110 protein-coding genes, 1 pseudogene and 1 riboswitch (1 of these 112 running past the window's edge) are annotated in these 113327 nt (G+C 58.6%); of the genes and pseudogenes, 53 read left to right on the top strand and 58 right to left on the bottom strand.

The window, feature by feature from the left end:
- Positions 1–914: the 3' portion of a Gfo/Idh/MocA family protein gene (locus tag FUU19_RS12380; RefSeq protein ID WP_230489813.1), read on the top strand. It extends 262 nt beyond the left edge of the window; 914 of the gene's 1176 nt are visible here — the last part of the coding sequence; its start codon lies beyond the left edge, outside the window; the stop codon is at positions 912–914.
- A gap of 10 nt (positions 915–924) precedes the next feature.
- The gene (locus tag FUU19_RS12375; RefSeq protein ID WP_230489811.1) at positions 925–1866 is read left to right on the top strand and encodes a sugar phosphate isomerase/epimerase family protein; all 942 of its coding nucleotides are present in this window, start codon (positions 925–927) and stop codon (positions 1864–1866) included.
- A gap of 52 nt (positions 1867–1918) precedes the next feature.
- Here FUU19_RS12375 and FUU19_RS12370 read toward each other — a convergent pair whose 3' ends face one another.
- The 9 genes from FUU19_RS12370 to FUU19_RS12330 all read right to left on the bottom strand — a co-directional run bounded on the left by FUU19_RS12370 (position 1919) and on the right by FUU19_RS12330 (position 12742).
- Positions 1919–3016, bottom strand: coding sequence for a hypothetical protein (locus FUU19_RS12370; RefSeq protein ID WP_230489809.1), 1098 nt, complete (start codon positions 3014–3016; stop codon positions 1919–1921).
- Between the two features lie 57 nt (positions 3017–3073).
- Positions 3074–4111 (bottom strand): Glu/Leu/Phe/Val dehydrogenase dimerization domain-containing protein, encoded by a 1038-nt coding sequence (locus tag FUU19_RS12365; RefSeq protein ID WP_060433075.1) that lies wholly within the window; start codon positions 4109–4111, stop codon positions 3074–3076.
- Positions 4112–4127: 16 nt separating this feature from the next.
- Positions 4128–7007, bottom strand: a complete 2880-nt coding sequence (locus tag FUU19_RS12360) for a type I polyketide synthase (protein WP_230489808.1) — start codon at positions 7005–7007, stop codon at positions 4128–4130.
- Between the two features lie 13 nt (positions 7008–7020).
- Positions 7021–8196 carry an NAD(P)/FAD-dependent oxidoreductase gene (locus tag FUU19_RS12355; protein WP_063989881.1) on the bottom strand — a complete coding sequence of 392 codons (1176 nt, stop codon included), beginning with the start codon at positions 8194–8196 and terminating at the stop codon, positions 7021–7023.
- A gap of 40 nt (positions 8197–8236) precedes the next feature.
- Entirely contained in the window at positions 8237–8794 is a 558-nt protein-coding gene (locus tag FUU19_RS12350; protein ID WP_141968838.1) for an allene oxide cyclase barrel-like domain-containing protein, read from the bottom strand.
- 22 nt (positions 8795–8816) lie between these two features.
- Entirely contained in the window at positions 8817–9845 is a 1029-nt protein-coding gene (locus tag FUU19_RS12345) for a pyridoxal-phosphate dependent enzyme (RefSeq protein ID WP_230507137.1), read from the bottom strand.
- A gap of 42 nt (positions 9846–9887) precedes the next feature.
- Entirely contained in the window at positions 9888–10616 is a 729-nt protein-coding gene (locus FUU19_RS12340; RefSeq protein ID WP_230507136.1) for a thioesterase II family protein, read from the bottom strand.
- Entirely contained in the window at positions 10613–12217 is a 1605-nt protein-coding gene (locus tag FUU19_RS12335) for an AMP-binding protein (RefSeq protein WP_141968844.1), read from the bottom strand. The genes FUU19_RS12340 and FUU19_RS12335 overlap by 4 nt, the downstream gene beginning before the upstream one ends.
- Positions 12218–12517: 300 nt before the next feature.
- A complete protein-coding gene (locus FUU19_RS12330) occupies positions 12518–12742 on the bottom strand; it encodes a hypothetical protein (RefSeq protein WP_060433068.1) in 225 nt (74 codons plus the stop codon).
- Between the two features lie 160 nt (positions 12743–12902).
- On the opposite strand from FUU19_RS12330, the gene FUU19_RS12325 reads away from it, so the two are divergent.
- Complete coding sequence (locus FUU19_RS12325; RefSeq protein WP_230489805.1) at positions 12903–15020, top strand: TonB-dependent siderophore receptor; 2118 nt, start codon at positions 12903–12905, stop codon at positions 15018–15020.
- A complete protein-coding gene (locus FUU19_RS12320) occupies positions 15020–16159 on the top strand; it encodes an ABC transporter substrate-binding protein (RefSeq protein WP_141968849.1) in 1140 nt (379 codons plus the stop codon). Before FUU19_RS12325 ends, FUU19_RS12320 begins: the two co-directional genes overlap by 1 nt.
- A 4-nt stretch (positions 16160–16163) precedes the next feature.
- Here FUU19_RS12320 and FUU19_RS12315 read toward each other — a convergent pair whose 3' ends face one another.
- On the bottom strand, positions 16164–16823 hold the full coding sequence (locus FUU19_RS12315; protein ID WP_230201386.1) for a TetR/AcrR family transcriptional regulator: 660 nt from the start codon (positions 16821–16823) through the stop codon (positions 16164–16166).
- A gap of 117 nt (positions 16824–16940) precedes the next feature.
- Between FUU19_RS12315 and FUU19_RS12310 the strand changes: the two genes are divergently transcribed.
- Together FUU19_RS12310 and FUU19_RS12305 are read left to right on the top strand one after the other, a co-directional pair.
- Positions 16941–18491 (top strand): MFS transporter, encoded by a 1551-nt coding sequence (locus FUU19_RS12310; RefSeq protein ID WP_141968851.1) that lies wholly within the window; start codon positions 16941–16943, stop codon positions 18489–18491.
- Positions 18492–18493: 2 nt separating this feature from the next.
- On the top strand, positions 18494–19879 hold the full coding sequence (locus FUU19_RS12305; RefSeq protein ID WP_060433064.1) for an MmgE/PrpD family protein: 1386 nt from the start codon (positions 18494–18496) through the stop codon (positions 19877–19879).
- Positions 19880–20015: 136 nt separating this feature from the next.
- On the opposite strand, the gene FUU19_RS12300 is transcribed toward FUU19_RS12305, so the two are convergent.
- The 5 genes from FUU19_RS12300 to FUU19_RS12280 form a co-directional block, all read right to left on the bottom strand.
- The gene (locus FUU19_RS12300; RefSeq protein WP_230489804.1) at positions 20016–21551 is read right to left on the bottom strand and encodes a phospholipase D family protein; all 1536 of its coding nucleotides are present in this window, start codon (positions 21549–21551) and stop codon (positions 20016–20018) included.
- 86 nt (positions 21552–21637) lie between these two features.
- Positions 21638–22429, bottom strand: a complete 792-nt coding sequence (locus tag FUU19_RS12295) for an AraC family transcriptional regulator (protein ID WP_141968855.1) — start codon at positions 22427–22429, stop codon at positions 21638–21640.
- Between the two features lie 359 nt (positions 22430–22788).
- A complete protein-coding gene (locus tag FUU19_RS12290; protein WP_038871643.1) occupies positions 22789–23106 on the bottom strand; it encodes a cupin domain-containing protein in 318 nt (105 codons plus the stop codon).
- Positions 23107–23340: 234 nt separating this feature from the next.
- Positions 23341–24375 carry an NAD(P)/FAD-dependent oxidoreductase gene (locus FUU19_RS12285; RefSeq protein ID WP_230489802.1) on the bottom strand — a complete coding sequence of 345 codons (1035 nt, stop codon included), beginning with the start codon at positions 24373–24375 and terminating at the stop codon, positions 23341–23343.
- A gap of 17 nt (positions 24376–24392) precedes the next feature.
- Positions 24393–25565 carry an MFS transporter gene (locus FUU19_RS12280; RefSeq protein ID WP_230489801.1) on the bottom strand — a complete coding sequence of 391 codons (1173 nt, stop codon included), beginning with the start codon at positions 25563–25565 and terminating at the stop codon, positions 24393–24395.
- 181 nt (positions 25566–25746) lie between these two features.
- Between FUU19_RS12280 and FUU19_RS12275 the strand changes: the two genes are divergently transcribed.
- Positions 25747–26616, top strand: coding sequence for a LysR substrate-binding domain-containing protein (locus FUU19_RS12275; protein ID WP_230489800.1), 870 nt, complete (start codon positions 25747–25749; stop codon positions 26614–26616).
- Between the two features lie 82 nt (positions 26617–26698).
- Here the strand turns inward: FUU19_RS12275 and FUU19_RS12270 are convergent, their stop codons facing one another.
- From FUU19_RS12270 to FUU19_RS12260, 3 genes are all read right to left on the bottom strand, one after another.
- Complete coding sequence (locus tag FUU19_RS12270; protein WP_230489798.1) at positions 26699–27106, bottom strand: DUF2000 domain-containing protein; 408 nt, start codon at positions 27104–27106, stop codon at positions 26699–26701.
- 53 nt (positions 27107–27159) lie between these two features.
- Complete coding sequence (locus FUU19_RS12265) at positions 27160–28008, bottom strand: AraC family transcriptional regulator (RefSeq protein WP_060660719.1); 849 nt, start codon at positions 28006–28008, stop codon at positions 27160–27162.
- Between the two features lie 71 nt (positions 28009–28079).
- Positions 28080–29960 (bottom strand): diguanylate cyclase domain-containing protein, encoded by a 1881-nt coding sequence (locus tag FUU19_RS12260; protein WP_197834213.1) that lies wholly within the window; start codon positions 29958–29960, stop codon positions 28080–28082.
- A gap of 177 nt (positions 29961–30137) precedes the next feature.
- Positions 30138–30213: riboswitch (Fluoride riboswitch) on the top strand.
- Positions 30214–30253: 40 nt separating this feature from the next.
- On the opposite strand from FUU19_RS12260, the gene FUU19_RS12255 reads away from it, so the two are divergent.
- Genes FUU19_RS12255 through eno form a run of 3 tightly spaced genes read left to right on the top strand, consistent with a single transcriptional unit; the run spans position 30254 to position 32951 of the window.
- Positions 30254–31219, top strand: coding sequence for a DHHA2 domain-containing protein (locus FUU19_RS12255; protein ID WP_230489797.1), 966 nt, complete (start codon positions 30254–30256; stop codon positions 31217–31219).
- 3 nt (positions 31220–31222) lie between these two features.
- Entirely contained in the window at positions 31223–31651 is a 429-nt protein-coding gene (locus FUU19_RS12250) for an adenine nucleotide alpha hydrolase family protein (protein WP_141968868.1), read from the top strand.
- A 16-nt stretch (positions 31652–31667) separates the two neighbouring features.
- On the top strand, positions 31668–32951 hold the full coding sequence (gene eno, locus FUU19_RS12245) for a phosphopyruvate hydratase (RefSeq protein ID WP_230489795.1): 1284 nt from the start codon (positions 31668–31670) through the stop codon (positions 32949–32951).
- On the opposite strand, the gene FUU19_RS12240 is transcribed toward eno, so the two are convergent.
- On the bottom strand, positions 32938–33360 hold the full coding sequence (locus tag FUU19_RS12240; protein WP_230489793.1) for a MerR family transcriptional regulator: 423 nt from the start codon (positions 33358–33360) through the stop codon (positions 32938–32940). The genes eno and FUU19_RS12240 overlap by 14 nt on opposite strands.
- A 72-nt stretch (positions 33361–33432) precedes the next feature.
- On the opposite strand from FUU19_RS12240, the gene FUU19_RS12235 reads away from it, so the two are divergent.
- The 3 genes from FUU19_RS12235 to FUU19_RS12225 all read left to right on the top strand — a co-directional run bounded on the left by FUU19_RS12235 (position 33433) and on the right by FUU19_RS12225 (position 38017).
- The gene (locus tag FUU19_RS12235; protein WP_230507135.1) at positions 33433–34653 is read left to right on the top strand and encodes an NADH:flavin oxidoreductase/NADH oxidase family protein; all 1221 of its coding nucleotides are present in this window, start codon (positions 33433–33435) and stop codon (positions 34651–34653) included.
- Between the two features lie 493 nt (positions 34654–35146).
- A complete protein-coding gene (locus FUU19_RS12230; protein WP_141968876.1) occupies positions 35147–36529 on the top strand; it encodes a diaminobutyrate--2-oxoglutarate transaminase in 1383 nt (460 codons plus the stop codon).
- 18 nt (positions 36530–36547) lie between these two features.
- On the top strand, positions 36548–38017 hold the full coding sequence (locus FUU19_RS12225; RefSeq protein ID WP_141968878.1) for a pyridoxal phosphate-dependent decarboxylase family protein: 1470 nt from the start codon (positions 36548–36550) through the stop codon (positions 38015–38017).
- Between the two features lie 76 nt (positions 38018–38093).
- Here the strand turns inward: FUU19_RS12225 and FUU19_RS12220 are convergent, their stop codons facing one another.
- Together FUU19_RS12220 and FUU19_RS12215 are read right to left on the bottom strand one after the other, a co-directional pair.
- On the bottom strand, positions 38094–38621 hold the full coding sequence (locus tag FUU19_RS12220; RefSeq protein WP_230489790.1) for a carboxymuconolactone decarboxylase family protein: 528 nt from the start codon (positions 38619–38621) through the stop codon (positions 38094–38096).
- A 3-nt stretch (positions 38622–38624) separates the two neighbouring features.
- A complete protein-coding gene (locus FUU19_RS12215) occupies positions 38625–39413 on the bottom strand; it encodes a cyclase family protein (protein ID WP_230489788.1) in 789 nt (262 codons plus the stop codon).
- Between the two features lie 127 nt (positions 39414–39540).
- Between FUU19_RS12215 and FUU19_RS12210 the strand changes: the two genes are divergently transcribed.
- A complete protein-coding gene (locus tag FUU19_RS12210) occupies positions 39541–40347 on the top strand; it encodes a helix-turn-helix domain-containing protein (RefSeq protein ID WP_230489786.1) in 807 nt (268 codons plus the stop codon).
- Between the two features lie 69 nt (positions 40348–40416).
- Positions 40417–41322, top strand: coding sequence for a LysR family transcriptional regulator (locus FUU19_RS12205; protein ID WP_230489785.1), 906 nt, complete (start codon positions 40417–40419; stop codon positions 41320–41322).
- Positions 41323–41359: 37 nt separating this feature from the next.
- On the opposite strand, the gene FUU19_RS12200 is transcribed toward FUU19_RS12205, so the two are convergent.
- Positions 41360–42001 carry a TetR/AcrR family transcriptional regulator gene (locus FUU19_RS12200; protein WP_230489783.1) on the bottom strand — a complete coding sequence of 214 codons (642 nt, stop codon included), beginning with the start codon at positions 41999–42001 and terminating at the stop codon, positions 41360–41362.
- A gap of 93 nt (positions 42002–42094) precedes the next feature.
- Here FUU19_RS12200 and FUU19_RS12195 point away from each other — a divergent pair, with 93 nt between their 5' ends.
- The 8 genes from FUU19_RS12195 (at position 42095) to pqqF (ending at position 49543) form a co-directional block, all read left to right on the top strand.
- Positions 42095–42757, top strand: coding sequence for an O-methyltransferase (locus tag FUU19_RS12195; RefSeq protein WP_141968891.1), 663 nt, complete (start codon positions 42095–42097; stop codon positions 42755–42757).
- Between the two features lie 81 nt (positions 42758–42838).
- Complete coding sequence (locus FUU19_RS12190) at positions 42839–43888, top strand: dipeptidase (protein ID WP_230489782.1); 1050 nt, start codon at positions 42839–42841, stop codon at positions 43886–43888.
- A 117-nt stretch (positions 43889–44005) separates the two neighbouring features.
- Positions 44006–44083, top strand: a complete 78-nt coding sequence (pqqA, locus tag FUU19_RS12185) for a pyrroloquinoline quinone precursor peptide PqqA (protein ID WP_004937827.1) — start codon at positions 44006–44008, stop codon at positions 44081–44083.
- Positions 44084–44141: 58 nt separating this feature from the next.
- Positions 44142–45056: a pyrroloquinoline quinone biosynthesis protein PqqB gene (pqqB, locus tag FUU19_RS12180; RefSeq protein WP_230489781.1), complete on the top strand. Its 915-nt coding sequence runs from the start codon at positions 44142–44144 to the stop codon at positions 45054–45056.
- Positions 45057–45065: 9 nt separating this feature from the next.
- Positions 45066–45821: a pyrroloquinoline-quinone synthase PqqC gene (gene pqqC / locus FUU19_RS12175; RefSeq protein WP_230507134.1), complete on the top strand. Its 756-nt coding sequence runs from the start codon at positions 45066–45068 to the stop codon at positions 45819–45821.
- On the top strand, positions 45821–46099 hold the full coding sequence (gene pqqD / locus FUU19_RS12170) for a pyrroloquinoline quinone biosynthesis peptide chaperone PqqD (RefSeq protein ID WP_016927749.1): 279 nt from the start codon (positions 45821–45823) through the stop codon (positions 46097–46099). The genes pqqC and pqqD overlap by 1 nt, the downstream gene beginning before the upstream one ends.
- Complete coding sequence (gene pqqE, locus FUU19_RS12165) at positions 46092–47228, top strand: pyrroloquinoline quinone biosynthesis protein PqqE (protein ID WP_141968899.1); 1137 nt, start codon at positions 46092–46094, stop codon at positions 47226–47228. The genes pqqD and pqqE overlap by 8 nt, the downstream gene beginning before the upstream one ends.
- Positions 47229–47230: 2 nt before the next feature.
- Positions 47231–49543: a pyrroloquinoline quinone biosynthesis protein PqqF gene (gene pqqF, locus FUU19_RS12160; RefSeq protein ID WP_230489779.1), complete on the top strand. Its 2313-nt coding sequence runs from the start codon at positions 47231–47233 to the stop codon at positions 49541–49543.
- 405 nt (positions 49544–49948) lie between these two features.
- Here the strand turns inward: pqqF and FUU19_RS12155 are convergent, their stop codons facing one another.
- The 6 genes from FUU19_RS12155 to FUU19_RS12130 all read right to left on the bottom strand — a co-directional run bounded on the left by FUU19_RS12155 (position 49949) and on the right by FUU19_RS12130 (position 56349).
- The gene (locus FUU19_RS12155; RefSeq protein WP_141968903.1) at positions 49949–51334 is read right to left on the bottom strand and encodes a purine-cytosine permease family protein; all 1386 of its coding nucleotides are present in this window, start codon (positions 51332–51334) and stop codon (positions 49949–49951) included.
- A gap of 162 nt (positions 51335–51496) precedes the next feature.
- Positions 51497–52963, bottom strand: a complete 1467-nt coding sequence (locus FUU19_RS12150; RefSeq protein WP_141968905.1) for an aldehyde dehydrogenase — start codon at positions 52961–52963, stop codon at positions 51497–51499.
- Positions 52964–52974: 11 nt separating this feature from the next.
- Positions 52975–54012 carry an LLM class flavin-dependent oxidoreductase gene (locus tag FUU19_RS12145; protein ID WP_141968907.1) on the bottom strand — a complete coding sequence of 346 codons (1038 nt, stop codon included), beginning with the start codon at positions 54010–54012 and terminating at the stop codon, positions 52975–52977.
- 19 nt (positions 54013–54031) lie between these two features.
- Entirely contained in the window at positions 54032–54961 is a 930-nt protein-coding gene (locus tag FUU19_RS12140; RefSeq protein ID WP_202669485.1) for a flavin reductase family protein, read from the bottom strand.
- Positions 54948–55775: an alpha/beta fold hydrolase gene (locus FUU19_RS12135; protein ID WP_202669484.1), complete on the bottom strand. Its 828-nt coding sequence runs from the start codon at positions 55773–55775 to the stop codon at positions 54948–54950. Before FUU19_RS12135 ends, FUU19_RS12140 begins: the two co-directional genes overlap by 14 nt.
- Entirely contained in the window at positions 55747–56349 is a 603-nt protein-coding gene (locus FUU19_RS12130; protein WP_043137410.1) for an amino acid synthesis family protein, read from the bottom strand. Before FUU19_RS12130 ends, FUU19_RS12135 begins: the two co-directional genes overlap by 29 nt.
- 338 nt (positions 56350–56687) lie before the next feature.
- On the opposite strand from FUU19_RS12130, the gene FUU19_RS12125 reads away from it, so the two are divergent.
- Both FUU19_RS12125 and FUU19_RS12120 read left to right on the top strand, forming a co-directional pair.
- On the top strand, positions 56688–57482 hold the full coding sequence (locus tag FUU19_RS12125; protein WP_230489775.1) for a GntR family transcriptional regulator: 795 nt from the start codon (positions 56688–56690) through the stop codon (positions 57480–57482).
- 1 nt (position 57483) lies between these two features.
- Positions 57484–57780: a DUF1330 domain-containing protein gene (locus FUU19_RS12120; RefSeq protein ID WP_141968913.1), complete on the top strand. Its 297-nt coding sequence runs from the start codon at positions 57484–57486 to the stop codon at positions 57778–57780.
- 54 nt (positions 57781–57834) lie between these two features.
- Here the strand turns inward: FUU19_RS12120 and FUU19_RS12115 are convergent, their stop codons facing one another.
- Positions 57835–60870, bottom strand: a complete 3036-nt coding sequence (locus tag FUU19_RS12115; RefSeq protein ID WP_141968915.1) for an autotransporter domain-containing protein — start codon at positions 60868–60870, stop codon at positions 57835–57837.
- A gap of 230 nt (positions 60871–61100) precedes the next feature.
- Between FUU19_RS12115 and FUU19_RS12110 the strand changes: the two genes are divergently transcribed.
- From FUU19_RS12110 to FUU19_RS12070, 9 genes are all read left to right on the top strand, one after another.
- A complete protein-coding gene (locus FUU19_RS12110; RefSeq protein WP_197781509.1) occupies positions 61101–61472 on the top strand; it encodes a hypothetical protein in 372 nt (123 codons plus the stop codon).
- Positions 61473–61779: 307 nt separating this feature from the next.
- A complete protein-coding gene (locus FUU19_RS12105; RefSeq protein ID WP_230489773.1) occupies positions 61780–63885 on the top strand; it encodes a putative bifunctional diguanylate cyclase/phosphodiesterase in 2106 nt (701 codons plus the stop codon).
- 300 nt (positions 63886–64185) lie between these two features.
- Positions 64186–65535 carry a glycosyltransferase family protein gene (locus tag FUU19_RS12100; protein WP_230489772.1) on the top strand — a complete coding sequence of 450 codons (1350 nt, stop codon included), beginning with the start codon at positions 64186–64188 and terminating at the stop codon, positions 65533–65535.
- 81 nt (positions 65536–65616) lie between these two features.
- Positions 65617–66894 carry a glycosyltransferase family 2 protein gene (locus FUU19_RS12095; RefSeq protein ID WP_202669480.1) on the top strand — a complete coding sequence of 426 codons (1278 nt, stop codon included), beginning with the start codon at positions 65617–65619 and terminating at the stop codon, positions 66892–66894.
- Positions 66894–68342, top strand: coding sequence for a radical SAM protein (locus FUU19_RS12090; RefSeq protein ID WP_230489771.1), 1449 nt, complete (start codon positions 66894–66896; stop codon positions 68340–68342). The genes FUU19_RS12095 and FUU19_RS12090 overlap by 1 nt, the downstream gene beginning before the upstream one ends.
- A 3-nt stretch (positions 68343–68345) precedes the next feature.
- Positions 68346–69155, top strand: a complete 810-nt coding sequence (locus FUU19_RS12085) for a hypothetical protein (RefSeq protein WP_141972943.1) — start codon at positions 68346–68348, stop codon at positions 69153–69155.
- Entirely contained in the window at positions 69152–70324 is a 1173-nt protein-coding gene (locus FUU19_RS12080; protein ID WP_141968923.1) for an MFS transporter, read from the top strand. The genes FUU19_RS12085 and FUU19_RS12080 overlap by 4 nt, the downstream gene beginning before the upstream one ends.
- Before the next feature lie 22 nt (positions 70325–70346).
- The gene (locus FUU19_RS12075; RefSeq protein ID WP_202669479.1) at positions 70347–71159 is read left to right on the top strand and encodes a hypothetical protein; all 813 of its coding nucleotides are present in this window, start codon (positions 70347–70349) and stop codon (positions 71157–71159) included.
- A 211-nt stretch (positions 71160–71370) separates the two neighbouring features.
- On the top strand, positions 71371–72288 hold the full coding sequence (locus FUU19_RS12070) for an ABC transporter substrate-binding protein (RefSeq protein ID WP_230489767.1): 918 nt from the start codon (positions 71371–71373) through the stop codon (positions 72286–72288).
- A 55-nt stretch (positions 72289–72343) separates the two neighbouring features.
- On the opposite strand, the gene FUU19_RS12065 is transcribed toward FUU19_RS12070, so the two are convergent.
- Positions 72344–74119 carry a sigma-54-dependent Fis family transcriptional regulator gene (locus tag FUU19_RS12065; protein WP_230489765.1) on the bottom strand — a complete coding sequence of 592 codons (1776 nt, stop codon included), beginning with the start codon at positions 74117–74119 and terminating at the stop codon, positions 72344–72346.
- 275 nt (positions 74120–74394) lie between these two features.
- On the opposite strand from FUU19_RS12065, the gene exaC reads away from it, so the two are divergent.
- Complete coding sequence (gene exaC, locus FUU19_RS12060) at positions 74395–75915, top strand: acetaldehyde dehydrogenase ExaC (protein WP_110157812.1); 1521 nt, start codon at positions 74395–74397, stop codon at positions 75913–75915.
- Positions 75916–75967: 52 nt separating this feature from the next.
- On the opposite strand, the gene adhP is transcribed toward exaC, so the two are convergent.
- Positions 75968–76984, bottom strand: coding sequence for an alcohol dehydrogenase AdhP (adhP, locus tag FUU19_RS12055; RefSeq protein ID WP_004928541.1), 1017 nt, complete (start codon positions 76982–76984; stop codon positions 75968–75970).
- Positions 76985–77254: 270 nt separating this feature from the next.
- Between adhP and FUU19_RS12050 the strand changes: the two genes are divergently transcribed.
- A complete protein-coding gene (locus FUU19_RS12050; RefSeq protein ID WP_141968931.1) occupies positions 77255–77455 on the top strand; it encodes a hypothetical protein in 201 nt (66 codons plus the stop codon).
- A gap of 65 nt (positions 77456–77520) precedes the next feature.
- Here the strand turns inward: FUU19_RS12050 and blh are convergent, their stop codons facing one another.
- On the bottom strand, positions 77521–78810 hold the full coding sequence (gene blh / locus FUU19_RS12045; protein ID WP_230489764.1) for a bifunctional sulfur transferase/dioxygenase Blh: 1290 nt from the start codon (positions 78808–78810) through the stop codon (positions 77521–77523).
- 17 nt (positions 78811–78827) lie between these two features.
- The gene (locus tag FUU19_RS12040; protein WP_230489762.1) at positions 78828–79613 is read right to left on the bottom strand and encodes a sulfite exporter TauE/SafE family protein; all 786 of its coding nucleotides are present in this window, start codon (positions 79611–79613) and stop codon (positions 78828–78830) included.
- 191 nt (positions 79614–79804) lie between these two features.
- Here FUU19_RS12040 and FUU19_RS12035 point away from each other — a divergent pair, with 191 nt between their 5' ends.
- Positions 79805–81043 (top strand): NAD(P)/FAD-dependent oxidoreductase, encoded by a 1239-nt coding sequence (locus FUU19_RS12035; RefSeq protein ID WP_197834236.1) that lies wholly within the window; start codon positions 79805–79807, stop codon positions 81041–81043.
- 126 nt (positions 81044–81169) lie between these two features.
- On the top strand, positions 81170–81463 hold the full coding sequence (locus FUU19_RS12030) for an Rdx family protein (protein ID WP_004928553.1): 294 nt from the start codon (positions 81170–81172) through the stop codon (positions 81461–81463).
- A 22-nt stretch (positions 81464–81485) separates the two neighbouring features.
- Here the strand turns inward: FUU19_RS12030 and FUU19_RS12025 are convergent, their stop codons facing one another.
- Positions 81486–82148 (bottom strand): CPBP family intramembrane glutamic endopeptidase, encoded by a 663-nt coding sequence (locus FUU19_RS12025; protein ID WP_141968940.1) that lies wholly within the window; start codon positions 82146–82148, stop codon positions 81486–81488.
- 215 nt (positions 82149–82363) lie between these two features.
- On the opposite strand from FUU19_RS12025, the gene FUU19_RS12020 reads away from it, so the two are divergent.
- From FUU19_RS12020 to FUU19_RS11995, 6 genes are all read left to right on the top strand, one after another.
- Complete coding sequence (locus tag FUU19_RS12020; RefSeq protein ID WP_025302805.1) at positions 82364–82858, top strand: TIGR00645 family protein; 495 nt, start codon at positions 82364–82366, stop codon at positions 82856–82858.
- A 189-nt stretch (positions 82859–83047) separates the two neighbouring features.
- Positions 83048–83503 (top strand): 3-hydroxyacyl-ACP dehydratase FabZ, encoded by a 456-nt coding sequence (gene fabZ / locus FUU19_RS12015; RefSeq protein ID WP_038873003.1) that lies wholly within the window; start codon positions 83048–83050, stop codon positions 83501–83503.
- A gap of 30 nt (positions 83504–83533) precedes the next feature.
- Entirely contained in the window at positions 83534–84322 is a 789-nt protein-coding gene (locus tag FUU19_RS12010; RefSeq protein WP_197834238.1) for a spermidine synthase, read from the top strand.
- A gap of 80 nt (positions 84323–84402) precedes the next feature.
- Positions 84403–84597, top strand: coding sequence for a ribbon-helix-helix domain-containing protein (locus FUU19_RS12005; RefSeq protein WP_038872997.1), 195 nt, complete (start codon positions 84403–84405; stop codon positions 84595–84597).
- Positions 84598–84738: 141 nt separating this feature from the next.
- Positions 84739–85140, top strand: a complete 402-nt coding sequence (locus FUU19_RS12000; RefSeq protein ID WP_063989835.1) for a VOC family protein — start codon at positions 84739–84741, stop codon at positions 85138–85140.
- On the top strand, positions 85140–85679 hold the full coding sequence (locus FUU19_RS11995; RefSeq protein ID WP_230489760.1) for a dihydrofolate reductase family protein: 540 nt from the start codon (positions 85140–85142) through the stop codon (positions 85677–85679). Before FUU19_RS12000 ends, FUU19_RS11995 begins: the two co-directional genes overlap by 1 nt.
- Here the strand turns inward: FUU19_RS11995 and FUU19_RS11990 are convergent.
- The 3 genes from FUU19_RS11990 to FUU19_RS11980 form a co-directional block, all read right to left on the bottom strand.
- Entirely contained in the window at positions 85664–87058 is a 1395-nt protein-coding gene (locus FUU19_RS11990) for an MFS transporter (RefSeq protein ID WP_230489758.1), read from the bottom strand. The genes FUU19_RS11995 and FUU19_RS11990 overlap by 16 nt on opposite strands.
- 113 nt (positions 87059–87171) lie before the next feature.
- Positions 87172–88239 (bottom strand): oxidoreductase, encoded by a 1068-nt coding sequence (locus tag FUU19_RS11985; protein ID WP_141968948.1) that lies wholly within the window; start codon positions 88237–88239, stop codon positions 87172–87174.
- A gap of 12 nt (positions 88240–88251) precedes the next feature.
- Complete coding sequence (locus FUU19_RS11980) at positions 88252–89001, bottom strand: DeoR/GlpR family DNA-binding transcription regulator (RefSeq protein WP_230489757.1); 750 nt, start codon at positions 88999–89001, stop codon at positions 88252–88254.
- 149 nt (positions 89002–89150) lie between these two features.
- Between FUU19_RS11980 and FUU19_RS11975 the strand changes: the two genes are divergently transcribed.
- On the top strand, positions 89151–90026 hold the full coding sequence (locus tag FUU19_RS11975) for an alpha/beta hydrolase (RefSeq protein WP_230489755.1): 876 nt from the start codon (positions 89151–89153) through the stop codon (positions 90024–90026).
- On the opposite strand, the gene FUU19_RS11970 is transcribed toward FUU19_RS11975, so the two are convergent.
- Complete coding sequence (locus FUU19_RS11970) at positions 89953–91170, bottom strand: MFS transporter (RefSeq protein ID WP_230489753.1); 1218 nt, start codon at positions 91168–91170, stop codon at positions 89953–89955. The two genes, FUU19_RS11975 and FUU19_RS11970, sit on opposite strands and share 74 nt — an antisense overlap.
- Positions 91161–92327 (bottom strand): serine hydrolase domain-containing protein, encoded by a 1167-nt coding sequence (locus tag FUU19_RS11965; RefSeq protein ID WP_230489752.1) that lies wholly within the window; start codon positions 92325–92327, stop codon positions 91161–91163. Before FUU19_RS11965 ends, FUU19_RS11970 begins: the two co-directional genes overlap by 10 nt.
- Before the next feature lie 121 nt (positions 92328–92448).
- Here FUU19_RS11965 and FUU19_RS11960 point away from each other — a divergent pair, with 121 nt between their 5' ends.
- Positions 92449–93336: a LysR family transcriptional regulator gene (locus tag FUU19_RS11960; RefSeq protein WP_230489750.1), complete on the top strand. Its 888-nt coding sequence runs from the start codon at positions 92449–92451 to the stop codon at positions 93334–93336.
- Between the two features lie 82 nt (positions 93337–93418).
- Here FUU19_RS11960 and FUU19_RS11955 read toward each other — a convergent pair whose 3' ends face one another.
- The 3 genes from FUU19_RS11955 to FUU19_RS11945 form a co-directional block, all read right to left on the bottom strand.
- Entirely contained in the window at positions 93419–93553 is a 135-nt protein-coding gene (locus FUU19_RS11955) for an AcrZ family multidrug efflux pump-associated protein (RefSeq protein WP_033643027.1), read from the bottom strand.
- Between the two features lie 193 nt (positions 93554–93746).
- Positions 93747–94217 (bottom strand): Rrf2 family transcriptional regulator, encoded by a 471-nt coding sequence (locus FUU19_RS11950; protein ID WP_048321542.1) that lies wholly within the window; start codon positions 94215–94217, stop codon positions 93747–93749.
- Positions 94218–94347: 130 nt separating this feature from the next.
- Positions 94348–94743, bottom strand: coding sequence for a DUF427 domain-containing protein (locus FUU19_RS11945; protein WP_141968961.1), 396 nt, complete (start codon positions 94741–94743; stop codon positions 94348–94350).
- A gap of 231 nt (positions 94744–94974) precedes the next feature.
- Between FUU19_RS11945 and osmB the strand changes: the two genes are divergently transcribed.
- Positions 94975–95187 carry an osmotically-inducible lipoprotein OsmB gene (gene osmB, locus FUU19_RS11940; protein ID WP_004940700.1) on the top strand — a complete coding sequence of 71 codons (213 nt, stop codon included), beginning with the start codon at positions 94975–94977 and terminating at the stop codon, positions 95185–95187.
- A gap of 155 nt (positions 95188–95342) precedes the next feature.
- On the opposite strand, the gene FUU19_RS11935 is transcribed toward osmB, so the two are convergent.
- A complete protein-coding gene (locus FUU19_RS11935) occupies positions 95343–96965 on the bottom strand; it encodes a methyl-accepting chemotaxis protein (protein ID WP_197834243.1) in 1623 nt (540 codons plus the stop codon).
- Positions 96966–97299: 334 nt separating this feature from the next.
- On the opposite strand from FUU19_RS11935, the gene FUU19_RS11930 reads away from it, so the two are divergent.
- Entirely contained in the window at positions 97300–98538 is a 1239-nt protein-coding gene (locus tag FUU19_RS11930; RefSeq protein WP_230489748.1) for a hypothetical protein, read from the top strand.
- A 49-nt stretch (positions 98539–98587) separates the two neighbouring features.
- Positions 98588–98983: an SRPBCC family protein gene (locus FUU19_RS11925; protein WP_230489746.1), complete on the top strand. Its 396-nt coding sequence runs from the start codon at positions 98588–98590 to the stop codon at positions 98981–98983.
- A gap of 6 nt (positions 98984–98989) precedes the next feature.
- Here the strand turns inward: FUU19_RS11925 and FUU19_RS11920 are convergent, their stop codons facing one another.
- Both FUU19_RS11920 and mrdA read right to left on the bottom strand, forming a co-directional pair.
- Positions 98990–100708, bottom strand: a complete 1719-nt coding sequence (locus FUU19_RS11920) for a penicillin-binding transpeptidase domain-containing protein (protein ID WP_141968969.1) — start codon at positions 100706–100708, stop codon at positions 98990–98992.
- Between the two features lie 107 nt (positions 100709–100815).
- Positions 100816–102741: a penicillin-binding protein 2 gene (mrdA, locus tag FUU19_RS11915; protein ID WP_197834245.1), complete on the bottom strand. Its 1926-nt coding sequence runs from the start codon at positions 102739–102741 to the stop codon at positions 100816–100818.
- Positions 102742–103035: 294 nt separating this feature from the next.
- On the opposite strand from mrdA, the gene FUU19_RS11910 reads away from it, so the two are divergent.
- A complete protein-coding gene (locus tag FUU19_RS11910) occupies positions 103036–103317 on the top strand; it encodes a YjcB family protein (RefSeq protein WP_230489744.1) in 282 nt (93 codons plus the stop codon).
- 36 nt (positions 103318–103353) lie between these two features.
- Here FUU19_RS11910 and FUU19_RS24715 read toward each other — a convergent pair whose 3' ends face one another.
- Entirely contained in the window at positions 103354–103803 is a 450-nt protein-coding gene (locus tag FUU19_RS24715) for a MarR family winged helix-turn-helix transcriptional regulator (protein WP_141968974.1), read from the bottom strand.
- 250 nt (positions 103804–104053) lie between these two features.
- On the opposite strand from FUU19_RS24715, the gene FUU19_RS11900 reads away from it, so the two are divergent.
- On the top strand, positions 104054–105253 hold the full coding sequence (locus FUU19_RS11900; RefSeq protein WP_141968976.1) for a multidrug efflux MFS transporter: 1200 nt from the start codon (positions 104054–104056) through the stop codon (positions 105251–105253).
- A gap of 171 nt (positions 105254–105424) precedes the next feature.
- On the opposite strand, the gene FUU19_RS11895 is transcribed toward FUU19_RS11900, so the two are convergent.
- From FUU19_RS11895 to FUU19_RS11880, 5 genes are all read right to left on the bottom strand, one after another.
- Positions 105425–105916: a nuclear transport factor 2 family protein gene (locus FUU19_RS11895; RefSeq protein WP_047727596.1), complete on the bottom strand. Its 492-nt coding sequence runs from the start codon at positions 105914–105916 to the stop codon at positions 105425–105427.
- 9 nt (positions 105917–105925) lie between these two features.
- Positions 105926–106078, bottom strand: coding sequence for a MoaF-related domain-containing protein (locus FUU19_RS24755; RefSeq protein WP_430726436.1), 153 nt, complete (start codon positions 106076–106078; stop codon positions 105926–105928).
- Positions 106039–106377: a hypothetical protein gene (locus tag FUU19_RS11890; protein ID WP_230507133.1), complete on the bottom strand. Its 339-nt coding sequence runs from the start codon at positions 106375–106377 to the stop codon at positions 106039–106041. Before FUU19_RS11890 ends, FUU19_RS24755 begins: the two co-directional genes overlap by 40 nt.
- A 307-nt stretch (positions 106378–106684) precedes the next feature.
- Positions 106685–107119: a VOC family protein gene (locus FUU19_RS11885; protein ID WP_230489741.1), complete on the bottom strand. Its 435-nt coding sequence runs from the start codon at positions 107117–107119 to the stop codon at positions 106685–106687.
- A 17-nt stretch (positions 107120–107136) separates the two neighbouring features.
- Positions 107137–108006, bottom strand: coding sequence for a helix-turn-helix domain-containing protein (locus FUU19_RS11880; protein WP_096242226.1), 870 nt, complete (start codon positions 108004–108006; stop codon positions 107137–107139).
- Between the two features lie 181 nt (positions 108007–108187).
- Between FUU19_RS11880 and FUU19_RS11875 the strand changes: the two genes are divergently transcribed.
- On the top strand, positions 108188–109105 hold the full coding sequence (locus FUU19_RS11875; RefSeq protein ID WP_197781498.1) for a DMT family transporter: 918 nt from the start codon (positions 108188–108190) through the stop codon (positions 109103–109105).
- Positions 109106–109159: 54 nt separating this feature from the next.
- Positions 109160–110056 (top strand): PhzF family phenazine biosynthesis protein, encoded by an 897-nt coding sequence (locus FUU19_RS11870; RefSeq protein WP_230489739.1) that lies wholly within the window; start codon positions 109160–109162, stop codon positions 110054–110056.
- 79 nt (positions 110057–110135) lie between these two features.
- On the opposite strand, the gene FUU19_RS11865 is transcribed toward FUU19_RS11870, so the two are convergent.
- The 7 genes and pseudogenes from FUU19_RS11865 to FUU19_RS11835 form a co-directional block, all read right to left on the bottom strand.
- The gene (locus FUU19_RS11865; protein ID WP_230489738.1) at positions 110136–110504 is read right to left on the bottom strand and encodes a hypothetical protein; all 369 of its coding nucleotides are present in this window, start codon (positions 110502–110504) and stop codon (positions 110136–110138) included.
- A 75-nt stretch (positions 110505–110579) separates the two neighbouring features.
- Positions 110580–111047 carry a hypothetical protein gene (locus FUU19_RS11860; protein WP_197834249.1) on the bottom strand — a complete coding sequence of 156 codons (468 nt, stop codon included), beginning with the start codon at positions 111045–111047 and terminating at the stop codon, positions 110580–110582.
- A gap of 1 nt (position 111048) precedes the next feature.
- On the bottom strand, positions 111049–111378 hold the full coding sequence (locus tag FUU19_RS11855; protein WP_197834250.1) for a hypothetical protein: 330 nt from the start codon (positions 111376–111378) through the stop codon (positions 111049–111051).
- A gap of 30 nt (positions 111379–111408) precedes the next feature.
- Complete coding sequence (locus tag FUU19_RS11850; RefSeq protein ID WP_197834251.1) at positions 111409–111819, bottom strand: hypothetical protein; 411 nt, start codon at positions 111817–111819, stop codon at positions 111409–111411.
- A gap of 3 nt (positions 111820–111822) precedes the next feature.
- Positions 111823–112335: a hypothetical protein gene (locus FUU19_RS11845; RefSeq protein ID WP_230507132.1), complete on the bottom strand. Its 513-nt coding sequence runs from the start codon at positions 112333–112335 to the stop codon at positions 111823–111825.
- 110 nt (positions 112336–112445) lie between these two features.
- A complete protein-coding gene (locus tag FUU19_RS11840; protein ID WP_230489737.1) occupies positions 112446–112814 on the bottom strand; it encodes a hypothetical protein in 369 nt (122 codons plus the stop codon).
- A gap of 14 nt (positions 112815–112828) precedes the next feature.
- Positions 112829–113327, bottom strand: a pseudogene (locus tag FUU19_RS11835) (type IV secretion protein Rhs); the annotation flags it as partial.

The following is a 113327-nucleotide window of genomic DNA, read 5'->3' as shown; positions in this document are numbered from 1 at the left end:
TGGTGACCATCGCCACCCCCAACGGCACCCACTATGAAATCACGCGCGCCGCGCTGAATGCCGGCCTGCATGTCATCTGCGAAAAGCCGCTGTTCTTCACCACGGCGGAGGCGAGAGAAATCAAGGCGCTGGCGGCGGAGAAAGGGCTGATCGTCGGCGTAACCTACGGCTTCTCCGGCCATCCGCTGCTAATGCAGATGCGCGCCATGATCGCGAACGGCGACATCGGCGAAATACGCATGGTCGAATTGCAGTACACCCACGGCTTCAATGCCAACGAAAGCGCGGACACGTTCGAAGCGCAAAAGTGGCGTGTCGATCCGAAAATCGCCGGCCCCTCTTTTGTGCTGGGCGACATCTCCACCCACACCTTCTACATCTCGCAGCTGGTGATGCCCGACATGAAGATTGCTTCCCTGCTGTGCGATCGCCAGAGCTTTATTCCTTCCCGCGCCCCGCTGGAAGACAACGCCATGGTGCTCATGCACTACGAAAACGGCGCCGTCGGCCGCATGTGGGCCTCCGCCGTCAATGCGGGCGCAATGGACAGCCAAAGCATCCGCGTGGTGGGTTCGCTCGCCAGCTTGCAGTGGAGCGATTCCACGCCCGGCGAATTGCGCTATGAGATCCAGGGGCGGCCCAACCAAACGCTGCACCACGGTATGCCCTATCTGTACGACAGCGCGCTGGCCGAAGAGCGGCTCGGCGCGCTGCATACCGAAGGCCTGGCCGAATCCTGGGCCAATATCTACCTCAAGTTCGCCATCGCCATCAGCGCCAGCCAGCGCGGCGATCGGCAAGCGCTGGCCACGCTGATCTACCCGGATATCGACGCCGGATTGGAAGGCGTACGCTGGATTGAAAACTGCGTTCGCTCCGCCGACAACGGCGCCACCTGGGTCAATTACCTATAAGGAAAACACCATGAAACTTTCATTCTGTACCGACAGCCTGGGCCATTTGTCCTTCGAGCCGATGCTGGATCGGTTGCTGGAGCTGGGGGTGCGCGGCGTGGAAATGACCACCGGCGGCTGGTCTCCGGCGCCCCATCTGGATACCGACGATCTGCTGGCCAACCCGGCCAAACGCCGGCAGCTGCAGCAGGCCCTGGCCAGCCGCGGCATGGAGATCGCCGCGCTCAATGTCTCCGGCAATCCGCTCGATCCGGGCGAGCTGGGGCAGCGTCATCTGCGGCAAACCGACAATACGCTGGAGCTGGCCGGCCTGTTGGGGGTGAAAAAGATCGTCATGATGAGCGGCCTGCCCCCGGCCAGCCCGCATGACACCATCCCCAACTGGATCACCTATACCGTCAGCTGGCCGCCGACGGTGAAAAACTGTTTGGACTATCAATGGAATGAAGTGGCGATCCCCTATTGGCAGGCGCTGGTCACCCGGGCCAAAGCGTGCGGCGTCGAGCGCTTTGCGCTGGAAAACTTCAGCGCCATGCTGGTGTGGAACCCGGAAACGCTGTTCCGGCTGCGCGCGGCCGTTGGCCCGATGGTGGGCCTGAACCTCGATCCCAGCCACCTGATCTGGATGGGCGCAGATCCCATCGCGGTGGCCCGCGCCCTTGGGCCCGCCATTCACCATGTGCACGGCAAAGACGTGCGCCTTGAGCGCGGCGTCGTCGAGGTTAACGGGCTGCTGGAGACCAAACCGATCGACGACGTGGCCGGCCGCGCCTGGAACTATGTCGCCGTCGGCTGCGGCCGGGATCTGCAGTGGTGGAAGGAGTTCTTCTCGGTGGTGCGCATGATGGGCTACAACGACTGGGTGTCGCTGGAAATGGAAGACCTGACCATGTCGGTCGATGCCGGCATCGCCTCTTCCGTTCAGGCGCTGCAGCAGACGATCAGCCAATAACCCCCTGCGCGGCGGCTACGGCCGCTGCGCAGGCCAGTGCATCGCCAACAGCTTACAAACACCATACCGGCCGGGCGCCGACCGTAGCACTAGCGTGCCCCGCACCATGGCTCAGGCACAGCGTCCTCAGTCCGGCGGCGGCGCCGGAATACCAGGCACCGCCGCGCATCAGAATGCGTTCACCGTAATTACGCAGATAAACCTGATCGCCGTCCGCACACCGGTGATGAGGGACAATGCCAAGAATTTTCAACACATCCGGTAACGGTGCCCCGCTTGCCATGCGAATACGATCGAACGCATCGTCCATCAATCCAGGCGGATATCCGTTATCCTGCGGATCGCCGTTAAAATGCTGAATAGAGTCGGTAATAAGCGGCGCGCCGGCATTGCCTGTACGAATGGGTGCGACTGCATCGAATTTAGCCGTCCCTCCACTGCCGGGCAGCACCCATGCCCCTGTCGCCAGGTCGACCGCGCGCCAGCGTTCGTCTTCATCGTCGGTCATTGGCATCGCGGCGTCATTATCCGGCAAGAGCAGAATTTCCCCCGCGACCAATTTCAGCCCGTGCTGCCATTCCCACAAATTACCGCACAGATCGCCGATGCCGTACGGCGTACCGTCGTGATACCAGGCTCCCGGGCCGGATGCGGTAAAGGTTGTCGGATCGCCCTGTCCATCGCCCACGGCACCGCCGTCGCATCGTTTACCATACTGACGGCGATCGTGATGCGACCGGCCACTCTCGGTATTGCCCAACTCCGGCCATCCTTGATGGCGGCACCAGAACATCAGCGCGGCCCATTCCGCATTGGTGCCAATATGCCATCCGGCGCCGTTGCGCGCCACCGCCCGACGAAATGTGGCCAGATCGTGCCAGCTCGCCGGAGCCGTATCGGGTTGGCTGACCAGTTCTCCATCGACCAGAGTTCCCGGATAACAGCCATAAAAAAAGGCGTCTTTAAGTTGGCCGTTGACGATAAAGGCAGGATGAACCGCCTCTCCTAACCCTGATGTGACCTCTTGCAGCGTAAAGCGAGAGATCACATGCATATAACTGGGTTGACCACTTGCTGTATACAGCACGGTGCGGTGCCCCTGTGACTCGGTTTCCACTTTGCTCCGCAAAGCGTCTTTTACGATGATCATGAATTTATGCCCGTTAAACAGCTAAGGCCGGGAAAGCGCAGGCTTCCCGGCCCATTGTTACGCCACCATGGCGGCGGATTTGATCGGTTGCAACAATTGCCCGACATCGCAATTGAGCAGTTGAGCACGCTGCAGCAACTCCTCGGTCTTGGCGCCAATCACGGAATGCACATAGGCATTGACCTGTTCCTGATTCATTTGGTTATACCGGTCGGTGAACGCCATTTCGATGCTGTCGCAGATCACCGCGCCGGCATTACTGACATAGTCCGGCAGATAGTGGATGCCGCGCGCCAGCAGCCGCTGTTCTGCCTGCGGCGTACTGAACGGCGAATTGGCGCTGCTAATCACCCAACGCGTATTCAGTTGTTCAACGTTCTGCGCATTTAATATGTTGGACAAGGACGCGATGCAAAGCACCTCGCTGGATTGCGCCCAGAGTTCGTCTTCACTGACGCGGCGGACCCCAGGCGGGAACTGCGCCGCAGGATTGATGTCATACGCCGTCACTTCGCAACCGAACAGCAGGCTTTGTTTCGCCACTTCCGCCCCGACTTTACCCATGCCGTGAATAGCAATGCGGGCCCGCGGCAAATGATTGAGCCGCAGCGTCAACACCTTTTTCATCGAGCTCCAGACGCCGTAGCCCGTCGCCACCGACGTGTCGACTTGCGGGCTGTCCATGGCATTCAGGATCCATGGCGTAAACTGCCGCAAATAGTCCATCTCTCGATTGCCAGTATTGATATCGCATCCCGTAAACATGGTGCCGCCATAGCGATTGAGCAGGTCGCCGATCGCTTCAAGCACCGCCGGTTGTTCTTGGGGAGAACGCTTGCTGTTCACCACGATTTTGCCACCGCTGAAACCGGTATTGTACAATCCATGCTTCAGCGACATGCGCTGCGCCAGCATGATCGCCTCTTCTTCCTGCTGCTGGCGGGACGCATAGTTGCGCCAGCGGATCCCGCCATTGGCCGGCAGCAGCTTGATCTGCGACGAGTAAGCCAGAGTGAATGACGTGTCGTCATCGATTACGATCGTTTCTACCTGATATTGGTTGTGCGTATTCAGCAATTCATTGTTAACTGACATAATTTGCCATCCTGTTTTAATGGGATTCTTGCTCGAATGCTCCAGCCTGGTCTAACTGTTGTTTTATGCCCCACGGCGTTGGCCGCTTAAGGAAATCGGCCATGCCTACCGACCGGCCAAACTCTTGTTCCAACAAGGCCATCAGCCGCAATGCCATCAGCGATTGCCCGCCGGCGTCAAAAAAGTCGCAGTGGTTGGAGTCAGGGTTCACGCCGGTCACGTCGCCCCAAATGCGCCAGATGCGCGCCATCTGCGGATCGGGTTTATCCGCCGTCGTCGATGTTCGCCCTGCTTCCGGCCCCTGCATATCTCGCTCGCCCAACCACCATTGCGCCGGATCGAAGGGATACATTGGCAATGCAATGCGGGAAGGAGGCTGTTGCCACAGGCGGCGCCAGTTAACGTTGACGCTGGCACGCCAGATTTTTTGCAGCGCCTGGATCCACACGGCGGTTTCGCTCTGGGCTTCGTCGCGGCGCGGCAAGGTGCGCACCGCCGTTACGGTGCCGGCGGATTTTAGCTGCGCGACCAGCGCCGTGAGTGTCGATCCCGGCCCTACTTCGATGAAAAGCGTTTTTCCGCGCCGCGGTAGGTGTTGCAAGGCGCGGTGATAATCCACCGGTTCACGGGCATGGCGTGACCAATAGCGGGCATCGAGCGCCGCGGGAGCGACTTCGGTCGCCAGCAATGCGGAGACGTAGCGGACCTTTGACGTCGACTCACGCGGCGGCGGCGCAATGCTGGCCAGTTCATCAAGAATGGGATCCATCAACGCCGAGTGGAACGCGTGCGAAACGCTCAGCACCTTGCAACGTACTCCTCTGTCCCGCATCTGTCCTTCGCAGGCGCGAATCGCCGCCACCGGGCCAGAAAGCACGCAGCCGTTCTCACTGTTTTCCGCCGCCAGAGACAGCCGATCGCCAAGCCAGGGTTGGGCTTGCTGAGCGCTCAGTTCTACCGCCAGCATCGCACCAGGCTGCAGCCCGGCCATCAGATGCCCGCGCCGGGCGGCGAACACCAACGCGTCTTGCGCCGAGAACACACCGGCGGCCCAGGCGGCGGCAATCTCACCCAAACTGTGCCCCACGACCCAATCCGGCTCGACGCCGTAATGTTTCAACAGTTCGGCCACGGCGATCTCGACGGCGATCAGGGCCGGCTGCGTCAAGGCCGTGTTGTTAATTGTTTCGGGGGCCGCCTGGCCGGTAAACAACGGGGAGAGATCCAGTGCAGCCTGCGTTTGCAATATCTGCAGCTTGTCATTCATCAGCGTTTTGAATGTCGCATCCTGCGCCATCAGTTCGCTGGCCATACCGATAAACTGGCTTCCCTGCCCGGGAAATTGGAAAACCACCGACAAACGCCCTTTTCCCGTATCCACCATGCTTTCTTTCATGCTCAACACGCCCTGCTCGCCGATATGCAGAGTGCCGCGATAACGCAGCGACTTTCTTCCACTTTGTGCGCTCCAGGCCAGGCGTTCGTCGTTCTCGCCGCATGGCCGCTGTTGATAACGTTTGACCAAGCGATGCCAGGCCTGCTCCGATTGCGCACTGATCGGCACGACAGTCGCCAACGGCGCTATCGCCGCCCGCATTTGAGGCGTTTTCGGCGGCCTTGCCAGCACGACATGCGCATTGGTACCGCCGATGCCGAAGGCGCTAACGCCGATGGCGTTGCGTGGATCGTCGCGATCCCAACGTTGAGCGGAACAGAGAAACTCAAACGGGCTATCCGCCAACGCCATTTCCGGGTTCGGCGAGTCAAAGTTGATCTGCGGCGTGAGCCAACCGTGTTTGATTTGCAGCGCGGCCTTGATCAGTCCCGCTATGCCGGCGCAGGTTTCCAGGTGCCCGACGTTAGCCTTGACTGCACCGATGGCGCAGAAAGCCCGGTGCGTCGTCCGCTCGCGGAAAACGCCGTTTAGCGCCTCAAATTCGATGGGATCCCCGGCCAACGTTCCCGTGCCGTGCGCTTCGACGGCGCGAAAATCTTCCGGTGCCAGGCGGGCATCGTCCATAGCTTGGCGCAGCAGGCGTTGCTGGCCGTGCAAACTGGTGGTGGTAAAACTGACTTTGCGCGCGCCGTCATTGTTCATCGCTACGCCTTTGATCACCGCAATGATGTCGTCACCGGCCGCCTGTGCGTCAGACAGCCGTTTCAGCACGACAATGCCGACGCCGCTGCCGAACACCGTGCCGCTGGCATCTGCAGAAAACGGCCGACAGTGCCCATCGGTGGAAAACACCATGCCTTGCTGCGCGAAATATCCTTCATGTTGCGGGAGCCTGAGGGTACAAGCGCCGGCCATAGCCATATTGCAACGGCCACTGCGCAACGCGTGAACCGCTTCGTAAACCGCCACCAGCGAAGTGGCACAAGCAGCCTGTACATTACACACCGGCCCCCCGATGCCTAGGTGCCAGGCCACTCGGCTGGTGAGGTAATCTTTATCGCTCGCGATTTGCCGCTCGAACGGCGAAGGGTTGAGTTTGTCGAGCAACGCAGAGCCCTGTGCCTGACGTAAATAATCGGAACTGCTACAGCCGGCAAACAAGCCCGTATCGTCAAGCTCACCCGGCGTTACCCCGGCGTTTTCCAGAGCGTGCCAGGCGCACTCTAAAAAGAGCCGATGCTGGGGATCCATCAGCAGCGCTTCGCGCGCACTCAGGCCGAAGAATCCCGCGTCGAAGCGGGATATGTCGCCGGCTACCGGTGCGGCGACGGGAATATAGCCCGCGTCGGCCGAGTCAAGTTGCTCGTTGTCGACGCGAACCAGCGATTCGACGCCGTTGATCAAGTTATGCCACCAGCTTTCCACGTCCTCGGCGCCCGGGAAGCGGCAGGCCATGCCCACCAAGGCGATATCCCGGTCATTGCTGTTCACCTGCTGCATAGAGGTTCTCCGATTAGAAGCGCAATGCGCTGATGTCCCACCGAGGTTCTCGTTCCGCCAGCAGATCGGCGCAAATTTGCCCCATCAGAGGGGTAAACTTGAATGCCCATCCGCCTGCCGACACCACCAGATGCTCGCCGCCGTGGCAGCGGCCCTTGGCGCTGTCGAGATAGAATTGACGCGCCGGATCGGTAGGCAACACCGCCAGGCAGCTCGCGGCGGAATGTTGTTTGTCCGGCTCGAGGAACGGCATATGCCGCCGGGCAAACTCCAGCGCTCGCTCAACGTGTTGCGGGTTGGCCCGATAGCTCGGCGCATTGGCCTCGGTGATCGGATCCACTTCAAAATCGGTCCCCAGTCGGTCAAATCCATTGACTGACCACGGATTGGGCGGGAAACCGTAAAACAGGTTACTGTCGCTCTCCACCGGCGGTTGGAAAGCAAACCAGAAGGGATCGTTGGCCCCCAGACGCTGACTGCGCAGCATGCTGATGCAAGCCATCTCATAGGTGGAAAGCGCAAGATCGATATCCAGCTGGCGCAGCAGCTTCTTGCTGCCCGGCCCGCCAGCGACCAGCACCTTACGGGCGCGATAGCGATGCTGCGCCGTCAGCACCGTTGCCCCCCGCGCATCCGGCTCCACGGCCTTCACGCATTGTTGGAACTGGAATTCCACGCCGGCCTCGCTAGCCAGAGAATAAAGCGACGTCAGGGTACCTTTAACATCGATTACCCCGCCGTCTTGCTGCAAGAACCCTTCATAGTTGCTGTCCAGCCCGGTAAAACCGTAGCGCCGTTCGATTTCGCGCATCGTCAGACGTTCATAGGGCAATCTCATCTCATCCATCGACAGCATGGTTTGACGGATCTGCCCCTCATTGGTCCAGACATCTGCATCGCCGAACCACAGGCTGCCAATACGGTGGATCAGTTTTCTGTCCGCCTGTTGTTCCAACTGCCGCCATAATTTGTCGGCTTCCAGGGTAAGGCGGAATATTTCCAATTCCGAGTATTGCAAACGCCAATGGCGTTCCTCCCCGCTGGTACCCGCTAATTGCGTAAATAGCGCATATTGCTCCAGCACCAAAATTTTATGATCCTGATGTTCACGCGCATAATTCCACGCGGCGGCCAGCCCTATGGGGCCGGCACCGATAATAATGACATCCCAGTGTACTGACGTGTGCATACCTATCCCTCGCAATGGATATTGTGTGTGTTTGGTAGAATTATTTTTTAATTAAACTTTTAATCTGATCCAACGGCAACAGAACGATCAGCGTCAGATATTTTTCTCTCGGAATATCCTGATAAAGCTGACGAACGCCGATTTTCCCCATGACATCCCCGCTAACGCCGGCAGCGAACAGCGATTGCCATTGTCCTGCCCAAATGGCGCTGGAGTTCCAAATGCCGGCGGTTTCGATCCGTCCCAGCGGCGTTTCAGCGGTTTCGTGATACCAGGAAATCACGCTGTCGTCAGACAGTGACGCGATTTTCCACCCCTGGCCCTTCATCGTGCCGATATCACGCCCTTGCTGATCCACCAGCAGGTCAGTGTGTGAATTGGCATCACCCACGTTAGGCGCATTGTTCGTTTTCGCTTTGAAGGTAATATTGGCCATTTCTATAACGGAAAGGATCGTGACATTTTTATAGCCGTCTTTCGATGCCAGAACACGTTCAATTTCCGCAGTGCTTTTGCCGGAACCGATTAATTCCCGAACATAATCGCCAAGCGTAATTAACTCAGACAATACATTATTATTGCCCTGTATAATTTCCATAAAATATTCCTTTGAGGTGTTGTTAAACCGATAAGGCTTCAGATTGTTTGAACCACTCACGCCCTTTTTCTCGGTCGATATCGGAACCCGCGTCGGCAAAAAGCGTGACAATGCGTTGAGCTGCACTCAACGTTTCAGCCAGCTTACAGGCCGTTTTCCAGTTGGCGGCGGAGGAGGAACCGATTTTGACGCCGGTCAGTTGATGGAACTCATGCATCGCACTGAGTGCTTCCCGATAAGAAACCGGATTGAAAGGCGGTTCTTGTTGCATCAGCTTACTGATGAAAGGCTGGCGAAAACCAAATCCCAACCCGCCGGCACCGGCGAACTTCGGTTCTCCGTTCGGGGCGGACAACGTACCGTAAGGCAGTTCGCGCGGCGTGCTGCCCCACACGATCAGCTGTGGGTTATCCTGACGTAGCGCCGCCGCAACGCCAGACAGTGTGCCTCCAGTCCCTACCGCGGACACCCAACCATCGACACGCTCGCCGTTCAACTGCCGACGGATCTCCGCGCCTGTCGCATGCTGATGTACGGCGGTATTAACCAGGTTGAGATGCTGGGATAACAGCGTCCAACTCCCATCTTCATGCGCAATCTGCTGGCTGCGTGCAATGACGCCGAGCAGGAACTGATTGCGATCGACCAGGGTAACGACGGCGTTGTCCCCCTTCAGCGTGTCGATCAACGGTTGCGGGGATGAATCCGGGATCACCACCTGCACCGCTATCCCGCACATGTTGCCGAGCTTAGCCAGCGCTTTCGCCATATTGCCCCCCGAGGAATCGAGCAATTTCAATTCGCCGGCGGCGAAATCGTGTTGATTGATGGCATCGCAAAACAGGCCGAATGCGGTGCGATCCTTCACCGAGCCAAACGGATTTTCAAACTCGAACTTGGCGTAAATCGACGCCTTCCCCTTTGGCGAGGGCACTTCAACCAGCGGGGTGTTACCTAACGCCGCATAGAATTTTTTCAACTGGGGGAACAGAGTAAAGGCTTTCTCCGTATCCGGTGCGCAATCCTGTGGGTTAAACAGCTCAAAATTCATCAGAGGTTCCTTTAAAGCCATAGGTTGACAAATAAGCCAGCTTTACTGAAGCAGCCGGCGGAGAAATGCAGCGGTATCCTGCATGAAATAAAAGTGATCGCCCGTAAGGAGTTGAACCTGGCTGCCAGGGAGTTCTTTTTTCCACTGCGACAGCGCGGAGCGGCTAACCAACGGGTCGTCGTCGCCGCCCCAAATGCGCGGCTGCAGGCCGGGCAACGGTTCTGCGCTGAGTTCGCCCAGCAGCCGTAGGTCTTGCTGTATCAATCGGGTGACAAGCGGGCGAGTGAGCGCATCCAGCGTCAACGCGCCGCTGCTTTCACTGAATGCCAGGATGTGGTCCAACACTTCTTGTCGCTGGCTTTCCTGCTGGAGTAATTTCAGTTCTGACGGCGCGCGCTGGGCCGACAAAACGGTGTCGATGCGAAACCGCGACGTTTGCAGCGCCGCGGCAACCTGCAGGGCACGCTGCTTGCCCATGCTGTGACCGAAAATCACCGCCGGCGCGATGCCCAGCGAGGCATGCAGCGCATCGACGCAGCGCGCAATGGCGTACTGGGCCGTTTCCCAGGCCGGCGCGTCTTGCGCTTCTTCCCGGCCGGGATATTGCATGATGAACAGATCCACCTCGTCCGGCAGCAGCTCTCGCCAGTGCTGGTAGAACGCAACGCCGCCGCCGGCATGCGGAAAGACCACCAATTGTTTGGTGACCGGCGAACTGCGCGGGCGGCTGAGTCTCACCGCGCAGCCGAGAGAAGTGCGCAATTGCGTCATGAGTTCAACCCCGCCGTGTTTCTGACGGACTGCTCCTGGCGCAGCATATCGCGCAGCGACAGGCGATCTATCTTGCCGATGCCTTTCATGGGGATGGCGTCGATGACGATCAATTTTTCCGGTGCCTTGAACGCCGCCAGCCCTTCTTTCTCAAAGAAACGGCGCAATGCGCTGAGGGTCAGCGTGTCATCCGTACTGGTGACAAACAGACACGGCACCTCACCGTACAGATCGTCCGCCATGCCCACGCAAGCGGCTCGCACCACGGCAGGATGTTGTTCTGCCAGTTCTTCTATCTCGTTCGGACTGAATTTTTCTCCCCCGCGGTTAATCGAATCGTTGACGCGCCCATCGATGAAAATATTGCCTGCGGCATCGACATGCGCCAGATCGCCGGTGCGGTAAAAACCGTCAGCGGTAAATGCGGCAAGATTCGCCTGGGGATTTTGGTAGTATTCGGTGAGCGTATAAGGGCCGCGGGTGATCAGTTCACCTGATTTACCCACGGGCAAAGAACAGCCATTTTCATCGACGATCAGCACTTCATCATAGGGACTCAAAGGCCGACCCTGAGAGCTGAACCGCACCGCATCGTCATCGTCAACCGCGTTAAAACACAGTAGCCCTTCGCTCATGCCATAACATTGCTGCAGGGTAATGCCGAGACTGCGGGACGAGGAGGCCGCCAGCTCTGGCGTCACTCTGGCCCCTCCCACCTGGACATGCCACAACGTTGCCAGGTTGCGCGGCGTTTTTTGCTGCAGTTCGCTCCATTGCGACAGCAGCGCAGGCACCAGCGTGGTATGCGTCACGCCGCATCGCTCGATCGCGTCCAACGCCGTTTCCGCCGAGGGCGCATCGGCGAGCGCCACAGCGCCGCCGCGAGAAAGCGTACCCAGTATGCCGGGGCAATTGATGACGAATCCATGTGAAACCGGCATCGCAGCGAAATAGACCGACTGGCTGTCCAGAGCAAACACGTCACAGCCGCATTCGATCATATAACTGTAACCGCCATTCTTGCGGGCGATCGCCTTGGGCAAACCGGTGGTGCCGCTCGAAAGCAACATGACGGCGGTATCCGACGGCGTCATGGTGACGGCGTGAAGTGGCGGCGAAGGCACCAGGGGTGAACAGAACTGTTGTAAGTTCAGGTAGCGAGTATCGTGCCCGGCGTCGTCGTAATCTTCGACCAGTATCACATCGATATTGAGACCTTCCGTCAACAGCGTCTGCAGAGCGGCAAGTGGGTTATAGCGACGAGAACCGCGCTGCAAGGCAAATACTTTCGGCGCGGTCAGATGCAGAATGTGCCTTAGCTCTTTTTCACGATAAGAAGGTAATATCGGCACCGGGATCGCACCGAGCATCAACGAAGAGAGCATGACGACAACCGCTTCACGGGTATTGCGCAATTGATACGCGATCCGATCGCCTTTTTGCACGCCTAATTGGCGCAACTTCAAGGCGGCTGAAGCGACCGCACCGTTCAGCCAGTCGTAACTGTAAATCTCCCCGCGTTCAAAAAGCGCCGGGCGCTGTCCATGTTGTTGAAGGGCCTTTAATAAACGTTGATTGATTGAATCCCCAACACTAACCATAGCGACTCCATAATGAGTTAACTCACTGTTTGACTGTTATCTTTCTCAATCACAATTCGTTAAACAAACAGCTTTCGGCACCTCGGTCAGGCGGCGCCGTTACTTCTGTATTGGCTCACAATGAAAAGCAAAATGGACTCAAAAACACTTCATTTTCTGGTCGCCATCAAACACTACGACCGACCGTCAGTCAATTACTTTGGGGTTAATTATTTGTATATCTTATGTTTCATGCGGGCCATTTTGTCGTAAATTTGTTTTTAAACATAAGGTTATAAACAATGTTTTTTTCATAGTTGCTTATAACATTTCAGAAATAAGCTGATCTAATGAATAGTCTTGTCCTCCCCACAGCGAGGGCGCATCGACGCGGCGGGCCTTCAACAGAGCCTGCAACGCCACGGTTTCCGCCGAACTGAGCGCTAAATCCTGGCGCAGTTGCCAGCTGCCATCCGCCGCTTGCAGTACGTCTTCAGGTACGCCCACCTCCGCTAACAGCGCCAATAAATCATCCAGAGTCTTCATAATGTTATCCAATCGTTAAATGGTATTGATAATTATTCATATTGACCGTCAGTCGGTCAATGGGTATTTTAACGCTTGCCTGAGATGGCCAGGCTCCCGCCCCACAGCGAGACTCTTACTTGAAGAGGGATTATTTTTGAATAAATTCAACGAATTAAACTTGCGGCACGCTTATCTATGCCCGTTTTTTTTGGGCATGGTGCCTTGCCTGACTCTGGCGGCAGGCGAAGAGTCGATATGGGTGGTAGCTGACGGTTCGTCCTCGGGCAACGTTCCACAGGGCTACGCGGCCCAACAAGCGGAGGTGGCAACCAAAACCCGTTCGGCGCTGGTCGACGTGCCGCAATTCGTCTCGGTGGTCAATCGACAGCAAATGGACGTGCAATCAGCCGATACGGTCAGTCAGGCGCTGCGCTACAGCGCCGGCGTTGCCGTAGAACGCTTCGGTGCATTTTCCAGCGGCGTGGACTTCGCCAGAATGCGCGGCTTTGAGGCGGACTACTATCTGGATGGTTTACGCGTCATCGGCAATACCGGCATTTGGGGGCCACAGATTGAAACCTGGGGGTTGCAAAGCGTCGAAGTCTTGCATGGCCCCTCCTCCTCGTTATACGGCCAGGGCGGTGCCGGAGGCGTAATCAATATGATTTCCCGGCGGCCTTCCGCTACCGAGTCGAATCAGCTTAAATTGGATGTCGGCAACGACCGTACGCGTTCCCTCAGTCTCGATGCCACCGGCGCACTGACCGATGACGAACAGTGGTTGTATCGTTTCGATGGCCTGGCAGCCACGCGCGGCTCGCAGATAGAAGATACCCGGCAGAAGCGTCTCTATCTGGCGCCCGCCATCACCTGGCAGCCCAACGAACGCACGCGCTGGACCGTGCTGACTCACTATTTGCGTGAACCCGAGTCGGGCTATTACAACACCTTGCCCGCCCAGGTTCTGGGGCTGTTGCCCAACGCGCGCGGCAAGATAGATACCGATAAAAATTACAGCGATCCGGCGCACGAGAACTCAAGCCGCACGCAATATGATGTGACCTCACTGTTTGAAGTGCAGTTGAACGATCGCTGGCGATTAAAGCAAAACCTGCGCTATTCCCATGTAGACTCTGCGGTGCGACGCGATTTTACCCGCGCCATCACGCCGGACAACCGCCTTTTGACGGCGGTCTACCAAGATTCCCCGAGTCAGGCGGACAGCATCGTGATGGATAACCAGGCCGAGGTGAAATTCGCTACCGGCGCCATCGCCCACCAAGGGTTGGTCGGCATCGACTACCAGACCGGTAAACTGGATAAAGACTGGTGGGGATCGCAAACCGTGACGTTCGATCCTTGGTCCGGTCAATACCGCCCTTCATTCGATCCTGTTCCGGTTTCACGCACGTCGACAACGCAACGTTTTCACCGCACCGGTTTATACGGGCAGGACGAAGCCAGCTGGCGCGGATGGCATTTGCTGTTGGGCGGCCGTCATGACTGGTCGCGTATGCGTACCAGTGACAATCTGGTCCATACCCAAACGCAAACCAATGACGCCGCCTGGAGCTATCGTGCCGGATTGAGCCACCCGTTCGACAGCGGCCTGGCGCCGTGGGCCAGCGTCTCTACCGCCTTCGATCCGCTGACCGGCACCGACGCTCAGGGCTCACCGTTCAAACCCACCCATTCCACTCAGTATGAGATGGGATTGAAACTGCAGCCGCCCGGCAGCGCAATGATGACCAGCCTGGCGGTCTACCAACTAACGCAGCGCGATGTGAACACCATCGATCCCCTCAATCCCAGCTATTACACCCAGACTGGTGAAGTACGTTCTCGCGGCGTGGAGCTGGAATCGCGTGCGGCGCTGACCGATAGCCTTAACCTGATGCTGTCCTATGCCTGGGTCAACAACGTCGTGACTCAAGCCAACGATAACACCCTGGGGCGACATCCGGTCGGTGTTCCGGCGCAAACCGGCTCAATGTGGCTGGACTATCGCTTTACTAAAGGGCCGCTGCAGGGGCTGCTGATCGGCGGCGGCGCTCGCTACCTGGGGGCCAGCTGGGGAGATGGCGCCAACACCTTTAAAGTGCCTGCCGTTTGGCTCGGCGATATGACCGTTCGCTATACGCCGGGTGCCTGGGACCCGCGCCTGTATAACCTCGAATTGGGGTTGACCATCAACAACCTGACCAACAAATCTTATGTCGCCAGTTGCACCAGTGCGCCTTACTGCAGCATCGGCATCGAACGCAGCGTCACCGGTTCGATAAGTTGGTATTTCTGATGCGCAGACGGCGTTTTCTGCAGGTCGCCACTTTGCTGACGCTTTCCTCGCCGTTGCGATCTCTGCGCGCGCAGGCCGATACGCAGACCGTGACCGATATCGTCGGGCGAACGGTGACCTTACGTTATCCCCTGCGGCGTATTTTCCTGGCGGAAGGCAATCTGTTTTATACCGTTGCGGCGCTTAATCCCCGCGCGCCGATGGAAAGACTGGTGGGCTGGCGAGACAATTTTCGCACCGCCGACCTGGATAGCTATCGGCTGTATCTGCGTCATTTTCCAGAGTTGGCGCAGTTGCCGACCTTCGCCGGGGTGCAGCAGATGCAATTCGATCTGGAAAGGTTGATCGCCTTGCGGCCCGAAGTCATGTTGCTCAATGCGAATACTCGCTCGGCGCTGGAAGCGAGCGGTTTGATGGCTAAGCTCACGGCGGCCAATATCCCCGTGGTATTTGTCGATATGAGTATCGGCCTGATGAACAACAGCGCCAGAAGCATCGCCATCATGGGACAGCTGTTTGATAATCCGCAAAGCGCAGACAGCTTGATTCGCTTCCGTCAGCGACATCTCGATACGATCCTCGATACGCTGGCAAAACGGTCTCCGCCGCGCCCACGCGTAATGATGGAGCGCGCCGCCGGGTTGTACGACGATTGTTGTCTGTCTTGGGGAAATGGCAACTACGGTGAAATGGTGAATATCGCAGGCGGATTCAACTTGGCCCAGAGGCATATCCACGGCGTTTACGGTTCACTGAGCCAGGAAACGGTGATCGCTTCCCGGCCCGATAAAATCGTTGTGACCGGCAGCAACTGGAGTCATTATTCACCTAGCGGTGACTGGGTCAACCTTGGCCCCGGCGCAGATTTGGCGCTGGCAAAAACGCGCCTGGAAAAATTGATGCGACGCCCGGCTTATCGCACCCTGGCCGCGGCAAAGAGCGGAAAAGCGTATGCCATCTGGCACCCGTTTTACGATCATCCCTTTAATTTCGTCGCTATCGAGCGGCTGGCCACCTGGTTTCATCCGTCGCTGTTCGCCGGCGTCGATCCCGAAGCGACATTTGCGGAGCTTTTCGCGCGTTTTCTTCCCATTCCGTATCAGCCCGGTTACTGGGTATCGCTCGATGCGGAGCCGTGAACGATCAGCGACACCCCAGCAAACGCATGAACTCCTGCGCCAGCGCCGCCCCCAGTCCTTGACGATCGGCGTTGGGATTGACCATGACGTCATCCACGGCGCCGTGCATGCCGTGATACATCAGGATGGCGGTCAAGTGCGGATTATCCAGACTCCAGGCGCCCGCCGCGGCGCCATCGTTTAAAATCGTCAGGATCTGTTCCAGCACGGCATCACGATCCTGATTGCCCCGGGTATGATAATGATGATCGTGATACAGCGCATCGTGCAATTCCATCCCTTCAAAATAGGTCGCCACGCCGGCATCACACCAGGCTCTTAGGCGCGCCAACCAGTCATCTTGTGCACATTCATCGATAGCCAGCTGAATTTTCTCGATAAAGTGATTAGTGAACCGTATACGTAAAGCGGACAACATTTCGTTTTTGGACGGAAAATAGTGGTAGAACGTCCCTTTGGCGACGTTGGCGTCACGGACAATATCGCTGATGGTGGTCGCTTCAAATCCTTTTTCGATAAACAGCTTCTGTGCCGCATCCATCAATTCATCCAGGCGCACTTCTGCCGGTTTGGTTCGAGGCTGTGTTTCTTTCATCTTTTCTTTTGTCTTCATATCAACGTCCAGTGTGGATCCAGCGGCCATCGTAACCAATGTTGTTGCCATTGACCAGCCGACCTAGCGCAGTGAAATCAATATTCACACTCCATTGACCGACGGTCAGTCATAATATAATGTGAGAATAGTTTTCACTATCACCCTCTCTCAATAAGGAGCCCCTCTATGTCCGGTATGCGCAGGATTTCGCTCGTTGCCGCCATCTGTCTGGGTACATTTATGGCGTCGCTCGATATCAGCATCGTCAATGTGGCACTGCCCACGATGCTGGAATCACTGCAAACCGACATGTCGGGCTTGCAGTGGGTCGTTGACGCTTATGCCCTATGTCTCTCCGCGTTAATCCTTTCGTCCGGCCCGCTGGGCGACAGGTTTGGCCGTAAACGCATTTGGCTCTTCGGCGTCGCCCTGTTTACCGTTGGTTCGATCGTTTGCGCATTCGCGACCAGCCTCGGCATGCTGCTGACCGGTCGAGTGATCCAGGGTATCGCCGGTGCAGCCGTCATCCCGGGTGCGCTGTCCCTGCTGACCCACGCGTTTCCGGAAGAACAGCTGCGGACCCGCGCGATCGGCATTTGGTCCTCGGTTAATGCGCTTTCGTTGGTGATCGGCCCGGTTTTGGGCGGCCTGCTGGTACACACCACTGGTTGGCCGGGCATTTTCTGGATCAACATTCCGGTCGGGATCGTCGCGCTGGTATTGGGCGGTTGGGGATTGAGAGAGAGCTCGCATCCGGAACACGCTGCGCTCGATCCGCTAGGGCAAGGGCTGAGCATCTTGTGGCTCGGCGCGCTGACCTATGGGCTGATTGCCGCCGGTGAGTTCGGCTGGCACAGCGTGCAGTCGCGCCTTCCGCTGTACGCCGCCCTGGTGCTGTTTGCGCTGTTTCTCTGGGTGGAAACCCGGGTCAAACGCCCCTTGCTGCAACTGAGTCTATTTCGTCACGCCGACTTTACCGGCTACAACTTCGCCTCTTTCGTGCTTGGATTCTCCGCTTACAGCAGCGTCTTCTTCGTCTCGTTATTTCTGCAACAGGCTCAGGGTTGGAGCCCCGCGGACACCGGTTGGCGCATGGCACCGGAGTTTCTCGCCATGGCGCTGGCCGCTTCGGGTTTTGGCCGCCTGTCCGCCAAACTGAGTGTGAACTCGCTGATGATCGCCGGCTATGGTCTGATGGGCATTGCCCTGCTGTTGCTGACGCAGCTGCACGCCGACTCGTCTTACCCCCTGGTGGCGCTGTATTTGGCGCTACTCGGCTTCGGCATGGGGTTGTCGATGCCGGCGACCAGCGCGCTGGTGATGCGCACCGTCGCGCCGCAACGATCTGGGATGGCATCGGCAACGATGAACGCGCTGCGACAAACCGGCATGACGCTGGGCATCGCGCTGCTGGGCACATTGATGAGCATGCAAGCGGTCACGACTTTAACAGCGGCATTGCACACTCAGGGGGTGGAACAGGCTGCCGAAATCGCCCGGGTAGCGGTGATAGAGCAACAGCAGACGGCCGTGGACGCGGTGGGCGCTAATCGCCTGCAAGATCTGACGCACAGCGCCTTCGCCGACGGTTTCGGGATCGCTATGTTTTGGGCCGGATTGCTCAGCATCGCGATGACCGTATGGCTGCTGATCATGCTGCATCCGCGTTTCCGTCTGCATTCACAGGCTGAAAACGCCCTGCTGAGCAAGTCCGCTGAACGACTGAACGAGGAATAAACATGACAAAATTATCGGTCGACCCGATCGAGGAATTGATCGCTTTCGCCTCACAGATAGATGCGTGCATGGTTCCCCCCGCTGTCCTGGCATTCCAATGCAAACGACTGATGGATAATCTTGGCTGTCTCGCCGCAGGTTATGACCAAAGCGGCGTCGACGCGGCGCTCTCGCTGGCCAGACGCTGGAGCGGCAACGCCGAGGCCAGCATTATCGGCAGTGAAGAACGCCTCGCCGCGCCGCAGGCGGCGTTCGTCAACGCCGTGCGAGCCCGCGCGCTCGACTATTGCGACGTTCTCTCCCCCGGCTGGCATCCCAGCTCTTCGGATATTCCAGTCGCGCTGGCTGCGGCGGAACTGTCGGGCGCTTCCGGATTGGATATGTTGGCGGCATTGGCCGTCGGCCAGGACTTCGCACAACGCATCAACCTTGCTGCGCAGGCGAACGGCTTTTTCTACCGCGGATTCGACTCAAATATCCTTGGCCTGTTTTCAGGCGCAGCGATCGCCGCCCGCTTGCTGCGCCTGGATCAACAAGCTTTCGCCGACGCCATAGGTCTGGCGTTCGATTTCGGCATCGGCACCTTCCAACACTATCAGGACAAGACGCTGGCGGTGCGCATCAGCCAGGGATTGGTGGCGCGCCATGCGCTGGAAGCCGTTTTGATGGCTCAGGCGGGGATAAGCGGCCCCAAACGCGTCCTGAGCGGCGAGAACGGTTTTTTCAATCTCTATGCGCCGGGCGAACCCGATCTGGGGATGCTGACCCACCAATTGGGCATTGCCTTTCTGGGGGAAGAAGCGACCTGCTTCAAGCTATACCCACATTGCAGCATTCTGCTGGCGTTGACAGAAACGCTCTTGAACGACGGGCCACACCGGCAATTGCCCGATCCCGAACGAGCGAAGATCACGCTGCATGCATCACCGACCATGCGCATGGTGTGCGGTGCGCCATACGAGCCGCAGAAAACGGCCGAAATCGATGCGCAATTCAGCGCGCGTTACATCATCGCTAACGCGCTGCTGCGCGGCCAAGCCAGCGCTCTCGAATTCAGTGCGGCCTTCGCGACAGAACCTACGGTCGTTGCGCTAGCGCAGCGTATCGAGGTTCATGAACAACACGCCTTTGAACGGTTTGACCGCTTCGAACTTCATATCACGCCGGAACAAGGTGATACGCTGCGGCTCGAAGCCGAATTCGGCCGCGGCTGGCCGGAGAACCCGGCGGATATGCAGGATATTCGGGATAAATTTCTTCGCTGTTGTGAGCAGTCGCCGAATCATGGATTGAGGAATAACGCGCGACGGCTGATGGCCTGTATCGAGAATCTGATCGAAGCGCCCTCGTTACAAGCCTTGTTAGCCGCAACTCGGGAGGGGCGCTAGTCAGGCTTAGCCACCGCATATCGCCGGAGTTAACGTGGCGGGGTCCGTCCTGTCACTTCGGCGTGTAAATCTCTCCGAGCGTGGCGATCACTTTCGCCACGTTTGGGTTATCGAGTGGCGGCGGCATTCGCCGGCGTTACAGCATCCACTCGATAGGCAGCCAGCCGGCCACGGTGAGAACGATGCGTTTTACCCAGCCGGCGCCGGGTTCCTGCTGGTGCACCTCGGTGTGACCGTCTTCGAAGGCTTCGTTCCATACCATGTTGCCTTCGGGCGTCAATACCGGCCGATAGGCGGCGTATTCGAGCGGGCCATCAAACAGTTGGCGGGTGTCGGCCGCCAGCGTCGGGCTGTCGATCAAGAAGCCCATTTCGCAGTTCAGGTGCGCCGAGCGCGGATCGAAATTGAACGACCCGATAAATACCCGTTTATCGTCAATGGCGAAGGTTTTCGCGTGCAGCGCCGCGCCGGACAGTCCCAGCGGCTTGAGTTCCTTGCGCCCGGTCGGTTGACCGGCGCGCAGCTTCAGCTCGAACAGCTCGACGCCCGCCTGCAGCAGCTCACGCCGGTATTTGGCGTAGCCCGCATGCACCACCAGCACGTCGGTGGTGTTCATCGCATTGGTCAGCACGCGAATGGACTTCCCCTGTTTGGCAAGCGATTCAAAGAAAGTCGCCCCTTCTCGCCCCGGCACGAAATAAGCGGAGACCAGATCCAATTGCCGGCTAACGCCGCCGATGATCTTGCCCAGCTGCGTCACCATCAAACGATCGCGCGAAGCCTTGCCCAGTCCTTTCGCCGGATCGTCGGCCACCAGCTCTACCTGGGTGAATTCCGGTTGCACGGCGCCATCGCGAAAGCGCACCGCGCTGGTTTCCAGCTGTACCGCCAGTTTGCGAGCCCGATCGCTGCTTTCGGTGGCGGTGGCCTGCGTCAGGAAGGCGGAAAGATGGCCTTTGCCCCGGATAATCTGCTCAACGCCGAACACCGAGGCGCTGTTCCAGTAGCGATCGAAGACCTCGGCGGTCTCCTCCACCACGTTGCCGACGCTCAGCACGTCGAGATCGAGGAAATAGTTTTCATCGCCGACCTGGAAATATTCGTCGCCAATGTTGCGGCCGCCGATGATCGCCACGGCGCCGTCGACGATGTAAGACTTGTTATGCATGCGCCGGTTCATGCGCATAAAGTCAAAGGCGTAGCCGGCCAGCTTCGGCGTACGCACGGTTGACGGGTTGAACAGACGGATCTCGACGTTTTCCTGGGCGTTCAGCGCCGCCAGCGTCTCATCCATGGCGACGCCGTTATCGTCCAGCAACAGCCGCACGCGCACCCCACGTTGCGCCGCATCATACAGGGTTTTCAGCAGGATCTGCCCGGAGGTGTCGTTATGCCAGATATAGTACTGGGCATCGATCGACCTTTCCGCCATCCGCGCCAGCGCCAGACGGCTGGCGAACGCATCGTGGCCGCTGACCAGCGGTACCACGCCGCTCAGGCCGGGATGTGCCGCCATCTGTTCGGCGGCCCGCGCCGGCAATAGCGCGGTAGGATCCGCCGGCAATGCCGCCTGCGGCAGACGCTGCGAAATATCCGGCAAACGAAAGATGACTCTTGCCGCAATAATGGCGATCGTCACGGCGATAATCAGATACACGACAATTTTTATCACGGGAAGCGGCCTCGGAGGTTGACTGCTTTGCTTTATACGTCATTAGGTTGCTTCAATCTATAGGAGAAGCGCGCTATGCAATAAGGCTATAGCGTAAAGCGCGAAGGCGAAACGCCAAACAGTTTTTTGAACGCCACCGAATAGGCGCTGTGGCTCTCATACCCGCTTTCGAAGGCGGCGTGAATGATCGAGTTGCCCGCCAGCAGCAGCGGGATGGACGACAACAGCCGTAGACGCTGTTTCCACTGACCAAAGGTGATGCCGGTTTGTTGAGTGAAGTGACGCTGGAAGGTTTTCGCGCTGATCGACAATGAATCCGCCCAGACCTCAATGCCGCGATCGTCGGCCGGCGTGATGACCAACTGCCGGCAAATGTCAGCCATTCTCGCTTCCATCGGCCAAGGGAGATGCAGCGCCAGCTGCGGCTGCAGGCTCAGCTCCTCGAGGAACAACGCCCTGAGCAGCGCGTGGCGTGTGGACTCCTCTCCCTCGGGCGCCAGCGTCGCCAACTGGGCGATCAGCTCGCGCAGCAGCGGTGATACCTGCAAGACGCCGTCGCGCAACGGCAACCGCGCGGCGGTGAATTCATCGACAAAAATCCCGTAAACGCAAATGTTGCTCTGCATGACCAACTGATGTTCGACCCCCGGCCGCAGCCAGACTGCGGTGGTAGGCGGCACGATCCAGCGCCCGCAGCTCGCCTCGACCGCCATAACGCCCTGTTGCGAATAGAGCAAATGGCAGCGTTTATGCGAGTGATAAGGAATGACAAAGCCCGCCGGATAGTGTTTCACCAGCCCCGTCACCTCGAAGGCGGAGTTTTCGTGGCTGCTGAGGTCGATGCGTTTCGTTTCGGCGTTGTCGACGTCGAATCCCATGATCGTTTGTCCCTTTTGATAACGCGAATGTCTTTTATTTGATAGAGGGACCGCATGATCCTCCATATAGTGACGTTCTCGCAAGCCACACCAGGGGCCTTATGCGAAGAAACTCACTATTACACCCAAATTTCATCGTTCTGCGTGGTAACGGGGCGATGACGTTGTGCATGCGCTACACAATGGCGGCAACGTTGCGGGGGCGACGATGCCGAAAGTGATGGAAAGGGAAAGCGCGGTGGAATGAATCAGGAGGTGTACGCATAACCAGCATCCAGCTCAGCCTGGGGGGCGGCTCAATGCTGAAGGGAGGATAGGGAGAGCGCCTAGGCTCTCCGCTATCCATTCTTGTTATCACCTCAACGGGCCAGTTCGGCGCCGTCCAGCTCGGAAATCGCCAGGCAAATCACTTCCGTTATGGCCTGTACCGTATAGGCGGTATTGGCAGGAATGATCAACATCTCATGAGGTTGCAGCGTCTGATCGTCAACCTTCAGTTCACCGCTCAGCACCATCAGTTTTACCCATCCCGGATGAAAACGCGCCGGTTGTCGGCTGCCCGCATCCAGCTTCAACAACGCCGTATGGCCAGGCGTCTCCCGTTTCAAAATATGAAAGCGCACCCCATCGTAAGGCATGTTTTCGTAATGCAGTGACGCCAGTGTTCTCTTATGCATGGTAAGTGTCCTCGTGACCTGTGAGTAGCTGCACTGCCCTCGGTCGCCGTAAACGATTGGCGGCTGTCCCTACCGAAAGCACAGGCTCGCAGCCTCTTGGCGAACGGATTAACTGTCGTACTTGCAGCGGCCCGACCGACCGCCGTTTCATGCCTAACCTGCCTCAGGCATGCTACTAAATATATAAGAGCCTCGCCGACGGCGCAAAAAACCGCTGCAAGGTTGAGCGTATATTCACTTCTCGTCGTCTATAAATCGCGCCGGGCGATAAGCGTGCGGAATGGCGGGATTGACGCCATGCAGCAGCTCGTCGCCGACCAACCGGCCAAGCGTCGGCGCGCACATCACGGCCGGATGCATCACCGCCACATAGAGGCAGGTGGCGCCCAGCGGCCCGATGATGGGATAACCGTCGCGCGGCCGGGGGCGCATCCCCACCGAACACGCCTGCAGTTGCAAGGGCGCCGTATCCGGCAGGCGGTTTTTAATCGCCGATTGCGCGTCGTTTTCCACCCGTTTAACGTCCCCCTCCGGCGGGAAATCCTCCGCCGCCAGCAGATCGCCATTTCGCGCATGGCGCACTTCGATGTCGTCGCCCGCAATCAGCGTGTTCACCACCTGAGCCGCCGCGTGATAGCGTAACAAAATGGCCGGCGACGCCTCGATCGGCAGCGAGAATCCGCTGCCGTCCAGCAGCACAGAGATCCCCGTGCCGCAGGCGAGCACCACCCGATCGGCGGCAATCGCGCCTTCCTCGGTAACGATGCCGATTATCTGCCCCTCTTCACGCAAAAAACCGGTGACGGTTCGCCCCAGGAGCAACTCCCCACCCCACGCGCTAACGCATTCGAGCAACCGCTGTGTCACGTCTTGCGGATCGACGGCGCCGTCGCGCGCCGCAAAATAGGCTTGGCTATCGGGCTGCCTGAGCCCCGGTTCCAGCGCGGCCATCTCGGCGGAGGGCAAAAGCCGATTGTCGGGGTTTTGCGTCGCCGGCGCCTGGCCATAGCTGAGCGCGCCGGACCAATTCACCCAGAGATCCGGGATCTCCTGCGCCAGGCGCATCCAGTCAGCGACGATCTCGCGCCGCAGAAACGCATCGGGAGCGCCTTCGCTGATCCAGCCAAACGAGCTGCCTGTGGCCCCCGCCGCGGGATGCGCCTGCTCAACCACGATAACGTGCTGCCCCTGGCGCGCGAGATGATAGGCGACCGATGCCCCAACAATCCCGGCGCCCACGATAACCATGCATGATGATGTTCCATTCATTTAATGATGTCCGTACCTCATTTAACGTGTTGTCGCCAAAGCAACCCTGCCGCCAGACAGGCTACCCCGCCGCCGCAGGCCAATACGGCATAAGACGCGCCCCAGCTCTGGGTGGTATCCATCACGACGCCAAAGGATAAAGGGGCGAACGAACCGATGCCGAATCCCAGCAGCGATCGCCAGCCCATCACGCTGCCGAGCTGTTGCGGCGGCACGTTGTCCGCCATCGCGGCCGACAGCACGCCGGAGTCGCCGAGAATAAAGAAACTGCCGATGCTGACGGCCAGCAGCGTCCAGCCCGGCCCCCAGTTCGCCGACCACCCCATCAGCAGCGATCCCAACGCGCCGGCGGCGCCCATAAACGTCAGCACCGAGGCGCGATTGAAATAGTCGGAAACGGTGCCGACAATCAGCGTGGCGATCATGCCGGCCAGGTGGATCGCCGCCGCGACGATCAATCCGGCGCTGAGCGGACCCAGAGCGAAACCGCTCAATGCCTCGCTGACCAGGCTGGGCGCCCAGGCCCAGTTACCGAGCAGTTCCCAGCTGTGGGCAATATACCCGATCAGTAACAGCAGGGTCGCATAGGTGATAACATAGCTTTCACGTTTCGTCTTCCTCCCCAGCGTGCGCGTTTGCGGTTCCCGATAACCGACCAGGGCCAACGACCCCGCCAGCGCCCCCAGTAGCGCACCGGCGGCGCACAGGGAAAACGCCACGCTGGCGCCCCAGCGCATAGCGCTCCAACCGGCGATAAAAACCGACAGGAAATACCCTAACGAACTGGCCGCCAGCATCATGCCAATGGCATAACCGCGTCGGGACGGGCCGTTCATCCCCATCGCTAACAGCAGCGCCGGCGTATAGGCGCCGCCCTGCGTCAGGCCGACGAAGGCCATCAACATCAACGCGCCGATATACGAATGGGCAAACACGGCGAACAGCATCAGCGCACCGGCGCCCAGCCAGGAAAACAGCAGATAAACCCGGCGCGCGCCCAGTGAATCACACCACCAGGAAGCCACCAGCAACGCCAGGGCGTTGGTCAGGCTGAACACCGTCTGCACCGTACCGGCGGAGGCGGCGTCGAGCTGCCACTCGCTTCTGATGGTCGGCAGTGCACCGGCGAACATCATGGTGCCCAGGCAGAGGCCGGCTCGGCTCACGCAAAGCAGAAAGAAAGCTCGCATCTCAGGGCCGTCTCCCTGCCCATCGATGGATGAGGATGACTCGACTAACACGGGCGCTAGAAGGGGGAAATGGCTGCATGGCACACTCGGCAAACCGGGAAAGATGCGTGATAATAGTGAGAAAAATCAACGACTGACAAACGATCTTTTCGCGCTCATTTGGTTGAGCTAGACTCAACCTATGAAAAAAATTCACTCCCTGCCGCACCTGTCCGCTTTTGAAGCCGCCGCCCGTCTTGGCAGCTTCAGCGCCGCTGCGGATGAGCTGTTTCTCACCACCGGCGCGGTCAGCCGCCACATCCGCAGCCTGGAAGAACAGCTGGGGCTCAAACTGTTTTATCGCGGACACAAGTCCGTGCGGCTGACGCTGGCCGGCGAGAATTTTTCCCGCACCGCGTCCCGAGTGATAAGCGAATTGTTTTCGGCGGAAAGCGCACTGAAAGCAAGCGCCGGCCGGCAGCGGCTGGTGGTACACAGCCTGCCGACGTTCACCATGCACTGGCTGATGCCGAAGCTGGCGGCGTTCAATGAGATTCATCCGGAGGTCGCGATTGATATCACCACCAGCACAGGGGCCGTCGATCGCAATACGCCGTTTGATCTGGCGATCCGGCGCGATCCCGCGCACTTCTCCGGGCTGAAAGCGATCCCTTTTCTGCAGGAGGAAAACCTGCTGGTCTGCAACCAGAGCTATTTGCACGCCATGCCGGTCAGTGCGCCCGGCAAGCTGGCCGGGCATACCGCCATCCGCATCCGCGCCCGTGAGGATTTATGGCACAGCTGGCTGAATGCCTACCCGACGGCGCTGGACGCCTCGCCGCCGCCGCTGACGCTCGACCATACCTTCGCCGCCATTCAGGCGGCCGAGGACGGCCTGGGGCTGGCCGTCGTGCCTTACCTGTTCTGCGCCAAACATCTGTCGTCCGGCCGGCTGGTGTCGCCTTTCCCGGCGTTGACTATCCGAACCGGCGTTTATTCCCTGCTGCTGCGCGATCGGGACGATGAGGTCGTGAGAAAGTTCGTCGCCTGGCTGCAGACGTTCCAGGCGTAAGCACCGTATCGGAAACGCGTCACCCTCCGGGACATGCTCGAGCGTTTCGTGCGTTCACTCGGTAAACCAGGCAAAGACATTCTCAGGCATGGAGCGCCAGGCCTTTTATCGCCTTATCCACCGCTTTCTTCGGTCCGCGCAGCGCCAGACCGACCAAATCCAGATTGTCCGCGTCTTCTGCGAGAAAAACCTGCCGGTTGGCTTCATCGTGCCCGGTCGCGAACATGGCGTGCACATAGGGGATCAACGTCAATTCCCGCTCCAGCCCTTTGCGATGCACATGTTGCAGGCCCGGCAGGTCCGAGGCAAAAATCAGCATCGGTTGCCCTGAAATGCCGCCGTAGCGTCTGCCTTGCGCATCCACGTAACGCTCGCCGATGATTTCCGGGGCAGCGGCGGCGATGCCCGTCGCCAGAAAGGCCACCACATTCAGCCGCTGCCAGGTTTGCAGATCGTCGCGTACGATAAACGCTATCTTGGTATCAAACATGTTCCGCTCTACTCCGTTGTGCTGTTAAAAGCGCATCATCGGCGATGAGTGAATCAGCGGTATAGAACGTTTGTGCACTGACGTTGATAGGCCGCCGGCGATAAACGGTAGGCGCGCTGGAACCAGCGGCCCAAGTGGCTCTGATCGGCAAAGCCCACCTGCATCGCGACCTGCGCCGGCTCGTCCCCCTGCGCCAACAACAAGCGTGCGGCCCGCAGCCTCAGCCGGACCAGATAAGCATGCGGCGACTGGCCGAAAGCCCGGGTGAACTGGCGAGTCAGGCGGAAGCGGTCCAGACCGCACTGAAGCGCAAGTTCATCCAGGCTGGGATTACCCGCCATGTGCTCGTGCAAGTAGTCCCGTAAGCGATTCATCACAATCAAAGCATCATCGCTTTGGGAAGCCGGCCTGACGCGAATATGCCGCGCCAAAAGCGTCAGCAGTTGGTCCAGGCTTTGATCGCGCGCCAGCCGGCCTTCCCCCTGATGCAACGCAAAAAAGGCCTGTTGTATCGCGGTGGCCAGCATCGGATCGTCGGTCAACGTGCTGTGGAAAGCGCCTTCCAGCACTGAAGCGTCCCCTAATCCGCGGCGGTTCATCGCGTCGGAAACCCAATGCTGCGGCAGATAAAGCATGGCATAGGTAAACCCTTCGGCCTGCGGCGCATGGCCATCGTGCACCGCGCCCGGCTCGATCAGCATGGCGCGTCCCGGCCGGCTGGTATGCAATGAACGATGGCAGTTGAAACGCTGTAAACCCTGCTGCGTCACGCCCACCAGCATTTCGTCATGATCGTGGGGATCGTAGGCATGCCCCTGAAAGTGGGCATTGACGCTCTCGATGCCGGTTTCGTCATCGCGCCGCAATTCCAGCCAGTCTTTGTGTTGATGATTAGACGCCATGCAATAAGTCCGGAGTTCTGCCCATAGGAAAGAAGAAAACAGCTTACCCTGAGACGGTCACCGTTTCACACTCATAACTCGCAGATGGCATAAGTGCCCTTTCCGGCCGATTTCGCCTGATACATCGCGCCGTCGGCGCGGGTCAACAGCATCTCCTCCGTCACGTCAGTGTGTGAGGAAATCGCCGCTCCCAGGCTGGCGGATAGGCTCACCGTCTGCTGCCCGATCTGCGAAATATCGGCCAGCCGCGCCAAGACGTTTTCGCAAAATTCGCTGACCTCGCGCTGCGGATCCGCCAACGGCCACAGGATCACCGTGAATTCGTCACCGGCCAGACGCGAGACGCTATGGCGCTCGCCGGCGCAGGCGCTGAGCAACCTGGCGAACGTCTTGAGGATCAGATCGCCGAAGTCATGACCATAGCTGTCATTGAGAGCTTTGAAACCATCGAGATCGATGAACACCAGCGCCATTTGCCGCTGTTCGCAACAGGCCTGCAGCGTGCCGGACAACCGACGCAGGAAGGCGCGGCGGTTGGTCAATCCGGTCAGCATGTCGTGCGTGGCATCGTACTCCAGCCGTTGCTGCAGGCGCTTCAACTCGGTAATGTCCATGGACAGAATATAAAACCCCTGAGCTTCGCACGGTACCAGCGTGGTGTGGATCATCAGCAGCCCCTTCTGGGTCTGGAGCTCATTTTCGAAGCTCACCATTTCCCCCGCCAGCGCCCTGTCTATCATCGGTTTCGCTATCTGATAAACGTTCTCCCCCATAAAGTCGCGCACCGTCATTCCTCTGAGGCGGCTTTCTTCCAGGCCAAACCAGGTTTTATAGGCGCTGTTAGCGAACAGGTAGCGTTCATTACCGTCGATTTGGCTGATCAACGCCGGCATGTTGTCAGTAATGGCCCGCAGGCGTTCCTTCTCCGTGCTGAGCTGATATTCGGCGAGTACCCGGGTTTCAATCTCTTCGTTGAGTTTCTTGACGACCACGTTCAGCTCCCGCGTGCGGATTTCGACGCGTTGTTCCAGCTCGTGTTGCAGAGCGAACAGATCGGCCTCCGCCGCCTTGCGCTCGCTGATATCGACGATAACCGAGATGAAATGATCCGGTTTGCCGTTAGGCAGCCGGTTTAACGCCACCGTCAGCTGCACCCAGACGATCGAACCATCGGCGCGGAAATAGCGTTTCTCCAGCGAGTAAGTGCTGATCTCGTTTCTCAGCAGTTGCTGCAGCTTTTCCAGATCGGTGTTGAGATCGAGCGGATAAGTAATGTCCTGAAAGGTGCGATCCATCAGCTCGTGCTCAGAATAGTGCAGCATTTCGCAGATGCGCGGATTGACCCGCAGCCAATACCCCTGCAGCGACACCAACGCCATCCCTACCGCCGCCTGGGCGAAGGTCTGTTCGAACAAGGCTTCCGAGCGTTGCAGGTTGGACTTCAGGTTTTCGGTATAGACGTGGCGTTCAATGCTCTGGAGGTACTCTTCCACCACGGCGGCGAAGTCGTGCAGATCGGCCACCTGCTCCGGGGAAAACGGCTGCGGCTGGCTGTCGATAATGCACAGGGTGCCGAGCGGCAAGCCGTCGAGCGACAGCAGCGGTTGCCCGACGTAAAAACCGATCCTCGGCCCGCCGATCACCAGCGGATTATCGAAAAAGCGCGGGTCTTTGGCGGTATCGGGCACCACCAGCGCTTCGCGTTGCAAGATGGCATGGCCGCAAAACGAGATATTGCGCGGCGTTTCTCGGGCATCCAGACCGTAGCGCGATAAGAACCACTGGCGATCCCGGTCGATCAGCGACACCAGCGCAATGGTCACGCCGAAGTATTTCGCCGCCAACCGCGTGATGCGATCCAGTTTTTCCACCGAGTTCGAATCCAGCACGTTCAGGGAATTCAATACCGACAGGCGTTCGGCTTCGTTTTCGGGGAAGCAGGGTTCGAGCATGTTGTCTCCCATTGTGTCACCCACGGCCCCCGGCAAAGCCGGCGTGAGTCCGTTCAGCGTTTCCGTCGGTTAGCGGCAAATATCCTTGTCCATCATAGACTCACTCAGTATCAATCCGATTGCGTATTCTCGCCAGCTTTGCCGGGCGTTGCGTTTACCCCCGCGCTGCGCTACAGTCGTTCACAAGGTGATGGTGTTCCACCTTTCCCAACCGCCGCGTTCACTCGAACCGGATGATGACGCCTGATATACAACTTCGCTTTATTTTTTAGGCAGGTATGTCAGGAGTCGCTATGAATGAAATCTCACGTCTTACCCCTTTTCCGCCTCAGCCCGACGCCGTCGAGCAGGAAATGCCCCTGTCCGTTTTCGGCCATAAAAATCCCGACAGCGACAGCATCTGCAGCGCGCTGGTGGTCGCGGACTGGCTCAATCACCTCGGCAAGCCGGCCGTGGCTTTTCGCCTTGGCGAACTGACGCCGGAAACCCGTTACATACTGGCTGCCGCCGGCGTGCAAGCGCCTGCACTGCTGACAGACGAGCTCCGTGATCGCAAAGTCTGGCTGGTCGACTTTACCGATATCGAACAAGGCCCGGCCTCATTGCCCGACAGCGACGTGGTCGGCGTTATCGATCATCACCGGCTGGGCACCTTGATCACCCGCAACCCTCCCGATGTCTGGATCCGCGCCGTTGGCTGTTGCGCCACCGTGATCCTGTCCATACTGACGTCAGATACGCCGATGCCGCTTTCTTCCGCCCAGGCCACGCTGCTGCTGGGCGCGATTTTGAGCGATACCGTTGCGCTGAGCGCACCGACCACCACCGAACAGGATCGGTTGGCGGTCGCGCGGTTATGCGCAATCTCTCACGTTGACTATGACGCCTTCACCGCCGGGCTGCTGGCTGCCAAAACCGATCTTTCGGGGCAATCCGCCCCGCAGTTGCTGCAGCGCGACGCCAAGAATTACCGCATCCATAGCGTCTCGCTACTGCTGTCGCAGATAGAAGTGCGGGCCATGAGCGATATCGATCCGCTGTTGCCCGCGCTGCAACAGGCGCTCGAGCAGGCTAAGCAGGAGGCCGGTCTGGAGATGGCCGCGCTGCTGGTGACCGATATCACCCGCCGCCGCTCCACCCTGTATTTCTCGTCGAACCAGGTGCTCGCCATTCGGCAGGTGTCGTTGCCCGGTATGACGAGCCGGAAAAAAGAGGTTTTACCGTGGTTAACCCTACAGATTGCTAACGCAGGGAGATAAGTCATGCCGCTCTATCAACATGCTTTACTGCTGGTGCAGGATGAACGCGACGGCCGGCTGCTGTTGCGCCATGCCGAACGCCTCAATCAGCAGATGAATACGCGCATTACCGTGGCGCACATCAGCGCCGACTATGCCGAGCTGGACTACCTCAGCGATGCACAAACCAAAGATCGCCAGTCCAGCGAGGTGATCGCTGCCAAAGCCATGCTCAGCCGCCTGGTGGAAGACTGCTCAATCCCCCTGGAGGTGCGCGCAATCGTCAGCATCCATCGCTTCAAAGACGTTGAAGCCCTGATTGCCCGTGAAGGCGTCGATCTGTTGCTGCTCGGCCATCATAACCGCCCGTTTGGCGTCTTTGCCTCCTTCGGCTTCGAATTCATCAACCATTTGTCCATCGACGTGCTGATAAAACACGTCCCCACTCCCTAGAACGAGGTGACTCCCCATGAACTATGAAATTGAAAGCGTAACCGCCAGAGAGATCCTGGATTCGCGCGGCAACCCCACCGTCGAAGTCGAAATGAGCGCGGCGGGCGTCGTGGCCCGGGCGTCGGTGCCTTCGGGCGCCAGCACCGGTTCACGCGAGGCAGTAGAACACCGCGACGGCGATCCGCACCGTTTCGGCGGCAAAGGCGTATTGGAGGCGGTGCACAGCGTCAAAACGGCGATCAACGAGGCGCTGCGCGGGGTGGATGTGCGCCAACAAGAGGAGATAGACCGCCGGCTGATCGCGCTGGACGGCAGCGAGAACAAGAGCCGATTGGGGGCCAACGCCCTGCTTGGCGTTTCGCTGGCGGCCGCCCGCCTCGCGGCGCAATTGTCGCAGCTGCCGCTGTATCGTTATCTGGGCGGTATCGGCGCCAACCTGCTGCCGGTGCCCTGCATGAATATCATCAACGGCGGCGTGCACGCCCGCTGGCAAGGGGCGGACTTTCAGGAGTTTATGATAGCTCCCCTGGGCGCGCCGTCGCTGCGCGAGGCCGTGCGCTGGGGCAGTGAAGTTTATCAGGCGCTGCGCCAAATCCTGTTGGAAAAAGGCCTGTCGGTCGGCGTCGGCGACGAAGGCGGTTTTGCGCCGGCGGTCGCCTCAAACCGCCAGCCGCTCGAGCTGATCGTGCAGGCGATAGAGAAAGCCGGCTACCGGCCGGGAGAAGATATCGCGATCTGCATGGATCCGGCCTCGAGCGAATTCTATGCCGACGGCAAGTATCGCCTGCGCAGCGAGAACCTCGAGTTGGACGCAGCCCAGATGACGGCCTATTACCAACGGCTGGTGCAGGATTTCCCCATCGTGCTGATTGAGGACGGCTTGGCCGAGGACGATTGGGCCGGCTGGCGTATTCTGAGCGACGCCCTGGGCGACCAGGTGGAGCTGGTCGGCGACGATCTGTTCGTCACCAACGTGAAATACATCCAGCGCGGGATTGATGAACGGTTGGCCAATGCGGCGCTGATCAAACTGAACCAGATCGGTACCCTGAGCGAAACCTTCGCCGCCGTGCAGCTTTGCCAGGCAAACGGCTGGGGCACCTTTATCTCACACCGCAGCGGCGAAACCGTCGACAGCTTTATCGCCGATATGACGGTCGCGATGCGAGCCGGCCATCTGAAAACCGGCGCACCGAGCCGCGGCGAACGGATCGAAAAATACAATCAGCTGATGCGCATCGAAGACCAATTGGGCGCCGCGGCGGTGTATGCCGGGCGTTCCGCCTTTAAACACCGCTAAGCTTTGCCGGTCGGGCCGACGATGCGTCGGCCTGTTTTTCGCCCTTGGCTTGGCACAGCCCGGCGACACCGGACTCCAATAAGGTCAGCCGGGTCGTCAGCAAGGTTTCTCGTTGTTCATTCAGCGTGGCCATCATCAGCTCGATCTCCGCCAGCCGTTCATCGACGCCACGTATCAACCCATCCTGATAAGCGCTGCCCTGCAGCGCCAGCACGCGTTGGATCGCCTGCAGCGAAAAACCCAGATTTTGACCGATTTGGATCAGGTGCAATCGCTCCAGCGCGCTATCGCTGTATACCCGATAGCCGTTGACACCGCGCACCGGTTTCGGCAGCAACCCCAGCTGCTCGTAATAACGTATCGCCGAGGCGGCCACGCCGGCCCGCTGTGCCAATTCTCCGATCTTCATGCCCTATTGACCTTAAAGTTAACTTTAAACCTATTATAGCGCCATTCCCCTTATGACAGGAGCGCAAAACCGATGTTTACCCCACTGACGTTGCCCAACGGCAGCCGCCTGACCAACCGTCTGGCCAAGGCGGCGATGGAAGAAAATCTGGCCGCCCCGGGCCAACTGCCCGGCCCGGCGCTGTGGCGCTTATACCGCTATTGGGCCGAAGGCGGCGCCGGCTTGATCATCACCGGCAACGTGATGATTGACGGCCGCGCCATGACCGGCCCCGGCGGCGTGGTGCTGGAACAAGACACGCCGCTCGCCCCGTTCGAAACCTGGGCCAAGGCCGCGCGCCAGGGCGGCGCGCAGGTGTGGATGCAGCTTAACCACCCGGGCCGGCAGGTGATGGCGAACATGGGCGGCAACGCGTGGGCGCCCTCCGCCATCCCGCTGGCCATGGGCAAGCACAGCAAACTGTTCGCCCAGCCGCAGGCGATGGATGAAGCGCAGATCGCCGAGGTGATCGCCCGCTTCGCCACCAGCGCGCACGCTGCTGAACAGGCCGGTTTTACCGGCGTGGAGATCCACGCGGCGCACGGCTACCTGATTTCCCAGTTTCTCTCGCCGCTGACCAACCAGCGCAGCGATCGTTGGGGTGGCGAGTTGGCGAACCGCGCCCGCCTGCTGCTGGAGGTGGTGCGTGCGGTGCGCGAGCGCGTCTCGCCGGGCTTTTGCGTGGCGGTCAAACTGAACTCTGCCGACTTTCAGCGCGGCGGTTTTTCATCAGACGATGCCCACCAGGTAGTGCTGATGCTGAACGATCTGCCGGTCGACCTGATTGAACTGTCCGGCGGCAGTTACGAAAGCCCGGCGATGCAAGGCGAAACGGCGGACGGCCGCACCCTGGCGCGCGAAGCGTATTTTTTGACCTTTGCCCGCGATCTTGCCGCGGTGGCTCGCATGCCGGTGATGACCACCGGCGGCATCGCCCGCCCGTCGGTGGCGCAGCGAGTGCTGGACAGCGGCGTCGCGGTGGCGATGCCGGCCACCGCCATGGCGGAGGTGCCCGATCTGCCGCACCGCTGGCAAACCGGCGAAGCCCCTCATGCGCTGCCCGTGCCGGTCACCTGGCGCAGCAAAGCGATGGCATCGCTCGCCCGCATGGCGTTGGTCAAGCGCCGAATGCGCGCGCTGAGCGACAGTCGAACGCGCAGCGTGCGCTACTCCCCCTTGTTCACGCTGATCGTCGATCGGTGGCGCACCCGCCGCATCCTGCAGCGCTACCACGCCTGGCTACGGCAACGTTAACGGCAACAGCGCCGGCGCTGCGTAAAAATCGCGCTTTTTTGATCGCGCTACGTGAAATCTGAGAGAAATCACCGATCTGGATGCTGCGCTTTTAACGGTTGGCCATTTATATTCATCACAAATTTTGTGTATATAAACGCTATAGGACTTAAGGTGGTGAATAGATAAAAATAAGCCGTTAATTCCTATTTATGTTATTAAACGGAAATTCACCTTATTAATAAGCGTATTAAAGCCGCCTGCAGGTTGGCGACGGAAAGGATTTTTGTGCCATGTTAACGATATGTTGTTTTTTACCGGCAAAACCAACGGTCAATAAATCAACAACATATTGATGAGCCTAAGAAAAAACTAAACAATTCAAAACAAAATCGGCTATTGAGTCCCAGGCGAAAAAGCCATATATTGGTCGCGCTTTTCACAAGGCAGTTACTTTTCTAATTCATTAATTCAATCGGAGCGTGTTGAGACCTTCGGTTGTAGGAGAGATATGATGACGGATAAAGTCCGTATTGATACTTTAGTTGCAAACTCATTAAACGGAAACAATGAAACCTATTTGGCGCGCCAAGCCGAATTTGAGTCGAATGTTAGGAGTTATCCGCGCAAATTGCCGTTGGCAATTGCGAAAGCCCAGGGCGTTTGGATCACTGATGTTGAGAATAATCAATATCTTGATTGCCTGGCCGGGGCAGGAACGTTGGCTCTTGGACATAATCACCCCGACGTCCTGCAAAGCATCCAAAATGTCATTACCAGCGGCTTGCCGTTACATACTCTCGATCTCACAACCCCGTTAAAAGATCGTTTCTCCGATTACCTGCTCTCTCTGTTGCCGGGCGAAGGCAAAGCGTATTGCCTGCAGTTCTGCGGCCCATCCGGTGCCGATGCGGTGGAAGCCGCGCTGAAGCTGGCGAAAAAACACACCGGCCGTTCCGGCGTGATCAGCTTCTCCGGCGGTTATCACGGCATGACCCACGGCGCGCTGTCGGTCACCGGCAACCTGTCGCCGAAGGCAGCGATCAACGGCATGATGCCGGAAGTGCAGTTCATGCCTTATCCGCATGAATACCGCTGCCCGCTGGGCATCGGCGGCGAAGCCGGCGTCAAGGCGCTGACCTACTACTTCGACAACCTGATCAACGACGTGGAAAGCGGCGTGCGCAAACCGGCGGCGGTGATCCTGGAAGCCGTTCAGGGCGAAGGTGGCGTTAACCCGGCACCGGCCGAGTGGCTGCAGCGCATCCGCAAAGTGACGCAGGAGCATGGCATTCTGCTGATCATCGACGAAGTTCAGGCCGGTTTCGCCCGTACGGGCAAGCTGTTCGCCTTCGAACACGCGGGCATCGAGCCGGACATCATCGTGATGTCGAAAGCGGTCGGCGGCGGCTTGCCGCTCGCGGTACTGGGCATCAAGAAAGAGTTTGACGCCTGGGAGCCGGGTCATCACACCGGCACCTTCCGCGGCAACCAGCTGGCGATGGCCACCGGCCTGACCACCCTGCAATACCTGAAAGAGCATAAGGTCGCCGACAAAGTGGCCGCTCAGGGCGAATGGCTGAAAGGCAAACTGGCCGAGCTGCAGAAACGTTATCCGGTGATCGGTCACGTCCGCGGTCTGGGCCTGATGATCGGCATCGAGATCGTCAAGCCGAACGAAGCGCAGGATCACATGGGCTGTTACCCGGCCGATGGCGAGCTGTCCGCACTGCTGCAGAAAAAATGCTTCGAATCCGGTTTGATTCTGGAGCGTGGCGGGCGCAACGGCTGCGTGCTGCGTCTGCTGCCTTCCCTGCTGATCACCAACGATGAGCTGGGTATTTTCCTGGATAAATTTGAGCAGGCGCTATTGGCCGCCGGCATCAAGCCAGTCTGATTGGAGCGAATGACCGCGATGTCCAAGTTAAACCCGATTCTGGCTTCCTCGGCGCACAGCGCCGAGGCTTATCGCCAGGCGATCGCGCAAAGCAGTGAAGCCGTTGTGCAGTGGCTGCAACAGCCCGAGATGTATCAGGGCAAAAGCGTTGCCGAACTGCGCGAGCGCATCAAGCTCGACTTCACTCCGCAAGGCCTGGGCAACCAGGCGGCGATCGAGCGCGCTATCGAGTACTTTTTGAAAGACAGCCTGTCGGTACACCACCCGCAGTGCGTGGCGCACCTGCACTGCCCGAGCCTGGTGATTAGCCAGGCCGCCGAAGTACTGATCAACGCCACCAACCAGAGCATGGATTCCTGGGACCAAAGCCCGTCGGCCACGCTGATCGAAATGAAACTGATCGAGTGGCTGCGTGCCCAGGTCGGTTACCAGCCCGGCGACGCCGGGGTGTTCACCAGCGGCGGCACCCAGAGCAACCTGATGGGGCTGATGCTGGCGCGCGATGCGTTCTTCGCGCGTCAGGGCCACTCCGTGCAGCAGAACGGCCTGGTGGGCGATCTGCGCAAGCTGAAGGTGTTCTGTTCTGAAAACGCCCACTTCTCGGTGCAGAAGAACATGGCGCTGATGGGCCTCGGCTATCAGTCCGTCACCCTGGTGAAAACCGATCGCTTCGCCCGTATGGACGTGAACGATTTGGCGGAAAAACTGGCGCAGGCCAAGGCCAACGGCGAGCAGGTGATGGCGATTGTCGCCACCGCCGGCACCACCGACGCCGGTGCCATTGACCCGCTGCGCGACATCGCGCGGCTGGCGGCGGAGCAGCAGATTTGGGTGCACGTGGATGCGGCCTGGGGCGGCGCGCTGCTGCTTTCCGAGCAGTACCGCGACTACCTGGACGGCCTGGAACTGGTGGACTCCATTACCCTGGACTTCCACAAGCAGTTCTTCCAGACCATCAGCTGCGGCGCCTTCTTGCTGAAAGACGAGCGCCACTATGAGCTGATGCGCTATCAGGCGGCCTACCTGAACTCCGAGTTCGACGAAGCGCAAGGCGTGCCGAACCTGGTGTCCAAGTCGCTGCAGACCACCCGCCGCTTCGATGCGTTGAAGCTGTGGATGGGGCTGGAAGCGCTGGGGCAGAAGCAATACGCCGAGATCATCGATCATGGCGTGACGCTGGCGCAACAGGTGGCGCGTTACATCGCCGATCAGGAATCGCTGGAGCTGGTGATGCAGCCGCAGCTGGCCAGCGTGCTGTTCCGCTACCGTCCGGCGCAGCTGGCGGCGAACGGCGACGCGGCCGTCGCGCTGTTCAACCAGCGTATCGGTGACGCCCTGCTGGAGTCAGGCCGCGCCAACGTCGGCGTGACCGAGTTCGATGGCGTGACCTGCCTGAAGATGACGCTGCTGAACCCGATCGTGACGCTGGAAGACATCAAGCTGTTGCTGGCGCTGGTCGAGAAAACCGCGCAGCAGCTGCCCGCGTAACCCTCTGCCACTGCGCATTAAAAGCCGATAACCTCAGGTTATCGGCTTTTTTATCGCGCTCACGCCGTGCGCGTACTCAATCCGTTGACATGTTCTCCCAGGATGTGGCTTGTAGGTCCAGATCGATTTCCAGCGTTTCCAAAAAGCGCGCCGTCATCATGTAGTGCCCAATCATTAATGCCAGTTCAGCCAGTTGAACCTCATCATAATAGCGCCGGACCGCGTTAAATGTGTCGGCAGAGACCTTCACCTGCTTCACGCATTCATCGACAAAATGCAAGATGGCCGTCCCTCTGGCGTCGATGCCCACACCCTGCTCTATTTTCTCGATGTCGTCATCGTGCCACCCCGCAAGGATCGCCAGTGGGTAGTGTTGCATGCGTTCATAAGCGCTGCCGCTCAACGCGCCAACCCTTAATATGATCATTTCCCGATCTTTATCGCACAGTCGCCCGGCAGGAAAGGAAGCCCCCAGGGACAGATATCCCTGCGCCGAACAGCTGGTTTTCAACAGCCCCAGCGTAAGGTTGGCGGGGAAACGGGCATATTGCTGCTGCTGTTCAGCCGTTAATTCACTCACCGTCGGCAGTTTTATTCTGGCCATCGTTTATTCTCCTGCGCGTTCATCGATAATTGCAACCGGCCGTGCCCAGCCGGCGGATGCCTTATAAACCTTGACCGGCAGGCTGATCACGTTAAATCCACAGGGCGGCAGCAATTCAAGATTGCACAGTTTTTCAATCTGGCAATAAGGATATTGACTGCCGGCATAATGTCCTTCCCAAATAAGCGAAACATCGCCGCTTTGTTCAAATTTGGTGCGCGTATGGCTGAATGGCGCGTCCCAGCTCCAGGCATCGGTGCCGACCACCCTGACGCCGCGCTCGGTAAGATACAGCGTCGCTTCACGGCCCATGCCGCAACCGCGATGAATGAAATCTTCGCTGCCGTAACGCCCGCCGGCCGCCGTGTTGACCAGGACGATATCGCCGGCGGTGATATGATGGCCGATCTTCGCTAATTCACGCTCAATATCATGCGCAGTGGCCACATAACCGTCGGGAAAATGGCGAAAATCCAATTTGACGCCAGGGCCGATACACCATTCCAACGGTATTTCATCAATGGTTTTTGACGCCGATCCGTCATCCATATGTGAATGGTAGTGATAAGGGGCGTCCATATGCGTCCCCGCATGGGTGCTCATGCGGACAAACTCCACCGCCCAGCCCTCCTGACGCGGCAACTCCCGGGGATCCAGACCGGGGAATGATTCCGCCAGCTGCAACGCTCCGCGCTGGTTATCAACATACTCGATTTCCGGCAGAAAACTTTCCGGATCGGAGGCGATCCCGCTCATCAGCGGCACCGAAAGATCAATGATTTTGCCGTACATAGGGTTACCTTTATCCAGGGGAATGACCTGCCCAGAGTAAGCTTTCCCCATAGAATAGAAATGCCGATTATCAGACAACTTATTGTTATAATAGGAAGGCGCAGCCATAAGCGAACAGGAAGGCGTCATGAAGCCGTCAGAATTGACCGGGGAAACCCCAATATCGATTTGGTTCAGAAATAAATCCTGGCCGGCAGGAACGCAATTCCCTTTGCAAGCGTTGCCCTGGGGAAAACTGATGTATTCCATGAAAGGGTTGGCGGAAATAAATATTGAGAACAATATTTATTTATCCACACCAGAATATGCTATTTGGCTCCCCGTTAATACTGAACATGAATCCGTCGCAAAGAGTGCAATTGACTATGTCATTCTTCATGTCAGCCCCCCGCTATGCCAACCCTTACCGGGCAAACCGCAAACCCTGCGGCTGAATAAGATCGTCAAAGCGGTGCTGGCCGATTTTTCAGAAAGGCGTATCGGCTATCCGCACACGCCGCAGGATCAGACGCTGGTTACCGCGTTGCTTGAGCAGCTGGCGCTGTCGGAGCGTTTTGACAGCTACCTGCCGCTCGGCAGCGATGACGTTGTCAAGATCATGACGGAAAAGATGAGCGCCGCGCCGCACGATCTCAACACCCTGATACAATGGTCGGGCATGCTGGGATTGAGCGAGCGTACGCTGTCGCGGCGATTTCTCGCCGCTACCGGCATCTCTTTCAATGAATGGAAGCTGAGAAGCAAAACCCTCATGGCGATGACGCTGTTGCAGGAAGGGAAAGCCGTCAAATATGTCGCCTCTACTTTGGGGTATAGCGATCCGTCCGCGTTTATCGCCATGTTCAGACGGCAAACGGGCCAGTCCCCCTCCGGTTTTTTAGCGGTAAGTCATGGCACACCGAAAACAGGCTCAGGCATAATGCATGGCGAGTGATGCAGCATTTGTACGCATAAACTGCATCAAACGCCTTCCCCCATGTTCGGCACCACAGGATGCGCACGCATGACAGACCCTGATTTCAACCTGCTGATCGCGCTCGACGCGCTGCTGACGGCGGGCAGCGTTGCCGGCGCGGCGCGACGTCTCGGTTTAAGCGCCTCGGCGATGAGCCGTACCCTCAGCCGGCTGCGTACGGCGACCGGCGATCCCCTGCTGGTGCGCGCCGGACGCCGCATGGTGCTGACGCCCTATGCCGAAACGCTGCGCGAGCGGGCGCGGCACGCGGCGTTCGAAGCGCGCGCAGTGTTACGTCCGGCGCAGGGGACATTGGATCCCGCCGTGCTGGATCGTACCTTCACGCTGCGCGCCAACGACGGCTTCGTCGAGGCCTTCGGCCCGGCGCTGATCGCCGCCGCTGCCGAACAGGCGCCGCGGGTACGGCTGCGCTTTGCGCCCAAGCCGGAGAAAAGCGACCGCCCCCTGCGTGAAGGGCTGGTCGATCTGGAGATAGGCGTGCTGGGTGACATGGGCCCGGAAATCCGCCTGCAGGCGCTGTTTCGCGATCGCTTCGTCGGGGTGATGAGAACCACGCATCCGCTGGCGCAACAGCCGGAGATCGGCGCCGCCGAATACGCCGCCTGCCGCCACGTGGTGGCCTCGCGCAGCGGGCGCATCCTCGGGCCGGTAGATGCCGCGCTGGCGGAGCTGGGGCTGACGCGCCAGATTGCCGCCGTGGTGCCGAGCTTTCCGGCCGCGCTGGCGGTGGCGCAGGCCTCAAACCTGCTGGCGTTGTTGCCCGCCTCCTTCCTGCAGGCTCAACCGGCCGACGGCCCGCTGCGCGTCTTCGAGCTGCCGGTGAAAACGCCGCCCATTACCGTCTCGCAAATGTGGCACCCGCGCCTGGACGCCGAGGCGGATCACCGCTGGCTGCGGCAGCTGATGCTGGCCGTTTGTCGCCAACGGGTATAGGCACTGCGCGCAGTGGGTGACAATGTCACAAAGAACCTTACGGCGCCACACGCCCGTTTAAATCGGCTAAATACGCGCAGAACATGTCCGCCATCGCATCGGCATAAGACGCGATCTCGGTATCGGTTCGCGGCGTTTCGGAGAATTGCTTGCCCGCCGCTCCCAACGTGCCGACGATCAGGTCGCCCGCCAGCCGGCGAGCGACCGGCGGCACATCAGGCAACGCTTCGCGCATGAAAACCTGCACGATATCCTTGCCGGTTGCCTTCACCGCCAGTGCCTCCGGCGCATCTCTGTAGAGCGGCGCCGCATCATTCAACGCGACGCGCATCTGCGCCTCTTCACATTCCGAACGGATAAACGCCTGCACCAGCAACCGCAGACGCTCGACCGGCGTTTTCTCGCGGTTGACCAAAATACGACTCAGCATATCGGTGGTCTGCCGCCATTCTTCGCTCTGCAAACGAAACAGGATCGCCGCCTTGTTGGGGAAATACTGATAAAGCGACCCGACGCTGACGCCGGCGCGTTCAGCCACCCTGGCGGTGGTGAAACGCGCCGCCCCCTCCTGCGCTAAAACCTGAATAGCGGCGGTCAGAATGGCGGACACCAGTTCGGCGGAGCGCGCCTGTTGTGGTTGTTTTCTCGAGGAAATTTGTTTACTGCGGCGTTCAGTCATAGCGGGCGGCCAATGCGAATAGAGGAATGCGAATAGTTCGTCATATTATAGCGGCATGCGCTAACGCGCTCCATTGACGACAGGAGATTTGCCATGAGTACCCTGACCACGGCCCCCTTAGCGCCGCTGCTAAGCAGCCTGTTCCAGCAGGCATCCCGCCACGCGCCGGCGCTTGCCGCCCTGTTCCGCGACGTGCCGGACGCAGAGCAAAGCCGGCTGATGCAGAGCAAAACCGAGTACCGCGAACTCTACCACCGCCTGAAGGATTTCCCGCTGGCCGTGTCGCCGGAAACCGGCGCATTGCTGTATATGCTGGCGCGCGGTTGCCGGGCGCAAAACATTGTCGAATTCGGTACGTCGTTCGGCATTTCTACCCTGCACTTAGCCGCCGCGCTGCGCGATAACGGCGGAGGCCGGTTGATCACCTGCGAGTTTGAACCGGGCAAAGCGGCGCAGGCGCGCAACAACCTGACCGAAGGCGGCGTCATCGACCTGGTGGAGATCCGGGTGGGCGACGCCCTGGAAACGCTGCGCGACGATCTGCCGGCCACGGTTGATCTGCTGCTGCTCGACGGCGCCAAGGGACTTTACCCTGATATTCTCGACTTGCTTGAGAGCCGTCTGCGGCCCGGCGCGCTGATCGTCGCCGACAACGCCGATGACAGCCCGGATTACCTGGCGCGGGTGCGCGCCCCGGCGGCAGGCTATCTCTCCACGCCGTTCGCAGATGACGTCGAGCTGTCGATTCGGCTTTAAAATCCCCATAGAGCGAGGGTTGTTCCCCCTCGCTCTATGGGAGAACATAGCGTTCACGATGCCTGACTCAGTGAAACGCCCATGACGCTTCCCCCTCTCTGGCCGGTGTTCGACGGCCATAATGATCTGCTGCTCAATCTGTGGCTGCAGCACGATGACGATCCGGCCACCGCCTTCTATTCCCGCGTCACGCCGGGCCACCTCGATTTCGCCCGTATGCGACGCGGCGGATTTTTCGGCGGACTGTTCGCGGTATTTATTCCCCCGGTCAGCTACATCGCCCAGATGCGTAACCAAACGCAGGACCAGGCGCAGGCCACCTTCGATCCGCTGGCGATCGCCGAACGGCAAATCGCCATCCTGCAGCAGCTGGAGCAGGCTTCTCAGGGGCAGCTGCGCATCTGTCGCACCGCCACCGAAATAGAACAGTGCCGCCTCAACCGGCAAATCGCCGCGGTGCTGCATATTGAAGGCGCCGGCATGATCGATGCGGAGCTGACACAGCTGGAGGCCTTCTACCGGCTGGGCGTGCGCAGCATCGGGCCATTCTGGAATCTGCCGAACGCCTTCGGCACCGGCGTCAGCGGGCCGTTCCCCGGCTCACCCGATACCGGCCCCGGCCTGACGCCGGCCGGCGAGGCGCTGATCCGCGCCTGTAACCGCCGCCGCATCATGATCGACGTCTCGCACATGAACGAGAAAACCTTCTGGCAAACCGCCGCGCTGAGCCGCGCGCCGCTGGTCGCCACCCACTCCAACGCCCACGCCCTCTGCCGACAGCCGCGCAACCTGACCGACGCGCAGCTGGACGCCATCGCCCAGAGCGGCGGGATGGTCGGCGTCAATTTCGGTACCGCCTTCCTGCGCGCGGACGGCAAACGTGACAGTGCAACAACCGGCTTAACAGAAATTGTTAAACACGTTGAGTATTTGATCGCTAAACTTGGTGAAGACCGCGTGGGATTTGGCTCTGATTTTGACGGGGTCAACGTACCGCAACCGTTGGCGGATGTCGGCGGCCTGCCGCTGCTGACGCAGGCGCTGGCACAGGCCGGGTTCGATAACCGGCTGCTGGAGAAGCTGACCTGGCGCAACTGGCTGAACGTGCTCGCCGCCACCTGGGGTGAATAACCCGGTTACGCTTTAAAGGTTGCGATCTCCGTCACATTTCGTCAACATTGGGCCGGCCGAATGAGAACGCTTCTCATTGGTCTCGATACTTTACGATGCATGCTAAGGAGCACCGCTATGACTACCTGGACTAAACCTGAGTTTGTTGACCTGCGCCTGGGGCTGGAAGTGACGCTGTACATTTCCAACCGTTAATCGCCCGTCTGCCCGCCTTTCGCGCGGGCATTTCTTTCCCTCTCTTTCTGGTTTAGACATGCAGATAAAAGTTCTCGGCTCGGCGGCGGGCGGCGGCTTTCCCCAGTGGAATTGCAACTGCGAAAACTGCCGGGGCGTTCGCGACCACAGCATCAACGCCACGCGCCGCACGCAGTCTTCCATCGCCATCAGTGATGATGACGGTAAAAACTGGGTGCTGTGCAACGTTTCCCCGGACATTTGCCATCAGCTGTTGGCCTCGCCCGAATTGAATAATCCCGACGTGCTGCGCGGCACCGGTATCGGCGCGATCGTGCTGACCGACAGCCAGATCGATCACAGCGCGGGCTTACTCAATTTGCGTGAGGGCTGTCCGCATCACGTCTGGTGCACGCCTGAAGTACATGACGATCTCAGCACCGGCTTCCCGGTGTTTCCCATCCTCTCCCACTGGAACGGCGGGCTGATTCACCACCCGGTGACGCCCGGTGAGCCGTTCCACACGGCGGTCTGCCCGACCGTGCGCTTTACCGCCATTCCGCTGCTCAGCAACGCGCCGCCCTATTCGCCGTATCGCGATCGTCCGTTGCCGGGCCACAACGTGGCGCTGTTTATCGAAGATAGCGCACGCGGGGTCGGGCTGCTGTATGCACCGGGCCTGGGTGAGCCGGACGAGGCGCTGATGCCGTGGCTGCGCCGCGCGGACTGCCTGCTGATCGACGGCACGCTGTGGCGCGACAACGAACTGGCCAACGCCGGCGTGGGCCGCAATACCGGCAAGGACATGGGGCATCTGGCGCTGGCGGAAGAACACGGGCTGGCGGCTCTGCTCGCCACCTTGCCCGCCAGGCGCAAAATCCTGATCCACATTAACAATACCAACCCTATCCTCAATGAAGACTCGGTAGAGCGGCAAAGCCTGACCGCCGCCGGCATTGAAGTGAGCTGGGACGGCATGAATATCGAACTGTAGGGAACCGCCATGACGCAACCACTCCCCCTTGACCCACAGGCGTTTGAAGCGGCGCTGCGCGCCAAAGGCGCTTATTACCATATCCACCACCCGTACCACATCGCGATGCACAACGGCGAAGCGACCCGCGAGCAGATCCAGGGCTGGGTGGCCAACCGGTTCTACTACCAGACCAGCATTCCGATCAAAGACGCGGCGATCATGGCTAACTGCCCACAGCCGGAAACCCGCCGCAAATGGGTGCAGCGTATCCTGGATCACGACGGCTACGGCGGCAGCGAAGGCGGCATCGAAGCCTGGCTGCGCCTGGGCGAAGCCGTCGGGCTGCAGCGCGACACCCTGCTCTCTGAAGAGTTGGTGCTGCCGGGCGTGCGTTTTGCGGTGGACGCCTATGTCAATTTCGCTCGCCGCGCTTGCTGGCAGGAAGCGGCCTGCAGCTCGCTGACCGAACTGTTCGCGCCGCAAATCCACCAATCGCGCCTCGACAGCTGGCCGCAGCACTACCCGTGGATCGACGCCGCCGGTTACGATTATTTCCGCAGCCGCCTCGGCCAGGCCAACCGCGATGTGGAACACGGCCTGGCGTTGGCGCTGGACTATTGCGACACCGTTGAAAAGCAGCAGCGCATGCTGGAGATCCTGCAGTTCAAGCTGGATATTCTGTGGAGCATGCTGGACACCATGAGCATGGCCTATACCCTGAACCGCCCGCCTTACCACAGCGTGACCGCCGCGCGGGTCTGGCACAACCAGAGGCTGGTGTAATGACGCTGAACCCTGAGCACACCCCCGTCTTCCGCCGCGGCTACCGCCTGCAATGGGAGCAGGTGCAAAACAGCCATGTGATCCTCTACCCGGAAGGCATGGCCAAGCTGAACGACAGCGCCGCCGCCATCTTGCAGTTGGTCGACGGCCACACCACGCTGAACGGAATCATCGCGCAGCTGAACGCCCGCTTCCCCGGCGCCGAGGGGTTAGCAGATGACGTGCTGGAATTTTTCCAGCGCGCCTATGAACAAAAATGGGTGACCTTCCGTGACTGAAGCACGCGCGCCGGCGGTGAACCCGCCGCTCTGGCTGCTGGCGGAGCTGACCTACCGCTGCCCGCTGCAGTGCCCCTATTGCTCCAACCCGCTCGATTTTGCCGCGCAGGAAAAAGAACTGACCACCGCGCAGTGGATCGAGGTGTTTCGCCAGGCGCGGGCGATGGGCAGCGTGCAGCTCGGTTTTTCCGGCGGCGAGCCGCTGGTGCGTAAAGACCTGCCCGAGCTGATCGCCGCCGCGCGCGATCTCGGCTTTTACACCAACCTGATCACTTCCGGCATCGGCCTGACCGAGAAGAAGCTGCAGACCTTCGCCGACGCCGGGCTGGACCATATCCAGATCAGCTTTCAGGCCAGCGACGAAACGCTGAACGCCGCGTTGGCGGGCTCTGCCAAGGCGTTTCAGCAGAAGCTGGCCATGGCCAAGGCGGTCAAGGCCCTCGGCTATCCGATGGTGCTCAACTTCGTGCTGCATCGCCATAATATCGGCCAGATCGACCGCATTATCGAACTGGCGATCCAGTTGGACGCCGACGACGTCGAGCTGGCGACCTGCCAGTTCTACGGCTGGGCGCACCTCAACCGCGAGGGCCTGCTGCCGACCCGCGAGCAGATCGCCGACGCGGAAGCGGTGGTGAAACGCTACCGCGAACGCATGGCCGCCGAGGGCAAGCTGGCCAACCTGCTGTTCGTCACGCCGGACTACTACGAGGAGCGCCCTAAAGGCTGCATGGGCGGCTGGGGCGCCATCTTCATGAGCGTGACGCCGGAAGGCATGGCGTTACCCTGTCACAGCGCTCGTCAGTTACCGATCGCCTTCCCGTCGGTGCTGGAGCACGATTTGCAGCATATCTGGTACCACTCGTTCGGTTTTAACCGCTATCGCGGCTATGACTGGATGCCGGAGCCCTGCCGTTCCTGCTCGGAGAAAGAGCAAGACTACGGCGGCTGCCGCTGTCAGGCGTTCATGCTGACCGGCAACGCCGACAACGCCGATCCGGTATGCGGCAAATCGCCGCACCACGGCACCATTCTGGCGGCGCGGGAAGCGGCGAACCGTTCGCAGATCGGTATCGATCAGCTGCGTTTTCGCAATCAGACCAACTCCCGTCTGATCTTCAAGGGTTGACGATGGCACTCGCCGGCGCCTCTTGGCAGCTCGACAACGGCTTGGCCGTCAAGGCGATAAGCGATCCTGCCGCCGCCGGCGCCGCCGCGCTGGTGCGCATTGAAGCGGGCAGTTTTCAGGCGCCCGTCGCCTGGCCGGGCCTGGCGCACCTGCTTGAGCATATGTTGTTTCGCGGCAGCGCGAACTTCAGCGCGCAAGATGGCCTGATGGGCTGGGTACCGTCGGTGGCTGGCCGACTGAACGCCACCACCCAGGCCACCCAAACCGCATTCTTCTTCGAGGTGGGCACCGAACATTTGGCGCAAGGGTTGGCACGGCTGAGCGACATGCTCGCCGCTCCACAGCTGGCGGCCGAGGCGATCGCACAAGAGGTTGAGGTCATCGACGCTGAATATCGCCTGCTGCGCGCCGAGGTGGAAACCCGCTGCGAAGCCGCACAGCGGCAGATGTTCGGTGGCCTGGACGCAATGCACCGCTTTCATATCGGCAGCCGCGCCGCGTTCGGCAACGACATTTCCGCCTTGCAGCAGGCGCTGCGGCAGTTTCACCAGCGCTATTTTCGCGCGCCAAACATGACGCTGTGGCTGCAAGGCCCGCAGTCGCTGGTACAGCTGCATGCGCTGGCCCAGTGCTACGGCAGCCGCTTGCCATCGGGCAGCGCCACACCACACGAGGCATTGCCGCCGCTGACCGCTGCGGAAGATTACACCCTGTCTCTTCCCGGCACGCCGCAGCTGAGATTGGTGTTTGCCCTGCCGCGTTCCCATTCACGCGGTTGGTTGCGGCGGCTGGAGGGCCTGCTGCAGGACGAAGCCCCCGGCGGGCTGCTGGCCCGGCTGCGTGCGCAGGCGTGGTGTGACGCCGTTCGGCTGGATTATTCGCGCTGCAGTGAGAACAACGCCCTACTGAGTTTTATCTTTACCGTCAATCACGGTTCAGCCGCTGAAGCTGCCCACATCGAAAGCGCGCTGCTGGCGTGGCTACGGGCGCTGCAGGTGCTGGCACCGGCTCAGCTTGCGCATTACGAACACCTGGCAAATCGCGATTTCCACCGCTTGACGCCGCTTGACCAGCTGCGTGCCAGAGCGCTAGGGCTGCCGCCGGCGGAACCGAACGACGATTGGCCGCGGCATATTGCGGCGCTGATTTGCGCGCCGCGTCGTCGCCTGGCAGTGCGATCCGATGGTGACGGCGAAACCCGTGAAATTCAAGGGCTGCCGCTGGCGCTTGGCCCCTTCGCCGGCGCCGCGCTGACGCCTGCAGCGGAACCTTTCCACTTTTTCTCCTCCTCGGCGGCGCTGCCAAGCCCGAGATTGCCTTCCGGCCTGGCGCCGCTGCGGCATCTGCTCCCCGGCGAAGCGCAGCCGGTGCTGCTGCTGCGGCCGGTGCCGTCCAGCCCCTTTAGTGATGAACAGGCTTACGGCTTACAGGCGGCGCTGCGCGCCGGGGCGGCCGAGCTGGCGCATCGGGAGGGTCATTTAAGCTTCGAACGCCACCAGGGCGTGTGGCTGCTGCAACTGGCGGGCAGCCACGCGCTGCTCTGCCACGGGCTGAGCGAGGTGAACCGAGCGCTGGCGGCGTTGCCGCAGGCTATCCTCAGCGAAGCGGCGAGGAACCTGCGCCATACGCAGCTGAAAGAACAAAGCGATATCGCCATTCGCCGCCTGTTAGCGCAATTGCCGGCGGCGCTCAGTGCACCAACCGCAGCGGCGCAATGGCATGCCACCTTGATCGGCGGCGATGGCGAGTTAAAACGGCAGCTGTCGCACCTGCTGTACGACTTCCCCTTTTCCGTGGCCGCGGAGCCGCCGCTGCCGACACATCAGCATCAGCGCCCCGTCACGCTGACGGAAAGCGGCGCCGAAAGCGCCTTACTGCAGTTTTACCCGCTGCCAAACGGCGAAGCCGAAGGCCGTTGGGCGCTGCGCGTGCTGGCCCAGCTTTACGCGCCGCGCTATTTTCAGCGGCTGCGCGTGGATCGCAACGTGGGCTACGTGGTGCAATGCGCCTTCCACCGCTGCGCCGATGCCGAAGGCCTGCTGTTCGCGCTGCAATCCCCGACGTTCACCGTTGAACAGCTACGGCAGTTAACCGACGAATTCTTATTACAGATGAGTCATGAGCTGCCGCACGTTAGCGCGGGTGAACTGGCGCAAATACAACAGGTGACGCAACAAAACTTGCAGCACCTCAGCACCGAATCGTTGCAGCGTGCCCGGGAAATTGCCTTGGAAAATCGCGCAATCATTGCCGCCAAGCCCATGACACTGGCGCAACTGACGGATTGGCAGCAGCGGCTGTTCCCCGCAGGCTGATATTGCGACGGTGCCAATCCGATGCGATATCAACGCAGCAAGACAAACAATCATCAGGGAAAGAGATCTCTCAGAGCATCGTGCTATCCCTGTAAAGATTGCTCCGGAAAATTATTTAAATAAGAGCATGTTGATTAATCGCTTAACCGACTTCTTTCTTTTCCTTTTATGCCAGGCATATATTCTCCGCTTTTTCATTCTTCTAAACTCATAAGCTAGAGATATATAAAACACCATGAGCAGCAACATTAATATAACAATCATAAGTTAGCCCAAATCCATTTAGCCATTTCATATGATTATTATCTAATTTAATAAATTAAAAAATTAGAAACATCCTGTTCTAAATATTACTTTATCATATCACTCAAACCGGACTTTATGCTGACCAGTGATACACGCGAATTATAACTGCACCGCCCAGTTAGCCCGCCGTGAGCAACACAATGGGTAAGCGATACCGGTCAGCACCATGCTGATCACCCAGGAAATGTCTGCGCCCGGGATCAGATTGGCATAGGGGCCGGAGAAGAACGCGTTCTCAACGAAAGGCACCTGCACCGCAATACCGCCGAAATAAACGCCGAGCGCGCGGGTGTTAAGCAGGCCATAGCGCCCGCCGTCAGCGCTGAAAATGGCCGAAATGTCATAGCGTTGGCGGTTAAGCAGGTAAAAATCGATCAGATTGATCATGCACCACGGGATCAACACCGAGATCAAGGCAAAGATCAGGTTCAGGAACAGATGAACGAAGTTGGCCGAGGCGACCAACGCCACCCATACCGATCCCAGCAGAATCAATGTCGAGAACAGCGTGCGTATACGCGCATTCGGCATCCACTGCGGCAAGAAGGTTTGTACGGCGGTAATCAACGAGAGCACCGCACCGTACAAATTCATCGAGTTATGGCAGATGATGTTGATCAGAAACAACACCATCAGCACCGGCCCCAACCCTCCCGTCGCCTGACGCACCGCCTCCATGGCATCGTCGCTGCCGGCGACCAGATTGACCGCCACCATGCCGAACACAAAGGCCAAAATGGTGCCGCTGCAGGCGCCGAAGTAGGTATACAGGAAGGGTTTGGCGATGCCGACTTCCGCCGGCAGGTAGCGCGAATAGTCTGACGTGTAGGGCGAGAAGCTGATTTGCCAGACGGCGCCGATGCAGAACGTGGCGAACCAACCGGCAATGCTGAACGATCCCCGCTGCCAAAAATCCGCCGGCAGCGGTTGAGAAAACATCAATACCAGCCCGAGAATCAACGCGCTGCCCATCACCCAGGCGCCGATTTTGTTGATCTTATGGATGAAACGGTAACCCACCACCCCGATCAGCGTCGCCAGCACCGCGCCAATCACCGTCGCCGCGCCCATGTTCAATGACGGGATGACGTTATGGATGACCTTGCCCGAGAGCGTGATGTTAGAAATGAAGAATCCCAGATAGATCACCGTGGCGAACACGATCACCAACAGCGACCCATAGCGGCCGAACTGCGCCCGACTCTGCACCATTTGCGGTATCCCGACCTGCGGCCCCTGGGCCGAGGTCAGCGCCAGAAAAATGCCGCCGAACAGGTGGCCGGCGATAATCGCGCTCAGCGCCGAGAGAATATCGAGATGAAACGTCTGCGTGGAGATGGCCCCGGTCACGACCGCCAGCGGCGCAATGTTGGTGCAAAACCACAGGGTGAACAGGCTGCGGGCATGGCCATGACGCTCCCCGGCGGGAACAAAATCGATCGACTTGTCTTCAATAAACGCGGTCTGCTCTGGCTGAGAATTCATATATCCCCCGGTTAACCTGGATTATTATTTTTTACAGCGTGTAGGGTGCCAATACGTCGAAAAAAGCGTGCGTTTGCCCCGGCGACATTGCGATCGCCGGTTTTAACACGATGAAAACTGGGTTGCCGGGCGCGATCCGAGATCGCGCCTGATTGCGCTGGCTCAGCGCATGACGAAGGGATCGTCTATCGGATCGTCACTGGTGCGCAGCCATACCGTCTTGCTGGTGGTGTATTCCAGCGCGGCGTCAATCCCGCCCTCGCGGCCAAACCCCGACTTGCCGTAACCGCCGAACGGCGCCAGCGGCGATACCGCTCGATAGGTATTGAGCCACACCACGCCCACCCGCAGGCGACGGGTCACCCGGTGCGCGCGCGTCAGGTTCTGCGTGAAAATGCCGGCCGCCAGGCCATAGGCTGAATCATTGGCAAGCTGGATGGCCTCCGCTTCGTCCCTGAAGGTCAACACCGACAGCACCGGGCCGAACAGCTCTTGCTTCACGCACTCGGCGTCGGGTTGCGCGCTGCAATCGACGATCGTCGGCGGGTAGTAAAATCCCGGTGAATCGATCGCCGCATGGCCAATCACCAGTTTCGCCCCCTGCTCCAGCGAGCGGCTGACGATGGCGGCGATCCGTGCTTGCTGCTGCCGGGTGCAAAGCGGCCCGAACTGAGTGTCCGGGCGATCCGGCGGCCCGATGCGGATACTACGCACCCTCTCCGTCAGCCGGGCCAAAAACGCGTCTTTGATGCTTTCCGCCACCAGCAGGCGCGAACCGGCTACGCAGCTCTGACCCGACGCGGCGAAAATGGCCGCCACCTGCGCATTCGCCGCGCTGGTCAGATCCGCGTCGTCGAAGACGATAAACGGCGATTTTCCGCCCAGCTCCAGCGAGGTGCTGGCGAGATTTTCCGCACTGCCGCGAACGATATGCCTCGCGGTTTCCGCGCCGCCGGTAAAGGCGATGTGGTCTACCTGCGGATGCGCCGTCAGCACCGCACCGCATTCGGCGGCAAAGCCGGTGATCACATTGCACACGCCGCGTGGAAAGCCGGCCTGGTCTATCAGTTTGGCGAACGCCAGCAGCGGCACAGGCGCGGTTTCCGCCGCTTTCACCACCAGGGTGCAGCCGGCGGCGATCGCCGGGCCAATTTTCACCGCCGCGAGAAACAGCTGACTGTTCCAGGGCACGATCGCCGCCACCACGCCGATCGGCTCACGTCGAACCCAGGTTTCCATATCGGGTTTGTCGATCGCCAGCACGCTGCCTTCCATCTTATCGGCCAGGCCGGCGTAGTACCGGTAGTATTCCGCTACATAAGCGATCTGCGCCTGGGTTTCACGGATGATCTTGCCGGTATCCAGCGTCTCCAGCCGCGCCAGCTCGGGGGCGTGTTGCTCCAGCAAATCGGCCAGCCGTAACAACAGCTTGCCGCGAGCGCCGGCGGTCATGTCGCGCCATTCGGCTCCCTGAAACGCCCGGTGTGCCGCCGCAACGGCGCGATCCACATCCTGGGCGCGCGCTTCCGCCACCTGCGCCCAGGGTTCGCCGGTCGCCGGATTGAGCGAGGCAAAGGTCGCCGATCCGCCATCAAACCGACCATCAATATAAAGTTCGAACGACTCCATTAGCGCCTCCGTTAGTGAAATTCCGGCATCACGCAGCGAATGAACCGCTCCAGAGAGGCCTTCTTACGCGCAAAGCTCATGCCGCTGTCGATCCACAACGCAAACTCGTCATAACCCAGCGCCTCATATTTTTTCAGCCGCGTAATGACCTCATTGGCGGTGCCGATAGCCAGGTTGGTGCGCATCATGTCGGCGGAGTAATAGGGATTGGCGGCAATCTCCTCGTCGCTGAGCGGCTGAATCAATCCTTGCTGAACCGGACGTTGGTTCTTGAACCAGGCGCCGAAGTAATGGTAGAAACGGTTGAGCTCTTCCGCCGCCAGACGGGCGTCCGCCTCGTCTTCCGCCACGTAGCCATGCTGCAACAGCATGATCTTCAGCGGCTGCTCGGCGGCGAAACGCGCACGCGCCTCGTTGAAACAGGTCACCAGCCGCACGATCTCCTCTTCCCCCTGATGCAGCGGCGTAACCTGAACGTTGCAGCCGTTTTGCACCGCAAATTCGTGGCTGTTGGGATCGCGCGCCGCCACCCAAATCGGCGGATGCGGCTGCTGTTTCGGCAGCGGCGAGGAGGTGGTCGCCGGGAACGACCAGTATTCCCCCTGATGGGCATAGTCGCCCTGCCAGAGTTTTTTTACCGCCGGGATCAGCTCACGCATGCGCTGCCCGGCATCCCAAGCGGTCAAACCAGGCATCAGCCGTTCATATTCATAGGAATAGGCGCCGCGCGCGATACCCAGCTCCAGCCTGCCGCCGGTGATGATGTCGGTCATCGCCGCCTCGCCCGCCAGACGGATCGGGTGATTGAACGGTGCAATGATGGTGCCGGTGCCGAGCCGCACCCTGGAAGTGCGCCGGGCAATGTCCGCCAGATTGATGAACGGATTCGGCGCGATGGTGAAATTCATGCCGTGGTGCTCACCGGTCCAGATGGCGTGCATGCCGCCGCGATCGGCGATTTCACACAGTTCGATCATCTCCTGGTAGAGCTTTTCCTGCGACTCTTCGGGTAACGTTCGTTCCATATGCACGAATAAAGACAGTTTCATCACACTCTCCCGTTCAGCCTCAACCGGCGAATTGCTTGATGGCACCGTTGTGCTCATCGCCATAATAGATACCGTAATTGCCTACGGCGTTTTCTTTGACGAACCGGCCCAGCATCGACCGCAGCGCCGGATCCTTGATCGGCAGCCGCGCCAGCGTCGGCATGTCGAACCATTCCGCCGCACTCAGCTGTGGGGTCAAGCTGCCGGTGTCGGTCGGCAGCGCGCACAGAAAAACGATGTGTTGCTGGTACTTCTGCCGGTCGTCGTAGACGGAATAGACGAAACCCGGATGGGCGTTGATGCCCAACTGCTGCAGTAAATCCCCCAACGTTTCGCTGACGCTGCGTTTCTCCACCGCGCTGGACGGCAGCTGATAGCCGCCGTCGTTTTGCCGCACCATCACGGCGTGCCCTTCAAACTCGATCAGCGCGCTCACCACCACCTGCGGCCCGCCAATCAGCGACTGCGCGTTTTGATAAGGCGTGAAGTATGCGCCGCGGTAATACCCCAGACCGGCGGTCGCGTTGGACTCGAACCCTTCGACCTTGCCGATCAGAATGGCATGGTCGCCGGCGTCCACCACCTGATGCAGCGAACAGTCGAACCACGCCGAACTGTTATCGATCAGTGGCACCCGTGACGCGCTCCAGCGCCAATCGATCAGCGCAAAGCGGTCTTCGTTCTTTTGCGCAAAAATGGTTGAAGCCTCTTTTTGCCGTTCCGCCAGAATATTGATGGCGAAATGGCTGCACTGGGTAAAGTGCTCCAGATTCGCCGAACGCTTATCGATGCTCACCAACAGCAGCGCCGGATCCAGCGATACCGACGAAAACGAATTGGCGGTGAAGCCAATCGGCCGCCCCTGCTTGTCCACCGAGGTTACAATGGTGACGCCGGTCATAAAGGCGCCGAAAGCGTCGCGCAACTGCCTGCGTTTATCCGCGTCCATTTGCCGCTCCTACAGTCAAAGGTTGCTCTGCGGTCAGAAAATCGAGCATCAGCGCGTTGACGCGTTGCGCATCGGTCAAACTGACCATGTGTTTGGCGTTCTCAATGATCACCGCGCGCCCGTTCGGGGCGGCCTGCGCCATTTGCCGCGCCATCTCCGGGCTGGAATTGGCGTCGTGCTCGCCGGTCAATACCAACACCGGGCAGCGGATAAGGTGCCAACGTTGGGCATACACCCGATCGCCGGTCGCAAACGCCTGATACGCGCGGGCATAGCCCGTGACGTCCACCTGTTGTAACCAGCCGCCCACCTGCCGGCGCAGATGCTGTTCGACAGGATCGGCGCCGAACCACCGGCTCAGCGGCGAGTCGAGCTGCGTCTGGCCGCTGGCCAACGCGCTGGCGCGTTGCGCGACCGCGGCGCTGGCTTGGGGCGTGCGTTGAAACACGCCGCTCATCACCACGGCGCGATTAACCCGCTCCGGATAATCGATCGCCAAACCGGCGGTGATCAACGCCCCCATCGAGTGTCCCGCCACCGCAACGCTCGGCGCATCCAGGGTGTTTAAGAAGGCCGCCATCCAGCGCACATAATCCTCCAGCGTCGCGGCGTGGGCGAAGCCTTCGCTTTCGCCGTGGCCCGGCATATCGACGGCGATGACCCGAAAGCGCGCGCTAAGCGCATCGAGCTGGGGATACCAGACCTCCGCGTTCATGCCTACGCCGTGGATCAACACCAGCGGCTCGCCATGCCCGGCCTCCAGATACCCCACCCGCAGAGCGGGCTCAGACAGCTGCCGGATTGTTCTGATCATGGCCCAACTCTTTCAGATCCAAATAACGGTTGCCGATACGGTGATGCGGCCGCCCCCCCAGCGCCGCGCCCAGTGCAATGACGATCTCGTCGTCGAAAGGCGCGTCGTTGATGTTGAACTGGAATGTCAGGTAGTGCTCACGGCTGCCTTCGTCGTTTTTCCCCATCATCGGGATCAGAATCGGCGCGTTGGCCGGCCCACGGGTATTGTTGAACGCCAGATAGCTTTTGCCGTTGACCGCCGAGCGGTAGTGGTTGCCGAAATGCAGCGTGTGAATCAACGCCGAGGCGTGTTCCAACTCGCCGCCCAGCCCCACCACCGCGCTTTTGCCGAAGGCTTCCACCCGCTCGCCGGAGCCGGCTTCCTTGAGGATCAAACCGGTCAGCAGCTCACCCAGCACCGGCGCCATTTCTCGAATCTTTGGCGCCAGATCCTCGACAAAGCCTTGTCTGGCCCAGGGGTTTTTGATGACCGCCGCGGCGGCGATCATCACCAGCGGTTTGCCCGCCGATTTGCCGCCGTCGGTGTAGATCGTTTCGGTAGAGACCAGGGTCTTGCGAATGTCTTGATGCATAAGGGACCTCGAAAAGTAAATCAAATGTTAACCATGTGTCACGATTCGAGGGTATAGCATCGGGCAGATTGGCATGTCAAAGTTTGGTATACCATAATACGGTATTCTTATTTTACGATGGGACGGCAAAAATAAATTGAAAATAACATTTATTAATCAATGCATTAATAAACTCACTTGGGCTTTGACGGAGGGCAAAACGCCGGCCATGACCGCCCCCACTCGGCAACCTGTGCCGGTGCCGAACCCGTTGAGCCAGCGGGTATCGGCAACGAAAAGCGGTTTTTTTAGGCTATCTTTCGATTTTGTGAGCTGCTGCAACATTCACCGTTTTGGCGATGCGGCGCGAAATCGGCCGCCGTTGCTTTGCGGGTTGGAAAGATGTTAATAGTACCGGGCAAACGGGAATTCGCGTCGTTATCCGGATTAATGATGATCCACAAAAAATAGAGACAATTATGGTTCAGGCATCATTGAAGATTGAGAATGCACCGGTCACCTTGCGCGAATTGGCATTGGCGAAAATTAGGCAGGCGATTATCTCAGGGTATTTTCAGGCCGGCGATCGTTTGGTGGAACGCAGCCTGTGCGAGGAGCTGGGCGTCAGCCGCAGCGTGGTGCGTGAGGTGATCCGTTATCTCGAAGCGGAGGGACTCATTGAGACGCTCGGCAAGAAAGGGCCGATTGTCGCTATTTTGACCTGGGACATTGCCGAGCAGATTTATACTATTCGTCTGCTGCTTGAACAGGATGCCGCTCACGACTGCGCCTTGAACGCTGGGCCGGAAGATAAAAAGAAACTGCATGAAAAATTAATTGCAATTAATCAGGCTTCGGCCGGGCAGGACGATATTCAGCGCGTTGAAGCGTCGCAGGCTTTTTATGAAACCATTTTCCAGGTGGCCCATCACGCCATCGCCTGGGAAATCGTTCAACGCCTGAATAGCCGCATCAGCCGCCTGCGCGCCCTGACCTTGAAAACCCCGGAGCGTCAGCTGGCCGGTTTCGAGCGCATGACGCGGATCTATCACGCCATCGAGCAAAACAACCCGGCGCAGGCCAGGCAAGAGGTCATCGAACATCTGACCGAGGCTGCCGCACTGGCCAAGCGCATTCTGCAGCAGGAGTCCTGAAATGCCCGCGTATTGGATTGCCCATGTCACCGTAAGAGATCCGCAGCAATATCAGCATTATATGGATTTGGCGCCCCAGGCGTTTCGCCAGTTCAACGCCCGTTTTCTCGCCCGCGGCGAACAGGCGCAAACGCTCGAAGGCCCAGCGTTCATAAAGCATGTGCTGATCGAATTCGACGACTACGCTACCGCGTTGGCTTGCTACCATTCACCGGCCTATCAGTTGGCAAAACAACAGCGGCACCACGTGGCGGAAGCCATGATTACCATCGTCGACGGCTTGCCGCCCGCCCAATAAAAAACCTCCATCGTTGCGATGGAGGCTGAGTAGGGTGAAGCACGCTAACCGCGATCAGAAGCGCCAGGTCAGACCGGCGTTGACGCTGTTATCCTGGTGGTTTGACGATAACTGCCCGCCGTAGCCAAGGGACAAGACGGCGTTTTTGTTTACCGCAACATCGACGCCCGCTTTCAGAATCGCCCCATCGCGGGAAACCGGCACGCTGTTCACGTCGAACGCCGCATCGGTACGTTTGAACATCAGCTGCGTTTTGCGCTCCAGCTTGCCGTATTGATGCTGCCAGCCCAGTTCGCCGCGCAGCGCGATCGCCACGCTATCGGCCTGCCATTGGGTATCGGCCCGCAGGCCCAGCGTTGACGCGGTGGCAGACTGGCTTTGCTTATCGCCGCGCAGCGCCGCCGCCCCGCCTTGCTCGCTGATCCCCTCATTCCGATAGTGGGTGTACGCCAGGTTGGCGAATGGCTCCAGATTGGCCACATCGTTGCTCCAATCGTAACCGCTTTCGATAAACAGCTGGCCGGTGCGCGCGTTATAGCTGGCCTTCTCGCGATCCGACTGTGCGCCGTAGTTCACCGAGCGTGAGGTATCGATACGATGCCAGGTATAGGTGCCCCCCGCCCGCAGCGCCAACGCACCGAAGCGTTTGTCGCCATACAGCCCCAAATGGTAGTTGTCGCTGTGCGCATCTGACTGATAACCACCGTCCAGCGAGGTGCGGGTATACCCGGTCATTACCCCAAGCCGGCCGTCGTCAAACAGCTCGCCATCCAAACCCAACAGCACGCCGTAGGTGGACGTTTGGTAACCGGTGGCATTATCGTTGCCGGAAGCATGCCCCCAGTTGCCCAGCAGTTTCGCCCAGGCCCCATTATCATCCGCCTTGATATCGGAAGCGATACGGCGGCCTTCCGCCTGGCGCAAGCGCTCGGTGGCGGCATCGCGTAGGTAACGGCTTTCGTTAATCTGGGCGGAAGCCATATCCGCATGGACCTGGCCGGACAGTTGGCGGGTCGCCTGTTGCAGCTCTCTGGCCGACGTGAAGCCGAGGAAGCTTTCATACACCGGATGGCCGGTTACGACGCCCGCATCTTCGGTATCGGCTTGCGCTTTGCCTTCATCACTTTGCAGTGCGTTTAGCGCCTCAGCGGTAGGGGCAGCCACGCTGCGCTTCACCGTTTCCGTGACCGGCTCCGTCGCGTTGAGCGTTTCCACCGCGCGGGCCACCGCTTTTTCGTTCTCAGTGCTGGCCAGGGTGTCAAAACGGGCGGCGGTGCGGGTGATGCCAAGGCCGACGTCATTACCCTGATAATCCAGCGTCACATTAACAAACGGATACGCTGGGTTGGCGTTTTCGAACCGGCCGTTGACGCCGTCCGTCGTCGTCAGGATGGTGTATTTGTTGCCCAACAAACTTTGCGCCTCATTCTGCGACAGCAGGTTTTTGCTGTGCTCCAGGCTGACGTTCACGCTGCCGCCGTTGAGAAACGCGCGTCGTGCGTCGATCTTGTCGCTGCGGCCATTGTCAGCCACTTCCACGTTATACTGCGAACCGCGATCAAAAATGGCGTCGTGCAACACATGCAGCGTGCCGATGCCGTTACCCGGCGCGACGCTGCCGCCCCGAACCGCCCTGAAGGCGCCTACGGTACCCTCACCGGACAAGGTGCCGCTATTTTCGATATAGACGTTGGAGGCCACCGAACCGTTGATCGCCAACACGCCCTGTTTCACCCAGGTATCACCGCGATAGGTGTTATTACCCAACAACGCCAGCGTGCCGGCGCCCGTTTTGGTCAAGCCGCCGTGCCCGCTGATGTCGTTACTCCACGAATCGAAGTCGCATTCGCTCGACGTGCATCGCCGCTCAACAGAGGTACCGGGTTCGACGATATTTCCCAGACCGGGGATATTCACCACGAACTGTTTTTCACTGTAGGAGCCCGGTACATAATATTCCTGCGGGATATCCTCTTGGGTAATAAACATTTTCGGGCCGTTGATCGCATCACGTAAATTGACACGTCCCCAGCCAAACAGATTATCAATACCGGCAACACCCAAATCGGTGGCGGTAGTTTTAATTACCGCGGATATTTGATCGGCGCTCATATAAGGGAAGCGTTGCATCAATACGGCGGCAACGCCGGTAACGTGCGGCGCCGCCATTGAGGTGCCGGATTTATTGCCGTAGCCGGGATTAAGCGAAAGCTCGCCCTTATTATAGGCTTCGCGATTAACGGCGCCGCCGGTATTGGACTCCAGCCGGCCGACGGTGCTGTAAATATCGGAGCCCGGTGCAGAAACGCAGTAACTGGCCGTTTGCCCGCAGCTCGTCGAAGAGACGCTTAACGTGTTTTCGTCGCTCAGGTTGGTCACGATCAGGTAATTGTTCAAGACGTCCGGGAAGGCGTAAGGCAGCGATTTTTGCGCTTCGGGAATATTGTAGTTGTTGTAATTGCCTGCCGAGAAGACGATCAGCTTACCGTGCCGGGCCGCCCGCAGCAGCGTTGGCATCGCGCTGTGCGCGCCGGTAGGCACCGGCTGTTCGCTACCCCATTCCACACTGGCTTTGTTGCGCATCATCTCGCCGATCACTTCGCTTTTTACGAATGCCACGTAGTCCGGCCTGCCGTTCGGCAACCAAATGATATCGCCTTTGGCATCAAGGCGAATGTCCGGTGCAATCCCCCAGCTGTTGTTGATGACGCGAGCCGCGCTCTGAATCAACGCCTCACGGCCGTTGCGGTTACCGTAGTCATTCAATTTGGTGCCGATAATATCCGCGTCGAAAGCCACGCCGTGCATACCGCCGCCGTCTCTTTTCGCTGCGGCAATACCGGCTACATGGGTACCGTGATCGCCGAAAGACATATTGTCTTGTTTATCGTACGAGAAATTATAACTGCCGTTATCCAATCGCGTCAGTTTGCCGGCGAATTCAGAATGGGAAAGAATGGCGTTGTCGATAATGCCGATGGTTATGCCTTTTCCAGTATACCCTCTGGCATAGGCAAATTCGGCGGAAATAGCCTCAAGCCCCCATTGGCGGTTAAACTCAGCGGTTTTCCAACTGTCAGGCGCGCCCAACCGACCGGGATCCTGATAAGCGGCAAGAGAAGAATGAATGGATAAGCCATAACAACCCAGAAAAACGCAATACGCTAACTTCAATTTTCTATTAAGTTTCATTTTACGCTCCATGTTTATTTATACCCAGAAGAAAACTTACGTTTGAACCGCCCTGCGACCTCCCTTGATAGTGAAACAACAGATAGCGCATGCAGACCCGATACGGGCCGCATGAGAAGACATGCTGAGTGACGAAAACTTGTGCGGGCAGACAAGAGTATGCCGCCGCGCCTGGCACCTATGGCGCTGAGAGGCAAACAGGGGGCGAATGTACGTTTATCGGCGCCGTTACGCCGGAGCGGCTCGGCCATCTGGCCGGAGCGCGAGAATCAGACAGTGGGTGCATCTCGCTTAATCATCCAATTTTGTTAATGATTTTCATTCGCGAGGCTATCTTATACGTAAGCAAAGTGTCAACAGATGAAACAAAACATTTCTTGATTTACATCATGTATCTTCAGATAAGCCAACTGGGAAGGGGCGCAGGCGGCTGCTTAAACGTGCATAAAATGGCGTTTATCACCGTCTGGGCTGCGTTTTTTGTCAGCGTTACCGCATAGAACACGCTGAAGAGCGTTCGGGAGAGCATCATGGCGACTGAACATTTAGCCCTATAGAAACATCAAGAATGGTTAATTTTCACGACAACAACACGCCGTGGTCCGATCACTTATTTTTCGCTGCAATATAAGGGGGGCTTATAAATAACAGGAGTATTCCTAATGCGTTCACGCTGGATGTATTCCATGCTAGCGGGCTTATTTTTAGCCGCACCCGCTGGCTATTCCCAATTTCATTGGCAAGACTATATTGAAAGAAGCTCTGCTATAGAGCGAGAATATGGGTAATTTTCCGAGGAAAGGCCGCATGACCCTGTTGCCCAAGCAAACCAATAACAAAAATCCGATTGCTCTCTATAGCGAAATCGTAGACGACTTGCCCGGTCTGATTTGCTTCGGCAACCGCCTTGGCGGCTACTTTAATAAACAGTGGCGCGACTATACCGGCGCAATGACCGGTGAGCACGGCGCCGCTGACTGGCTCGATGCCCTTCACCCCGACGATCGCGAGCGGCTGGCGGCGCAATGGCGCCAGGCGATCGTGGCCCTCTCCTCGTTCGCCGGCGAGGCACGCCTGCGCGATCGCAGCGGCACCTACCGTTGGTTTATGCTGGCGTTTAACGCCCGGCAGGACGGCATGGCGCTGGAGCCCAGCTGGTACCTCACGGCGACCGACATCCATCCGCAAATGCTGCAGCGCCAGAAAAATGTTCAGACGCTCTCTATCCAGCAAGACATGCTGGACGCCAGCGTCGACTGCATCAAAGTGATCAATCACGACGGCACGCTGCGCCACATGAACCGTTCCGGCAGCCTGGCGCTCGGTCTTGATCCGGCGCAAAAAGAGTTTGGCATGCCCTGGCTGGGCCTGCTGTCACCCGAGATCCGGCGCCGCGGCCGCAAGGCGCTGCGCAGCGTCAGATCCGGAAAAAATGCGCGCTTCACGGGATTGAGCGTGACGCCGCAGGGTAAAAAACAGCATTGGGACAACATTCTCACGCCGGTCAGCGACGAACGCGGTACCGTGGCCGAGATCTTGTGCGTCTCGCGTGACGTGACTTCGCAACGCGTGATGGAACAACGTCTGTTGCTCGCCAGCGAATATGACGAATTGACCGGCCTGCCCAATCGGCGCTTATTCAAGAAGAAACTGAAGCAAGAGATGAAGCGCGCCCTGCACGGTAACAAGTCGCTCGGGCTGATGCTGCTGGATCTTGACCACTTCAAGCTGGTGAACGACACGCTGGGCCACGCGGCGGGCGATCATCTGCTGCGGGTTTTGGGCAAAAGGCTCAGCATCTGCATGAATACGCACTCGTTCGTCTCTCGCCTCGGCGGCGATGAGTTCGCCGTCGTGATCAGCGACGTCGAAAACGAGCAGGATATTTTCCGCATCGCCAACAAGTTTCTGCTGCAGCTGGAGACGCCGATCACTCACGGCGGCAAGACGCTGCATTGCGGCATGAGCATCGGTGGCGCCATCTATCCCAAAGACGCCCGCGACGCTTCGGAACTGATGAAATGCGCCGATACCGCGCTGTATGAGCTGAAAGACGGCGGCCGCGGCGGCGTCTATATGTTCGACCGTAAGATGATGGACAAGGCGCGCGCCCGCGCCAGCCAGCTCAACTACGCGCGCCAGATCGTGCGCGACAACTGCATCCGCCCCAGCTACCAACCGAAGGTCAGCCTCATCGACGGCAGCATCGTCGGCTTTGAAGCCTTACTGCGCTGGCACTGCCCGATCAACGGCGTGCAGCTGCCGGCGACGGTGAGCGAGGCGTTCAACGACTACGAGCTGGCGACCAAAATCAGCGAAGCCATGCAGCTGAAGGTCTTCGCCGATATCGCCCGCTGGCGCGCGGCCGGCGTGGCGGTGCGGCCCATCTCGCTGAACGTGTCGCCGATCGAGTTTTTACGCGACAACTACGCCGAAACTTTCCTGCAGCGCCTGCTGAAATTCAGCATTCCCCACCACCTGATCGAACTGGAAGTGACCGAGCACGCGTTCAACAAACACGGCTCGAAGTACGTGCTGCGCGCGTTGCAAATGCTCAAGGAGATGGGCATCCGCATCGCGCTGGACGACTTCGGCACCGGCCACTCCTCGTTCAGCCATATCATGGATTATCCGCTGGACTGCATTAAGCTGGACTGCGACTTCGTTCAACGTATGAATACCGAACCGGCGATCCTGGCGATCGTGGAAAGCATCGGCATCCTCGGTCAGAAGCTGTCGATCGATATCATCGCCGAGGGCGTGGAAACCGAGCAACAGCGGCAAACGCTGTGCGAAGCCGGTTTCCATATTGGCCAGGGTTTTCTGTTCAGCCGGGCGGTGGAATCCCAGCGCGTGCCCGAAATGCTGCAGGCGATACGACAACCCGCCAAAGGCGGTATAACGAATCGTTAAACCAGGCACCGCCTATTCTGTATTCGGGGGCTTTGCCCCCATATTTCCCACTGTTTTTTCACCACTCCCGCACCGAGATATTTGTGAGAACCCTCACAAAGCATAAACGTATCTTTACATTTTTGAACGGTTAAGCTTCCGTTCTGTCGGATTTGAGTGTATTCCAGAGCGTCAAAGCGATTTTTTTTCCACTCAATTGGGAACGTTACCGGAGACTTGTTAAAAAATAGTTAATCCAAATCAATGCACTACTCAATGGCAGGAGGTTCTGCGATGCACGCTAGGCAAGAGAAGAATGCAATGTTCATTTCGTTCGATGCCGTCTCGGTCTCAGGGATCACGGTAGAAGCAATGAAGATTGCCAAACGACTGCAAGCATGTGGATTTCGGTCATATCTTGATCTGGGATACGACATCAAGATTGATAAGGGAAACTTTAATAAATCCTATAGACATGAGCATGATATTTACCGGGATGTCTTTACGCTTGTCCGCCTGGACGGCATCACGTCGATTCCGGACTATCACCCCGCCTTTCTGGACTACGCACACGCGGCGCTGATCGGCCAGAAAACGCCCATTGACGATGAAGAAAAAGCCGGCTTGTTGCGCACTATTGCGCTGGCGGCACGGCAACTTGCGGATCGCCTCATCGCCCAATGGGAAGCGCTTGCGATCAGCCATGTGGTGGTGGAAAACGGCACGCTGCCGGAAAACATTATCTATACCAAGGCACTGTATCTTGCGATAGAAGACTATGGCCGACGCTATCAATTGACACGTTTCGTGATATGGCGCGATCATGACCTGATGTGGAACAGTGAAAAAAAGGTGCTCAAATACGGCCCCCCACCTTATTCTCACGCCATCAAACCTATCGCTTCAAAATACATTACCTATGTCACGCTCAATCACGATCTGAAGCAGAAGCTTGAGGCCTGGTGCAACCATGATGTCCATGTCGAGGTAAAGAAAAACACCTATGATTTCTCGGAAAGTCTCGAAAGGATAAACTTCAGAAAGCAGATTAATATAAGTGAAAATGACATTCTCATTGCCAGAACCACCCGTATAATCCCCCAGAAAAGATTAGACCGAGATATTGTACTGGTCAGCAGGCTTAACGCTTTATTTATACGTAACAACAACGTTCGCCGCGTCTATTTGGCGATCGCCGGCAATGAATATGAGGATCCATCATGTTATTTGCAGCTCGCCAAATTGGCGCAGGAACTGCAAGTTCTCCCCTACGTCAAATTTGTCGGCATGCTTCCCCATGCCAGTATGCGTTCGCAAAGTGATGCGCTTTGCATAGAAGATCTCTATTACTCCTGCGATTTGGTCTCTTTTCTCACCTCATATGACTATGACAGCTACGGCAATCCCATTGGCGAAGCGGTCAGCTGCCGGCGCTGCTATATCGCCACCAGCTACGAGTATTACCATGAGGTCTATGGCCAGCACGGCTTTGAAGCCCCTATCATGACGATCTCTGAGTTGCACGACGGTTTGCCAAGTGACGAATTCGTCGACGAACTCTATCAATTTATTAATAACAAAGAAAAAATGAGACGCGTAGCGGAAAACAATTTCACGCTGGGAAAACGAGTACTGTCAAACAACGTCATGGAATATTTAAATATTAGTTAAACGTCGATATCACTTGATGTGACACTTCACTTTCAGACAAGCCATTTCTAACTGTGGACTTTCATTAGCCCTGGAGGATTTATGCGTGATACTGTTTTTGTGTCTGTCGTACTGCCCGTTTATAATGAAAGCGACCGTATCGAGGCGGTTTTGCTTTCTCTATTCAATCAGAATACCAAGAATGAATTAATCACCCACGACACTTACGAGCTGATTATTGTCGATAATAACTCCACCGATGACTCCGTCGCTAAAATAAATGCTTTTAGTGAAAGACATCCGGTTATGGATATTCTTGTTATCGACGAGAAGGTACAGGGGGTCTCTTCGGCCAGAAAACGCGGTATGGATTATGCGTCGCTGCGATCCAAAGCCCGCGATAGCCGGCTGGGAAAAAAACGCAAGCACTATATCGTTTCCGCCGATGCCGATTGCACCGTGGATACATTTTGGCTTTACGAACTGGTGAATACCATGCTCGATCAACAAGGTGACCTGGGCACCTGCAACTATTACTACAACCCCGTAGATTTTGAGCAACGCCCCAACCTGTTCCGCGAGATCCAAAAAACGCTGCGTCTGCGCGAATTCTCATTCTCCCTGTTCGGCGGCTTCCCCGACGGCAAAGGGTTCGGGGTGGAGCGCAGCCTGTATGACGCGGTAGGCGGCATTGAAATCTTCTATCAGCTCAACAACGGTCGTTTTGTCGAGCACCTGTCCGACGACTGGGATTTCGGCATTAAGGTTATCGCCTACGGCGGCAAACCGGTTTACGCCCGGCATGCTTACGTTGAGATCAACAGCCGTCGGGTCGACACCCTCCTCGACGAGGTAATCAACGGCATCGCCTACGGCAAAGACGGCATCATTATCATGAAAGACGTCCGGCCGGACGTTGAGCGGCAGAAAACCGTACTGGCGGACGCCACACCGGCGGAGGCGAAACTGGCCTGGGATTACTCGGTCAAGGACTACACGCCCAAGAATATCTTACTGCCCGTGCTGCTCAACCCGTATCTGCTGTTGGAAAACAGCGAAGTGCGCGATTTCTTCTCCGGCCCGCTGGCCGACCGCCTCTACCGCCGCATTCACGAACTGAAACACGAGATGCGCATCATCGATTTCAAACCAATTCATGCCTACAAAACCCCCGCCTATCGGCTCTACCTTGAGTTTCGCGATGCGCTGTTTGCCGTCATGCGCCGCGCCGTCGGTGACGATATCGGTTTCCCGCCCACATTGCCGGCCTGTTTCGACGCGGTCAACGACGATGATTTCCCCCGCTTTGTTTATTACTTCTGTGAAGACCGCGAGTCCGGCGAAGCACATAACTATTTCGGTAATGGAGGGGTCTTCTGATGAATGACGAAGCCTTGCAATCGTTATTGGATATCGATGAAAACTACCCTACGCCGCAGGTGAACGCTTTCCTGGCGCAACCGCAAAACCGGGCCTTTCTGGAGTATGTGCATAAGGATCCGTTCGGCTGTCACGTGTTCCCCGGCGATATCGTCGACTATCCGCTGTCCGCGTTTTTTACCGACATGGAAGCCGACATTCGTCAGGCGGGCAAAATCCATCTCTGGGCCTATATCCCAACCTGCCGCTATCGCTGCCATTTTTGCCAGTACCCCACGGTGATACTCAATCCCAAGGCGCCCGCCTCTCAGGAGGTATTCCGCGATTTGGTCGACTTCAATATCAAAGAGGCTCGAATGTGGCTGGCGCGCGTGCCCAGCCTGGCCGAGGTGGAAATCGGCGAGTTCAACGTCTTCGGCGGCACGCCGTCCCTGCTGCCGGAGCCGGAACTACGCCGTATGATGGCCTTCTACTACAGCCACTTTAACTTCGCCAACGCCACCCTGCGTTTCGAAGGAGAGCCAGGCACCCTGAATAAAGCCTATCTGACGCTGTTGAAAGAGCTCGGCTTCAGCAAAATCAGCTTCGGTACCCAGTCCTTCAATGATGACATCATCACCGCCTGCGGGCGCATGCATTCGGCCGAGGAATGCGTGGAAACCATTTATCATGCGCGTGCACTCGGCATCGATTGGGTCAGCGTGGATCTCATCTATGGCATGCTGGGGCAAAGCGTGGACGACGTAAAATACGACATGGAAAAGACCCTTGCGCTGGATCTGTCACATGTCGTCTGCACCAAGCTGCACATGGATGAGTTTATTAAAAATCGCACCGGCGTCTCGGGCGAACGCGAAAGCCTGTGGCAGAAAAAGGGGCTGATCAGTGTCAATAACATGCGCTTCCCAGGATTGGGCAAGCAGTACCAAATGCGCGAACTGGTCGAAAGATACCTGAACGACGGCTATACCGAACACCCCACCATGTACTTTCACCGCAATGATCAACAACCGGAAAAGTGGAAGGCGCTGATCACCGATCTCGACAAACAGTATCCGGAAGTGGCGATCGGTTTGGGCGGCAGTTCCAAATCGACGCGATCCGAAGCCATCAACCTCACCGGTTACAAGAAATACAAGGACGCGCTCAACGAAGATCGGCTGCCCATCGAGGAAAGCCGCGGTTTCTCTCCGATCCAGCGCGAAGTGAACGCTTTCAAAATGGCGCTCTCCACCTTGCTGCCGGTGGACGATCGGGTGTTTAAACGGCGCTTTGACGGCAACAGTCTGTTTGCTAACCCGGTCATCCACCACACGTTGAAAACTTTGGTGGATAAAGCGTTGGTCACCGTCGATGGCCCGTGCGTCAGGCTAACGCCCATCGGCGTCACGCTGGTTGAAGCCATTATCAATACCCAATTTTCCGCAGAATTCCCCCATCAGGAGTGAATGATGACCACAACCGCCTCCAAACCTAAACCGGTATTCAGCTTCTATTACATCGGCATCGATACCGAAGCCGGCGTAACGCAACAACAGTTTGAAACCTTTGTCCGCGAAAAAGGCGTACATATCCCCTGTTATCCCGGCTGGCGCTGGACGTTGTTGCGCGGCCTGCGCGGCGAGCGCGTCGGGCAATACCTGATGCTGTACGAGATTGACAGCCCCGAGCAGCGCGATCGTTACGTTACCGCTACCGGACAGAGAACGGCGCAAGCGCACGAATTCTGGCGTCAGCATGCCGATGCGCAGGAAATCCTCGCCGAATGGCGAAAACTGGGCACCTACAGTCTGCTGCCGACGCTGTTCAGCGATTATCGTCTGCTGGCGGAGAATGAAAGAAGTGACGTGCCGAGTGGCCCGCGTTTTCAAGAACGGCCCGGAGAGGCACCCGAAGCACGCATTATCGGCATCCACAATCTGGCGCTGCGCGAGGGCGTGACGCCGGCGCAGTTCGAACGTTTTATCGCCGAGAATCACCATCGCATTGAAGATTATCCGGGCTGGAAGTTTCATTTGCTCAAGGGAGAGCGCGGCAATCGGCTCGACCAGTACGCGGTCATGATGGAAATCGCCAGCCTGGCGGCGCTGGACGTGTTCTACCCGGAACCCGACATCGCCACCGCCGAAGCGACAACCTTCGCCAAAGCGCATCGCGACACCAAACAGATGTATGAAGAGTGGAAGCAACTGGCGTCATTTTCCGGTTCGCCGCAAATTTATACCGACTATCTGTCCGTCGCACAGAGCCGATCGTCATGATGCTGCATTGGCTAACCGGTGAGGCCACGGAGAATCATCGCCGGCAAATCGCCACCCGAGCGATATTCTTCCTCGCCGGGTTGGGCATGGCCGCCTGGGCGCCGCTGATCCCTTTCGTAAAAGCACGGTTGGGCATCGATGACGGCACGCTCGGTTTGCTGCTGTTTTGCCTCGCCGCCGGCTCCATGGCGATCATGCCCTTCGCCGGTTATCTGATCGCCAAGCTGGGGTGCCGCACCGTGTTGCTGGGTGCAGGCGCCTTGCTGTGCATCGACTTGCCGTTGTTGGCGTTAATCGATGCTCCGCTGCTGATGGGGGCGGCATTGGGGGTATTTGGCGCCGTCAACGGCATCATGGATGTGGCGATGAACTCACAGGCGATAATCGTCGAGCGGGAGAGCGGCCAGGCGAAAATGTCCGGTTTTCACGGCTTCTACAGCCTTGGCGGCATTGCCGGCGCCGGCGGCGTCAGTCTGTTGCTGCTGGCGGGCCTCGCCCCGGCCCTGGCCATCGGCCTGATCGCCATTCTCATCGCGATCCTGTTGCCGATCGTCGCCGGCGACTTGCTCACGTACGGCGGCATCGGCGAACGGCGACGGGGCAGCGCGCGGTGGGCACTGGCCCACGGTAAGATCCTGTTTATCGCACTGCTCTGTTTCTTCGTGTTCCTGACCGAGGGGGCGATGCTCGACTGGTCGGCGTTATTCCTTCATGCCGAACGCGGCGTGGCCAAATCGCAGGCTGGGATGGGGTTCACGCTGTATGCCGTCGCCGTGGCTTGCGGGCGACTGTGTGGCGACCGGCTGATCGGCACCATCGGGCGCTACCGCACTCTGCTGTTCGGCAGCCTGTGCGCCGCAACGGGATTGCTGTTGACCGTCAGCGTCCCTCTGGCCTGGTCCGCCTTCGTCGGGCTGATGCTGGTCGGCCTGGGCATCGCCAACATCGTTCCCATTCTGTTCAACGCCGTCGGCAATCAAAAGCAGGTACCGCCTGGCCAGGCGTTTCCCGCCGTAACGCTGGTCGGTTATATCGGTTTATTAACCGGCCCGGCGCTGATCGGTTTTATCGCCAAGTACACCTCTCTGACTTTGGCTTTCGGTTGCACGCTGATCTGCCTGGTGCTGGTCAGCATCAGCGCCAGAGCCGTGACGCGCTCATCTCACTGATTCAATTTGCGAGGATCGTTAAATGAATGTATCAACAACGCCGGTTTTCTCCCTGCACTACGTGGGGATCAACCTGAAAAGAGGCATCGCCTCGGATCGCTTTGAGGATTTCGTTCGCCGCAAAGGCGTCGCCATCCCAGCCTACCCCGGCTGGCAATGGACGCTGCTGCGCGGCCTGCGCGGCGAACGTGAAAATCAGTACCTGATGGTTTATCAGGCTAAGGACGCCGCCACCTACGCACGCTATATCGACGGCAACGGCGAGCTGACCGATGAGGCGCACGCCTTTTGGCGGCAGCGCCCGGAGGCAGCTGCACTGATTGAGGAGTGGAAAACCTTCGCGACCTTCGCCGAACTGCCGACCCTTTACACCTGTTACAGCCTGGTGGCGGAGAATAGTCGCAGTTCGTTGCCTCCCGGCCCCAATTACCGCTACCAACCGGGACAGGAGCGCATTCAACGTGTCGTCGGCATTCATAACCTGGCGCTCAAAGCGCGTGTCTCGCCCCAGCGGTTTGAACGATTCATCACCGACAACATCCACCGCGTGCAAGACTACCCAGGCTGGAAGTTTCACCTGCTGAAGGGCCAGAGCGGCAACCGCCTGGACCAGTACGCGGTGATGCTGATCATTGAAAGCCTGGCGTCGCTCAACGCATTCCATCCAGATCTCGACGTCTCAACCGAGCAAGCGCTCAGGTTCGTGGCGGAGCATCAGGATACCGAACGGATGTACGACGAGTGGAAAACACTGGCGTCGTTCTCCGGCGCGCCGCAAATCTACACGGATTATCTGGCGATTGGCGGCAACGAGAATCACGCGCATCCGGCGTAAACCGAGTGGCGGCGTTGAGCGCCGCCGCCTTCACGGCCGTTGTTCGCCGAACGGCGCCCACAGAATGGTTCGTCCTCGATGTCTCAGCGCCGGCGGCGCATCATGATTTTTCCAAGATTGAATAGTTAATTTTATTCGTTCACAGACCTTTAGCCTTCAGAGATAGTGCAACGACCCAGTGAAAATTCTAATAATGAAGGTAATTAACATAATGATAGATAGCAAAAAGATGATAGTGATGGCGGCGCTGCTGAGTTTTTCCGCCGCTGCCGCGCCAGGGGTGGATATCGTCGCCAACGAAACCCCGATCCATACGGTGAAGAACGCCGAGGCGGTCGCCAAAATCCCCGCAGGTTTCAAGTTCGTGGAGCCCGGTACGCTGACGGTGGCCATTTCCCTGCTGGGCAGCGGCCCGCCGTTCGGCCTGTACGCGCGCGACAATAAAACGGTGATCGGCAGCGAGGCGGACATCGCGCGCCTGGTGGCCGACGGTTTGGGGTTGAAACTCAAGCTGGTGCCCACCTCGTGGGAAGACTGGCCGCTGGGGGTGGCCTCCGGCAAATATGACGCCGCGGTGTACAACATCACCGTGACCAATGAACGCAAGACCAAATTCGATTTCGCCACCTATCGCCAGGATACGCTGGGGTTCTACGTCAAATCCGACAGTAAAATCATCCAGATCAACACCGCGCCGGATATCGCCGGCAAAAAGATCATCGTCGATTCCGGCACCAATCAGGAAGCGGTGCTGCTGGCCTGGGACAAGGAGAACCGCGCCAAGGGACTGGCGCCGCTGCAACCGGTGTACGTCACCGACAAGGCCGCCTCCACGCTGGCCATTCAGTCCGGCCGCGCCGACGCCACCTTCGGCCCCAACGTCTCCGGCGCCTATCAGGCGCGGCTGACCGGCAAGACCCGGCTGGTGGGCATCGTGCCCGGCGGCTGGCCGAAGACCGCCAACATCGCCGTCACGCTGAAGAAAGGCAACGGCCTGGTGGACGCGGTGCAGGCTTCGATCAACGGCGCCATCGCCAACGGCAGCTATCTGCAGGTGCTGGATCGCTGGGCGGAAAGTGACGAAAAGATCGCCCATTCCGAGATTAACCCGCCGGGGCTGGGGGACTAAGGCGTGAACCGGCCCCGCATCGAGGGGCCGGCTATTGATGATCGGTCGTGACGTTTCATTCCGCTACCGCTTTCTGCCTTCCCAGCTTGCGGTACAGCGTGCTGCGCGAAACGCCGAGCGCCTTCGCCGCCCGGCTGAGATTGCCGCCCGCCGTGTCGATCGCCGCCTGCAGATCCTCCTGGTCGGTATCGGCATTCTCTTGGCGCGGCGCCAGCACCGCGATGGACTGCGGCAGATCGTCCAGAGTGAGCACCGCATGATCGTCCGCCAGCGCCAGCAGCACCTTGAGCGTACTCAACAGCTGCCGCACATTGCCGGGCCACGGGTAGCGCGCCAGCATCGCCAGCGCCTCCGGCAGCAGGCGAATGTCGCGCCGCTCGCCGCCCAGCTCTCGCCACAGCTGCAAAATGAAGGCTTCCAGCTGCGCCCGCTCTCTGAGCGGCGGAATGCGCAGGCTGTATTCCTGTATGCGGTACAGCAAATCCTCGCGAAATGCCCCCGCCTGTACCTGCCGATGCAGATCGTGGTGTGTGGCGCAGACCAGCGCGAAATCGACCGGATAAGCGCTGCGGCTGCCGAGCGGCGTGACCGTTTTTTCCTGTAACACCCGCAGCAGCCGCGTCTGCAGGCCCGCCGGCATGTCGCCGATTTCATCGAGGAACAGCACGCCGCCGTCCGCCTCGCGGATCTTGCCGATATACCCTTTCGGGTTGGCGCCGGTAAACGCCCCCGGGGCATAGCCGAACAGCTCGGACTCGATCAGCGGCTCAGGCAGCGCCGCGCAGTTGATCGCCACGAAGTTGCCGTTACGCCAGCGGCTCTCTTGAAACAGGTGTCGGCTGAAGTGCTCCTTGCCGCAGCCGGTTTCACCGGTCACGCACAGGGAAAGGCCGGCGTTGAGAATGCGCAGCGCTTTCTGATGCTGCTCGTCATGTCTTTGCGCCGGCGGTGCAGAACGCAGGGCGCTGACGCGGCGCTGCGGCGCCTCAAGCAGCGAATAATAATGCCGTTGATTGCCGGCCAGCGTCTGGTGCGGTGCGCCGGAGGGATGTCGCAGCAGGTCGGGGAAAAGCTGGGCGAACTCAACCGCGCCGAATGCGGCCGGTGAAAGCTGGAACTCCAGCATCGCCAGCCGATTGGCGGCGACCAGCACTTCGTCGTGAAACACCAGCAGCAGCTCCTGCGCGCTGCCCAGGCTCCCGGCGTCGGCGTGCAGGCGCAGCGTCCAGTGACGATCGGCGATCGCACTTCTGACCCAGCGGTGTTCGATATGTCGCACCGCCTGCATGATCAGACGCTGTGCATCGCGATACGGCCGCTGCGCGGGTGCGGAAAGATCCAATACCCCGGCAATGTGGCCATCCGGTCGGTAGATCGGCGCGGCGGTGCAGTTCAATCCGGCATTTTGATTGAGATAATGCTGGTCGCCGCGCACTTCGCAGAACGCGCCCAGCGCCAGCGCGGTGCCGATGGCGTTGGTGCCCCGCTCCGCTTCTCCCCACGGGTTGCCCGGCGCCAGCGCAAAGCGCGATGCCTTATGCAGAAAATCGGTGTTGCCGCGGGTTTCCAGCACCAGCCCGTCGGCGTCGGCAATGACCACAATGGCGGGCTGGCGCGTAATTTGCGCGCCCAGCTGCTCGATCAGCGGCTGCACCCGTTGCGGCACCCAGTCGTTGCGGCTGCGCCGCTCTTCGAGCAACCCGGCTTTGATGAACGAGATATGCTGGTCGGCGCGCGCCAGGCCGTAGCCCCGGCTGCGCTGCCAGGATTCCGCCAGCGGGTGGGTCAACAAACTGGCGCCCTCAGTGGGCAAGCGGTCGTCAGGCAACATGCGTTTCTCCCCCGTTCGCGAGTGTTGCAAATATGTATCACAGATGTGTACCAGGCGTTGCGACACGGGACACAAAAAATCATCGCCGGCGGTGGAGTCGCTCGATTCGCCAAGCCACATTCGTTTTTAACACTCTAATAAGTAAGATCTTTTAACGAGCGCCTTCGCCATGCATCAATCTGGCACGGGGCGTGCTTCTCCCTGCTGCGGCGGCATGCCGCACTCACAGGCGCAGCGCAATAGCGCCGGTTATCATCTGCAGAGAGGTGCTTCACATGAAATATGTCCACCCCGGTTTGCCTGGCTCGCTGGTCTCGTTTCGCAAACGCTATGGCAACTACATTGGCGGCAAATTCGTCGAACCGGTATCCGGCAACTACTTCACCAACACCTCGCCGGTGACCGGCCAGCCGATCGCCGAATTCCCGCGTTCCGACGCCAAAGACATCGAACTGGCGCTCGACGCGGCGCATGCGGCGGCGGACGCCTGGGGCAAAACCAGCGTGCAGGAGCGCTCCAACGTGCTGCTGGCGATCGCCGATCGCATCGAGTCGCGGCTGGAGATGCTGGCGCTGACCGAAACCTGGGACAACGGCAAACCGATCCGCGAAACCCTGAATGCCGATCTGCCGCTGGCGGTCGACCATTTCCGCTACTTCGCCGGTTGCCTGCGCGCGCAGGAAGGCACCGCGGCAGAGATAGACCAGAACACCGTGGCCTACCATATCTATGAGCCGCTGGGCGTAGTCGGCCAGATCATTCCGTGGAACTTCCCGCTGCTGATGGCCGCCTGGAAACTGGCGCCGGCGCTGGCGGGCGGTAACTGCGTGGTGCTGAAACCGGCGGAGCAGACCCCGCTCGGCATCAGCGTGCTGATGGAAGAGATTGGCGACCTGCTGCCGCCGGGCGTGCTCAACGTGGTGCAAGGCTTCGGCGCCGAGGCCGGCGAAGCGCTGGCGCGCAGCAAACGCATCGAGAAGATCGCGTTCACCGGTTCCACACCGGTCGGCCGCCACATCCTCGCCTGTGCGGCAGAGAACATCATCCCCAGCACCGTCGAGCTGGGCGGAAAATCGCCGAACATCTATTTTGAAGACATCATGCAGGCGGAGCCGGAGTTTATCGACAAGGCGGTTGAGGGGCTGGTGCTCGGCTTCTTCAACCAGGGTGAGGTATGCACCTGCCCTTCACGCGCGTTGATCCAGGAATCCATCTACCCGCAGTTTATGGAGAAAGTGCTGGCACGCATCGCCACCATCCGCCAGGGCGATCCCTTCGATACCGAGACCATGATCGGTGCCCAGGCGTCAAAACAGCAGTATGACAAGATCCTGTCCTACATCGACATCGCTAAAAACGAGGGAGGAAAAATCGTGGTGGGTGGCGAACCCGCCCAGCGTGGCGACGAAGTGCAAAACGGGTTCTACCTGCAGCCGACGTTGATTACCGGCAATAACAGCATGCGTTTCTTCCGCGAGGAGATCTTCGGGCCGGTGATTGGCGTCACCACCTTCAAGGATGAGGCTGAGGCTCTGGCGCTGGCCAACGACACCGAGTTCGGGCTGGGCGCCGGGCTGTGGACCCGCGACATCAATCGCGCCTATCGCATGGGCCGCGCGATCAAAGCCGGGCGCGTGTGGACCAACTGCTATCACCTGTACCCGGCGCACGCCGCGTTCGGCGGCTACAAGAACTCCGGTATCGGGCGTGAAACCCACAAGGCGGCGCTGTCGCACTATCAGCAGGTGAAAAACCTGCTGGTCAGCTACGACGCCAAACCGCTGGGCCTGTTCTGAACCGGGCATAACAACAAGAAGGCCACCCGCGGGTGGCCTTTTTTAGCGATGCTTATTTCGCCATGCCGAGATCGATCACCATGCGACCGCGGATGGTGCCCGCCTTCATCTCGTCGAAGATGGCATTGATATCGCCCAATGGTCGTTTAGTCACTTTCGGCGTCACTTTGCCTTCGGCGGCGAACTGGAACGCCTCTTTCAGATCTTCGCGCGTGCCCACCAGCGAACCCACCACCTGAATGCCGTCCAGCACCAGGCGCGGAATGCTCAGATCCATGCTCTCCGGCGGCAGCCCCACCGCCACCACTTTACCGCCGGCGCGCACCGCATTGACCGCCGAGTTGAAGGCGGCTTTCGCCACCGCCGTCACCACCGCCGCGTGAGCGCCGCCGGTTTGCTGCTGAATGATCTCCTCCGCATTTTGCGTTTTGGAGTTGATGGTCAGATCGGCGCCGATCTGTTTGGCGAATTCCAATTGGCCATCGTTGACGTCGATGGCGATCACTTTGGCGTTAAACACGTTCTTGGCGTACTGCAACGCCAGGTTGCCTAGACCGCCCAGACCATAGATGGCGATCCACTGCCCCGGCTTGATATCGGAAATTTTCACCGCCTTGTAGGTGGTAACCCCGGCGCAGGTGATGCTGCTGGCGGCGAAAGAATCGAGCCCGTCCGGCACTTTCACCGCGTAGTCCGCCACCACGATGCACTCTTCCGCCATGCCGCCGTCAACGCTGTAGCCGGCGTTCTTCACCGAACGGCACAGGGTTTCGTTGCCACTGACGCAGTATTCGCAATGGCCGCAGCCCTGGTAAAACCAGGCGACGCTGGCGCGGTCACCCACTTTTAACGAGGTGACGCCCTCACCGACGGCGGAGACCACGCCGATACCCTCATGCCCCAACGTAATGCCCGGCACCTCGCCGAAATCGCCGTTTTTCACGTGCAAGTCGGTGTGGCACACCCCGCAACACTCCATTTTCAACGCCGCCTCGCCGTGCTTCAGCGGGCGCAGCACTTTATCCTGAATGTCTACGGTATGGTTTTTCGTCACTACGGCAGCTTTCATGGTGTTTTCCTTAGCAGAATGGGAAGTACAGTTGTTAATGTAGTGACTGTATTCAGTGAGGGCAAGCGCCGCGTGTTTTGTGTAAAAACAAATAATTAAATATGAATCAGCATGATTATTTCATAAAAAACAATTAACAGACGGCGCGATCTCATTCGGATTGACAGCCGCCCCGGCGGCGGCGGATGATAAAAAAAAGGGTCAGGTCGCCTACGTGTCATCAACGAGACACGATCGGACCACCAACGCAAAATGAAGGGGCAACTGCACATGTTCTCCAAAATACAGTTCCGCTGGTGGAGCGCGCCACTGGCGGTACTGCTTACCGTTGCGCTCTTTATGGCGCTGGATAGCTGGGGCCTACCCCTGGGGGGGAGTGGCTTGTTGCGTTCGCTGCTCGTGAGCGGCGTCTGCGTTATTTTGCTGTATGGCATCAACCGGATCGCCGCAAAACAAACATCCAACCGCTGACACCACGCCCCTGCTGCCGGCGCCGATGATTTCTGTCTATTCCGCCTGAAATTTTGCTGTTTGACTCATGCCTTGAATCGATTAACAGGAATTTTGAGGTAGTGCTGCCCGTCATCTTCGCAATCAGGCAGAACGCCGCCGCGAATATTGACCTGCAGCGCCATCAGCATGAGTTCCGGGTGCGGCAGCGTCGCGTCCCGCTGCGTTCTTTGCGCAATAAACCGGGATTTATCCATGTTGACCACCCAGGGATTGTTCTCGCGCTGCTCTCTCACGGTGCTTTCCCAGCGGGCCTCACGCCCCGCCGGGCGGTAATCATGGCCGGTAAACAGGCGGGTATCCGCCGGCAGGCTCAAGATCCGCTGCAATGAATCCCACAAGGCCTCCGCATTGCCGCCAGGGAAATCGGCCCTTGCCGTGCCGCTGTCCGGCATGAAAAACGTATCGTGGATAAACGCCGCATCCGCAATGTAGTAAGTGACGGACGCCAGCGTGTGCCCGGGAGACAGTAAAACTTCAGCGCGCAGGTTGCCGATAAAAAAGACGTCCCCATCTGCAAACAGCGCATCCCAGACGGTATTGGCGGCAGGCAGGTCTTTTAAATTATAGATCTCTTCCCATATCTCCCGCACGGCGGTAATTTTTTCACCGATGCCGATGAAGGCGCCGGTTTTCTGCGCCAGCCAGGTGGCGGCCGAAAAATGATCGGCGTGCGGGTGCGTATCCAACACCCAGGCCACACCCCACCCCCGCTGACGGATAAAATTCAGAATATCGTTGGCCTGTTGATGCGAGACCGTGCCCGATCGGCGGTCAAAATCCAGCACCGGGTCGATAATCGCACAGCGGCGCGCCTCGGGATCGGCAACCACATACTGCAGGCTGCCGCTTTCCGGCTCATAAAACGCGTGAACCTCCGCAGTGGCCCGCACGGACCGATGCTTGCCATACCAGCCAAGCGCCTTATCGGCGTCCGCGCCGTATTCGTCGCATTGGCGGCGAAATTGCGCTTCATCTATCTGACCTTCGCGCAGCGCATACAGCAGGGAAAGGCCGGCAGAGCGAGCCCCGCTTCTGCAGTGCGCCAAAGTCTTCTCGCCTTGTCGCAGCAAAAACTGGAAGGTGTAAACGGTCTCCCAGGTCAGCGTATCGAACGTATAAGGAAGATAGACGTAACGCATCCCCTCTTGTTCAGCCAACGCTTTCTCTTGCTGATGGTCAAGATACTCCCCCGGTTCTTCGTCCGGCCGATTGTTGACGATAAGGCGGTAGCCCTGTTGAGACAGCGCCTTGAAATCACGCGCTTCAGGCGCGCCCGAAAAGGAGAGCTGAGGGTGGTAAGTGCGGATGTGCATGTTTTTTTCCTTCCGTTTCATAGGCTTTTAAATAACATATACAGGGCCAGCGCCAGGAGCATAAGGGCATAGAGCACATTGATGATGTCCTCGCGTTTTTTCAGGCGCTCGGCGAGCGCTACCCCCACCACGCCGCCCAGAACACCGCCGACGATGAGCCAGCACGTAATCGCGATCGAGACCTTTCCGGACATGGCATAGCTGGCGCTGGTCGACAGCCCCATGGCCGCCACGACCACCAGTGAGGTTGCTACCGCTTCAACCATCGAGAAGCGGAAAAACCAGACCAGCGCCGGCACAACCAAAAATCCGCCGCCGATGCCCAGAAAGCCCGCCAGCCCGCCCAGGGCCAGGATGCTGGGCCATACGATGGCGGGATGAATGGCAACATGGGGGGACGGCAAGGGGGACCCTGCAAGGTGATTTCTTTTCAGCGTCAATCCGGCGACAACCAGCATCAACACGGAGAACGGCAGGGTTAAGTAGTGCCCGTCCGTGATTTTTCCCATCTGAGATCCCGCCAGCGCGCCCATGACAGCAACCAGCGAAACGACAAGCCCGGTCTGCCACCTGACGTTGCCTTTGGCAGCGTGCGCTGCCAGGTTGATCAGCGCGTTAATGGCTACCGACATGGCGCTGGTTCCTATAATCAAATGCGTATCCGGCACTTTCACCATATACAGCAATAACGGCACGCAGACGATTGATCCGCCGCCGCCGGTCAGGGCCAGGAGGAATCCCACAATTCCCCCGGTGACCACTAACAGCATCACGATATAAAAACTGAAATGGAAAAAATCCACTGCGCTAATCCCTTAATGATGCTCATGCCATTTATTAACGATCAGTTACCCAGCAATGTCAAATAACTTATTTCGATTGGTTATTACATATAGCAAAATGGAATATGTGATTTTTTATATAACCACAAGTTCTATGAATTCGCTTTTAATCTGGGCGACAACCCCCTACTTTCTTATGAAAGGAGGCCTGCATGAAACCAGAAAAAATAAATACCCAGAAAAGCGTCGTTGTTATTGGCGGCGGCTCATCCGGAATAGGTATCGCGGCAAGCATAAGGAAGCGAGTTAAAGGCATCGATATAACGGTCGTGGAGCCCAACGACTGTCATTATTATCAACCGGCGTGGACCCTGGTGGGCGGCGGGCTCTTTGATATCAATAAAACGCGGCGTTCCCTGCGCGCTGTCCTGCCCTCAGGAACCGCATGGGTACAGGATAGCGTTGTCAGGGTTGAGCCCAGTCAAAAATACGTCGAGACCCGCCAAGGACAGAAAATAAACTATGACTTTCTTATTGTTGCGTGTGGCCTCATTTTACGCTGGGATAAAATAGAGGGGCTTGAAGAAACCCTGGGATTAAACGGCGTCACCTCTAATTATCGCTTTGACCTTGCCGAATATACCTGGCAACTGGTCCGGGAAATGAAAGGCGGCCAGGCGATATTTTCTCAACCGACGCTACCCATAAAATGCGCCGGCGCACCGCAAAAAGCCTTGTATTTGTCATGCGATCACTGGCGCCGCCAAGGCATCCTGAATAATATTAACGTCAATTTCTGCCTTGCGGGCACGGCGGTTTTCGGCATTCCACAATTTATCCCCCCGTTGACCGAGTATTTGGGAAAATACCGTGCACAGGTCAATTTCAATCATAATTTAATCCGCGTTGATGGCAAGAATCGGCAAGCGACATTTGCCGTAGAGACAAATGAAGAAGGAAAACGCGAGTTAACCCTGCCCTTCGATATGCTCCACGTCGTACCGCCGCAATCGGCCCCGGCGTTTATTTCGCAAAGCGGGCTCGCGGAAGGATCCGGCTGGTGCGATGTGGATAAATTGACGCTGCAGCATAAGCATTGGCCGGATATTTTTGCGGTAGGCGACTGTTGCTCAACGCCAAACGCCAAAACCCTGGCGGCAGCCAGAAAGCAGGTGGTGGTGGTGGCGGAAAACGTCGCGGCGCTGATTCATGGCGCGCCTCTCACTGCCCATTATGATGGTTATGGCTCCTGTCCATTGACGGTTGAGAAAGGCAAAGTTGTGCTGGCGGAGTTTGGCTATGACGGTAAATTGCTGCCCACGTTTCCCCTGCTCGACGCAACCCAGCCCAGCCGTCTGGCCTGGTGGCTGAAAGCCTGGTTTTTACCCCGGTTTTATTGGGCGGGCATGCTGCGTGGGGTTGAATGGTTTGCCGGAAGCAAGCGGCCGTGACGCACACTCGGCCCCCTCGTCGTTCTGGCCTCAGCAGACGCTTGACTATTTGGCGAGACAACGCCACCATCGCTTGCAGGTCCATCAGGCTGATTGCGAGCCGTTACCACTACCGGTCGATCATCGATGAAAAATGCCCCCGCAGTGACGATCCACTACTGTTCACAATGCAACTGGCTGCTGCGCGCCGGCTGGATGGCGCAAGAGCTGCTCAATACCTTCGGCGACGATCTCGCCTCCGTCACCCTGATGCCGGGCACCGGCGGGGTCTATCAAATCAGCGTCGATGGCGTGATGATTTGGGATCGCAAAATTGACGGCGGCTTCCCCGATGCGGCGCAACTGAAGCAGCGGCTGCGCGATCACAGCTTCCCCGATCGCTCTCTCGGCCACAGCGACGGTAAAAAAGCCAGGCACTGAACATCCGGCGGCAAGCACAGCTTCAATTTAACGCATAGCTGGCCGCCATCACGACGCCATTCATGGTCATATGCAGCCCAATGGGCAAATAGATCCCTTTGGATCTCACCCTGGCGGCCGTTAACACCAACGAGATGAGCACCAGGGCTGCTAATGTGCGCCAATCGGTGTACTGGGTATGCAAAACGGCAAAGATGACAGACACCGTTAACGCGGCCCAAAGCACCTTATCGTTAAACCAATACATCAGTGCGTTAAACAAACAGCCGCGAAATACGATCTCTTCATAGACGGGGACGACGAAAACCAACAAAGCGGCATTGAGCGCCAAAATCTCGCCGGGCAATGCCACCTGCTCCATCACCCAGGTTTCCGTTTTTTCCACGCCCATCAAACGCGGGAAAATAAACTGAATCACCAACAGCGCGAACAGCAGCAGCGCAAAATCGTTGCGTTTAACCTCGCCTTTGCCCAATCCTTCTCTACGGCGGAAAAAAAGCAGGTATAACGAAAAGATAGCGACAAATTCCATTCCGTACAGCAACGGCAGCAATAGCCCTTGTCGCATCAAGGCGGCTCTGTTCTCTATGAACAACGGAATAAATGTAATCAGGAACATCAGCAAAAACATGGAAAAGCAGCCATTAACGGCTCGCGTTCTCGTGATAAACGCATTGTCGACCATATAACCATCCTTAGTTTTGAGCAGCGATTGACCAAACGGTAGCAAGGCAAGAGACCGCGGCAGTTTATCCCCATGCGATATCATTGTCATGAACCCGTTCGAAGCGAACGTCCATTCGCAAATTTCTCCAAGCCATTGGCAAGCGGTTGATTTCGCCTGGGCTACCTGCGTTATACTGATCGCCCTTTTGGTCACGCATTTACAACAATTTTATGATGGAACGCTTGCTAGAAAACGCGATGTACGCCTCCCGCTGGTTGCTCGCACCGGTTTATTTCGGCCTTTCACTGGCCCTGGTCGCCCTGTCTATCAAATTTTTTCAGGAGATCCTGCACGTCCTGCCCAACATTTTTTCTGTCGCGGAAGCCGATCTGATCCTGACCCTGCTGTCGCTGGTCGATATGGCGCTGGTAGGCGGTCTGTTGGTGATGGTGATGTTCTCCGGGTATGAAAACTTCGTCTCGCAGCTGGATATCACCGAAGGGAAAGAAAAACTGAGCTGGCTGGGCAAAATGGACGCCACCTCGCTGAAAAACAAAGTCGCCGCGTCTATCGTCGCCATTTCCTCCATTCACCTGCTGCGGGTGTTTATGGACGCCAAGAACGTCCCGGACAACAAGCTGATGTGGTATGTGATCATCCATCTCACCTTCGTGCTGTCCGCTTTCGTGATGGGCTATCTGGACAAGGTCACCCGTTCCAAGCACTAACAGCGCGCTACCACACCCGATCGCCAGGATCGGGTGCCTCCCTGCCCTCCATTCCTCGCCTGTTTCTCCGCCGTCATGTCTTTCATCTGGCACATCTGATGATAATTTTATTATAATGTTATTACACTCACCATGGACTGAACGCCGGCCATCGCACCGGTTTCGCCGCAGACAGGATCACGCGCCCCCATGCCACTGAATGGTCACCCCCTGCAATTCAACGATATTCAGGCGATTTTGCCTCATCGTTATCCCTGCCTGTTGGTCGATCGCGTGCTGCCCGCCGGCACCTGCATTGCCGAAGGGCGGCTGAGCGCCATCAAGAACATCACCGCCAATGAGCCGACGTTCTGGAGCGGCCACGCTCACTTCGCCGGTTTTCCCGGCGTGCTGCTGGTAGAAGCCCTGGCGCAAAGCACCGGCCTGCTGGCCCATTACTATCTCGGGGCGCTGAACGAAGGGGAACATTACTATTTCGCCGCCATCCAGCGGGCGCGGTTTTATCGCGCCGCCCGCCCCGGCGACCAGGTGCTGATGGAGGTCGCCTTTGTGCGCCGGCGCGGGGCGATCGCCCGCTTTACCGGCCGTGCCAGCATCGACGGCCAACGCATTTGCACCGCCGATTTCATGTGCGCCCGTAAATAGGCCGCTTGCCAAAGGAGCCCTGCGAAGACCATGTCTCTGGTTGACAGCTTACTCAGAACCCTCGATTTCTCTCCGCGCGGCCAGGTGATCGCCCGCGAAGCCGACGCCTGGGGCGAAATCATCGTTTCCGATCACAAGGACTACCGCACGCTGCGGTTTGACGGCATCTGCGAGCAGAGCAAGATGAGCCTCAGCAACCCCGCGCAGCCGATCCACAACTACATCAAAGCGATGCTGATGGCGGTGGCCTGGCAGCCGCCGACGTCTGCGCTGATCCTGGGGCTGGGTGGCGGCAGCCTGCTGCGTGCGCTGCACGCCCTCGATCCGGCGATGCGCCTGGACGTGGTCGAGCTGCGCGCTGCGGTGATCGCCGTCGCACGCCGTTATTTTACGCTGCCGGCCACCGACACCATCAGCCTGCGCACCGCCGATGCCATGGACTTCGTGCGCCCGCCTGCCGAGACGCGCTACGATCTGATCTTCTCCGATCTCTATTCGGCATTTGCCATGGATCCGCAACAAGGCAGCCAGACCTTCCTGGAAAACTGCGCCGCGCGGCTGAACGACGGGGGCTGGCTGGTGCTGAATTACCACGATCTGCCCGACGAAAACAGCCTGCTGTACCATAGCCTGCACCGGGTATTCAACACCGTGCTGTTTTGCGTCGCGCCCAGCGGCAACGTGATTATTTACGCCACGCTAGCCCAGGTGACGTTGCCGCTGAGCGCGCTGCGCAATCTGGCCGCCGGCAGCGGTGAACTGTTCCACTGCGAACTCGGCTACCTGTCACGCAAAATAGAGCGGCTGCATTTCCGCTAAAGACGAGCGGCGACGCGGTCTGGCTGGCCGCTTCGCCCACGTGGTATTATCATTCAGTTATCATTCTCTGGAGGATCCTGATGGAAAAGAAAACGGCGCGGCTAACGGTGCTGATTGACCCGGACAAGAAAAAAGCCCTGGAAGACCTGTGCCTGCAGCAGGACGTTACCCCTTCCCAGGTGGTACGCCAGCTGATTCGCGATTACCTGCATAAGCATCAAGTGGACTATCCCAGCCAGCCGACTCACGCCAACCCGCGCGTAGAGAGCAATTGAGCGGCGGCCTGCCCCGCACACCGTGAAGCGCGCGATCCCCCTGCGCGCGTCCTTAATCCGAATCCTCCGTTGCGCTCTGTCCATTCAGCCCCATCGCTGCTACTGTTTTATGCTTTCATCTCTCTTCGGAAAGGAAGCGTCATGTTCAGCCATATTACCGTCGGCGTCAGCGATCTGGACGCCGCCGCCGCCTTCTACGACGCCATTTTGTTGCCGTTGGGATTACAGCGGCGGGAAGTGACGCCGGACGGCGGCCCCGCTGCCCGCTGCTGGGTGCGGCCGGGCCAAACGCTGCCGCGTTTCTATGCCTACCAACCCTTCGACAGGCAGCCCGCCAGCGCCGGCAACGGCAGCATGCTGGCCTTTCTCGCCGCCGATGAGCTGGAGGTCAAGCGCGCCTACGCCGCCGGCCTGCTGGCGGGCGGCAGCAGTGAAGGCGAACCCGGCGAACGCGCGCACTACGGCAAAGGCTATTTCGGCGCTTACCTGCGCGATCCTGACGGCAACAAGGTGCATGTGGTTTACCGGGGAGATCTCGCCTGATGAAATGTTCGGTTTACATCGCCACCAGCGTAGACGGATTCATCGCCGGCCCGGACGGCGACATCGACTGGCTGCTGCGCCCCGAGTATGCGGTGTCGTTGCTCAACGGGCTTAGCTATGAGGCGTTTATCGCCGATATCGACGCATTGGTGATGGGGCGCCATACCTACGAGAAAGTTCGCGCCTTTCCCGAGTGGCCCTATGGCGAACTGCCGGTGGTGGTGCTGTCGACGCAGCCGCCCGCACAACAGGATACCGGGCACGTTCGCTGGATGACTGGCGAACCGGCGGCCATCGTGGCGCAGCTGGCCGAGCAAGGCTGCCGTCACCTGTATATCGACGGCGGCCAGACCGTCCAGGGCTTCCTGCAGGCCGGGTTGATCGACGAGCTGACTATCACGCGCGTGCCGCTGCTGTTGGGCGCCGGCATTCCCTTGTTCGGCGCCGATGCCCCGGAGCAGCGCCTGCGCCTGCTCGCCGTCACTCAATCAGACAACGGTTTCGTGCAAGAACGTTACGCGGTTCAACGCGCATCGTAACGCAGCATCAGTCGGCGGCCGCCGAAGGCGATGAGCAACGCCGCCAACGCCAACAGCGCCGCCGTCCCGTAGGTCACGCGCATACCGTAAGCCGCGGCGGCGGCGGTTCCCACCACCCGCTGCGAGGCCAGATAGAACAGCGCCCCCATCGCCGAGGCGCCGGTGATCGCCCCAAGATTGCGCGCCAGATTGACCATTCCGGCGATCAAACCGCGCCGTTCGGGAAACAGATCCTTCATCAACGCCGTGTTGTTGGCAACCTGGAACAATGCATAGCCGGCGGTCAACAGTGCGATGGGCGCCACATAGCCGAGCACGCCGGCGCGGCTGAGCAGCGACAGCAATGCCGCCCCGGCCGCCACCGCCGTCAGCCCAAGCTGGGCGATGCGCTGCGATCCAAAACGATCCACCAGATAGCCGGCCGGAATGCCGGTCAGGATAGCCACCGCCGGCCCCGCCGACATCACCAGCCCAACCTGCGCGGCGCTTAACCCCAGCGCACGCGACAGATAGAACGGCCCGACCACCAGCGTGGCGGTCATCACCGTCATCACCAGCGCACTGGCCACCAGCCCCGCCGTCAGGGCCGGATGACGGAACATCGCCGGCGCCAACAGCGGCGCGGCGGCGCGACGCTCGGTGCGGATAAACATTGCCCCCGCCAACAAAGCACCCAGCATCAATACCAGATTGAGCACGCCGAAATCGCCGCGCCCGAGGGTCATCGCCAGCGAATAGCAGAGCAATGCGCCGCCCAGCAACAGCGTGCCGGCACGGTCGAACGGTTCCCGGCGCGTTGCCGCACGCGGCCCATTCGGCAAGCATCGCCAGGCGAGCCACAGCGCCAACAGACCCAGCGGCAGGTTGATTAGAAATATCGTCCGCCAGCCGAAGCCGGCGATCAGCGCGCCGCCCAAGGACGGGCCCAGCGCGGTGCCCACCGCCGACATGGTGCCGAGCAGCCCCATCGCGCGGCCGATTTTTTCCGTCCCCAGCACCTCGCCCGCCAGCGCCATGGCGATCGACATCATGACCGCGCCCCCCAGCCCCTGCGCCAGACGCGCCGCCAGCAACAGCCAAAGCTGCGGGGCCAGCGCGCAAGCCAGCGAAGCGACGGTAAACAGCGCAATGCCCGCCAACAGCAGCCGGCGGCGATTAAGGCTGTCGCCCAAACGGCCGATGCCGATGATGCAGGTGGTGACGGCCAGCAAATAGCAAAGCAGCACCCACTGCACCGCCTGGAACGAGGCATGGAATGCGGTGGCGAGCACCGGTAAACCGACGTTGGCGATGCTGATGCCGAGCGATGACAACAGCATGCTCAAAGACAGTGCGGCCAGTATGCCGCGGACGCCCTGCGGCGAAGGATGGGATAACATGATAAACACTCCTGACATAGACTGAGGATTAGCCTATGTCAGGGGGTAGGATGGCGGAAGACGCACGGTGTGCACTGTATCCATGCGCCTGACGCCTTATCTGACGCGAGCCGTTACCAGGCGGCGATTTCCGCCTCGGTAAGCGGCAACGGCTGAGTCACACCGGTTTCCGCCGCCAGCGTGGCCGCCTCCAGCACCGCCATCACCGCCAGCGCCTGCGAAGCGGTAACCGGATTACTGCCGGTGCCGTGCAGCGCATCGCGCACCTGGACGTAATATTGACGCTGATCGCCATCCGGCGTCGGCAGCGTGCGCACCGGTTCCGTGCCGATAAACAGGCTCATCGCGTCGTCGTCTTTGCCCCACTCCGCCGAGCCCGGCGTCACGCCCGCCAGCAGTTGGCTCTCCTGCCCGTCGGCGCGCGCTTTGACTACGCTGCCTTTCTCGCCGTGCACGGTAAAGCGTGAGACGCCGCCCGCCACCAGCATGCTGCCGTGCAGGATCACGCGGTGCGTCGGGTAGTTCAGCACCACATGGGCCCAGTCGTTAATCTGCGCGTTGGGGCGCAGCGTGGCGATGTTGGCCTGCACGCTGTGTGGCAAGCCGAACAGCTGCAGCGCCTGATCGACCATGTGCGGCCCCAGATCGAACCACAGCCCGCTGCCCGGCAGGTTCTGCTCGCGCCAGCGCACCCGCACTTCTGGGCGGTAACGATCGATGTGCGACTCAAAGTGCGTCACCTTGCCGATCAGCCCCTGTTCGATCACCTGCTTCACGCCCAGGAAATCGCTGTCCCAGCGGCGGTTCTGGAATACCGACAGCAGACGGCCGTGTTTTTCCGCCGCCGCAATCAGCGTGCGCGCCTGCGCCAAATCCAGCGTAAACGGCTTATCCACTACCACGTGCTTGCCCGCCTCCAACGCGGCCAGCGCCAGCGGCGCATGGGTGTCGTTCGGCGAGGCGATCACCACCAAATCCACCTCCGGTCGGCGGATGGCCTCCAGCGGATCGGCGATCACCTGCACGTGCGGCAGATCGGCATGCACCTTGGCGGCATCGCGCGAAGCCACCACGCTCAGTTCCAGCCCCGGCACCGCGTTAATCAGCGGCGCGTGAAACGCCTTGCCGACAAAGCCGTAGCCAATCAGCGCCACCTGCAACGGTTGTGCGGTATCGTTCATCAGTGTTCTCCTCTAGCGGTCGTCGGCGACGACACAAAGTTCAATCAATGATTGTTCGTCCAGGTTGTCCCACGGGCGATCGGTAAACAGACGTTGGATCTGCGCCAGGTCCGCAACGTGATGCGGTTCGCAGCGGTCCAGTTTCATATGGTCGGCCACCAGCCAGCGCTCGCCGCTGTTGGCCAGCATGGCGCGTTTGACCTCTGCATCGGCCTCTTCGCCGGCGCTCAGTCCCAGCTGAGGATGCACCGCGCAGGCGCCCAGCAAGGCGATGTCTGCGCGGTAGCGCGCCAGCAACGCCAGGGTGGCGCTGCCAGCGAACAGCCGCTGGCGAGCATCCCATTGGCCGCCAAGCAGGATCAGGTTGATCTCCGGCCTGTCGCTCAAGCACTGCGCGATATCCAGCGAAGCGGTGATCACCGTCGCCGGGCCGCGCAACGCCTGCGCCACCGCCAACAGCGTACTGCCCGCGTCCAGCATCAGGGTGCTGCCGGGCGGGAGCTGCGCGGCCACCGCGCGACCGAGCCGCTGCTTGATCTTCGGCAACAGCGCCGCGCGCGCCTGGCGTGGCATGCCGGACGGTTCGAGCGCGATCGCCCCGCCGTGATGTTTCTGCGCCAACCCTTGCCGCTCGAGGTCGGCCAGATCGCGGCGTACGGTATCGACCGAAACGCCGATGGCGCCGGCCAATTCCGCCACGGCCGCCTGCCCGCGTTCGCTGAGCAAATCCAGTAAATGGCGCTGTCGTGCCGCTTTGTGCATGGGCTTATTCCGCAGTAAAAAGCATAAAGCAGCAATATACAGCAGATAACAGCAATGGAGAAGCCGCAATTGTGCGCACCGGAGATCAAACATCTTTTCGCCTGCGGGACGATGATGAAGGCATAACGCATAACAATCCGGAGAAACGCATGAACATCGATCTGACGTTTGAAGACCTGAGCGCACGCGCCGTGCAATACAACGCCCGCGCTTCGGTGGAGGATTTTGACGCCTGCATGGTGGAATACGCCGCGCTGGCCCAGCGCGCCAAGGCGCAGACGCCGGGCATTTACGATCTGCGCTACGGCATGAGCGCCGCCGAGCGCCTCGACCTGTTCCCGGCCAGCGCACAACCCGCCCCGCTGCTGATCTTTATCCATGGCGGCTATTGGCATTCACAGCGCAAAGAGGAAGCCTGTTCGATGGCCGCCGCGTTTGCCCGTCGCGGCGTGGCGGTCGCCACGCTGGAATACACGCTGGCGCCGGAAGCGACGCTGGCGGAGATCGTGCATGAGGTGCGCAGCGCCGTCGCTTGGCTCTACCATCACGGGGCGCCCTTCGGCATCGATCCGGCGCGCATTTTCGTCAGCGGCAGTTCGGCCGGCGGCCACCTGTGCGGCATGCTGATCGCCGACGGCTGGCAGCAACGCTATCGCCTGCCGCCCGATGCGATCAAAGGCGCGCTGGCGTTGAGCGGCCTCTACGATCTGCGCCCGCTGTGCGATATCTACATCAACGACTGGCTGCACCTGACGCCCGAACAGGCGCAAACCCTCAGCCCGCTGTTTTTACTGCCGGCGAAAGCGCATGCGCCGCAGATCCTGCTCGACGTCGGCCACCGCGAAACGCAAGGCTTCAAAAACCAGACGCAGGCCTATTATGACGCCTGCCTGGCGCGCGGTCTCGACGTCCAGCTGCTGGCCGACCGCCACTGCAATCACTTTACGCTGGTCAACGAGCTGGCCGATGCGGAAAGCGCGATGTTTCGGCAGGTGATGGCGATGATTGACGCAACGCAAGCGTAGCCTGCCGTTGCAGCCACAGCCTGGCGGCGATCGCGATCGCCGCCAGTGCGGCAAACATGGCCCCACACAGCAGGCTGCCCTGTAGCCCCCTGGCAGCGATAAACCAACCGCCCACCAGCGACCCCACCGCCACACCCAGGTTGATAAAGGCGATATACAGCCCGGTGGCGAACGCCGGCGCCTGCGGCGCTTCGGAGGTCAGCCAGACCTGCGTCACGATCAAACCGCTGGTGTGCGCCGCCCCCCAATACAGACAAAGTGCCGTCATCGCGCCGATATTCGCGCTGCCGTAGCGATACAGCAGCGCATAAGCCGCAATCAAGGCTAGCGGATGCAGCAGCACCGTCACTGCGCGATGGCGGCTCAACCCCTTGCCGGCCAACAGGTTGCCCGCGACGCCGCCCACACCGAACGCCACCAGAAGCCAGCCGATGGCGGCGTCGCCAATACCGGCTTCACGGCTGAGGTACTCGGCCGCGTAAGCGTAGACGGCAAACATGGCGGCAAAGATCAGCACGCAGGTAGTGATATTCAACCACAGCGTGCCGCTGCGCAGGATTGCCAACTGCTTGCCGTAGCTGAGAAGCTGCACGGCCGCATCAGGCAAGCGCCACAGCAATCCCAACGCCGCCAGCAGGTTGACCAGCGCGCAAAACCGGAACGATGCCTCATAGCTGAACTGCCCGGCGATCCATTGCGTCAGCGGTATGCCCAATACCATTCCCATGCTGGTGCCGATAAACGCATAAGCGGTTGCTTTGGTGGCCAGATGCGGCGGATAAAGCGCCGCGGCCGCCACCATGGCCAGTGAAAAGTAGATCGGATGAAACAACGCCGGCAAAATACGCAGCAGCATCAGCATGGCAAAGCTGTCCGCCTGAGCGGCCAGCGCGCTGGCTGCCGCAAATACGGCCAACGCGATCAACAACATGCGTTTGCGATTTAACCGCGACGCCAGCAGCACCAACAGCGGCCCGAACAGCGCAATGGTCAGGGCGAAGACCCCAACCAGCCAGCCGGCCTGCGCCGTGGAGATGCCATAGCGCGCGATGATCTGCGGTAAAATACCCACCACGCCGAACTCGATGCAGTAAACGCCGAACAGCCCCAGCGCGATGAAGAAAATCGGTGGCATCAGGCCCATGACGGCACTCCCGTGGCGGCATAAACCGCCTGACAAATCTCGCCGACAAAGGTGCCGGACATTCCTTCCAGCGCCGTGTTGGTAAATGCCACCACGCTGAGCTGCCGGGCAGGATCGACGAACCACGAGTGGCCATAGGTGCCGCCCATCCGCCAGCTGCCCACAGACTCCGGCGTTTGCGCAGCGACGGGATCTTTCAGCACGGTGATGCCCAGGCCGAAGCCGCGCCCTGGCCAAAACGGCATCGGCAGATCGCCGATTTGGTTGGTGGTCAGCGCCGTCACCCAATCAGTTGGCAGTACCGGCTTTCCTCCCTGGCGCAACGTTTCCAGCAGGCGCAGGAAATCCGCCGCCGAACCGACCATGCCGGCGCCGCCGGAGGCGTACGCCTGCGGATCCAGCGCACGCGCCGGCGACAGATGAAAACCGGCGCTGCCGTCGATGAAGGGTAAACGATCCGGCTGGCGCAGGCGGCGTGGCTCGCCGGGATGATCAGCGTAAGCGGCCGCCAGGCGCGCGGCGTCCACCGCCAGGAAATCGGTATCCGTCATCGCCAGCGGCCCGGTCACCCATTTTTTGACCGCCTGCGCCAGCGGCAGGCCGCTCGCCCGTTCAATAATCGCGCCCAACACATCGGTGGCGATGGAATAACGCCACTCCGCGCCGGGCGGTGCCAGCAACGGCGCGGAGGCAATGCGCCGCACATTTTCCGGCAGGCTGAGCGCCGCCTCATCCATCCCGTCGGAGACGCCCAATCGGGCGTAGCATCCGCCTTCCGGCTGAAAAAAACGGTAGCTTAACCCGGCGGTGTGGGTCATCAAATGGCGCAGCGTCAACAACGGGACGGTGCCGTCCGCCAGCCGCGGACGAAAATCCGGCAGCCAGCGGGTAACGGGATCGTCCAACCGCATGTCTCCTCGCGCCATCAGCGCCAGCGCCGCCGTGGACACGATCGGTTTGGACACCGAAGCTAACCTGAACAGCGTATTGCACGCCATCGGTTTGCCCGCTTCGCGATCTGCCATGCCCGCCGCACGTCGATAAACGATCTCACCGCCCTGCGCCACCAAAACGACCGCGCCAACCAATCGTTTTTCGCGCAAGGCTTTCTCTATCGCTCCGTCGATCGCGTTGGCGGAGGATCCGTATTCACTCATCTTTATTGCTCCAGGTAGTCAGCCCATGCTGTCGCCACCGAGCATAGAGCGTGGCGATTAACGGAAAAACAGGCTAGATTTCCTTTCATAGCGGACAATTTCGTCCGCAATGAGGCAAGCAATGGATAATCTGTCTGGGGTGAGCGTCTTTGTGCAGGCCGCGGAGACGCTGAGTTTCGTTGAGGCCGGCCGCGTGCTCGGCATTTCTGCCTCCGCGGTGGGGAAAAGCATCGCCCGCCTGGAAAATCGGCTGGGTGCACGCCTGTTCCACCGCAGCACGCGCAGCATGACGTTGACCGCCGAAGGCCGGCTGTTTCTGCTCCGCTGCCAGCGTATTCTCGGGGAATTAGCGGCGGCGGAACGGGAAATCAGCGATACGCACAGCGCGCCGCGCGGCAAGCTGCGCGTCAGTTTGCCGTTAGTGGGCGGCCTGTTGAATCCGGTACTGGCGGAGTTCGTCCGGCGTTACCCGGAGATTGAGCTGGAAACCGATTTTTCCGACCGCCGGGTCGATGTCATCGAAGAAGGCTTTGATGCCGTAGTTCGCGTCGGCGAGACCGAGGACTCACGGCTGATGAGCCGCCAGCTGGGCACGTTTCAACTGCAGCTGGTGGCCTCGCCGGATTATTTGCGCCAGATGGGGATCCCGCATCAACCGGCGGAACTGCAAGGCCATGACTGCCTGCTGTACAAATTTCCCTCGACCGGCAAAGTGGAACCCTGGCCGATCGCCGGATGGGAAAAGCTGCTCGCCGAGGGGATCAACACCCGGCTGGTCTGCAACACCGTCGATACCCTGATTTACCTGGCGGAAAGCGGCCAGGGCATCGCCTGTTTGCCGGATTTTGCAGTGAAGCGCGCACGGGAACAGGGGCGATTACAACAGATATTGCGCGAGCATAGTCACCACAGCGGCAGCTTTAAAGTCCTGTGGCCTTCCAGCAAACACCTGACGCCGAAACTCAGGGTGTTTATCGATACGCTGAGCGCCCAACTTTTTCGGGATTAGCGAAATATTTATGCGATGGAGCAATGTTGGAGAAGGAAAATGCGGGGGAGCCGGAGGACGAGAACCGCCCCCTGGCGTGCCATCAGCCGTTTTTGCGGCCGATAGCGGAAAAGACGTTGAACACTTCACCCAGGCCGTAAATCGCGCCGAGCAAGACGGCCACCATTACCGGCACCAGGACCACCACGGTGGCCAAGCTTTCAATCATTTCTAACATCGTTCTCTCCTGGTTTATAAGCACAGCGAATCTGCGCCGGAAGAAAAGGTTTCCGGCCAATCGGTTGAGTATCGTGGGGAGGCAGTCTAAAACGTGAGCTACATCACACTTGATGCGAGCTAATGTAACTTACACAATTACATTAAAGCAATGCAAAAAATGCTCTGCGCGTAGCGGGAATTGGCGTAGGTTTTTATTGCGTATCCGCTTGATATTGCGGTGAACAAGGGACAAAAGGATAGCCTGCGCGCCGCTCGACCTGCCCAGCCATTTCGGCGATGCTGGTTTGCGCCAGGCTGGCTTCCAGCGCGTGACCGACGCGCGCGAACTCTTGCTCCAGCACCGGGGTAATCGCGTGGCCGATATAGCACGCATCGTTAGGCCGGGTACGGTGCAGCATGAAATACGGTTGATCCTCTACCGCGCGATACACGTCCAGCAACGAGATCGCTTCCGCCGGCCGCGCCAGCAGCGCCCCGCCGCCTTGCCCCATCTGTGAATAGGTCAGCCCGGCCTCCGCCAGCGCGCCGAGGATACGCCGCACCACCGTCGGATTGGTGTTGACGCTGCGCGCGATATCTTCGGAACGCACCGTCTGGCCACGACACAGCGTGATGTTGGTCAGAATATGGATGGCAACGGCAAATCGCGTAGAGGTAGACACCTTAGCACCTGCTCAGAGTTTCGTTTATGTCGGATTAAAACATAAGGAAAGCGTATCAATTTCCGGTAATACACATAATGAGTAGGGATAAGCAGAATGTCAACCCGCCCCGCCCGGAGGCGGCAGCGGCTCAGGCCTCGGTGCGGATTTCCGTCACTTTATCGGGATAAAATGCCAGATGATCCTTGATCGCCACCACGGCGTTATAGGGCATTTCATAGCTCCAGGCCACATTGCCCCCCTGCTCGCCGTTAAACGCAAGGGAGAAATAACTGCAGTCGCCCTTATAAGGGCAGTAGCTGACGTGCTCGTTTTTCTGCAACAGCGCCCTATTCACGTCCTCACGCGGAAAGTAAAACACCGGCGGATAGGTGGCTTCCTGCAGGATGAGCACGTTGCGGCTGTCGGCCAGGGTTTGGCCGGCTGCACGCACGACGACCCGCGCCGGATGGCGGGTCAAGGTGATCGGGTGATCCGGGCCGGGAATTTTCACCGGTTTGCCGGATGCGGAAACGAGATCGGACATGGCGGCCTCCAGAGTGTGCGCCCCGCACCCCGCGAGGCGTCTTTCCAGTATAGACCCACGATTTTACCGGCGGCCGCACATTCGGCGAGCAATCGCTTTTCACCGCCGCAAAATTAAGAATTTTTACCTGTTCGATTTTCTTACGGAGGAATACATTCATCCCAACTTCTACCGGCAGATTAATCGGATTATTTTTAATCCATTAATCAGTCAATTTACCAGGAACTCATTATGAATATTAAACGTGCCGCAGGTGTGTTGGTGGTGGTGATGGCAACGCTTTCCGTTACCGCATGTGGGCATATGTCCAATCGCGATCGCAACACGGCGATCGGCGCGGGCGTGGGCGCCGTCGGCGGCGCGGTGCTGACCGACGGCAGCACGCTGGGCACCCTCGGCGGCGCAGCGCTCGGCGGCATTATCGGCCACCAGACCAGCCGTTAATCATCCCGTCAAAAATAATCGCTGCAGGCCGATGCTTTTTTAATCCATAAACGTCGGCCTGCACTTTTATTTAACCGCTGAACTTTCTCAGGGCACGAAAATAATAAATAACGTTAAGCGCAGCTTTATTATTCATTAATCTGCATCGGAAGTAATTATTGCGCCGGCAGCCTGAAACGCGCCATCGCTTTTTCCAACCGTTCCGACTCGCCCTGCAACAGCTGCGAAGCCTCGGTCACCGCGTTCACCACCGTGCCGGTTTGCCGCGCCACCTGATTCAGCGCCGAGATGCGCGCCGTCACGTCCTGAATGCTTTCCCCCTGATTGAGCGATGCCAGGGAAATGTCCCCCATCAGCGCACTGCATTTGTTCACCAGATCGATAATCTGGCGCAGGTTGCCCGTCAGTAGATCCACCGCCTGCGAACCTTGATCGATTTGCTGCAACGAACGGTTGATCAACTGCTGAATATCGCGCGTCGAATGGCTGCTCTTTTGCGCCAACAGCCCCACCTCTTTGGCCACGATGGCAAAGCCGCGGCCGTGAACGCCGGCGTGCGCCGCCTCGATTGCCGCATTCAGCGCCAGAATATTGGTCTGGAACGCCACGCTGTCGATCAGCGCGACGATACCGCGCATCTCGGCCGATTGGTTGACGATCCCTTGCATCGAAACATTGACGGTTGCCATCATCTGCTCACCGGCGCCGGCGCACTGCCGGGCCTGTTCGGTTCGTTGGCTGGCCTGCTGCGCGTATTGGCCGTTTTCCTCCACCCGCGCCGCCAGCTGCTGCACGTGCTCGGTCGCCAACTGCAATTCGCTGTCCTGCTTCGCCGACTGCGCCGTCAACTGGCGATTGCCGTCCGCCAGCCGCCCGACGCCGCTCAGGATCCCGCTCGCCGCATCGCGCACCTCGCTCACCAGACGCTGCAAGCCGCTTTGCATATGGCCAATGCTGGCCTGCAGCTGACGCATCTCGCGGTTGAATGCCCGTTCAGGCGGCAGCGGCCGCGAAAGATCGCCGGCGGCCAGCACGTTGAGGTGTGCGATTGCCCGCTGCAACGGTGCGATAACCCAGCGAGAGACGCCGACCCACACCCCCACGGCGATCAGCGCCAGCGCCGCCAGCGCGCCGAGCGCAAAGGTCTTGGCCTGCTCCAGCGCCGCCAATTGCCGCACGTTGACGTCATCGCCACGCCGTTCGTTCAGCGCCTGGTAAGCGAGATACTTCTCGTTAAAATCCGCCTGAAATGCCTGGATCGGCACGGCGAAAAACGCATCGATGCTACTGCCCTGCAGCCCTTGCGCCTGCTCTTTCAGGCCGTCATAGAACAGACGGTAGCTGTCTTTCAGGGCGCCCGGCGCCTCGGGCGCCTCCGCGCTCAAGCGCTCAAACTGGGTGAAGGCCCGCTCTGAAGCCTGCAACGCCGCCAACGACTCATCCAGCAGGCTGTGCCAACTGCCGTCGGAGCCGGTGGCTTTATCCTGCAGATAATAGATGCCCGCGCGGTTCAGGGTATCGCTGGCCGTCAGTAGCGACAGTCTGGCGCGATCCATCGTCGCCTGCTGGCGATGCAGCGCATCGCCCGTCACCAGATTAACCTTGGCGTCGCGCAGAATATTGGAAATAAATAGGGTGGAAAACAATTGCAGCAGAGAAAATAGCGCAATAACGCAAATTACCCCACTCAATAAGCCCATGCTCTTGCCGAAGCCAAACGCGCGCGGCAGCGCCGCCACAGGTTTTACCCTGCGGCCCAGTGTCAGTTTTATGTTCATGATTTTTTGTCAGTAATAGCAGGATGCCGCGAGTCTAACGGGCATTGATGACACTACTATTTCAGCCTGCTGTGCCGCTCCCGCCGACCAAAACAACCCAATAATTGGTATTGACCGTCAACTCTCATTTTTATTTCTTGACTTGTTTAATACCGGATTTATAGTTTTCCCATTAAAAAAGAAACAAAGTCTCATATATTAACCGGCACTAAATTTAATATATGAAACGCTCGATAAAATCGTCTCAAATATAAAACCGATGAGCGTAAGCACCCTGTTCACAGGTGAAACTCGCTCGCCTTAATAAACAGTCTACTTTCTTCAGGGGCCAGGCATGCGCAAGATCACGCTTTGTTTTTTCCTTGTTTCACCAGTGAGTTATGCAACCGTCGCCGCATTGCCCAACGATGCTGCCGCCAGCGCGGCGCCGGTAAAAAAAAGCCGCCCGGCATTTCCGCATATTCATTGGCAAAGCGAGGATAATAAAAAGAATATTGATATCGGCGGCGCGCTGCGCGCCAATTATCGCTATGAAGACTGGCACAGCAGCAATTATCGGAATCCTCCGCATTTACGCTTTGACGCCTTTCGCATCGATGCCGCCGGCCAGGTCAACGACGCGTTTTTCGATAGCGGATTCTGGTTTCAGGATCGGCGCAAATACGCCATCGACCGCGCCTATGTCGGCTACCGCCTGTCTGAGCGCTCCGCCGTGCAGCTCGGCGCGCCGTTCAAACCGTTCGGCCTGATGCCCTACCCGCAGTTCGGCTGGTCGTACGGCATTCCGTTTTACCTCGGCTTTGGCGTCAACACCGGGCTGGGCGCCAAATACCAATACCAGCATGACGATTGGGACTTCGACGCCGCCTACTACCCGCGCATGATGCCGACCGGCGTGCGTTACGCCCCCGACGTCGCCAGCTACGACGATCTGAAAAACACCAACTATGCGTCACAGCACCTGCAGCGCAACGAAAAACGCGATCAGGTAAACCTGCGGCTGACGCGCGCTTTCCACCAGGGCGGCTGGGACAATGAGCTCGGCGGTTCGCTGGCGGCCTCGCGGCTCTACAACCAGGCGACCGGCGATAACGGCAGCTTCTGGGCGGCAGGCTTACATACGCTGGTGAATAACGATCCCTGGCATCTGTCCGGCCAGGTGATCCGCTACGGTTACGACGCCAAAGGCCCGGCCGGGGCCAACAATTCGGTGATCCTTATGGGGGGCAACGGCCTGACGCCGGCCTATCTGATCCCGTCGCAGGCCACCACCGCCGCCATCAACCTGGCGCGCGACGTCGACGTGCCCTGGGGGCCGGTGAAAAAGCTGCGGTTCTACAACGATTACAGCGTGCTCTGGAAGGACAGGCACGGCGGTTCCGACTCCAAAATGAATACGCTGGGGGTGCAAGTCTTCGCCATGCCGGTGATGCTGTGGGTGGATCTGACCTGGGCGCAGAATGCCAACCCGTGGGGCGGCGTGGAAAACGCCACCGGTTGGACCGGCACGCAATCCCCCGGCAGCAATAAATGGTATTTTCGTACCAACGTGAACATCGGTTACTACTTCTGAGTGCGGCGAGATCTACACTGAAGTATCGCCGCCAACCGGAGAAGCCACAATGCTGAGCGCGCAAACGCTGCATATCGCCATCAACCGCCCCTGTGACGAGGTGTACGCCTTTCTCAGCCGCCCGGAAAATTTCCCCTTGTGGGCCAAAGGGCTGGCCAACAGTTTACGGCAGGAAGATGAAGGCTGGGTGGCAGACACCCCGCAGGGGAAACTCCGTATTCGCTTCAGCGCGCCGAATGCCTTCGGCGTGCTGGATCATTGGGTGACGCTGCCGAACGGCAGCGTGGTCTACGTGCCGCTGCGCACGCTCGCCAACCGGCACGGCACCGAGGTGATCTTCACCCTGTTCCGCCAACCGGAGATGGACGACGCGATGTTCGCCCGCGACGCCGGGCTGGTCAACGCCGATCTGCAGGCGCTGAAGCGCCTGCTGGAATCGCGCTAATCCCCCTCATCCCTTGACCGACGACACCACGTTAAGCGGCTGGGCATCCGGCAGAATATTCATGTGTTCCAGCACCTGGGCCATGATCTTGCCGAACACCGGCCCGGCCACCGAACCGCCGAAGTGCTTGCCGGCTTTCGGGTTGTTGACCATCACCACCAGCGCCACCTGCGGATCGCTGGCCGGCGCCACGCCGGCGGTGTAGTTGATGTAGCCGCCGTCGTATTTGCCGCTCGGGCCCATTTTCTCGGCGGTACCGGTTTTGATCGCCAGCCGATAGCCCGGCACCGCGGCGCTCACCCCGCTGCCGCCCGGCAAGGCGTCGCTCTCCATCATATGCACCACGGATCGTACCGTATCCGCCGGCAGAATACGTTGCCCCATCACCGGCGGCGTCACCTTGGTGATCGACAGCGGCCGATAAATGCCGAAGGAACCGATAGCGGCGTACTCGCGCGCCATCTGCAGCGGCGTCACGCGCAGCCCATAGCCGAAGGAGAAGGTAGCGCGTTCGATATCGGCCCAGCGTTCGCGATGCTGCGGCAGATAGCCGCTGCTCTCATTGCCGATGCCAAGCTCGGTCGGCCGCCCCAGGCCAAAGCTGCGGTAGACCGCCGGCAGCACCGTGGCCGGCAGCGCCAGCGCAATGTGCGATACCGCGATGTCGCTCGATTTTTGCAGTACGCCGGTGATGGTCAACTTCGACCAGTGGCCGACGTCTTTGATCAGGTGACCGTTCACCCGATACGGCGTGGTGTCCAGCACCGTATCGGGCCGGATCAGCTTATGCTCCAGCCCCACCATCACCACCACCGGTTTCACCGTCGAGCCCGGTTCGAAGCTGTCGCTGCTGCACACGTTGCGAATGTCTTTCGCCGGGGTGCTGCCATAGTTGTTCGGGTTGAACGACGGGTAGCTGGCCATGCCAAGGATCTCGCCGGTGTCGATCTTGACCAGCACCGCACAGCCGGAGTCGGCCTGGTTGGCCACCACGCCGTCGCGGATCTGCGCATAGAGCACGTACTGGATAAATTTATCGATGCTGAGCGTCACGTTCGGCGGCGGCACCGGATCCACGCTTTTTAGCACACCGATCACCGCGCCGCTGCCGTCCTTCTGGTAGACCCGCAGGCCGTTTTTGCCCTGCAACAGCGGGTTGAAGCCCAGCTCGATGCCCTCCAGCCCCTGATTGTCCTGGCCGACGATGCCGATCAGCCCGGCGGCGTCCTGGCCCATCGGATAAAAGCGGCTGAAATCCTGCTCGGTGCTGACGCCGGTCAAGTGCAGTTTGCTGATGTAGGCGGCGTTGTCATCCTCCACCTTGCGCGCCAGATAGACGAAACGCTTGTGCGCGTTGCTCTGGATCAGATGCTGCACGTCCGCCAGCGGGATCTTCAGCACGTTGGCCATACTCTGCCAACGTTCGTTGCCGGTGTCGGTCTGGGTATCGAGAATGTGTTTTGGATCCAGCACGATGTCCTTGGACGACACGCTGACCGCCAGCGCCTCATTGTTGCGATCGGTGATCATGGCGCGGTTGGTCGGCACCACCTGGGTGCGGATCGAGCGCTGGTCTGCCTGATCCGCCAGCTGCTGGTGTTCCAGCAGCTGCAGGTAGCCGACTCTGAACGCCAACAGAAAAAAACAGACCAGTATGCCGGCGCAAATCCAGCCGAAACGAACTGTGGAATAGGTTTTACCGCTTTTTTTGGTCGATGGCGCCACTGTTGTGTTAACCCTGCGTTTTTATTCGGTTTATGGTGTTATTTCAGTCTACATTGCCGGAAATGGTCAGGAGATTGCAGTTTGTAAGAAAGTAAAAACAAACCGCATCACCGTTGCACATCTGCACTGTCGTTTAACTGCGGTTTACTTTGCGCCGGATCGCCGGGCTGCGGCGCGTTGGCCGGGTCGAAAATATGGTCGAGGATCGCGCGGGCGGTCGGCCCCGCCACCACGCCGTCGCCACCGCCGTTTTCCAGGATCAGCGCCATCGCCACCCGGGGGGTTTTGTAAGGCGCGAACAGCGTATAGAAGATGTGATCGCGCAGCCGCACCGGGATCATTTTGGCGTTGTAAGTCTGGTTTTGCTTCAGGCTGAACACCTGCGAGGTGCCGGATTTGGCGGCGATCTGATACGGCGCGGTGTGGAACAGTTTGTAACCGGTGCCGTTCGGCAGGTTGGCCATGCCGTACATGCCGTTGCGCACGATGCCCCAGTAAGGCGAGTGGGGATCGCCGATCTGCGCCGCTTGCGCCGGCGGCTGATAGCGTGTGACCCGGTTGCCCTGCTGCAGCGAATACAGCAGGTGCGGCGTTTTCACCTGGCCGTTGTTGATCAGCGTGGTCAGCGCTTTCACCATCTGGATCGGCGTCGCCACCCAATACCCCTGGCCGATGCCCACCGAAACCGTATCCCCCTGATACCAGCCTTTTTTGTGCACCTTCAGCTTCCAGTCGCGGCTCGGCAGCACGCCGCGGTACTCTTCGTTCAGATCGATGCCGGTGGACTGGCCGTAGCCGAACTGGCTCAGCCAGTGGTGAATACGATCGATGCCCATCTCATACGCCACCTGATAAAAGAAGGTGTCGGCGGACTCCTCGATCGCTTTGGTGACGTTGAGCATGCCGTGGCCGGTTTTCAGCCAGTCACGGTAGCGGCGCTCGGTGCCGGGCAGCGTCCAGGTCGGCGCGCCGAAAAAGGTGGTGGTGGGCGTGATCACCCCGGCGAACAGCGCAGAAACGGCCATGTAGGGCTTCACCGTCGACGCCGGCGGGTACAAGCCCTGAGTGACGCGGTTGATCAGCGGCAGATCCGGGTTGGTCAGCAGCGTCTTATAGGCCTGATAGCCGATGCCTTTGACGAAAGGATTGGGATCGTAGCTGGGGCTGGAGACCATCGCCAGGATGCCGCCGTCGCGCGGATCTTCCACCACCACCGCGGCGCGCTGCCCCTTCAGCACCGATTCGATGTACTGCTGCAGCGGCAAATCCAGCGTCAGGTAGATGTTCTTGCCGGCCTTCGGCGGCTGCTCCTTCAGCAGGCGGATCACCCGCCCGTGGTTATCCACCTCCACCTCCTGATAGCCGGTGGTGCCGTGCAGTTCGGACTCGTAATAGGCCTCGATGCCCTGTTTGCCGATGTTGCGGTCGGCGGCATAGTTCTCGCTCAGCCCGGCCTTGTCCAGGCGTTTGAGATCGCTGTCGTTGATCTTCGACACATAGCCCAGTACGTGTGCCAGCTGGGCGCCGTAAGGATATTCACGCTGTTGATAGGTATCGATCGTCACCCCGTCGAAACGGTATTGATTGACGGCAAAGCGCGCCACTTCGGTGTCGCTCAGCCCGGTTTTTAGCGTCACCGGCTTGTAACGGCTGTTGTGGTGCATGTCATCGCGAAACGCGCTGATGTCCTCCGGCGTCAGGTCGACGATCGGCGTCAGCGCCTGCAGCAGCGCCGCCATGTCGGTGATTTTGCTGGGCGTGATCTCGATGCGATACAGTGTCACGTTTCGCACCAGCGGAGTACCGTTACGATCGAAGATCAGCCCGCGGCTGGGGGCGATCGGCAGCATCTTGATGTCATTCTGGTTGGAGCGCGTCTGGTAAAAGCCGTGCTGGCGGATTTGCAGCCGGTAGAGGTTGACGATCAATACGCCGAAGCAGACCACCACCAGCGCCAGCGCCACGCCTGCCCGGCGGATAAACAGCCTTTCTTCCGCAGAGTGGTCGCGAATTGTTTCTTTTAACAGGGCCATGCAGTGCCGGTACCTTTTGCGTCACATTTCCCCGCAAAATCAGGGAGCTGAAAAGCCGGCAAGCATAGCGTTATCGGGCGCGACGCCCCATGAAAAGGTTGCTAATGAAATGGCATAACTGTTTCAGCATATTGGAATGTTACCGGCGGCGATTTTTTCACCGCGATCCCCATTGAGCCGCCGTTCGCCCCAATGCTACAATGTGATATAAATCACATTATTCCCGTTATCCCCCCGCATTTCCCTGTCGGCGCCCTGCCGGATGCGGCTTTTTGTTACATAGGATCGAGTTCGATGAGTACCATTGCCACCGGTTTAGTCATGATGCGCTGGGATTTGCTGAGCGCCGTGATGATGTTCTTCGCCAGCCAGTTAAACGTCGTTTGCCGTAAAACCAGCCGTAACGGCATGGCGTTCATGTTCAGCAGCCTGGGCCTGTTTACCGCCTGCTGGTTCGTGATGGGCCTGATGGGCATCCACCTTACCCTGGAAGCCTTCACCCAGTTCTGGTCATCGGCCTGGGATCGCTACGTGGACGTGGTCAGCACCATGCCGGTCGATTGGCCGATGCCGTAATCTCGCCGCGGGGGCGGCGCACCGGCCGCCCAGCGATTATTCCGCGTCCGTTGACGGCGCCGCCGCCAGCCGCGCCATCAACGCCCCCGCCTCAATCAACAGCGCCTGCTCCCGCTCCGTTAAACAGCTCTCCATCGCCGCCAACAGCCACGCCTCACGCCGGCTGCGGCTTTGCTCCAGCAGGCCCAGCCCGGCGGACGTCAGGCGCACCCGCACCCGGCGTTTGTCTTCGGCATCCGGCGTGCGCACCAGCAGCCCGTCGGCCTCCAGCTCACGCAACGCGGCCGCCAGGTTAGAGGAACGCATGCGCTCCGATTCCGCCAGCAGCGACGGCGTCGCCTCGCCGCCGTGGCGATCGATAGCCCCCAACAGCATTAGCTGGGCCCAGGATTTTTCGTCGCTGCGCGACTCGCGCCGCAAACGGCGCACCAGCGACATTAACTGCGTGCGCAGCAGCGACACGTCTTCAGGGTGATCTTTTTTCATTGGCATCATCTAGCGTTCAGTTTATCCCTGCTTTCACACCGCCGGATCGCGCGGTGCCCTTCCTGGCTACCGCGCCGCTCTGGCTTAACCTAGTTACCTATGATAATATAGCTATTAATATATAGCAAAAAAGACACTGCATCGGCAGGGTTACGTTTGCTCACGCATTTGCTCCTCGCCGATTAATTTGCAGTGTTATTATTATTTTGCTTAATAAATCCCTCCTTATTCAACGTGGTACGGTAAGCCGATGGAAGCGTGGAAAGTCAATCTGATCTCGGTCTGGCTCGGGTGTTTCTTCACCGGGCTGGCGATGAGCCAAATCCTCCCTTTTCTGCCGCTGTACGTCGAACAGCTCGGCGTCAGCGATCACCAATCCCTCAGCCTGTGGTCCGGGCTGGTGTTCAGCGGCACCTTTTTGGTCTCGGCGGTGGTCTCGCCGCTGTGGGGCAGCCTGGCCGACCGCAAAGGCCGCAAGCTGATGCTGCTGCGCGCCTCGCTGGGCATGGCGATCGTCATCGCGCTGCAGGGGCTGGCCACCAACGTCTGGCAGCTGTTCGCGCTGCGCGCCCTGATGGGGCTGACGTCCGGCTATATTCCCAACGCCATGGCGCTGGTCGCCTCGCAGGCGCCGCGCGATAAAAGCGGCTGGGCGCTGGGCACGCTCTCTACCGGGCAGATCTCCGGCGTGATCGCCGGGCCGCTTTTGGGCGGGCTGATGGCCGATCATCTGGGGCTGCGGGTGGTGTTTTTCGTCACCGCCGGGCTGATGTTCGTCAGCTTCCTGGTGACGCTGTTCCTGATTAAAGAGCGGCGCATCACGGTGAAAAAAGCGGATCAGCTGAGCGGCAAGGCGGTATTCCGTTCGCTGCCCTATCCGACGCTGATCGTCACGCTGTTCGTTTGTACCCTGATGATCCAGCTGGCTAACTCGTCCATCAGCCCGATCCTGACGCTGTTCATCCGCGAGCTGTCGGGCGACGTCAGCAATATCGCCTTTGTCAGCGGCATGATCGCCGCCGTGCCTGGCATTGCGGCGCTGATCTCGGCGCCGCGCCTCGGGCGGCTCGGCGATCGCATCGGCACCGCGCGCATCCTGATCGCCGCGCTGCTGTTCACCACCGGCCTGTTCGCCGTGATGGCCTGGGTCAATACGCCATTACAGCTGGGCATTCTGCGCTTCCTGCTGGGTTTTGCCGACGGCGCGCTGATGCCGGCGGTGCAGGCATTGCTGCTGAGGTATTCCTCCGATCAGGTGACCGGGCGCATCTTCGGTTATAACCAATCCTTCATGTACCTGGGCAACGTGGTCGGCCCGCTGCTGGGATCGGGCATTTCGGCGATGATGGGGTTCCGCTGGGTGTTCGCCGTCACGGCGGTATTGGTGCTTTGCAATGCGCTGCAGCTGCGCCGTCAGTTCAAAAAAGTGGAGAGTCAACGCGCGGGATAACGGGAAATGCGGGGAAACGCCTCAAGCAGTGGTGGGACAATGACGCCCATCAACCGTTCCACCACTGCCAAAGGCGGCCGTAGCCTACTCGACGCGGCGGTCATTTAATATTTATGTAAGTAAATAAAGTGTTGCGGGCGTGTTGAGGGCCGCCGCAGCGGCCCTTGCGGATCAGAACATGGTATTGTCGTTGGCCGATTTTTCCGGCACATCCTGATTGACGTCCCAATGCTCGGTGATTTTCCCCTGATCGTTCACCCGATAAATATCCACGCTGGCGGTGCCGCGATCCTGCGGGTTATTTTGGTATTTGACGTGAACGTAGACCAGATCGCCGTTGACCGCACTGCGGTATATTTTGGCGCTGTACTGCGGATTGTCTTTAAAGGTCTGGCTGAAGAAATCCAGGAACGGCTTGATGCCGTCGCCGACGAACGGGTTATGCTGCTTGTAGTTTTCCACAATCAGCCTCTGCGCCACGCCGATGTCGTGACGGTTGAAGAAGCCCGCGTACAGATCCTCCACCACCTTCAGCTTCTGCTGGGCATGATGATAGCCGCCTTTGCCGGCCGATTTGTAAGACGCCGCCTGATCCGTTGACAGCGCCGGGTAACTCGCCAGCAAGCCGCCGACGATCGCACAGGTGATCAATGCCTTTTTCATAACTGCTCCTTATTTTCCTGAGTGACCTACGATTTTCAGCTGCCCTTTCAGATGGGTGAAGCTGCCGTCCTTGGCGGCGATGTTGGTGTACACCTCGCCGCGCTCAAAGTCCTCGATATGCGTCACGTTGTCGCCGGACTGCGGTTCGTGCCAATAAACCATGTAAACCTTCGGCCGAATCTCCACTGCGGTGTACTGCACCGTATCGGTATGCCCTGCGACGCCTCGCCGATACCGGTGAAGGTCATGGTCTTGTCATCGGTAAAATCCAGCTTGAAGGCGAAATCGCCGAAGGTCACCTGCACCACTTTACCGACCGCAATGAACTGCCCGTGTTTTTCCGTCATCGTCGCCGCCTTACTGTTTGTCAGGGAGGGTTGCGCCGCCGTAGCGGCAGGCAATGCCAGGGGGAAAGTCAGGGCTATCGCCAACGCGATGCCCGTTCGCTTCACTGTTTTCATCGTTCCTTCTCCTTTCCGTGGTTGAAAACGAGAATCATTATTATTTCTTAAGGGTTGGCGGAAATATAAGAATAATCTCTATTCCCATCAGGCACCTGGCGGCAAAAAAAGACGGGGGAAAATCGCCGTAAAATGGCATGGCAATAGCGCGTTCTGGCCCTTGGTTTTTACGCAATGAACGGGATTACTGCTTTCACGGAAGGAAACAACTCGGGGATTCGATAGGTCTATAGCGCAGATCGCTTTAAGCTAATGCGTATTTGTTCTTAGGCCGCCGCCGCTGCAAAGACGGCGAACGGCACGGCGTTTAACGCAGCCAGGGGGTATGGGTGACGCCAACCAGCAAGCCTTCCGGGCTAAGCAAACGGGTAACGCTTTGCCCCCACGGCTCTTCGCGATTGGCGACCAACAGCCGATAACCGCGATCGACCAGCCCCTGGGTGGCTACCGCCATGTCGGCCACGTCAAACTCGATCCATGCCTGCGGCACCGCGAGATCCGCCGGCCAGCGATCGTCGCCAAAGCAGGACTGCGCCGCCTGCGCCAGCGGCCATAGGGCAAAATGCTTCACCCCGTCCAGCGCGCCTTGCTCCGACAGCAGATAGGTTTCGTTGCCCGGCATCGGCTTGAGCGGCAGCCCCAGCGCCTCGACATAAAACGCCTTGCTCTCGTCGTTCTCACGCGTGATGGGCCCGAATCCGGCGACAAACAACACGCCCAGCCCGGCAAACTGTTGATCCATGCTGCACTCCCTTTCGGTTAGCGCCCCAGCCGCACCTGCAGCGGAGCAAATCCATAGGCCGCCTTGAAGCGGTTGCTGAAATGGCTGGCGGAACTGAAGCCGCACGCCAGCGCGATCTCGGTGATCGGCTGTTGGCTATGCCGCAACAGCTGTTCCGCCCGCTGCAGCCGGGCGCGCATCACGAACTGGTGCGGCGCCAGGCCGGTGGCGTGCTTGAACATGCGGGCGAAATGGTATTCGCTCAACCCGGCCTGCGCCGCCAGATCCGCCAACAGCAAAGGCCGATCGAGGTGGCTTGCGATATATTCCCGCACCCGCCGGGCTACCGCAGGAGCCAGGCCGCCGCGCACCGGCGGCAGCTTCCACTGCAGCTGGCTGTAACGCTGGATCAGGTGTGACATCAGCAGGTTCGACGCGCTGCTGAGCGCCAGCAGATTGGCGCTGTCCTGCCAATCGCAGTTGAGCAAAAACTGGCGGTACAGCAGCGTGATCTGCGGATCTTCGCCGAAGCTGCGCTGCTCCACGTTGATCGCCGCCGGGCTGCGATCCCAGGTCTGCTCCGCCAGCTGCCGCAGATGCCCATCGGTGCAATACAGGTGCACGAACGACAGATCGCTGCGCACATCCCAGGTGGAGGCGTATTGGCGCGGCATGATGCAGAACCGATCCGGCCCGCCGCCGTTGCGCCAGCCGCCCGGCACCTGCTGGTAGCACTCATAGCCGTCGGCGACGTACAGGCTCAGGGTATGGTGGTCGGCGCTTTCCTGCGTGACGCGATCGTTGCAGTTGGACCAGGCGGCCAGCTCCACACCGGTGCCCAGCAGCACGCTGCCGTGCAGCCGCGCCTTGTGCTCACGCAGTGTTTCAAACGCCTGATAGTTGGACATCGCCGGCCCCGTTGTTCGACATGCCGACAGTGTAAAGAGTGGCGCCGCCGCATACCAGCCGCCGCCCCGCGCTTTTGGCAAAAAAAGCGCAAGAATATGCAACTGAGCGCAAAGCGCTGCAAGCGCCGCCGCGCGCCAAAGCGGATACTGCGCCATCGGTTTTTTCGGAGTAACAAATAGAATGAATGCGCTGTTGTACCTCGCCGTGGTGCTGATTTGGGGCACCACCTGGATTGCGATCACCCTGCAACAGGAAGGGCCGGTGGCCATTCCCGTCTCGATCGCTTACCGCTTCGCCATTGCCGCCGCGGTGATGTTCGCCGTGCTGTTGCTAACGCGCCGCCTGCGCCGCCTCGCCCCGCGCGATCATCTGTTCTGCGTGCTGCAGGGCTGCTGCGTATTCGGCTTCAACTTCTTCTGCTTCTACCACGCGGCGGCTTATATCAGCAGCGGGCTGGAATCGGTGATCTTCTCGATGGCGGTGCTGTTCAACGCCCTTAACAGCCTGCTGTTTTTCCGCCAGCGCCCCAGCCCCAACCTGCTGCCGGCGGCGCTGCTGGGGTTGACCGGCATCGTGGCGCTGTTCTGGCAAGATCTGGCCGCCACCCGCATGGCGCCGGAGCTGCTTAAAGGCATCGGCCTGAGTGCGCTCGGCACCTACGGTTTCTCGCTGGGCAACATGATCAGCACGCGCCATCAGCGCCGCGGGCTGGATATCTTTTCCACCAATACCTACGCCATGACCTACGGCGCGCTGTTGATGGCGCTGATCGCCTGGGCGCAGGGCGCATCGTTCCAGATGGAATACAGCAGCCGCTATATCGGCTCCCTGCTGTACCTGGCGATCTTCGGATCGGTGATCGCCTTCGCCGCTTACTTCAGCCTGCTCGGCCGCATCGGCGCCGGCGCGGCGGCCTACAGCACCCTGTTGTTCCCGCTGGTGGCGCTGACCATCTCAACGATCTACGAAGGCTATCAGTGGCACTTCAACGCCGTGCTGGGCCTGTGCCTGATCCTGCTGGGCAACCTGGTGATGTTCGCCAAGCCGACGCTGAAATGGCGGCGGGCGGGTATCTCAAAACAAAACTCAACCCTTTGAAGCCATTGGCGAATATCGTTATCATCAGGTTTTGTTGATAATGGATGATGGCAAATGCTCAGAAGTGATGATGTGACACCCCGCGCCTACAAACAGGTGGACGTGTTTACCCGTACGCCGCTGCAGGGCAACCCCGTGGCGGTGGTGCTGGAGGCCGAAGGGCTGAACGACGCGCAGATGCTGGCATTGGCCCGTTGGACCAACCTTTCGGAAACCACCTTCGTGCTTAAACCGACGCACCCGGCGGCGGATTATAAGGTGCGCATCTTCACTACCGAAAAAGAGCTGCCCTTCGCCGGCCACCCGACGCTGGGCACCGCCCACGCCCTGCTGGAAGCCGGATTGGCACCTAAACGGCCTGGAACGGTGATGCAGGAATGCGGCGTCGGCCTGGTGGCGGTCAATATCCAGCCGGAAGGCACCTTGGCGTTCGCCGCGCCCGAAGTTGAGTTTCGCCCAATGGCGGCTGAGGAAACAGAACGGCTGATGGCCGCTTTACGGCCCGCGGTGATTGAAGGAGGCCCCCTGCCGGTGATTGTCGAGATGGGCATCCGCTGGCTGATGGTGCGCCTGCCGGACGCACCATCCTGCCTGGCGGTAACGCCGGATCAGGCCACGATTAAACAGCTGCAAACGGCGTGTGATGTGGATGGCGTGGTGATCTATGGCCCCTGCTCCGCAACCGAACCGGCCGATTACGAAATGCGCGCGTTTATGGTGGAATGCGGCGCCTTGATTGAAGATCCGGTGACCGGCAGCGCCAACGCCTGTCTGGCGCGCTTATTGAAGGCCAACCGCTTTCCCGACGGCGGCCAGACCGCACAGGGCTACCAGGTGCGCCAGGGCACCCAACTGAATCGAGATGGCCGCGTGAGCGTGCGCTTTATTGACGGCGAACCCTGGATCGGCGGGCACTGCCGCACCCTGATTAATGGCATATTGGGTATTTAGTTTTGGGGGATGTAGGATAAGGAAGGCGTTGGACATTTGGAGGGATGTTTGAGCCTATCGGGTCGCGATTCATGAATTGCTAAAAAAAGCTTTCCTCTGCTAAGTTATGTTCTTTCCTGTATTGCACATCCCAGTCAAAGTAGCCATCAGGCTGTTTGGATTCTACGCCTTTCAGCCAATACTGTTCACCATAAGCTATCCGCATTGCCCAATGATATTCAATTTCATGACTCCTGAGACAGACAGCCGTATAACTTCTGATAGGCTTGCACACTAAGCTCGATGATAAAACCAATAACTCCGCGTCACTTTCAGACTTTTGCGCATATTTAACAATGATCGCTTTAAGCATTTCCACCCAAGTATAAAAATTGGAAACTACAGTTTCATTCGAGTCATTCTCATCTCGAAAAAGGATACCATCAACCAGACTAGATTTGTTAATCATTGGTAACCTCCATCAAATTAAAAACTCATTGATTATTAGGTTTAATACTAATAATGTCAATTAGAAAAACATCACTCATTTATTTCTCAGAAAAATATCATTGTCAGCGATACCGAAGTCAAGATAAAAACCCAACGTGGATTTTATATGCAGCCGACCGTTTAACCTTATAACATCAAAAAATGGGTTAGAGGTCGTAGAGTACATGAACCATTTCAATTTATTATACTTATCTGCTCTGACAATAAAACCATCACTCCCCATTTCGCCCTCCCCGCAAAATAAAACGTCACCATCAGGAAGCAATACCTTGTTATTTATTTGAATTTCAGACCACAAATTATCACATTTCTTAATGAGTGAGCTTAACGAAATAACACTCCCATATGAAATGCCATACTCCTTATTAAAAGTATTTTTGAAACCATCACTTTCTTCAGAGTAAATATTTATCTCTCTTGCTGTATTGTTTTTACTTGCAATGAGATCCACTCCAATTAACTGACCACGCTCCCATTTCTCTTGTATTTTCTTGATGTCCATTTTAATTCCCGCCAATTATTTTATCAATTTTTGACCGCCACAAAAACACCCACCTATTTTCCAATGCCACAGAGTAGTTTTCAATTAAATAATAGTCATTTTCATCATTATGGGATGTAAAACACTGATCAACACCATTGACAATCCATGATAGCAAATTTAAAACATCCTTATCACATTCGTTTTCTTTTAAAAACGCCTCTGAATTATTTATTAAGTCACTTAACAGCTTTTCATCAAAGAACGACCTCTCAAAAAGCGAGTAGCAAAAAGTCCCTTCAATCAAGTCATTTTTATTATTCATAACATCAAGCTTTAATTCCTTGCTCACATTGAACTCCTAATCATTCCATGGTTTTTTCTATGAAATCAAAAAGCCAAAAAAACTCTTCGGCTCTAAATACAGTGAATTTTCATTGTCACCATCTTTATACCTGGCGATGAACACTGAGAACGGTTCTTCACTATAATTCACTGCAATTATTTTAACTTCCCGTTCAGTTTTAAAAGCTTGTGAATAGATTGACATCATGGAAAATTGATCATCCACATCTACTTCAAACCACGGAGAGATGTTTTCAACTAAATGTGAATAAACAATCCCATCATTACCGATGTAAACCTCAAAAATAGCCTCACCAGATATAAAGTAAACCCTGTCATACATCGGGTGAAAAACCGGCGGCATATCCGAATCTATGTAGCCAGTGACAACTATATCACTGACCCCAAATTTAATCACATGCTCACTAAACTTACTCACATACTCCATAAGCTATCGCCAGAATGAAAAATCAGATACGAAAATTTCGTTTATTGTCAACCCACTAGGAATATGGCTTATCGCATCGGCGATCTCATCATATGGAGGTGGGAGTATAAACGAAACGCCAAAGTCATCATCAATAATAATTGAACCATTGTATATTTTCTGTGAAACCGTCAGCTTGATTATATCTGTTATTTCCATTCCGGGGAATATGATTCCATTGTAGCTCCCTTGATAATGAGCATTACATCCAAGTGACAAAATGACACCGTCTTTATCAGTTATGACGGATAAGGTATTATCGACTGTATATGACTTTCGCTCACTCCCGTCAGGTAGGAAGTGTTTTTTAACTGTAATGCTAAATCTGGAGTACATTTCATTAATATATAGTGAAATATTTTCATTTAGAATGATATTACCTATAGAAGCACCCGACACGATCCTAGCGTTAAAATCAATAATGTTAGATACCGTAATATTAAGTGATTTATCGATGTGTACAGATGGATATTTCAAAATTATTAAACCTGATCTTTTAGATACTTTTCACTCTAGACATTTAGAACCGACTGAGAACTGTCGGCTCTAACGCAGATTTAGAAATGGTTACATTGTTAACGTGAACACTAAGAGTCAGGATAGACGACTCTATAATCCTCATCCCTATGAAGCTTAGTCCAAATTCCATCCTTCCACTTCACATCTCCATCTCTTAGTATTTTTTTTATTTTTCTCTCAAAGTCTGGATTAAAAAAATCATTAGATTTTATTTTCACGTCGATCACATGATTATCATCACAAAGAACATCCCCTAATCTATCAACTCTATCTATAACCTCTATATTATAATCATCTAGTTCTGCCTTTGCCACATAGCGGCCCTTATCATCTTCACAAGGAAGTGAAACACCAAACGCCCTTTCCAGCTTAATAAGCAGCACATCAAATGGAATGTCTTCCAATAATAAAATACCTAATTGCCTATTCTCGTTCACAGCCACTCTCCATTTCATGAACATCCGGAACGCCCTAACCTTCTTTGGACGTCGCCTTTTCTAGCCAGATCATCTAACTCATGGGTGTAGAACACTCTAAACCCAAATGGTTCATTTCTTAATCCTGGGAATTTCTGCCTTAACTTCGAATCGATAGACTCCTCTATTGATTTCATCCCCCCAAGCTTAGATGCGCCCCGGCGTCTGTTCCTAAACTCAGGTGAACTCGCTAAGTAATCCGACTTAATAAATCCATCAACATCGAAATCATTCATGTTAATAGGTCTAGCAATCGCAGGATCATGGGACTTACTTATTCCACTTGCAGCACTACCTCTATATCCAACGGTTGCGTTTGGATCTATCTTCTGTATAGCAGGAAGATGTTCCAATAGAATCTCATCAATTTGTTGCTGAAGGCTATTTAAGCCACTAAGTCCTAGAGGATCTATCCATCCCAAAGGATTTGGAGCATATCTATAAAGGTTCAACCCGCCGCGCAGCCCTATCGGA

This window comes from Serratia montpellierensis, assembly GCF_020858655.1.
GTDB classification, from domain to species: Bacteria; Pseudomonadota; Gammaproteobacteria; order Enterobacterales; family Enterobacteriaceae; genus Serratia; species Serratia montpellierensis.
Note: the sequence above shows the minus strand (reverse complement) of the source record. Positions and strands in the feature narration are given on the sequence as shown.

What these genes read in the sequence shown, in the direction of transcription:
- FUU19_RS12375 (WP_230489811.1), top strand. Translation starts at nt 925, where the DNA reads ATGAAACTTTCATTCTGTACCGACAGCCTGGGCCATTTGTCCTTCGAG.
- FUU19_RS12370 (WP_230489809.1), bottom strand. Translation starts at nt 3,016, where the DNA reads ATGATCATCGTAAAAGACGCTTTGCGGAGCAAAGTGGAAACCGAGTCA.
- FUU19_RS12365 (WP_060433075.1), bottom strand. Translation starts at nt 4,111, where the DNA reads ATGTCAGTTAACAATGAATTGCTGAATACGCACAACCAATATCAGGTA.
- FUU19_RS12360 (WP_230489808.1), bottom strand. Translation starts at nt 7,007, where the DNA reads ATGCAGCAGGTGAACAGCAATGACCGGGATATCGCCTTGGTGGGCATG.
- FUU19_RS12355 (WP_063989881.1), bottom strand. Translation starts at nt 8,196, where the DNA reads ATGCACACGTCAGTACACTGGGATGTCATTATTATCGGTGCCGGCCCC.
- FUU19_RS12350 (WP_141968838.1), bottom strand. Translation starts at nt 8,794, where the DNA reads ATGGAAATTATACAGGGCAATAATAATGTATTGTCTGAGTTAATTACG.
- FUU19_RS12345 (WP_230507137.1), bottom strand. Translation starts at nt 9,845, where the DNA reads ATGAATTTTGAGCTGTTTAACCCACAGGATTGCGCACCGGATACGGAG.
- FUU19_RS12340 (WP_230507136.1), bottom strand. Translation starts at nt 10,616, where the DNA reads ATGACGCAATTGCGCACTTCTCTCGGCTGCGCGGTGAGACTCAGCCGC.
- FUU19_RS12335 (WP_141968844.1), bottom strand. Translation starts at nt 12,217, where the DNA reads ATGGTTAGTGTTGGGGATTCAATCAATCAACGTTTATTAAAGGCCCTT.
- FUU19_RS12330 (WP_060433068.1), bottom strand. Translation starts at nt 12,742, where the DNA reads ATGAAGACTCTGGATGATTTATTGGCGCTGTTAGCGGAGGTGGGCGTA.
- FUU19_RS12320 (WP_141968849.1), top strand. Translation starts at nt 15,020, where the DNA reads ATGCGCAGACGGCGTTTTCTGCAGGTCGCCACTTTGCTGACGCTTTCC.
- FUU19_RS12315 (WP_230201386.1), bottom strand. Translation starts at nt 16,823, where the DNA reads ATGGCAACAACATTGGTTACGATGGCCGCTGGATCCACACTGGACGTT.
- FUU19_RS12310 (WP_141968851.1), top strand. Translation starts at nt 16,941, where the DNA reads ATGTCCGGTATGCGCAGGATTTCGCTCGTTGCCGCCATCTGTCTGGGT.
- FUU19_RS12305 (WP_060433064.1), top strand. Translation starts at nt 18,494, where the DNA reads ATGACAAAATTATCGGTCGACCCGATCGAGGAATTGATCGCTTTCGCC.
- FUU19_RS12295 (WP_141968855.1), bottom strand. Translation starts at nt 22,429, where the DNA reads ATGGGATTCGACGTCGACAACGCCGAAACGAAACGCATCGACCTCAGC.
- FUU19_RS12290 (WP_038871643.1), bottom strand. Translation starts at nt 23,106, where the DNA reads ATGCATAAGAGAACACTGGCGTCACTGCATTACGAAAACATGCCTTAC.
- FUU19_RS12285 (WP_230489802.1), bottom strand. Translation starts at nt 24,375, where the DNA reads ATGAATGGAACATCATCATGCATGGTTATCGTGGGCGCCGGGATTGTT.
- FUU19_RS12280 (WP_230489801.1), bottom strand. Translation starts at nt 25,565, where the DNA reads ATGCGAGCTTTCTTTCTGCTTTGCGTGAGCCGAGCCGGCCTCTGCCTG.
- FUU19_RS12275 (WP_230489800.1), top strand. Translation starts at nt 25,747, where the DNA reads ATGAAAAAAATTCACTCCCTGCCGCACCTGTCCGCTTTTGAAGCCGCC.
- FUU19_RS12270 (WP_230489798.1), bottom strand. Translation starts at nt 27,106, where the DNA reads ATGTTTGATACCAAGATAGCGTTTATCGTACGCGACGATCTGCAAACC.
- FUU19_RS12265 (WP_060660719.1), bottom strand. Translation starts at nt 28,008, where the DNA reads ATGGCGTCTAATCATCAACACAAAGACTGGCTGGAATTGCGGCGCGAT.
- FUU19_RS12260 (WP_197834213.1), bottom strand. Translation starts at nt 29,960, where the DNA reads ATGCTCGAACCCTGCTTCCCCGAAAACGAAGCCGAACGCCTGTCGGTA.
- FUU19_RS12255 (WP_230489797.1), top strand. Translation starts at nt 30,254, where the DNA reads ATGAATGAAATCTCACGTCTTACCCCTTTTCCGCCTCAGCCCGACGCC.
- FUU19_RS12250 (WP_141968868.1), top strand. Translation starts at nt 31,223, where the DNA reads ATGCCGCTCTATCAACATGCTTTACTGCTGGTGCAGGATGAACGCGAC.
- eno (WP_230489795.1), top strand. Translation starts at nt 31,668, where the DNA reads ATGAACTATGAAATTGAAAGCGTAACCGCCAGAGAGATCCTGGATTCG.
- FUU19_RS12240 (WP_230489793.1), bottom strand. Translation starts at nt 33,360, where the DNA reads ATGAAGATCGGAGAATTGGCACAGCGGGCCGGCGTGGCCGCCTCGGCG.
- FUU19_RS12235 (WP_230507135.1), top strand. Translation starts at nt 33,433, where the DNA reads ATGTTTACCCCACTGACGTTGCCCAACGGCAGCCGCCTGACCAACCGT.
- FUU19_RS12230 (WP_141968876.1), top strand. Translation starts at nt 35,147, where the DNA reads ATGACGGATAAAGTCCGTATTGATACTTTAGTTGCAAACTCATTAAAC.
- FUU19_RS12225 (WP_141968878.1), top strand. Translation starts at nt 36,548, where the DNA reads ATGTCCAAGTTAAACCCGATTCTGGCTTCCTCGGCGCACAGCGCCGAG.
- FUU19_RS12220 (WP_230489790.1), bottom strand. Translation starts at nt 38,621, where the DNA reads ATGGCCAGAATAAAACTGCCGACGGTGAGTGAATTAACGGCTGAACAG.
- FUU19_RS12215 (WP_230489788.1), bottom strand. Translation starts at nt 39,413, where the DNA reads ATGTACGGCAAAATCATTGATCTTTCGGTGCCGCTGATGAGCGGGATC.
- FUU19_RS12210 (WP_230489786.1), top strand. Translation starts at nt 39,541, where the DNA reads ATGAAGCCGTCAGAATTGACCGGGGAAACCCCAATATCGATTTGGTTC.
- FUU19_RS12205 (WP_230489785.1), top strand. Translation starts at nt 40,417, where the DNA reads ATGACAGACCCTGATTTCAACCTGCTGATCGCGCTCGACGCGCTGCTG.
- FUU19_RS12200 (WP_230489783.1), bottom strand. Translation starts at nt 42,001, where the DNA reads ATGACTGAACGCCGCAGTAAACAAATTTCCTCGAGAAAACAACCACAA.
- FUU19_RS12195 (WP_141968891.1), top strand. Translation starts at nt 42,095, where the DNA reads ATGAGTACCCTGACCACGGCCCCCTTAGCGCCGCTGCTAAGCAGCCTG.
- FUU19_RS12190 (WP_230489782.1), top strand. Translation starts at nt 42,839, where the DNA reads ATGACGCTTCCCCCTCTCTGGCCGGTGTTCGACGGCCATAATGATCTG.
- pqqA (WP_004937827.1), top strand. Translation starts at nt 44,006, where the DNA reads ATGACTACCTGGACTAAACCTGAGTTTGTTGACCTGCGCCTGGGGCTG.
- pqqB (WP_230489781.1), top strand. Translation starts at nt 44,142, where the DNA reads ATGCAGATAAAAGTTCTCGGCTCGGCGGCGGGCGGCGGCTTTCCCCAG.
- pqqC (WP_230507134.1), top strand. Translation starts at nt 45,066, where the DNA reads ATGACGCAACCACTCCCCCTTGACCCACAGGCGTTTGAAGCGGCGCTG.
- pqqD (WP_016927749.1), top strand. Translation starts at nt 45,821, where the DNA reads ATGACGCTGAACCCTGAGCACACCCCCGTCTTCCGCCGCGGCTACCGC.
- pqqF (WP_230489779.1), top strand. Translation starts at nt 47,231, where the DNA reads ATGGCACTCGCCGGCGCCTCTTGGCAGCTCGACAACGGCTTGGCCGTC.
- FUU19_RS12155 (WP_141968903.1), bottom strand. Translation starts at nt 51,334, where the DNA reads ATGAATTCTCAGCCAGAGCAGACCGCGTTTATTGAAGACAAGTCGATC.
- FUU19_RS12150 (WP_141968905.1), bottom strand. Translation starts at nt 52,963, where the DNA reads ATGGAGTCGTTCGAACTTTATATTGATGGTCGGTTTGATGGCGGATCG.
- FUU19_RS12145 (WP_141968907.1), bottom strand. Translation starts at nt 54,012, where the DNA reads ATGAAACTGTCTTTATTCGTGCATATGGAACGAACGTTACCCGAAGAG.
- FUU19_RS12140 (WP_202669485.1), bottom strand. Translation starts at nt 54,961, where the DNA reads ATGGACGCGGATAAACGCAGGCAGTTGCGCGACGCTTTCGGCGCCTTT.
- FUU19_RS12135 (WP_202669484.1), bottom strand. Translation starts at nt 55,775, where the DNA reads ATGATCAGAACAATCCGGCAGCTGTCTGAGCCCGCTCTGCGGGTGGGG.
- FUU19_RS12130 (WP_043137410.1), bottom strand. Translation starts at nt 56,349, where the DNA reads ATGCATCAAGACATTCGCAAGACCCTGGTCTCTACCGAAACGATCTAC.
- FUU19_RS12125 (WP_230489775.1), top strand. Translation starts at nt 56,688, where the DNA reads ATGCGGCGCGAAATCGGCCGCCGTTGCTTTGCGGGTTGGAAAGATGTT.
- FUU19_RS12120 (WP_141968913.1), top strand. Translation starts at nt 57,484, where the DNA reads ATGCCCGCGTATTGGATTGCCCATGTCACCGTAAGAGATCCGCAGCAA.
- FUU19_RS12105 (WP_230489773.1), top strand. Translation starts at nt 61,780, where the DNA reads ATGACCCTGTTGCCCAAGCAAACCAATAACAAAAATCCGATTGCTCTC.
- FUU19_RS12100 (WP_230489772.1), top strand. Translation starts at nt 64,186, where the DNA reads ATGTTCATTTCGTTCGATGCCGTCTCGGTCTCAGGGATCACGGTAGAA.
- FUU19_RS12095 (WP_202669480.1), top strand. Translation starts at nt 65,617, where the DNA reads ATGCGTGATACTGTTTTTGTGTCTGTCGTACTGCCCGTTTATAATGAA.
- FUU19_RS12090 (WP_230489771.1), top strand. Translation starts at nt 66,894, where the DNA reads ATGAATGACGAAGCCTTGCAATCGTTATTGGATATCGATGAAAACTAC.
- FUU19_RS12085 (WP_141972943.1), top strand. Translation starts at nt 68,346, where the DNA reads ATGACCACAACCGCCTCCAAACCTAAACCGGTATTCAGCTTCTATTAC.
- FUU19_RS12080 (WP_141968923.1), top strand. Translation starts at nt 69,152, where the DNA reads ATGATGCTGCATTGGCTAACCGGTGAGGCCACGGAGAATCATCGCCGG.
- FUU19_RS12075 (WP_202669479.1), top strand. Translation starts at nt 70,347, where the DNA reads ATGAATGTATCAACAACGCCGGTTTTCTCCCTGCACTACGTGGGGATC.
- FUU19_RS12070 (WP_230489767.1), top strand. Translation starts at nt 71,371, where the DNA reads ATGATAGATAGCAAAAAGATGATAGTGATGGCGGCGCTGCTGAGTTTT.
- FUU19_RS12065 (WP_230489765.1), bottom strand. Translation starts at nt 74,119, where the DNA reads ATGTTGCCTGACGACCGCTTGCCCACTGAGGGCGCCAGTTTGTTGACC.
- exaC (WP_110157812.1), top strand. Translation starts at nt 74,395, where the DNA reads ATGAAATATGTCCACCCCGGTTTGCCTGGCTCGCTGGTCTCGTTTCGC.
- adhP (WP_004928541.1), bottom strand. Translation starts at nt 76,984, where the DNA reads ATGAAAGCTGCCGTAGTGACGAAAAACCATACCGTAGACATTCAGGAT.
- FUU19_RS12050 (WP_141968931.1), top strand. Translation starts at nt 77,255, where the DNA reads ATGTTCTCCAAAATACAGTTCCGCTGGTGGAGCGCGCCACTGGCGGTA.
- blh (WP_230489764.1), bottom strand. Translation starts at nt 78,810, where the DNA reads ATGCACATCCGCACTTACCACCCTCAGCTCTCCTTTTCGGGCGCGCCT.
- FUU19_RS12035 (WP_197834236.1), top strand. Translation starts at nt 79,805, where the DNA reads ATGAAACCAGAAAAAATAAATACCCAGAAAAGCGTCGTTGTTATTGGC.
- FUU19_RS12030 (WP_004928553.1), top strand. Translation starts at nt 81,170, where the DNA reads ATGAAAAATGCCCCCGCAGTGACGATCCACTACTGTTCACAATGCAAC.
- FUU19_RS12025 (WP_141968940.1), bottom strand. Translation starts at nt 82,148, where the DNA reads ATGGTCGACAATGCGTTTATCACGAGAACGCGAGCCGTTAATGGCTGC.
- FUU19_RS12020 (WP_025302805.1), top strand. Translation starts at nt 82,364, where the DNA reads ATGGAACGCTTGCTAGAAAACGCGATGTACGCCTCCCGCTGGTTGCTC.
- fabZ (WP_038873003.1), top strand. Translation starts at nt 83,048, where the DNA reads ATGCCACTGAATGGTCACCCCCTGCAATTCAACGATATTCAGGCGATT.
- FUU19_RS12010 (WP_197834238.1), top strand. Translation starts at nt 83,534, where the DNA reads ATGTCTCTGGTTGACAGCTTACTCAGAACCCTCGATTTCTCTCCGCGC.
- FUU19_RS12005 (WP_038872997.1), top strand. Translation starts at nt 84,403, where the DNA reads ATGGAAAAGAAAACGGCGCGGCTAACGGTGCTGATTGACCCGGACAAG.
- FUU19_RS12000 (WP_063989835.1), top strand. Translation starts at nt 84,739, where the DNA reads ATGTTCAGCCATATTACCGTCGGCGTCAGCGATCTGGACGCCGCCGCC.
- FUU19_RS11995 (WP_230489760.1), top strand. Translation starts at nt 85,140, where the DNA reads ATGAAATGTTCGGTTTACATCGCCACCAGCGTAGACGGATTCATCGCC.
- FUU19_RS11990 (WP_230489758.1), bottom strand. Translation starts at nt 87,058, where the DNA reads ATGTTATCCCATCCTTCGCCGCAGGGCGTCCGCGGCATACTGGCCGCA.
- FUU19_RS11985 (WP_141968948.1), bottom strand. Translation starts at nt 88,239, where the DNA reads ATGAACGATACCGCACAACCGTTGCAGGTGGCGCTGATTGGCTACGGC.
- FUU19_RS11980 (WP_230489757.1), bottom strand. Translation starts at nt 89,001, where the DNA reads ATGCACAAAGCGGCACGACAGCGCCATTTACTGGATTTGCTCAGCGAA.
- FUU19_RS11975 (WP_230489755.1), top strand. Translation starts at nt 89,151, where the DNA reads ATGAACATCGATCTGACGTTTGAAGACCTGAGCGCACGCGCCGTGCAA.
- FUU19_RS11970 (WP_230489753.1), bottom strand. Translation starts at nt 91,170, where the DNA reads ATGGGCCTGATGCCACCGATTTTCTTCATCGCGCTGGGGCTGTTCGGC.
- FUU19_RS11965 (WP_230489752.1), bottom strand. Translation starts at nt 92,327, where the DNA reads ATGAGTGAATACGGATCCTCCGCCAACGCGATCGACGGAGCGATAGAG.
- FUU19_RS11960 (WP_230489750.1), top strand. Translation starts at nt 92,449, where the DNA reads ATGGATAATCTGTCTGGGGTGAGCGTCTTTGTGCAGGCCGCGGAGACG.
- FUU19_RS11955 (WP_033643027.1), bottom strand. Translation starts at nt 93,553, where the DNA reads ATGTTAGAAATGATTGAAAGCTTGGCCACCGTGGTGGTCCTGGTGCCG.
- FUU19_RS11945 (WP_141968961.1), bottom strand. Translation starts at nt 94,743, where the DNA reads ATGTCCGATCTCGTTTCCGCATCCGGCAAACCGGTGAAAATTCCCGGC.
- osmB (WP_004940700.1), top strand. Translation starts at nt 94,975, where the DNA reads ATGAATATTAAACGTGCCGCAGGTGTGTTGGTGGTGGTGATGGCAACG.
- FUU19_RS11935 (WP_197834243.1), bottom strand. Translation starts at nt 96,965, where the DNA reads ATGAACATAAAACTGACACTGGGCCGCAGGGTAAAACCTGTGGCGGCG.
- FUU19_RS11930 (WP_230489748.1), top strand. Translation starts at nt 97,300, where the DNA reads ATGCGCAAGATCACGCTTTGTTTTTTCCTTGTTTCACCAGTGAGTTAT.
- FUU19_RS11925 (WP_230489746.1), top strand. Translation starts at nt 98,588, where the DNA reads ATGCTGAGCGCGCAAACGCTGCATATCGCCATCAACCGCCCCTGTGAC.
- mrdA (WP_197834245.1), bottom strand. Translation starts at nt 102,741, where the DNA reads ATGGCCCTGTTAAAAGAAACAATTCGCGACCACTCTGCGGAAGAAAGG.
- FUU19_RS11910 (WP_230489744.1), top strand. Translation starts at nt 103,036, where the DNA reads ATGAGTACCATTGCCACCGGTTTAGTCATGATGCGCTGGGATTTGCTG.
- FUU19_RS24715 (WP_141968974.1), bottom strand. Translation starts at nt 103,803, where the DNA reads ATGAAAAAAGATCACCCTGAAGACGTGTCGCTGCTGCGCACGCAGTTA.
- FUU19_RS11900 (WP_141968976.1), top strand. Translation starts at nt 104,054, where the DNA reads ATGGAAGCGTGGAAAGTCAATCTGATCTCGGTCTGGCTCGGGTGTTTC.
- FUU19_RS11895 (WP_047727596.1), bottom strand. Translation starts at nt 105,916, where the DNA reads ATGAAAAAGGCATTGATCACCTGTGCGATCGTCGGCGGCTTGCTGGCG.
- FUU19_RS24755 (WP_430726436.1), bottom strand. Translation starts at nt 106,078, where the DNA reads ATGGTTTATTGGCACGAACCGCAGTCCGGCGACAACGTGACGCATATC.
- FUU19_RS11890 (WP_230507133.1), bottom strand. Translation starts at nt 106,377, where the DNA reads ATGAAAACAGTGAAGCGAACGGGCATCGCGTTGGCGATAGCCCTGACT.
- FUU19_RS11885 (WP_230489741.1), bottom strand. Translation starts at nt 107,119, where the DNA reads ATGGATCAACAGTTTGCCGGGCTGGGCGTGTTGTTTGTCGCCGGATTC.
- FUU19_RS11880 (WP_096242226.1), bottom strand. Translation starts at nt 108,006, where the DNA reads ATGTCCAACTATCAGGCGTTTGAAACACTGCGTGAGCACAAGGCGCGG.
- FUU19_RS11875 (WP_197781498.1), top strand. Translation starts at nt 108,188, where the DNA reads ATGAATGCGCTGTTGTACCTCGCCGTGGTGCTGATTTGGGGCACCACC.
- FUU19_RS11870 (WP_230489739.1), top strand. Translation starts at nt 109,160, where the DNA reads ATGCTCAGAAGTGATGATGTGACACCCCGCGCCTACAAACAGGTGGAC.
- FUU19_RS11865 (WP_230489738.1), bottom strand. Translation starts at nt 110,504, where the DNA reads ATGATTAACAAATCTAGTCTGGTTGATGGTATCCTTTTTCGAGATGAG.
- FUU19_RS11860 (WP_197834249.1), bottom strand. Translation starts at nt 111,047, where the DNA reads ATGGACATCAAGAAAATACAAGAGAAATGGGAGCGTGGTCAGTTAATT.
- FUU19_RS11850 (WP_197834251.1), bottom strand. Translation starts at nt 111,819, where the DNA reads ATGGAGTATGTGAGTAAGTTTAGTGAGCATGTGATTAAATTTGGGGTC.